Source organism: Sphingomonas faeni, from assembly GCF_023195535.1.
GTDB lineage: Bacteria > Pseudomonadota > Alphaproteobacteria > Sphingomonadales > Sphingomonadaceae > Sphingomonas > Sphingomonas faeni_B.
The window spans coordinates 1-115,343 of the sequence record NZ_JALPNF010000003.1 but is presented as its reverse complement, the minus strand read 5'-3'; the positions used below and the strand labels follow the sequence as shown (position 1 = coordinate 115,343).

The window sequence follows — 115,343 nt, the reverse complement described above, 5'->3', positions numbered from 1 at the left end:
CAGGAAGCCGTAGATGCCTGCGCCGACGCCGCCGATGACGACTTCGCCGAGCTGCATGTTGAGCAGCGGGATCATGCCGCCGAGCGCCGTGAAGCTGTCGTGCATCGCGTTGACTGCACCACACGATGCCGCCGTCGTGACGACCGAGAACAGGGCGGATGCGGCGATCCCGAAGCGGACCTCCTTGCCCTCCATGTTGCCGCCCGCGACGCCGATCTGGTGGAGGATCGGGTTGCCCGCGGCTTCTTGGGCATAGGTCACCGTGACGCCCGCGAGGAACAGCAGCACCATCGCCGAGAGGATCGCCCAACCCTGCCTGGTGTTGCCGACCGCCTTGCCGAACGTCCAGGTCAGGCCGAAACCGATGACGAAGATCGAGAGCATCTGGATCAGGTTGGTCAGCGCGGTCGGGTTCTCGAACGGATGCGCCGAGTTCGCGTTGAAGAAGCCGCCACCATTGGTGCCGAGCATCTTGATCGCCTCCTGGCTCGCCACCGGACCGAGCGCGAGCGTCTGCTTGAGCCCCTCCAGCGTGGTCACGTCGACGGTGGCGGCGAGCGTCTGCGGCACGCCGCTGGCAATCAGGAACAGCGCATAGACGATCGAGATCGGCAGCAGCAGGTACAATGTGACGCGCGTCGCATCCGCCCAGAAATTGCCGATCGTCGTGGCCGATCGCCGCGCAAAGCCGCGGAACAGCGCGAACGCCAGCGCGATGCCGGTCGCGGCCGACAGGAAGTTGTGGATCGTCAGGCCGAACATCTGGCTGAAGTTCGACATGGTGGATTCGCCACCATAGCTCTGCCAGTTGGTATTGGTCGTGAAGCTGATCGCGGTGTTGAACGCGAGGTGCGGCGCGAGGCCAGCGAGGCCTTGCGGGTTACCCGGCAGCACGCCCTGCAGGCGCAACACTGCGTAAGTCAGCGCCATCAACGTCGCGTTGAACAGGAGCATGTGCAGCGCATAGCGGCGCCAGCCCTGCTCGGCCTTCGGATCGATACCGGCGAGCTTGTAGAAGCCTGTTTCGACCGGGCCGAGGACGGCGTGGATCGGCGTGCGGCGGCCTTCGTACAGCGCGAACAGCCACAGGCCGACGGGTTTGGTCAGCGCCAGCAATATGCCGACGAAGCCGAGGATCAGGATCCATCCCTGGAATGTCATTGCGACGCGCTCCTAAAAGCGTTCGGGACGGATCAGCACCGCCACGAGGTAAAACAGCAGCCCGAGCGCGACGATCGCGGCGAGCCAGAGGTCGAGGGTCATGGCTGCGTCCTCACGCGTTGTCGCACAGGCGGACATAGGCGAGCGTCGCCGCCACCAGCCCGACCATGATCGCTATCCAGAGAAGGTCCTGCATCGGTCGTTCCTCGTCAGAAGGCGGCGGTAAGGGAGGCAACCACGGTGCCGTCGGCGATCGATCCGGTGCCGTCCTGCCCGCGGGAGAAGCTCGGCTGGAGATACGCTGCGCTACGACGCGTGATGTCGGTATCGACATAGCTGACGTTGAAGGTCAGGTTCTTGTACGTAGCGTCCGCGCCGAGCGACCAATCCCAGTACTCGCCGGTCGGCGTCACGCTGGTCGCGTTCGGGCCGAGGCCGTCATTGCCCCAGCTATGGCCGATATGCGCCTTGGCGGTGATCGGCGTGCCGGCGATCGCGAACGCGCCGTCGCCGGTGAGGTAGAGATTGTCGGTCTTGGCGCCGGGATTGGTATAGATGCCCGCGGCCGCATCGGCGCCGGTGCGATACCATTTGCCGAGCGCCTGCTGCTTCGGCGCATAAAAGGCGCTGGCGGTCAGCGTCGCCGGGCCGGTCGTGCCGCTGAGCTTCACATAGGGCTCGGCGTAATCCGTCTTCGAGGCGCCGCCCGGATACATATACCAGGTCAGCCCGACGTCGAGCGTCGCGTTGTCGGCGAGCTTGTGCTTGTAGCCGCCGATCAGGTCGAGCTCCATGTTCGAGCCGCCGAACGTGCCCCAGCCCGACAGGTTCGAGCCCCAGGCGCCGACATACACGCCGCTCTGGTGCGCGATCGTCAGCCCGCCCTGGATCGCGCCGTCCTTGTCCGACTGCGACACGCCGCGCAGGCGGTAGTCGGTGGCCAGCGTCACCGAACCGGAGATAGTGACGGGAGACGGCGGCGCGGTATCCTGCGCGAACGCGGGCGTGGCGAGACCGGTCAGGATACCGGCGGCGGCGGCGAAACGAAGAATGTGCATATGGTCCCCATGCGCGCGCCGCCGAAAGGATGGCGGTTCGCGAGGACTGGCAATTAGGCGCCGGCCGCGTAGCAATTCGAGATCGATTGCCGGGCGGCGCGTATGTTTTGCGTAGTATTGTCGGAATTATTAAGCGGCGCGGCTCTCTTTCGTCGCCGCGATCACAAACCCTCGCCGCCGACCCATTGCGCGTTGGACAGGCGGCGGGCGAGGTCCCAGCTCTGGACGCGGATATCGGGCACCGCGACCACTTCCCACAGCCCGCCGCGGGTCATCGGGCCGATGCAGTGGATGCGGTCGTCGGGCATGCCGTCCGCCCGGATCGCCCGCGACTGCGCATCGACGTCGACGCCGAGCCGCAGCGGATCGGGTCGGATCAGCCCGGCGGCGAGCAGATGCGTCACGAGCGGCTCCTCGGAGCGCAACAGATCGCCCTGCGGCCCGGTGCAGTTCACGATCCGCGCGGTGCGTGTAACGACGGTGGCGGTTTCGCCGCGTGGTCGCCAGGTCAGCTTTGCCTGCGGTCCGTCGGCCTCGGCGGAGACGATCTTGCCCGCTGCGAAGGTCAGTCGGCCGGTTGCGACAAGCGCCTCGACGCGGTCGGCGACGGCCGGTGCGAGGCGGTGGCGATGGACGTCCCAATAGGGACGCAGATGCCGCAGGAAACGGCCGCGCAGGTCTTGCGACGCTGCCGACCACAGCATCTGCGTGACCGGGCGAAGCTCGTCGACAGCGCACCGCCAGCCTTCGACCGCGGCCCTTGCGCGGACATGACGGACGAGGTCGGTCAGCCCGCCCTGCGGCTTGTCCGACACGCCGCGGTGCGCGGGGGCGCCGTCGACATGGCGGCGGGGCGACAATCCGCGGCGCGAAGTGGCGAGGATGTGGCCTGCGAATCCCTGCGCATCGAGCAACAGCGCCGCGTCGATCGCGGTCAGCCCGGTTCCGACCAGCACGACGGTATCGTCCGCGCCCAACCCCTCGGCGAGGTCGGCCGCCCACGGGTCCGCGCAATACACGCCCGCCGGTAAAGTATCCGGCTTCAAGCCCGGTGGCGTGTGCGGTGGCAGATTCCCCAGCGCGAGCACCGCGGTATCGGCGGCGATCTTTCGCCCGTCCGCCATCGTCAGCGTGACGCCGTCGCCGGTCACCGGCTCGATCGCGCAGACCTCGCCCTCGACATGCACCAGCCGTCCGTCCGATCCCGCGATCGCCGCATCGAGCAGTTCGCGCAGGTACGCGCCATAGGTTGTGCGCGGGACGAAGGTCTTGCGGTCGCCCTTGCCGTGCGCTTCGAGCCAGCGGACGAAATGATCGGGATCGTCGGGCAGCGCGCTCATGTTGCCCGCGCGGACGTTGAGCAGGTGGTCCGGATGCGCTGCACTATACGCGACGCCGCGCGCGAGCTGCCGGTCGCGGCGCTCGATCAGCGTCACCCGGGGCCCCTCGTGGCGCATCAAATTGACCGCGAACAGCGCGCCGGAAAAGCCGCCGCCGACCACGACGACATGATCCTCGGGTCCCGCGATCCGCGGCATCGTCGTACGCTCGTCCATCTGTTCGCTCACCCGTGCTGCCGCGGGAAGCCATGCCCGATCAGAGCCGGCTAGCCCAGCCCCTGCTCTAATCCTCCCCCGCCAGGGGGAGGTGGCTGGCCCTTGCCAGACGGAGGGGGAGGAAAGGAAAACAGCCGTTCCGTGTCCTCCCCCTCCGTCACCTTCGGCGACACCTCCCCCTTGCGGGGGAGGATCGATCAGGAGCTTACGGCCGGAACGCACCGATGCCGGCGATCGCCATCTTCGGCTGAGCGGTGGCGACCGTCGTGAAGCCGAGCATCAGGTACCGCGCCGATCGCGCCTTCGCGAAGGTAATGCGCTGCGTTGCCCGCGCATAGGCGATGTTGCCGAACTCGCCCTCGCCCGCTGGCGTCCAGGTCTTGCCGTCCTCGCTCGTCTCGACGCGGTAGCGGCCCGGCGGCCCGGCGTCGGGCAGCGCCTGACGGGTCGGCGTCAGGCTGAACCCGGCCACCTGATCCGCCTTGCCCATGTCGATCATCAGCATCACCACGCTCGTCGGCGTCGGCGCAGGCGTCGTCCAGACGGTCGCGAGATCGTCGTCGAGCACCGCCTCCGCACCGGGCAATCCGGGCTTGACCACGCCCGCCAGCGATGTCTCGCCCGCGAAATCCGGCTTGCCCGCCTTCATCGGCAGACTGTGCTGGATCGCGCCCGCGATCGTCCACCCGGTCTTCGAGATGATCTTGTTGCCCGTCGCCTGCGACGCCGCAACCGCGACCGGCGCGACGCTCAGGAACAGCGAAACCTCGGTGATCGCCGGGCACGCCGGTGCCTCAACGATCCGCAGCCGCACGCGCCGCGCCGTCACCGGCAGGGGCAGGCGGATGATCCGCTGCGCACCGATGCACTCGTGCACCGCAACCTCGCGCCACGCGCCCTTCGCGTCGGCCACATCGATCGCGAACTTCGTGACGCGCACGCCGAGCGCCAGCGCCTCGCGGATCCGGATCAGGTCGAAGCGGCGCCCCGGCGGCAGGTGGAGCACCAGCGACGGCGTCTTCATCGCATCCGGTGTGCTCCAATAGGTGTCGGGATTGCCGTCGAGCACGTTGGCCGGCGCGAACCGGGCGCCGCGCGACGGTCCGCTCGCGACCGCACCCTTCGCAAGATCGGTCTTGAAGCTCGCACGCAACGCATCGCCGAACGACTTCAGCGACGCGAGATCGGGCTCCGCGATCAGCCCGCGACGATCGGGCGGCAGGTTGAGCATCATGTTGGTGCCGCGCCCGACCGACTCGTCGTGGAACTGCATCAGCCGCTGCGGCGACTTCACCTGGAGGTCCTCGTCGGCATGATAGAACCAGCCCGGCCGGATCGACGTGTTCGTCTCGGCCGGCCACCAGAGCGGCGCACCGCGCACGCCCGAATTGCCCTCGCTCTGCACATACGGATGGTTCGGCATCGTCGGCCAGCACGGATCGCCCGCGCGCCCGTCCTCGTTCCCGACCCAGCGGATATCCGCGCCGAGCGGATCGAAGGTGCACGCCATCGGCTGCAATTTGTGGACCAGCGCGATGATCGACGGCCAGTTGTAATATTTCGGCGCATCGATCTTCCGCGCCTCTCGCGCGCCGCCATAATAGCCATCGCCGCCGTTCGCGCCGTCGAACCACACTTCGAACAGCTCGCCGTAATTGGTGCAGAGATCGGTCAGCTGCGCACGGAAATAGTCGATATACGCAGACGTGCCGTAATCGGCTCGGTTGCGGTCCCAGGGCGACAGATACAGCCCGTAGGCAATCCCGCCGCGGCGGCATGCGTCGCCCAGCTCGCGGACGATGTCGCCCTTGCCGCCCTTGTACGGGCTGTTGCGGATGCAATGCTCGGTAAGCCTGGTCGGCCACAGGCAGAAGCCGTCATGATGCTTGGCGGTCAGGACGAGGCCGGTCAGCCCCGCGCTTTTCGCCGCCGCGACGATCTGGTCCGGATCGAACGCGGTCGGATCGAACAGCTTGGGGTCCTCGTCGCCATACCCCCATTCCTTGTCGGTCCAGGTGTTCAACGTGAAGTGGACGAAGCCGTAGCGCTCGCGCTTGTGCCAGGCGAGTTGGCGGACGCTCGGCGTTGCGCCCCACGGAGCTGGTGCACCGACCGGGGCCGCGGCGTTCGCGCGACCGGCAGCAGCGGTAGCGAGCGTACCGGCGATCAACGCGCGGCGATTGAGATCCAAGGTCATCGCGAAACTCCGGTGGTTGCTGGCGGCCGATCGGCAGGCGCGCGGCCAAAATCACGGTTGGGTGTGTCGCCCATCTCGAACACGAGCCGACCGCCGCGCACGATATCGGCATGCGCAATCCAGCTTTTCGTCCAGGGCCGGCCGTTCCACGTGACCGACTGGACGTACGGCCGACCCGCCGCATTGCCGCGCGCCTCGACAACGAGAGTCCGGCCTGCGCCGACGCGCATCTCCGCCCGGTCGAACAGCGGCGAGCCCAGCACATAATTCGCGCTCACCGGATCGACCGGGTACAGCCCGAGTGCGCTCAGCACGAACCACGCGCTCATCTGCCCGCAATCGTCGTTGCCGATGATGCCGTCTGGATCGTCCTTATACATCTCGGTCAGCAACCGCCGGACCATGGCCTGCGTCTTCCACGCAGCACCACAATACGCGTACATATACGCGACGTGATGGCTCGGCTCGTTGCCATGCGCATATTGGCCGACCAGCCCGCTGATGTCGGGCGGCGCATCCTTCGGGAGGGTCGACGGCGCGTTGAACAGCCCGTCGAGCTTCGCCTCGAACTTCGCATCGCCGCCCATCGCCGCGATCAGGCCGTAGACGTCGTGCTGGTTGAGAAACGTCGCCTGCCAGCCGTTGCTCTCGGTATAATCGCGCCACTTCGACGCATGGCCCAGCGCGATCGGATCATAGGGCGTGGTCCATGTCCCGTTCTCGAGCTTCGGCCGCGCGAACCCGATCGACGCGTCGAACACGTTGCGCCAGTTCCCGCTCCGCTTGCGCAACTGCGCGGCATCGGCGGTCGCACCCGCAGCATCCGCCAGATGCGCCGAGGCGTAATCGTCATACGCATATTCGAGCGTGCGCGAGACCGACTCGAACACCGTGTCCGCGGGGATGTAGCCCATCGTGTCGTACGGCTTGATCCCGAGGCTGTTGTCCATCGTAGGCATCGCGAAATCGAACGACCGGCGCCGCACGTTCGGCCACGCCGCGGCATAGTTCGCGGGCACGCCCTTCGCGCGCGCCTCGGCCATCACCGACACCGAATGCCAGCCGATCATGCACCCCGTCTCGACCCCCTGCAACGGCCAGACCGGCGGGCCGTACGGGCTCTGCTGCGTCTGCCGGATCAGGTCGCCGACCAGCTCCGCGGTCCGCTCGCGCTCGATCAGCGTGAGCAACGGATGCAGAGCGCGATACGTGTCCCACATCGAGTAGGAGCTGTACGCACGATCCTTGCCGGTCACCGTGTGCACCTGCCAGTCGAGCCCGACATAGCGGCCGTCGACATCGGAAAACAGCGTCGGCGCGAGCTGTGCGTGATACAGCGCGCTCGCCATGATCGTGCGCTGCGCAGGCGTGCCCCCCTCGACACTGACCGCGGCAAGCGCGGGCGCCCAACGCTTGGTCGCATCGGCCCGATAGCGATCAAAATCCCAATGCCGCGCCTCGACCGCTAGGTTCTTGCGCGCGCCGGCGACGTCGACCGCGGAGATTCCGGTGCGGATCACGATCGGCGAGGCGCCGGCGTCGTCATAGTGCAGCACCGCCTTGACGCGCTTGCCCGCGACGCCCTTCGCGTCCGCCGCCTGTGGGGCGTCGCCATCGCCGTAGAACACGATCCGGTCGGGCTTGCGCGACAGCTGCATCGCGAAGTGGATCCGCCGCCCCTTCGCCCAGCGGAACACGCGGCGGCTGCCGGTCAGCATGCCCGCCTCGTCGACGTTCAGCGAGGCGTCGTCGATCAGCACGCCATGATCCCATTTGTCGAGGATCAGATGCGACAGATCGATCAGGATATGCCCCGCGCCCGCTGGAAACACATGCCGCTGGATACCGGTCCGCTCGGTTACGGTCAGCTCCGCCCGCACGCCCGATTCCAGCGTCACGCGGTAATATCCCGGCTCGGCATGCTCGGCCGAGAAGCGCTGGCGATACCCCGCATCGGGATTGGCGAGCGTACCGGGCGTCAACTGCACCGGCCCCCGCGTCGGCACCACCAGCACGTCGAGCATGTCGCCGATCCCGGTGCCCGACAGATGCGTATGGCTGAACCCCATGATCGACGTGTCGGTGCGGTGATAGCCCGAGCACGCATCCCAGCGCTCGACATCGGTATCGGGGCTGAGCTGCACCATCCCGAACGGCAAGGTCGCGCCCGGATAGGTGTGGCCATGACCGCCAGTCCCGACGAACAGATCGGGGGCAGTCTGCTGTCCACGCGGCGTGGCGGCGAAGGTCGCACGCGCGGTCAGCGCAAGCGCACCGCTCCCGGCGAGGAGCATACGGCGGGAAATGGTCATGCGCGGACTCCGAGCAGTGCGGGATTTTTGGCAGCGATGTCGACGATCAGTTCGCCGAACAGTCCGTTGGCCCAGGCGAACCACGACCGCGTGAATTTCGCGCCGTCGTCTTGGTTGAAGGATTCATGCATGAACCCAGTGCCGCCATGCGTCGCCTTCAGCGCTGCCAGCGACCGCGCGACGGTCGCGTCGTCGCCCATCTCGAGCGCGTTCAACGCATGCATCACGATCGACATCGGCCAGATCTCGCGCAAGCCAGTATGCGGACTCCCGATCCCCTCCGCCGCCTTGCCGGTGAAGAAATACGCGTTGTCCTTGCTCCACGCGCGCGCCGCGGTGCGCCGCCAGAGCGGATCGTCGGATTTCACCGCACCGAGATACGCAAGCCCCGACAGGCTCGGCACATTGGCGTCGTCCATGAAGATCGCGTTGCCATAGCCATCGACCTCATACGCCCAGACCGGCTGGCCGTCCGCGCCTTTAGTCAGCCCATGCAACCGCAGCGCCGCCTCGACCTCGTCGGCCAGCGCGGTCGCATCCGCCGCCAGCGCAGCATCCGGCCGGGCGCGCGTCGCGAGTTCCGCCAACTGGCGCAGCGCACGGACCGCGAAGATGTTCGACGGGATCAGGAACGGGAGCACGCACGCATCGTCCGAAGGCCGGAACCCGCAGTGGATCAGCCCGACGGCGCGCGACGGCGGACCATAACCGTCGAGCGGCATGCTCTCGCCGACGATCGGCGACGACCGGCGGAAGCGATACGGCCCCGGCCCGTCCTTGCGCTGCTGCTCGCGGAACGTCCGGATCGACGCGCGCGCGCCGTCCGCCCACAGCGCATCGAACGGTGCGACGTCGCCGGTCGCCTGCCAATAGGCATGCGCGATCCACATCGGGTAGCAGAGCGAATCTATCTCCCATTTCCGCTCGCCGACGCCGGGCTTCATCACCGTGTCGTCGGTCAGCGACCAGCTCAGATTGGTCTTCGCCGAGGGATCATGCATGAACGCGTTGGCATACGGATCGATCAGGATGCACCGCGCCTGCCGCGCGATCAGCCCGCGGAACAGCGTCCGCAACGCCGGATCGCGCTTCGCCAGCGGCAGATACGGATGGACCTGCGCCGAACTGTCGCGCAGCCACATGCAGTCGATATCGCCGGTGATCACGAACGCATCGGGCTTTCCGTCGACCGACCCCATGAACACCGTCGTATCGAGAGTGTTCGGATAGCAATTGCCGAACATCCACGCGAGTTCGGGATCGGCGATCTTCGCCGACACGCGCGCGATCTCCGCCTCGACCGCAGCGCTGGTGTAGCGCCGATCGGCAAGCTTCGGACGCTTGCTGACGAACGACGGCGTGGCCGCCCGCAGCGGTCCGGCAAGCCCGAGCGCCGCGGCGCCCGCGATGAGCATGCGACGATCAATCATTTCGGCAGATCCTTGCTTCCCGTCACGGTGAAGACGGTCTCGACACCCGGCCCGTCGCCTGGCTGGCCGCCACCGATATGCAGCCGGTATTCGCCCGGCACGACACTTCGATTGCCCGCCGCATCGACGCTGCTCATCCCGCGCGGATCGATCGTAAATGCCACGCGCGCCGTCTGCCCGGGCTTCACTGTCGCGCGCCTGAACCCGACCAGTTGGCGCTGCAGCACGGGATCGTTGAAGCGCGGCTTCACCGCCGGCTCGGGCGGCACGAGATACGCCTGCACCACTTCGTCGCCCGCGAGCTTGCCGGTATTGCGCACCGGCACCTCGACGGTGAAGCTCTCGCCAGCGGCTATCGTACTGCGCGCGAGTTTGGGCGCGGCATAAGCGAACTGCGTATAGCTCAGCCCGTGCCCGAAGCCCCACAGCGGCGTGCCGGTGAAATACCGATAGGTCCGCTCACGCATGTTGTAGTCGATGAATGCCGGCAGATCGCGCGTCTTCGCGTAGAACGTCACCGGCAGTCGCCCGCCCGGATTGCTCTTGCCAACCAGCGTATCGGCGATCGCCTGCCCGCCAGCCTGCCCCGGATACCAGCCGACCAGGATCGCGTCGGCATGCGCCTTCGCCCAGGTCATCGCGACCGCGCTGCCGGTCATCAGCACGACCACCAGCGGCTTGCCGGTCGCCTTCGCCGCTTCGAGCAGACGCACCTGCGCGGCGGGAAGCCCGATATCGGTCCGATCGCCGCCCGAGAAGCCCGCCACTTCGATCTGCAACGCCTCGCCCTCGACCGCGGGCGACAGCCCGACGAACGCGACGATAGCGTCGGCATCCTTCGCCGCCGCAACCGCCTCCGCGACCTGCGCCTCCGCAGGCGCAGTCCAGTTCAGCCGCAGCCCCTGGTCCTCACCGCTATGCGCAAGTTCGACGCGGATCGAATGCGGACCAGCGGCCAACGTCACCGCCGCCTCGACGTTCTTCCCGCTGCCATCGTCGTCGGCGACCAGCTTGTCGTCGATCCACAACCGCGAGGGATCATGCCCCTTGCAGTCGAAACAGCGCGGCACGTCGAGCCGGAACACATAGTCGCCCGCCGCGGGTGCGATGATCGTCCCGGTCCAGCGCACCGAGAACGCGGCCGGGTCGATCCCCGATGCAGGCGCGGTGCGATCCCAGTCGAAGTCGATCGTCCGGTCGGCCCGCACGACCGGCGTGCCCGCGAAATCGCTCCCCCGGAAATATTCGCCGCGCAGCGCCAGCGCAGTATCGGGCACCGGAACGGGCACGCCCTCGGCGATGCTCGCCCCTTGCGCGTACCGCACGCCCGCAAATGACGTCCGCAGCGCCGCCAACGGCGTGATCGGCGCCGCCGCGGTACCATGATAATTCGCCTCCAGCACATCGACGCTGTCGGCATTCGGCCCGATCACCGCGATCTTCGCCGAGGGTTTCAGCGGCAGCACGCCGTTGTTCTGGACCAGCACCATCGCTTTCCGCGCCGCCTCCAGCGCCAGCGCACGATGCGCAGGCGTGTCGAACTCGGTCGCCTTGATCATGTCCCACGGACTGGTCGTCCCGAACGCCCCGCCGAGCATCCGCCGCACCGCGAACGTCCGCGTCAGACTCGCGTCGATCGTCGCCTCGGGCACCAGCCCCCGCCGCACAGCATCGCCGAGGGCCGCGTAGGTCTTCCCACAGTTGAAATCCATGCCAGCGGAAATCGCCGCCGCCGACCCGCTCGCATTATCGGGCCGGTAATAATGGTAATTCGCGATGTTCCCGACCGCGTCGCAGTCGGACACGATCAGCCCCTTGAAGCCCCATTGGTTCCGCACCGTCTCGGTCAGCAACGGCTTCGACGCGCAAACCGGCACGCCATGAATCGCGTTATACGCGCACATCGTCGACAGCGCCTTGCCCTCGGTCAGCGCCATCCGGAACGCGGGCAGGAACGTCGCCTCGCGGTCATGCGGGCTGATATCGACGTCGAACCCGTCGCGCCCCGCCTCGGGCCCGCTATGCGCGGCGAGATGCTTCGGCGTCGCGATCACCTTGGGATGCGCAAGGTCCGGCCCCTGCAGCCCGCCAATGAACGCCACCCCCAGCCGCCCCGTCAGATACGGGTCCTCGCCATAGGTCTCCTGCCCACGACCCCAACGCGGATCGCGGAAAATGTTGATGTTGGGCGACCAGATCGTCAGCCCCTGATAGCGCGCGCGATCCCCCGCCGGCAGCGCGTTGGACTTCGCCCGCGCCTCGGTCGACACGACATCGCCGACACGCCTGAGCAGCGCCTCGTCCCACGTCGCGGCCAACCCGATCGCCTGCGGGAACACCGTTGCGACGCCGTTGCGCGCGAGCCCGTGCAGCCCCTCGTTCCAATAATCATACGCGGGCAGGTTCAGCCGCGGGATCGCCGGCGCGACGCTCTGCAACTGCGCCGCCTTCTCGTCGAGCGTCATGCTGCGCACCGCCGGATCGACCGTCTGCGCGAGCGCGGACGTGGCGAGCAGGGCGGCGAGCGGGGCAGCGAACAGCGCATTGCGGATCATGATGTAGCCTTGGTCGGGACGGTCGCGCCGAACAGGCTGCGGACCGAGAGGGCGTGTTGGAGCGTCGCGAGCGATGCATCGGAGCGGACGGAAATCGTCACGGTGTCGCCGGCGGCGAGGTCGAAGGCATTGTCGGACAGCGTCGCGTCGCACTCGCCGAAGTCGATCCAGACGCCCCGCGCGAGCGACCTGGCCGAGACGGTCAGCGCATAGCCGTCGGGGCTAGCGACGATGGTCGCCTTCAGCGCGGGATCGGCCAGCGCGACGTCTTTCGCCTTGGCGAAATAGACGAACTGCCGCGCGACGACCGTGCCATCCACGGTCACATCCGCCACCGCGAAGGTCCGCGACGGATCCGCCTTGCCGAGGAGGTCGGCATCGGCGAAATTGCCCAGCGGCATCGCCGCGAGCGGCGCCGCATCGACCGCCCCGCCGCGTTCCGACAGCAGCGTTCCGTCGCGGTCGATCACCCGCAGGCGCCAGCGCGCCGGGAACGCCTCGCGCTTGTCGGAGATCAGCGTGACGACGGTGTTGCCCTTGATATGCTGCGCGCCGATTGTGACCGGCGCATAGAAACGCCGGGCGCGGTAATGGCTCGCCTTCCAGCGATTGTGGAAGTCGATGCTGCCCCAGGCCTGCCCCGCCCAGATCGAGTTGACCAGTCCGGGCCAGCTGTCGTTGAGCGTCCAGTACAGCGTGCCCATGTTCTGCGGACGCGATGCGCGCTGGTGGATCACCGCCATCTCCAAGCCTTCCGCCTGGAGCAGTTGCGACAGATAGATGTACTCGACGAACGACTTGGGCTCGCCGTAATCGGCGCGGATATAGCCGAGGATGCGGCCGTTGCCCTTGCCGCTGTCATACGCGCTGCCGGCGATCTGGACCGGCATGTCCTCCGGGCGACGCGCTCCCAGCATCTCGCGCGTGGTGCGCAGGCCGGGCATCGATTGCAGCCCGAATTCGGACATGAAGCGGTTTTCGGTGGTCAGGTAATCCTCGAGCGGAGACCGCGCCCAGACATCCCAGTAATGCACGTCGCCATCGGTCTTCACTTCGGAAATGCCGTCGTAATCGGTGGTCGGCGAACCACCCCAATAAGGGGTGCTCGGCGACAGCGTGTTGACGACCGCACGCAGATCCTTGTCGAACAACCGGCGGAGATGCGCGCCGAACGCCTCCTGCCCGTCCGGCCCGAGCGCACGCGCGAAGGCCTTGCGGTCGCTCCAATTGTCCCACCCGGTCTGGACCTCGTTATTGCCGTTCCAGATCACCAGCGAGGGGTGATCGCGAAGCCGCCGGACCTGGTCGATCGCCTCCAGCCGTGTGCTCTCGCGCAGGGCGGCGTCGTTGGCGGGCAGCGCGTTGCCGAACATGAAATCCTGCCACAGCATCAGCCCCAGCCGGTCGGCCTTGGCGAACACCGCATCGTCGGGATAATAGCCCCCGCCCCAGATCCGCAGCATGTTCATGTTCGCCGCGACCGCCGCCTCCAGCACCGCATCGGTGCGCGCCGCGGGAACGCGCGACGCGATGCTGTCGGCGGGCTCGAGGTTCGCGCCCTTGGCGAAGATCGGCACGCCGTTGATCACGAACGCCATGCCGCGCCCCCAGCGATCGGGATCGCGGCGCAGTTCGACGGTACGCAGTCCGATATCGTGCGTCGCAGTGCCGAGCACGCGCCCCGCCTCGGTGACCGTCGCGGTGACCGCGTACAGATCGGGCTTGCCATACCCGACCGGCCACCAGCGCTTCGGGCGTTCGATCCGGACCGGCAGCACCACCGGATTCAGCCCCGCAAACAAAGTCACGCGCCGGTCGAGCCGTTGCGTCGTGCCGTCGGGGCCGGCGATATCCACGCGGACGTCGACGGTGCGCGGTGTCGCGGCGTCGATCTCCACCGCCGCATCGAGCACCGCGACGCTGTCGTCGAGATGCACCTGCGCGACATGGAAGTCGCTCAGGCGGAGACCGTCATACGCCTCGATCCGGACCGGCTTGCCGACGCCGATCGTGACGATCCGCGGCGCGAAGTCCCAACCATAATGATAGGCCGCCTTGCGCACGTAATTCGCGGTCTGGCGGCCCTTGGGCTCGTCGCCGAACGCCGTGTCATAGGCCCCCGGCAGCGGCACCTTCTCGGCCAGCGCGCGCGGCAGGAGCTTGCGGATCGGCGATTCGAAATCGATCTCGATGACGTTGCGACCAGGCTTTAGCAGCGCCTTGGCCGCGACCCGCCAGCTGCGGAACATGTTGTCGGCGCGGAGCACGGCCGTCCCGTTGACGCGGACGGTCGCGAACGTGTCGAGCCCGTCGAAGGAGAGATCGACATTCGCCCGCGCCAGCGTCGCCGGATCCAGCGTGAAGACGGTCCGATATTGCCAGTCGGACAGCCCGACCCATTGCGCGGCACGTTCACCCTCGCCGACCCACGGATCGGCGAGCAAATGCGCGGCAAGCAGGTCGGTCTGCACCGATCCCGGCACGCGTGCGGGCAACCAGCGCGTCGCCGCCTTGTGCGCGGCCGCGTTGGCATCGCCCGGTGCGAGGCGAACCTCCCATCCGGTATCCAGCACGCGCGTGATCGGCCCCGCCGCGGGCCGCGCCGCGGGTTCCGCGAGCGCCGGGGCCACCATCGCGAGGCCGATCACGACCAGCAGGATTCGACCGACGCGGATCACTTGGGAACGACTTGCCCGGCCAGTGTCCGGATCGTCAGCGCACGTTTCAGCGCCGCCGTCGACGTTTTGGACGCTACAGTCACCGTAACGGTCTCCCCCGGCAGCAGATCGAACGCATTGTCGGAGGGCGTCGCCTCGACCTTGCCGAAGTCGAGCCACACCGCGCGCGCCAGCTTGGTCGCGGTCAGTGTCAGGCGATCGCCTTCCCATGTCGCGGTCAGGCCCGGATCGGGCAGCGTCATTGTCTTGGGGGCCGCCGACAGCAGCGTGCGCGAGACGACGCGGCCACTTACCAGCAATTCCGCCACCGCGATCGTCCGCGCTGGATCGCCGCCCGCGAACAGCGTCGCATCGGGCAACGTCGCGACAGCCGTTGCGGACAATGGCGCGACCGTCGCCGGCGTCTCGCTCGTTGCAAGCACCTTCCCGTCGACGTCGAGCGTCCGCATCCGCCACACCGCCTCGGTCGGCGTCGTCGCGTCGGAGATCAGGCTGATTTTGGTCGACCCGTCCTTGCGCTCGGCGGCGATCGCCAGCGGCGCGTAGAAATGCCGCGCGCGGAATTGCAGCGCCTTCCAGCGACCGTAATAATCGATGCTGGCCCATGACGCGCCCGGCCAGACGTCGTTGATCTGCCAGAACAGCGATCCCATCGTCACCGGCCGGCAAGCGCGGTGATGCAGCGCAGCGAGTTCGATCCCCTCGGCCTGCATCACCTGGCTGAGATACACGAACTCGGCGAAGTCGCGCGGCTCGCGGTATTTCTCGCGGATGTAGAACAGCAGCCGGTCGTTGCCCTCGCCCTTGAGGAACTTCTGGTGCGCCTTCATCACCGGCGAGGTCGGCGAGAAATCGGCGTCGGTCGCAAACGTCCGGATCGTCTTCATCTCGGGCATCGACTGGAGGCCGTATTCGGACATGAACCGCGGGCAGCTGTCGAGATACGCCTCGACCGGTTTCTTGCCGCCCCAGACGTCCCAATAATGCCGGTCGCCATCGCCATCGATGTCGGGCTTGTCCTCGTAGTTGCTGCTCGGCGAGCCCGGCCAATAGACCGCGTCGGGATCGCGGCGCTCGGCGGCATCGCGCAGCACGCGGTCGAAGATCACCGCCATGCCGACGCCGATCCGCTCCTGCTCGTCCGCACCGACCGCCTTCTTGTACGCGATCCGGTCGGACCAGTTCGCCCAGCCGCTGAGCACTTCGTTGTTGCCCGCCCACAGCACGATCGAGGGATGCGCCTGGAGCCGGTCGACCTGTTCCTCCGCCTCGATCCGGACGGTCTCGCGGAAGTCGCGGTCGGGCGGTGTGACGGACCCACCGAACATGAAGTCCTGCCACACCATCAAGCCCATCTGGTCGGCGATGTCGTAGAACGCGTCGTCGAGATAATAGCCGCCGCCCCACACGCGGATCATGTTCATGTTCGCGTCGCGCGCGCCGGCCATGACGGTGCGGATCTGGCTCTCTGGCACGCGCGCGGGAAACATGTCGAACGGGATCAGGTTCGCGCCCTTGGCGAACACCGGGATGCCGTTGACGACGAACGCGAAGCCACGCCCCTGCGCGTCCTTCTCGCGGCGCAGTTCGACGGTGCGCAGGCCGGTGCGGCGCTGGACGGTGTCGATCGTCGCGGTACCGTCGGTCAGCGTGGCCTTGACGGTATAGAGCGGTTGCGCGCCATAGCCCGCCGGGAACCAGCGCTGAGGATTGGCTATGCTCACCGGCACCGCGACATGACTCGCGCCCGCCGCGACCGTGACGGTCCGTGCCGCCTGAGTCACCTGACCGTCGGGCCCGGTCACCGCGACCTGCACGGTGACGGGGCGCTCCTCGCCCGCGACCACGTCGAGTTCGGCCGACAGCCGCGCCTCGGTCTTCGTCAGCGCTTCCTGCGTCACGCGAAACGCCTCGATCCGCGCGTCGTCCCACGCCTCGATCCGCGCCGGACGCCAGATCCCCTGCGTGACGATCCGCGGGCCCCAGTCCCAGCCATATTGGTATTTCGGCTTGCGGATATAGGGCGAGGTCTGCTTGCCCATCGGCTCGTCGCCATAGATCGAATCATATTCGCCGGGCAGCGGATGCGCGGTCTTCAGCACCATCGGCTGCAACGTGCGGATCGGCGAGCGGAAGGTGATCAACAGGTCGTTCGCACCCGGCTTCAGCACCGCCTTGACCGGCACGCGCCAGCGCCGGTGCGCGTTGTCCGCGGCGAGCAACTTCGTCCCGTTCAGCCGCACCTCGGCAAACGTATCGAGTCCGTCGAACACGAGGTCGATATGATCGCGCGCGAGCTGCCCGGCGGTCATCCGCAAGGTCGTGCGATACTGCCAGTCGGTCAGCCCGACCCACTGTATCTTCGCCTCGTTCAGCCCCTTGTACGGATCGGGCACGATCTTCGCGGCCATCAGGTCGGTCTGCGCGCTGCCCGGCACGGTCGCGCGCAACCAGCGTGCCGCCTTGGGATGCGCCTTGGCCGCAGCCGTGTCGGCCGGATCGATCCGCATCGACCAGCCGCTGTCGAGCGCGACGCTGGTACGTGGTGCGGCCCAGACGGGGGTGGCGGCGCTCGCGAGCAGGAGAAGTACAGTCCAACGCATCAGTTCGTCTCCGTCAGCGGCATCGATTCCACCGCGTAGATCGGTGACTCGAGCGACTGGGTAAATTGCAGGCAAAGGTCGGCGTCACCCTTCCCCTCGGGAAGTTTGCCGCGGAACGTCATGCGGTTGGGGCTCGTCGCCGGGTCGGGCAGCGGGAAGGTCGCCGCGATCGTCCCCCTGCAGCCGCCCGCGCGCACGACGAGTTCGCCGTACATCGTCACCGCATAATGCGGCACCAGCTTGCTCGCATCGTGCGCCAGCCCGTAATGCCGGGCGAGCCGCGCGACATCGACGCTGAAGCCGCGCGCCATGTCGAGCGGCGCGGCCGGATACATCGTGCACGAATCGAAGATGTTGATGTTGTACACCGGTGCCAGCGCGGTCGCCTCCGCGGTCAGCGGTACGCGCAGGTTGAGCGATCCGCCCGGGCACGCGACCATCTCCGAATTCGACCGGCGCAACAGCGCGGCACGGCTCATCTCGAACAGCCGCGGCACCGCAGTCGGGCGCCCGTCGCTGGTGAACGCAGCCGCGCGAACGACCACGCCAGGCTTGAGCGACAGCGGCGACGCATAGGCCTTCGACCGCGCAGTCGGCGCCGTGCCGTCGAGCGTGTAGCGGATCGTGCCGTACCCCGCCTGCGTCGCCAGCGTGACCGGCACCTTGCGCGCCCGCAGCGCATCGCCGCGCGTGCCCTGCACCGCGAAGTCGACCGCGAACGCGCTGTCCGCCGCCGCGATTCCGGCCCGCGCATACCGCCCCATCTGAGGTTCCAGCCGCGCGACGAAGCCTGCATAGTCCTGTGTGGTTTTCGGCGACCATGTCCGCTCGGCCAGCGCCGACAATCGCGGGAACGTGGCGTGCTCCAATTGTTCGGGCGTCACGAAATACTCGCTGAACGCGTTGATCTGCGCGCCCAGCACATGCTGCGCCTTGTCGGACGCAAGGCCCTTCGGCTCGGGCTCGTATTTGTAGAGATCGGCGAGCGTGACGATCGCATCGCCGCCCGAGATCCGCCCCGCCGGCTCGTCGCTCCGGGTGCTCTGCAGGCTGTCGAGATACAGCGTCGGCGCGGGGCTGAGCACCACGTCATGGCCCTGATTGGCGGCCTCGACCGCGCCCTTCTCGCCACGCCACGACATCACCGACGCGGACGGCGGCAAACCGCCCTCCAGGATCTCGTCCCACCCGATCATGCGGCGGCCGTGCTTTGCCAGATACTCGCCGAGCTGGTCGATCATCCAGCTCTGCATCTGCATCTCGGTCTTCAGCCCGAGCGCCTTCATCTTGGCCTGCACCGCGGGCGACCGCTCCCATTGGTCCTTCACCGCCTCGTCGCCACCGAGATGGATGAACTGCGACGGAAACACGTCCATCAGCTCGTCGAGGACATGCTTGATGAAGGTCATGCTGCGGTCCTCCGGGCTGAACAGCCACGGGTTCACGCCCCAGTCGTGGCTGACCGCGGGACGATCGCCGAGCACGCCGACCTCCGCCGGATAGGACGCCACCGCCGCTTGCGCATGCCCCGGCAGGTCGATCTCCGGGACCACCGTGATCGCGCGATCCTTCGCATAGGCGACCAGCGCCTTCAGTTCGGTCTGCGTATAGAATCCACCGACCTTCGGCCCCGGCGCACCACCGCTCGACGGCGGCGTGCGCCAGGCGCCGATCCGCGTCAGATCGGGATAGCGCTTGATCTCCATCCGCCAGCCCTGATCGTCGGTCAGATGGAGATGGAGTACGTTCATCTTCTGCGCCGACAGCTGATCGACCATCGCGTACAACGTCGCCATCGGCACGAAATGCCGCGCCGGATCGATCATCAACCCGCGCCATTTGAAGCGCGGCGCGTCGCGGATCGTCATCGCCGCCAGCGTGACCGGCTTGCCGATCGCCGCATCGGGGCTGAGCAACTGCGCCAGCGTCATCGCGCCGTGGACGAGGCCCGCATCACCGCTCGCCGCGATCGTCACGCCGTTCGTGTCGACGGTCAGCACATAGGCTTCGTCACCCGCGACGCCTGCATCCCGCACGAACCGGATCGGCCCGGCGCCCGCGTCGCCCGCCAGCGTCAGGCCGCGTACGACCTTCACCTGCTGCACCAGCAACCGCGCCGCCGTCTTCGCCCCCGCATCGGTCGCGACGATCCCTGCCCCTCCGCCGATCGTCAGCGTCCCCGCCCGAGTCTCGATCGATGCCGGCATCGGAATCAGCTTCGGGCCCTCGGCCAGCGCCGCGGAGGACGTCATCAACAGCGCGAATGCGAGCGGGCGGAAACGGATCATGAAGGAGCCTTCGGCAATTGCGCAGGATCGGGCGGATAGGCGGCCGACCCCGCCTTGAACGGTTCATAGTCGCGGACGACGCCGCCGGCGCGCGCGCCCTCCGCGGTCAGGATATCGACCGTCACCGTGACGGGCGAAAGGCGACCCGCCCACGATGCGGAAACCTTCGCCGTGCCACCCGGCGCGATCACCGGCAGCGCCTCCTCGCCCTCGCCGAGCAGCACGCGATCGCCGCCCATCGCGCGCCAGTGCAGGCGCGCACTGATCAGCGGATAGGACGGCAACGCATCCTTCGCCGGCCCGGCGACGGTCGCGGTAAAGCCGGTCGGCATCTCCCCCGCCATCGTCAGGTCGACGGTCGCCGACACCGCGCGATTGGCGGCCTCCCACGCGAAATAGCTCGGGCGACGCTGGCGATCCGGATCGACCAGCCCGTGATCGACATAGCCGTCCGCAAGCCCCGCGAAGAGGTTCTTGTTCGACCGGTAATCCGAATAGCTCCAGAAGATCGCGGCACCGACCCACGGCCGGCTCGCGAACGCCGCGAGCTGATCCTTGAGGTTTTCGGTGCGCGCCACGTCGGCGCTCGCGCTGTCCTTCGAGAACGGTCCGGGCCAGCCGAATTCGGAGATCACCAGCATCCGGTCGGGATAGGCTTTGCCGAACGCGTCGAGCCACGGACCAACGCCCGACGCCGCGCCGCTCCAGGTGCCGAAATAGGCATTGGCCATCACGAAATCGGCCTCGACCAGTGCGGGCACGCGGACCGGCCGGATCGCGATCTCGGAATCCGCGAAGGTGACGAACCGGCCGGGATCGATCGCGTTGATATGCGCCTTCATCGCCTTCACGAACGCGAGCCCCTGCGGCGTCGCGGCCTCGCTCTCGTTCATCACGCTCCACGCGAGCACGCTCGGGTGATTGCCGCTCTCGGCGATCATCTCGGCCATCATCGCCTTGGCGCGGACCAGCAGCCGCGGATCGCCCAACTGCGCCGCGGTCATCTGCCAGATCGGGATCTCGGGGATCAGCAGCATGCCCGCGCGGTCCGCCGCGTCGAACACGCTCTGCGGCTGCGGGTAATGCACCGGCCGCGTCAGCGTCACGTGCAGCGCGGCGAGATCGCGCATGTCGTGCAGGATCGTCCCGCGCGTTTCCGCGGCACCCTCCCACGGCGAATCCTCATGCCGCGTCACGCCGGTAAGGCGCACCGCGACGTCGTTGACGTACAGCCGCCGGTCGCGCAGCGCGAGCGTGCGCAGGCCTATGGTATCCTCGCGCCGGTCGAGCACCACACCCTTCTCGTCGCGCAACTCGGCGACGATCCGATAGAGTTTCCCCGCCCCGATCTGCCACCGTTGCGGCTTGGCGATCGTCAGCGCAGCGTCTGGCATCGCCGCCGAAGACGCGGCCACCGTCACACCCGCGAAAGCGCGCGCAGCCAAGCGGCCGTCGGGATCTATCGCACTCGTCGTCAGCGAAAAATCATGGGGCTTGCTGTCGACATTCTCGATTCTGACGCCGCTCGTGACGATCGCGCTGTCGGCCTTCAGAACCTGCCGGATACGCTGGCGGCGGATCAGCCCGCCCTCGGCAATCCGCAGCGAAACGTCGCGCGTGATCCCGCCGCTATGCCACCAATCGTACCAGACGTTCCCCGAACCCTGGAGACGCATCGCATAACCCGGAATCGTCGCGAAGCCCGGCCGATCGTCGGCAGACACGACGATCCGGTTCGCTCCCGGCTTCAACACCTTCGAGACGTCGATATCGAACGCGGTATGCCCGCCCTCGTGGCTACCGACGAGCGTCCCGTTCACCCACACCCGCGCGGCGTAGAACACCGCGTCGAAATGCAGTTCGAGATGCTTGCAGACGATCGCCTCGGGCACCACGAGCGTCCGCGCATACCAACCGACGCCCTCGGCACCCGCACTGCGCAACAGCGGCCAGCTATGCGGAACAGCGACGCTTTCGGCTCCCGCCGGATCGGCTTTCAGCCACGCTGGATTCAACGACGCCGGGTCGGCCGGCGCATCCTTCGCCAACCAGAAACTCCACCCCGCATCGAGGCCGATCTGTTCCGCCGCGGCGGGCAGCGGCACCGATAGCGGCACCAGCATCAGGACGGCCGAGGCGAACCCGACACCGTAATGTCCGATCCGCCGCAACCCCGCCCTGATACATCCCGATATCATGCGTGCCGTCGTACTTCCGTCGAGGAGGGTGGCGCGCCGTTTTCGGCGCGCCCAGACGTCACATCCGGAACGATACCGATGCCGCAAAGGTGCGACCGTTCTTGTAGAACGCGGTCGGACGATCGCGCGTCGTATTATACTGGAGATAGGTCGCGTCGAGCAGGTTCTGCGCGTTGACCGACAGCGTGATCGCCGGCGTGATGTTGAACCCGGCCGAGAAATCGAGCTGGTTGTACGGTGCCACCATCTCGCGCGATCCCAGACGACCGATCGTCCGGAAATACGCGGTGCGGTAGTTGTAGCTCAGCCGCGCCTGGAACGGCCCACTCTCGAAATACGGGATGATGTTGACCGTGTGCTTCGACAGATACGGCAGGTTGAGCTCGGCGCCGGTCACGTCGATCGACGAAGTGCTGCTGTCCTGGTACGAATAGTTCGCCTGGAGACCGAAGCCGCCCCAGATCTCCGCCTGGCCCGAGACGAGCGCGCCGTTGACCTTCGCCTTGGCGCCGTTGATCGGCTGGCTGACGTTGTAGGTCGTGATCCGGTTCTGCAGCGCGTTGAAGTAATCGACGTTCTGGCGCGAGCTGATGATGTAGTTCTCGATATCGCGACGGAACAGCTCGACCGCGAGCAGCGTACCGGCGCGCGGATACCATTCCGCGGTCAGTTCGTAGTTGGTCGACTCATACGGCTTCAGGTTCGGGTTGCCGCCGCCGCCATCCAGCGTCGTGTCGTTGAGCGTCGTCGCCGCCGCCAGATCCTGATAGCGCGGCCGTGAGATCACGCGCGCCACGGCGCCGCGGATGATCACCTGCGGGTTGACCGAATAGGCGATGTTGAGGCTCGGCAGGAACTTCATATAGTCGGTCGAGGTCCGCGTCGGCACCGGCTGCGGGTTGACGACCCCGCTTGGCGTCGTCGCGAAGTTCGACACATCGCGGGTGTAGACCAGACGCCCACCGATGTTGCCGCGGAACCCGCCCTGGTCGAAATTCGCCTGTGCGTAGGAGGCGATGACCGTCTCCTTGACCTTGGTCGACGCGCCGACCTTGGTCACCAGCGGGCTGTTGATCGCACCGGCGAGGATGTCGATCACCGACTGCTCGGGCAGATTGAGATAGCTGGTGGCGTTGCCGAGGCCCCCGCTGCCATCGAACGTGCCGCTCGGCGTGAGCGATACGGGAACGCCGAGCTGCGCGATCGTCTGCGAGCTGGTCAGGTAGGTGTTGACGCCGCGTGCATCGATCTTGTTGACGTGATCGGTCACCCGGCTGCCGAGCAGGATCTCGGTGAACGGCCCGAACGAGACCGGGATCGTCGCGTCATAGCCGCCGAAGATGTCGCGGTCGGTCGTGACGCTGTAGTCGAGCCCACCGATCTGCGCAGCGTTCAGCTGCGTGCCGTTGATGACGACCGGGCGGCCCTCGATCTGCGCGGGGTTGTTGTTCGGGTTGGTGAAATAGTTCGCCGGATCGGTCTGGTCGCCGACGAAGTTCACCGTCGCGGTCGTGTCGGTGAAGGCATAGCTGTACGGCAGCTTGGTCTGGACGTTGAACAGATATTCCGGGTTACGCCCGCCGGTCGCCTTGCTCCAGCCACCCGCGAACGACACCTTGGCACCACCATCGCCCTCATAATCGGCGAAGAAGTTGAGGTTGTCGGTCTTCAGCTTGGTCTTGCGTACCAGCGTGTCGAGCTGTGCGGATTGGCTGTTCGCGGCACCGAACGATGCGCCGGTGACGACGCCATTGCTGATCGTCGCCGACTGCAACACGTCGCCGGTCCAGGCGCCGGGGATGGTGTACATCGACTGGCTGGAATTGTTGTAGTTGCCGTCGATGTGCAGGCCGTTGAGCGTGAACGTCAGATCGGACGACGGACGATACTGGACCGTTCCCGACACGCTCTTGCGCTCGCGCGTCTGCTGGAAATACGCATAGTTGATCCCGAACGGCGACGCCGCGTTGTAGAGATCGGCGATCGTGCCGCCGGTGATGGTCGCGCCCGGGCTCTTCAGGCTCAGCGTGCCGTCCTGCGCACGGTTGACGAACGGGCTGTTGCGCGTGCCGTCCGCATTCGCCGCGACGTTGTCATAGCCAAAGAACTCGACACCCGAGCGCGTCAGGCTCTGCTTGTCGTAAGTCGCGGCGACGAGGATGCCGAACGTCTCGTCCTTGTTCTTCCAGCTGTACAGACCCGAGCCGCGGACATTACCCTTGTCCGAACGGTCATTGTACGAATAGCCGCCCGAAGCGAAGATCGCGTTGGCCTTCAGGTCGAGCGGGCGACGCGTGCGGACGATGACCGTACCGCCCAGGCTGCCTTCCTCGATCCGCGGCTCGGGCGACTTGTAGACCTCGAGGCGGTCGACCAGCTCGGGCGCGAGCAGCGAATAGTTGAACGTGCGGCTCGACGGATCGTTGTCGTTGCCACCCCAATCCGCCGAGGCCAGCGCATGGCCATCCAGCAGCATGCGGTTCAGCGCAGGATCGGTACCGAGAATTGCGACCTTCTCGCCCTCGCCGAAGCGACGGTCGATGCTGACGCCGGGGATGTGCGACAATGATTCAGCGACGTTGCGATCGGGGAACTTGCCGATGTCCTCGGCGGAGATCACGTCGACGACCGCGTTGGCGTTACGCTTAACCGCAATCGCGCTCCGCAAACTCCCGCGGATACCGGTGACGACGATGTCCTGGTCGGCATCGACGGTGGCGGGTACACCATTCTGCGTATCCGAACCGGCAGGCGTTGTCGTTGGGGGCGTGGTCGTCGGGGGCGTGGTCGCGACCTGCGCCATCGCCGATGGGGCGAAGAGGGAACCTGCAAGACCGAACGTGATCGCGCTCGACGCCAACAAAACCTGCTTACGGAAAACCATCGTCAAAGCCCCTTCCCAATCGACGCCGCGGCGTCATCCCGACCCGGAAACTCCGCGTCACATCCACCCTTACCGCTGGTACTATTTTGGTCGCTATATGTGCGGTCTGGTACGGATATCGTATAACCAATTTGATTACGAAATCCATCGGTAATTACAGTTTGGTTACCATGCGGCGGAACTTTTGCGACGATCGGTTAAGTCGCTGTTTAATCGGGATTTATATGTGACGAACCCGTTCGGGGTGGATTGGCGGCCGTCCAGGATCGGTCATGGTCGCAATACCTTTTCTTGCTTTGTGATTGCCACTTTGTCGTTGAACACGCCGACTCGATCGGCCAGACGTAATAAAATTACGACCAATCGAAAGCCGGCGAATGACCCTCGAAATCTGCGTCGACGACATCACCGGCGTCGATTCGGCGGTTTCGGGGGGCGCCGACCGCCTCGAGCTCTGCGCGGCGCTGGCGCTCGGCGGATTAACCCCGACCCCCTCGCTGATTGTCGCAGCACGCGACCTGCCCATCCCTGTCCATATGCTCGTCCGCCCGCGTGAAGGGGGCTTCCGGTACAGCGCCCGCGAAGCCGCATTGATCGCCGCGGACATCGCCACGGCGGCTGACGCGGGGCTGGCGGGGGTCGTGATCGGCGCCAGCGCGGCGGATCATAGTCTCGACATCCCTCTTCTGGCGCACCTCGTCGACCATGCGCGAACCTACGGCGCGGCGCGCGGGTCACCGCTCTCGCTGACGCTGCACCGCGCGTTCGACCTCTGCCCGGACCTTCCCGCAGCACTCGAGACCGCGATCGCGCTCGGCTTCGATCGGATCCTGACCTCCGGCGGCGCGCCCAAGGCGGCCGACGGCGTGCGGATGCTGGAGGCGCTCCATCACGCCGCCGCCGGACGGATCGTCATTCTGCCCGGCAGCGGCATCGATGCGAGCAATGCGACCCGCTTCCTCGATGCCGGCCTGCGCGAGGTTCATGCGTCGTGCGGCGCCACGCTCTCGCCGACCGAAACGGATGACGATACCCGCGAACGCCAATTCGGGTTCACCGCGCCCCATCGAAGAGTCACCGATGCACACCGTGTCCGCGACCTGAAGATGGTACTCGATTCCTTCGATCCGTAACCCGCTTGAACAATACCAATATATAACGTATCCCATTCCCCTGCTGTCGGTTCGCGCTTTGCAATGCTCGTGCCAACACCATTGAAAGTCGCGTCCATGTCCTTTTCGACAAGCATTGGCAGGTTCCGGGATGGCAATCCCGCGCCGTTGTACGTCCAGCTTCAGCAGTTGATCCGCGATGCGATCAACCGCAACGTGCTGGCCAAGGACGACGCGCTCCCGGCCGAACGCGATCTTGCGATAGAATACGACGTGTCGCGCATCACCGTCCGCAAAGCGATCGGCGGGCTGGTCGAGGAAGGCCTGCTCACCCGCCGGCGCGGCGCAGGGACGTTCGTCGCAACCCGCGTCGAGAAGAGCTTCTCGAAGCTGTCGTCCTTCTCGGAGGACATGCAGTCGCGCGGTCGCACGCCGAGCAGCGCGTGGGTCAGCCGCACGATCGGCATGGTGACGCCCGAGGAATCGCTGTCGCTCGGGCTGTCGCCGGGCTCTGCGGTGTACCGGTTCCAGCGCATCCGCTACGCCGACGACACGCCGATGGCGCTCGAATATTCGACGATCGCCGGCTACTGCCTGCCGACGATCGATGCCGTCCAGGACTCGTTGTACGAGGCGCTCGAAGCGGCCGGCAACCGTCCGGTCCGCGCGCTGCAACGCCTGCGCGCAGTCCATTTCAGCCCGGAGCATGCCAAGATGCTCGGCGTCGATGCAGGCCATGCCGGCCTGTTCATCGAACGCCGCGGCTTCCTGCGCGATGGCCGGGCCGCCGAATTCACCCAATCCTATTACCGTGGCGACGCCTACGATCTCGTCGCCGAACTCAACGACATCTGACGCCGGCGCACGGGCGCCGGCCGGGGGGCATACCGTGACCGAGATTACTACTGCGTCGACGCCGACGCTGATGTTCAGCGAAGCCGCCGAAGCTGCCGATGCCGTCGCGCGGCTGCTCGCCGCCAACCGCGAGGCGCTGGCGGCACTCGGCGAGCGTCTCCGCGCCGCGCCGCCAGCCGTGGTCGTGACGTGTGCGCGCGGGTCGTCGGATCATGCAGCAACTTACGGCAAATACCTGATCGAGACTCTGCTCGGCGTGCCGGTCGCGTCGGCCGCGCCGTCGGTGTCGTCGGTCTATGCCGCACCGATGGCACCCGGCACCGCACTGGTGATCGCGGTATCCCAGAGCGGTCGGAGCCCCGATCTGCTCGCCACCGTGTCCGCCTATCAGACGGCCGGCGCGCATGTCGTCGCGTTCGTCAACGACGAGTCGTCGCCGCTCGCCGAGATGGCCGACACGATGATCGCGCTGAAGGCCGGGCCTGAGCGTTCGGTCGCGGCGACCAAATCCTATATCTGCGCGCTCGCGGCATTCGCAGCCCTGACCGCGGCGTGGTCGCGGAACGACGCGCTGACCAAGGCGATCGACACGCTGCCCGACATGCTGGCGCTCGCGTTCGGCGCGAACTGGACGTCGGTGGTCGATGCGCTGGCCGACGCCAACAACCTGTTCGTGATCGGTCGCGGTTATGGCTACGGCATCGCGCAGGAAGCGGCGTTGAAGCTCAAGGAAACCTGCGCGCTTCATGCCGAGGCGTTCAGCGCCGCCGAAGTCCGCCACGGGCCGATGGCGATCGTCAACGACGGCTTCCCGGTGATCGCGTTCGCTACCTCCGACGCCGCGGGCGATGGCGTGCGCGACGCCGCCGCCGAGTTTGCCGCACGTGGCGCCCGCGTCTGCCTCGCCGATGCGAAGGCGAACGGCGAAACCGCCCCCGCCGCCTACACCGCGCATCCGGCGATCGAGCCGATCCTCATGATCCAGAGCTTCTACCGCATGGCCAATGCCCTCTCGCTGCGTCGCGGGCTCAACCCCGACGCGCCGCTGCATCTCAGCAAGGTGACGAAGACGGTATGAGCGAGTCCCAGTTTCATGTCGTCAACGGCACCGTCGTCACGCACGACGGCCTGCTGAACGGTGCGACGATCCGCGTCGTCGGTGACCGGATCGCGTTGATCACCCCGCTCGAGCGGATCGCGTCCGAGGCGATCGACCTTGGCGGCGGCTGGCTCGTCCCCGGGTTCATCGACACGCAGGTCAACGGCGGCGGCGGCGTGCTGCTCAACGACCAGCCGACCGTCGAAGGCATCGCCGCGATCGGTGCCGCGCATGTGCCGTATGGCACGACCGCGTTCATGCCGACGCTGATCAGCGACACGCCCGAGGTGATCGCGGCGACGCTCGACGCGATGGACGCGGCGATCCTCGCCGGTGTTCCCGGTGTGGTCGGCGCGCATATCGAGGGCCCGTGGATCAACCCGTCGCGCAAAGGGATCCACGATTCGGCCAAGTTCCGGCTGCTCGACGATGCGATGATCGAGCTGCTGATTCGTCCGCGCAAGGGTCGCGTGATGGTGACGCTGGCACCCGAGCTGACCGATGCGGCGTCGATCGCGCGGCTGGTCGAGGGCGGCGTGATCGTCAGCGCGGGCCACACCGATGCGGACTATGAGACGATCATCGATGCGGTCGGCGCGGGCCTCAGCGGGATCACGCATCTGTTCAACGCGATGTCGCCGCTGCTCCACCGCGCGCCGGGCGTGGTCGGCGCCGCACTCGACGATCGCCATGTCTATTGCGGGCTGATCGCCGACGGTCTCCATGTCCACGACGCGGCGCTCCGCCTCGCGCTCAACGCACGGCCCAACGACCGGCTAATGCTGGTCAGTGACGCGATGCCGTCGGTCGGCGCGGTCGACAAGGATTTCCGCCTGCAAGGTCGACTGATCCATGTCGAGGACGGCAAGTGCTTCGGCGAGGACGGGACGCTCGCCGGCTCCGATCTCGACATGGCCGGCGCAGTCCGCAATTTCGTCGCGCGGACGCACGCCGATCTGCCGACCGCTGCGGCGATGGCGGCGACCAACCCCGCCGCCTTCCTCGGCCTCGGCCATGAGCGTGGTGCGCTCGCCCCCGGCTTGCGCGCCGACTGGGTCGCGCTCACCGCCGACCTGATGCCCGCGGGTACATGGATCGGCGGCCAACTGGTCGCAGGCAGGACGTAAAGCCATGAAGCCTATCATCCTGACGTCGCCCCTCCAGGGCTGGGCATCGCCTCTCGAGGCGGTCCCCGACCCGGTCTTCGCCGAACGGATGATGGGCGACGGGATCGCCGTCGACCCGACCGGCGACTGCCTGCACGCGCCGTGCGACGCGGTCGTGCTCAGCGTGCACGCCAGCGGCCACGCAATCACGCTGCGCACGCCCGAGGGTGCCGAGATCCTGATGCACATCGGGCTCGACACGGTGGCGCTCGGTGGGCGCGGGTTCACGCCGTGCGTCGTCGAAGGCGCAACCGTCCAGCGCGGCGATCCGCTGATCCGCTTCGATCTCGACCTGCTGGTCTGCGAGGCGCGGGCGGTGATCACGCCAGTGATCGTCACCAACCCCGAGCGCTTCACGATCGTCCGTCGTGAGACTGACCGACTGGTCGGCGTCGGCGAGGCGATGATGACGCTGGAGCCGCGCGATTCAGCCGATGTAGCCGTGGTCGAAGGCGACACCGTCCGCCGCACGATCGTCGTGCCTTTGGTCCACGGCATCCACGCCCGCCCCGCAGCCCGGATCGGCGAGACCGCGCGGAAGTTCGTGTCCGAGGTCAAGATCTCCAAGGACGAGCGCGACGGCAATGTCCGCAGTCCCGTCGCGCTGATGGCGCTGGGAGTAAAACTCGGTGACGAGATCACGCTTGCAGCCACTGGCCCAGATGCCGCCGACGCGCTCGCCGCGATCGGCGACCTTATCCTCGGCGGCATGGGCGAGAGGGCGCCCGCGCCCGCCACTTCGAAGTTCCCCCGCGAAGGCGGGGGCCCAGAAGCCACGAACGGTAGCGCCGCTGGGTCCTGGGCCCCCGCCTCCGCGGGGGAACAAGAAGCGCGCAAGCCGGCCACAACCCTCCCCGCCGATGGCCGCCTGCCCGGCGTCACCGCATCCCCCGGAATCGCAATCGGCCAGGCAGGGCTCTTCCGCCTCGCCGAGATCACCGTGACCCGCGAAGGGGCGGACGCGACCACCGAACGCGCCGCGCTCGATGCGGCGCTCGCCACCGTCACCACGCGCCTCGCCACCAAATCGGGGACCGCGACTGGCGCCGAACGCGCGATCCTCACGGCGCATACCGCGCTCCTCGATGACCCGACTCTGACCGCCGCTGCACACGCCGCGATCGCGCAAGGCGACAGCGCCGCCTACGCCTGGCGCACCGCGATCCGTGCGCAGGCCGACGCGCTCAAAGCGACCGGTGACGCGCGTCTGGCCGAGCGCGCCGACGACATGCTCGATCTCGAACGCCAGGTGCTGCGCGCCCTCGCCGGCGAAGACCTCGACGAGCGCCTCAGCTTCCCGCCCGGCACGATCCTGCTAGCAGACGACCTGCTACCCTCGCACCTGCTCGGCCTCGACACCGCGTCGATCGTCGGCTTCTGCGTCGAGCGCGGCGGCCCGACCTCGCACGTCGCGATCCTCGCCGCGACGATGGGGCTCCCAGCCCTCGTCGCAGCCGGCCCGGCGCTTGCCGAGATCACCGCGGGCACCCCGCTGATCCTCGACGCCGGCGCAGGCCTGCTCCACGTCGCCCCCGATGCCGAGACGCTGGCGACCGCCCAAACCGCGTTCGACGCCCAGACCGAACGCCGCCGCGCCGCGCTCGCCAACGCCGCGCGCGAATGCCGCACGCAGGACGGCGTTCGCATCGAAGCCTTTGCCAATCTCGGCTCGGCCGACGATGCCGACTCCGCGGTCCGCAACGGCGCCGAAGGCTGCGGCCTGCTTCGCACCGAATTCCTGTTCCTCGAACGCGACAGCGCCCCCAGCGTCGAGGAACAGACCGCCGATTACCAGCGCATCGCCGACACGCTCGACGGTCGCCCACTCATCGTCCGCCTGCTCGACATCGGCGGCGACAAGCCCGCCCCCTACCTACCGATCGCCGCGGAAGAGAACCCGGCGCTCGGCCTGCGCGGCATCCGCGTCGGCCTCGCCCATCCCGAGATGCTCGACGCCCAGTTGCGCGCGATCCTCGCGGTCCGCCCCGCCGGCCAGTGCCGCATCATGGTGCCGATGATCGCGAGCCTCGCCGAACTCCGCGCGGTCCGCAAAGCACTCGACGCCGCAGCCGCCGCGACCGGACACACCGAGCACGTCGCCCTCGGCATCATGATCGAGACACCCGCCGCCGCGATCACCGCCGACCTGCTTGCCAGCGAAGCCGACTTCCTCTCGATCGGCACTAACGACCTGACGCAGTACGCGCTCGCGATGGACCGCGGCAATCCGACGGTCGCCAGCGACCTCGACGGGCTCCACCCCGCCGTGCTGCGGCTGATCGCGCGGACCTGCGAAGGCGGCGCAGTCCACGGCAAATGGACCGGCGTGTGCGGTGGCCTCGCGTCCGATCCGCTCGCGGTACCGATCTTGATCGGCCTCGGCGTCACCGAACTCTCGTCCGCGCCCGCACTCGTCCCCGAGATCAAGGCGCTGGTCGCGACGCTCACGATCGACGCCTGCCGCGCCCATGCCGCGGCCGCCATGAACTGCATTTCAGCCGCGGACGTGCGAACGCTCGCCCGGAGTTTCCGCCCATGAAGTCCGTGCTCGAAGCCCTCCAGCCGCTCGGCCGCGCGCTCATGCTGCCGATCGCGGTGCTCCCCGTCGCCGGCCTGTTGCTGCGCCTGGGCCAGCCGGACCTGCTCGACATCGCGGTGCTCAGCGCCGCCGGCGACGCGATCTTCTCGCACCTCGGCCTGCTGTTCGCGATCGGCGTCGCGACCGGGTTCGCGCGCGACGGCAACGGCGCCGCCTGTCTCGCCGGCGTGGTCTGCTACCTCGTCACGACGCAGGGAGCGCAAGCGCTGATGACCGTCCCCGCCGACGCGTTGAAAGGCCTGACCGGCGACACGATCGCACTCGCCACCGCGGCGTGGAAGGCCAAAGCGATCGCGCGTTTGGACGTTCCGATCGGCATCCTCTCCGGCCTGATCGGCGGCAGTTTCTACAATCGCTTCTCCGCAATCGCGCTCCCTGAATATCTCGCCTTCTTCGGCGGGCGCCGGTTCGTACCGATCGTCAGCGGCGTCGCAGGGCTAGTGCTCGGCATCGTCGTCGGCCTTGGCTTCGGCGCGCTCAGCACCGGCATCGACGGCCTCAGCTACGGGATCAGCGGCGCGGGCGGGTTCGGCCTGTTCGCGTTCGGCCTGCTCAACCGCCTGCTGCTCGTCACCGGGCTGCACCATCTGCTCAACAACATCGTCTGGTTCGTCGCCGGCGATTACCAGGGCACCACGGGCGACCTGCGGCGCTTCTTCGCAGGCGATCCGACCGCGGGCGCGTTCATGGCCGGGTTCTTCCCGGTAATGATGTTCGGCCTGCCCGCCGCCTGCCTCGCAATGTACCACGCCGCACTACCCGAGCGCCGAAAAGCGGTCGGCGGCATGCTGCTCAGCCTCGCGCTAACCTCGGCACTGACCGGCGTGACCGAGCCGATCGAGTTCAGCTTCATGTTCCTCGCGCCGGTGCTCTACGCGATCCACGCGGTGCTGACCGGCGTGTCGATGGCGCTGATGGATGCGCTCGGCGTGAAATTGGGCTTCGGCTTCTCCGCCGGGCTGTTCGATTACGTGCTGAACTACGGCAAGGCGACCAAGCCGCTGCTGCTGATCCCGGTCGGCCTCGCCTATGCCGCGATCTACTACGTCCTGTTCCGCACCGTCATCAAGCGCCTCGACTTGCCCACCCCCGGCCGCGAGCGCGATGCGCCGGTAGCCGCCGCGGCGGTCGCCAAGAGCGAACGCGGCGCCGCCTTCGCCGAGGCCTTGGGTGGTGCGACGAACCTCACCAGCGTCGGCGCGTGCACGACCCGCCTGCGCCTGATCGTCGCGGACCAGGGTGCGGTCGATGAAGCCCGTCTCAAGGCCCTCGGCGCCCGTGGCCTGATCCGTCCATCGGCCAATGCACTCCAGATCGTTCTCGGCCCGATCGCCGATTCGGTCGCGGTCGAGATCCGCGATGCCATCGCAGCAGGTGGTACGGCACCAGCAGCGATCGCCCCCGCCGCCAAGCTCGCCGACATCCGCTTGACCCCGGAGACGCTCGCAGCGCTCGGCGGCGCGGACAATGTCGAGGCGGCGACGCAGCACGGCACGCGCCTGCGCATTCGCCTCAAGGACGCCGACCGCGCCTCGGCCCCGGCGCTCAAGGCCCTCGGCGTTCACGCGATCGCCCGCCCCGCTCCCGGGCTGCTGCATCTGCTGATGACCCCGCATGCGACGGTCGTTGCATGATACATCCGTAGCAAAGTCCTTCGATATCGAAGCACCGCTGCAAGATATGTGACACGTTGGGACACATACCGGGATATCGCTACAACAGCGCGCCGCGAAAACATCGGCGCCCGCCAATAGACCCTATACTGTCATCTTCGCTCCATATCGGATCGATCGCACTGCGACCGCAATCATCGCGTCGCAGCTCGATCGATCTTTAAAGGGGTTTAGATGCGCAAGACTTTATTCTGCGGCGCGGCACTCGCGACGCTGGTCCTGCCAGCGATGGCGCAGGCGCAGTCGACCGGCACGGTGGATGCGGAATCGGACATCGTCGTCAGCGGATCGCGGGCTAAGCCCGACGTCAACGGCATCCAGACGCCCGATACACCAAAGGCGAAGGCGGTCCTGACTCAGGAACTGATCGAGCGTCGCACGCCCGGCCAGACGATCCTCGACACGATCAACCTGGTGCCCGGCGTCAACTTCACCAACAGCGATCCCTATGGCGGCTCGGGCGGTCAGCTGCGGATCCGCGGGTTCGACGGCAACCGCATCTCGCTGACGTTCGACGGTATTCCGCTCAACGACTCAGGCAATTACGCGATCTATTCGAACCAGCAGCTCGATCCCGAGCTGATCGAGCAGGTCAACGTCAATTTCGGCGCGACCGACGTCGATTCACCGACCGCCAGCGCGTCGGGCGGCACGGTCAATTACCGGTCGGTGATGCCGAAGGACAGGCTGGGCGCGACCGTCGCCTATTCGCACGGCACCAACGACATGAACCGCGTCTTCGCCAAGATCGATACCGGCGTGTTAACCTCGTTCGGGACCAAGGCCTGGGTGTCCGCCAGCGAGCAACGCTACGACCAGTTCCGCGGCTCGGGCGAGATCAACCGGCAGCAATATAATGCCAAGCTGTACCAGCCGATCGGCAGCAAGGGCGACTTCATCGCGTTCGGCGCGAACTACAACCAGAACCGCAACAGCTCGTACAGCAACCCGACGCTGGCCAACATCCGCACCACGCTCGGCACGACGGTCGTGCCGACGACCGGGGTCAGCGCCGCGACGCCGTACACGCTCGACCTGAACAACGCGCATTACGACACGGTGTTCGACGACAAGACCAACGCGTATCTCTACGACGCCAGCTGTTCGCTGCCCTCGGCGAGCGGCGTCAACGGCACCAGCCAGAACGACCGGTCGTCGTGCGGGAATGCGGCGTCGACGGCGATCAACCCATCGAATACCGGCAATTTCCGGGTCAACTCGCGCTATACGCTGACCGACAAGCTCGTCTTCACGTTCGACGGTGCGTACAGCTTTACGCGCGCCAATGGCGGCGGGTCGGCGGTATTCGCCGAGAGCAATGCGAACGCGACCAATGCCGCGGGCACGGCGGCGGCGACCAGCGTCTACACCTATCAGCTTCAGCGATTGGGCGCAGGGACCGCGGCGGGCGTCGACATCAACGGCGATGGCGACACGCTCGACTATGTCCGTGCGTATTTCCCGTCGAACACCCGCACGCAGCGCTTCACCGCGATCGCCGGGCTGCGCTATGACATCGACGCCGACAACGCGGTCCGCTTCGCCTATACGTGGGACCGCGCCCGCCATCGCCAGACCGGCGAGGCCAGCCTGCTCGATGCAAACGGCAATCCGTACGATGTGTTCAGCGCGCTCGACGGCGAAGGCAGTTCGGCGATTCTCGATGCCGCCGGCAACGTCGTCAACAAGCGCAACCGCCTGTCCTACGCGATCCTCCACCAGGTTTCGGGCGAGTATCGCGGCTCGTATTTCGGTGATGCGCTGAAGCTGACGCTGGGCCTGCGCGCACCGTTCTTCCGCCGCAACCTCACCAATTATTGTTACACGATCCCCGGCAATTCGAGCGACGGCTATTGCACGTCGCAAACCGCCGAGCAGGTTGCCGCCAACGCGACCACGGCCACGTACGGCGCGCCCTACAAGAACCGCATCAAGTCGTACAACGCGGTGCTGCCGAACGTCGGCATGACCTATGCCTTCACCCCGAATGCGAGCATCTTCGCCAGCTACGCCAAGGGCTTCTCGGCACCGCGCACCGACAATCTGTACGCGTTCGACGACGTCAAGATCTCGCCCGTGGCCGAGGTGAAGCCCGAAAAGACCGACTCGTTCGATCTCGGGCTGCGCTATTCGTCGCGGCTGATCCAGGCGCAGCTGGCGGGCTGGTACATCCATTACGACAACCGCATCATCTCGACGCTGACCACGCTCGAGGGCGGTGGCACGCTGACCACCGATCGCAACGTCGGCACGGTCAAGAGCAAGGGCGTCGATGCGAGCCTCGGCATCACCCCGATCCGCAACATCTCGCTCTATGGGTTCGCCTCGTACATCGATGCGAAGCTACAGGACGATGCGGTCGACCCGACCACCGGCGCGATCACCGCGGCGACCGCGGGCAAGTTCGTCGTCGAGACGCCCAAATGGCAATATGGCGGGCGCGTCCAGGCATCGTTCGATCCGGTTTCGATCGGCGCACAGGTCAAGCATGTCGGCCAGCGTTACGTCACCGACGTCAACGACCTGATCGCGGCGGGCTATACCACGGTCGATCTCGACGCGCGGTTCGACCTGGCGTTTGCCGGGCTCGACAAGACGTTCTTCCAGCTGAACGTCTCGAACCTGTTCAACGAACGCTATTTCGGCAATCTGAGCACGGGCACCTCGTCGGCGAGCACCACGCGCTACACCTTCGGCGCGCCGCGCACCGTGATCGGTTCGGTCCACTTCGAGTTCTGACCCACACCGCCCCGTCGTCCTGCGGGGTGACTCCTGCTGAATGACGGGGCGACCTTCGCGTCGGGTCGCCGAAGGCGGCGCACGAAAAAGGGCGGGGTGGTGACCACCCCGCCCTTTTTCGTGTCCATCAGCGCTGCCCCCTCCCCTTGCGGGGGGAGAGGGACAGGGTCTCCTAGAACTTGACGTTCGTGCTGACGAAGAAGGCCCGGCCGTACGGGTCGTAGGTCGACGGATAGGTGTTCGCCTGCTCCTGGTTGTCGCCCAGGATCGGCGGCTTCTTGTTGAACATGTTGTTGACGCCGACCGACCAGGTGAAGCCCGGCTTGATGTCGAACGCCGCGGTCAGGTCGAAATAATGATACGCCTTGATCCGCTCGACGGCATAGATCGTGCCGCTGTCGTCGTCCTTCACCGGCGACAGATAGCGATAGAGCACCGACACGGTCACCGGACCGGTTGAATAGGTCGTCCGCCCCGACAGCCGCCACTTTGCATAGGGATTGCCGCAGGTCTGGCCGAACTTGCCCGCGCAGTTGATCGTCAGATCGGGAATGGCGGCGAGCGGGTTGTAGTTGAACGCGATCAACCGCGTCCCGCTGAGCCGGAAGTCGAGCTTGCTCGTATCCGCCCCGAACGCGCCGAAGCCGAGCGGCAGGCCGTAGCGCGCCTCGAAATCGACGCCGCGGGTGGTCACGCCGCCGGTATTGGCCAGCGTGTTGACCGCATCGGTGATCGCATAGCTGTTGGAATCGCGCGGCAGCGACGAGCAATAGCTGGCGTTGTACGGCGTATACCCGTTGTCCGCATCGCCGTAGCAGGCGCGGATCAGGTTTGTGGTGCCGACCGTCGAGATGTAGTTGGCGATCTTGATCTTGTAGTAATCCACCGTCAGCGAGAAGCGCGGCAGGAAGCGCGGCTGCAGCACGATGCCGCCCGTATAGGTGTCGGAGGTTTCCTCGCGCAGCGCGGGGTTGCCGCCGTTGACCGTCTGGATCTGCGTGCTGCCGCCGTCATAGGCGGTACCGATCAGCGAGGCCGGGACGCCCGTCGAAAGGCAGCTGGCGTTGAGGTTGGTGTTCGTCACCGCGACCGCGGTCGTGCACGGATCGGTTGCCGCCGGGAAATCCTGCGACGACCCGCTGTAAAGATCGGACACGGTCGGTGCCCGGACGGCGCGCGAATATTGGCCGCGCAGCGAGAGGTCGTCGATCAGCGACCACACTACGCCACCCGAATAGGTGTTCACCGACTTCGCCGCGGTCGAATAATAGGAATAGCGGTACGCGCCGTTCACCTCGAGCTTCTTGATCAGCGGGATGTTCGCCAGCAGCGGCACCGCGACTTCGGTATAGGCTTCCTTGACGTCATAGCCCCCGCTCAGGCCTTCGCCAGCGTTGAAGCCGACGACGTCACCCGACGACAGCGCGAAGTCGGGATTGTAGCTGCCGTGCTCACGGCGATATTCGGTGCCGAACACGATACCGACGGGGCCTGCGCCCAGATCGAACAGGTTGCGGTTAGAGATCGACGCGCTGGCGACCTGCTCGCTGATCGTGCTGGTGTTCTGCGCCGGGATGGTGATGAAATCGGCGGCGGCCGCACTGATGTTGCCCGTGCCGAAGATGTTGAGCGGTACGCACCCGTTGCTGGTATCCGAGCAGACCAGATTGCCGCTGGCATCATAGGTCGTGCGCAGCGCCTGCAGCACGCGGCTGCGCGAGACGTTGCCCGACTGGGTCTCGGTCGATTTGGTGCGCGAGTAGCTGTAATAGGCGTCGTAGTTCCAGCCGCCGCCGATATCGCCATTGGCGCCGAGCACCGCGCGATAGGCGGTGTTGTCAAGGTTCGACACACGCGAACCGACTTCGGTCAGGCGGCGGTAGATCGTCGAGGTGACATAGCCGTCGCCGTCGGTGTCGAGACCGCGAAGGAGCGACTGCGAGCCGGCCGACAGGAACGACGAATCCACGTCGAGCGCGACCGATCCGGTGAACGGCGTCGGCGCGAGCTGGTTCTTCACGCGGTTGTTGATGAACTGGCCCTCGGCATACACGTTCAGCGCAGGGCTGACCTCGTAATGCGTCTGCGCACTCATCAGGAACCGCTCCTGCGGGACCTGGAGATAGTTCGCGGGGGCATAGTTATACGCGTCGGTCGATGCGTTGTACGGCGTGTAGCTGCCGTCGGTCTCGAACTTGCGGTTGACGCCGCCAAGCGCGAAGCGCGTGCCTTCGATCGAGCCCGAGCCGCCCGCGATCAGGTTGCCGTCGCCATCGTCGACCAGCGCCTGCTTCGAATAGTCGCGCGCCGACTGGAGGATGCCGTTGCGCTTGGTGTAATCGAAATAGATCGTCGCGTTGCCGCGGCCATCTTCGAAATTGCCGCCGAGCAGCAGGTTGCCGTTTAAGGTGCCGCCGTCGCCCGCCTCGTTGATGCGGTAGTTCGCATTGGCCTGAACGCCGCTGAAGTCCTTCTTCATCACGAAGTTGACGACGCCCGAGATCGCATCCGACCCATAGACCGCCGAGCGGCCGCCGGTGACGATGTCGACCCGCTCGATCAGCGCCGCCGGGATGGTGTTCAGATCGACGACCTGGTTCGAATCATACGCGACGTACCGGCGATTGTTGACGAGCACGAGCGTACGCGTCGAACCGAGCCCGCGCAGATCCGCGGTCGCGACGCCGCCGCCTGGGTTGTTCGAGGCACCAGTCGTGCTGGGGATCAACTGCGGCAGGTCCTTGAGGACGCTCTCGACGTTGATCTGGCCCGACAGCGCGATCTCCTTGGCGCTGACGACCGAGATCGGCGAGGCCTGCCTGAGGCTTTCGCCACCAAGCCGCGAACCGGTCACGACGATCGTGTCGCCGTCCGCGGGTTCCGCCTGACCCGCGGAGGCAGGCGTGACGGCAGCGGGGGCAGGATCGGCGGGCAGAGGGTCTGCAGTCTGGGCCCAGGCCGGGCCGGCGATACCCAACAGGAGAGAGGACGCCAAAAGGCGTGCGCGGAAATCGAGACGCATGAATATACTCCCTGAACCGCGATCCTTGACCGCCGCGGCAGATGTTGTGGGGTACGGATAAGGTCCGCCACTCAGGTTTGCGATGCGATTTCCCGCGCGACAAGCGGTGTTCCAGTGTTCGCCGGATTAGGCCGCCGGGTGTCGTCTTGCGAACACGGTTCTATTCATGCCCTTTCATCAAACTGTCATACCGTTACAGTTGTTACAAGATTGTAACGGATGGCGGACCAGCCCACACTCTTCGCGACGACCAGACGCCGGGGCCGGACATCCGACAGGGGCTGCGCGGTCCAGCGCGCGCGTTTGGCGATCGCCTGGCCGGGCCGCGCGACGGCGTCGAACCGGACCGTCCGGCAGATCGAGGGATAGTCCGCCCCGCTCACTGGCCCCCCGCTCACTGGAACGTCGCCCCGCCGGCGATCGCCTTGGACGGGCTCAACCCCTGCTGTTCGAGGAACTGGTTGAGCCCCGCGACCAGATCCTGCGCGGCGCTGCTGGTGAGCGCGATCCGGCCGACGACGACACGGTCGATGCCCGGCGGCTGGCGGGTATGGTCGCAGCGCGCGCTCTCCAGCGTCAGCACGATCACGCCGCTCAAATTCGCCAGCCCGGCGAACCCGGTCGCGAAGATTTCGGGCGCGAAGGGATTGTCGACGATCGGCGGCGAGGCGGCGGGACGGATGGGGTCGGGTGCGGATACACCCTTGATGGCAACGCGCATGATCGGCCTTTCCTGAAGCAGGCGCGGCAGCGGCCTGCGGGGCAGTAGCTAGGCCGCGGGAATGTCCTGGAAATGTCCCCGCGGGCGATCCGTGACACGCCTGCGACATATGCGCGTTCCGGCGGGCCGGACGGGCGGCGGCCGCGGCGTGGCCGAGGCGATATGTTGCACGCCTGCGATCTGGCGAAACACGGGAACATCCCGGGGAAACATGCTCCCCATAGCGCCGCGGCTCACTCCCGGAGACGCAGGCATGATGTTCGATTTAGGCGCCGGTTCCCTGGCCTTGGCCATGGCTGGAACACTGGCGACGCCGGTCGCTGCCGCCCAGACCCCCGGACCGCCCCCCGGGCAGCCCCTCAGGTCTACCGCCCCGGCCCCCCTGCCCGTCGGCCGCACGATCAAGACGCTCCGGGTCGAGGGCGCGCAGCGGATCGAGGCGGAAACCGTCCTCAGCTACACCAAGCTGCGCGTCGGCAAGCCCTATACCACCGAGACGCTCGACCAGGCACTCAAGGATTTGCAGGCCAGCGACCTGTTCGCCGATTATTCGATCGCGGGTGTCGCGGACGGCAACATCGTGCTGCGCGTGCGCGAGAACCCGATCATCAACCGCATCCTGATCGAGGGCAACAAGGCGCTGAAGAGCGACAAGATCACGAAAGAGATCAAGCTCGCCCCGCGCCAGATCTTCACGCGCACCGCAGTCCGCCAGGATATCGCGCGGATCCTCGAACTCTACCGCCGCCAGGGCCGGTTCGCCGCGGTCATCGACCCGAAGATGGTGACGCTCGACCAGAACCGGGTCGATGTCGTGTTCGTCGTCAGCGAGGGTCCCAAGTCCAAGGTCCGCCAGATCAACATCCTCGGCAACACCGTGTTTTCGGAAAGCCAGATCCGCGCGCAGATGGCGACCAAGCAGGCGCGCCTGAGCCGCCTGTTGTCGTCGGCGACCAGCTACGACCAGGACCGCCTCAGCTACGACCAGCAGAAGCTACGGCAATTCTATCTGACGCAAGGCTATGCCGATTTCCGCGTGACCTCCGCCGTCGCCGAACTGACGCCCGACAAGAAGGACTTCATCATCACCTATGTGGTCGAGGAGGGGAAACGCTACAAATTCGGCGACGTCAGCGTCGACAGCCAGATCCGCGACTTCGACAGCAAGAAGCTGGCGGCCACGCTGCCGCTCAAGAAGGGTGACTGGTACAATGCCAAGCTCGTCGAGGATTCGGTCGACAATCTGAGCCAGACCGCGGGCCTGTTCGGCTATGCCTTTTCGGAAGTGAACCCGGAGTTCCAGAAGGACGCCGACACGCTGACGATGGGGATCAACTTCAACATCGCCGAAGCCAAGCGCACCTATGTCGAGCGCGTCGAGATCAACGGCAACACGCAGACCAAGGACAAGGTCGTCCGCCGCGAGATCCGCCTGGCGGAGGGCGACGCCTTCAACAGCTTCCAGGTCAAGCGGTCGGAGGACCGGATCAACTCGCTCGGCTATTTCCAGGACAAGATGACGATCAAGCAGCTGCCGGGCTCGGCGCCCGACCGCGTGATCCTGGAGACCAACCTGGAGGAGAAATCGAGCGGCGAGCTGCAGCTGTCGGCAGGCTATTCGAGCCTCGAAAGCTTCATCGCCTCGGCCAGCATCACGCAGCGCAATTTCCGCGGCATGGGCCAGGAACTGCGCGCGAACGCCAGCTTGTCGAGCTACTCGAAATCGGTCAGCCTGGGCTTTACCGAGCCGTATATGTTCGACACCAACGTGGCGCTCGGCGGCGACATCTTCCGCCGCGACTACAGCTCGTACAGCACCACCGGCGACAGCAACGACACCACCTACGAACAGGTCTCGACCGGCTTCCAGATCCGCGCGGCCGTTCCGCTCACCGAATATTGGTCGGCCACTGCGCGCTATGGGCTGTCCTACGACCAGGTCACGCTCGACGAGGACACCTATTACACCAACGGCATCTGCGATCCCGGGATCGCCGGCACGTATTTGTGCGACGCGGTCGGCAATCGCTGGACCTCGTCGATCGGCTATTCGCTGGTGTTCGACAACACCAACAGCCGCGTCCGCCCGACCAAGGGCAGCAAGTTCAGCGTCAGCCAGGACTTCGCCGGGCTCGGTGGCGACACCAAATACATCCGCAGCACCGCCAACTACACCAAGTACATGAACCTCGGGTCGAGCTTCATCCTGTCGGCGCATGCCGAGGGCGGGTATATCAAGGGACTGGGGCAGGACGTCCGGCTGACCGACCGCTTCTATCTCGGCGATCCGCAGATGCGCGGCTTCGACATCCGCGGCGTCGGCCCCCGCGTGACGCGCACCTATTACGATACGTCGACGGTGCCTGCGACGCTGTCGAGCACCAACAGCTCCAACACGCAGACCGCGCTCGGCGGCACCGCCTATTACCAGGCTCGCCTCGAGCTCGAACTGCCGCTCGGCGCCGGCGCGCGCGAGCTGGGGCTTCGTCCGTCGATCTATATGGACGTCGGCGCGGTGTTCGGCGGCAAAACGCCGACTCTCACCGACACCTGCGCGACCGCCAACGCGACGTCGGTCGCGTGCGTTGCCGGCACGCGCCAATATACCAACACGGCGGGCGACCTTCTGTATCTCGATACGGCCGGCGCCAGCACCACGACCAACACCGGCACGCCCTACACCTATTCGCTCGGCACCTATAAGGAGACCTATTCGGGCAACACCGCCAGCCCGCGCCTGTCGGTCGGCGTCGGCGTCAACTGGACCTCGCCGTTCGGCCCCTTGCGGATCGATCTGGCCAAGGCGCTCCTCAAGGCGCCCGGCGACGACAGCAAGCTGATCACCTTCAACGTCGGCGGGCAGTTCTAACGGGCATCGATCGTCCCCCGCCCCGGGGAAGATCGGGAGGTCGCCAGACGTGAGGTCGGCCTGCCGGAATCACGGCGCTTGCCGCGCTCTCCCGATCCCGCCAGAACGCGGGCAAACTCAAAGAGGATGCCGCCATGTCCGTGAAGATCATCGCCTTCGTCACCGTGAAGCCCGGCAGCGAGGATGCGTTCGTCGAGGCCGCCCGCATTTGCGTCGCCGCGTCGCGCGCCGAGCCGGGCGTGCTGCACTACGACCTGTGGCGCGAGGCGGATGGCGAACGCCGCTACGTCTTCAACGAACTCTACGCCGACGACACCGCGGTCCAGCACCACATGGCGTCCGATCATTTCAAGGCGTTCGGCCTCGCCGCGCGCGATCTTGCCGCCGCGCGCCCGGTGATCATCCAGACGCACGCCGTCGACGTCGCCGCCTGAGCGAGCGGACGATGCGCGTCGTGATGGCGGGGCTCGGCGACATCGCGCGCAAAGCCTATCTCCCGGTGTTGGCCGCGATGCCGGGGATCGAGCTCCACCTCGCCACGCGCAACCGCGATGTGCTCGCCGCACTCGGCGCGACCTACCGGATCGCGCATCTTCACGACAGCCTCGACGCGGCGCTGTCCGCGACGCGCTTCGATGCCGCGTTCGTCCATTCGGCGACGCCCGCGCACCCCGCGATGGTTGAGACGCTGCTTGCCCACGGTGCCGCGGTGCTGGTCGACAAGCCGCTCGCGGATACGTTCGACGCGGCCGCACGGCTGGTCGATCTCGCGCACCGCCAGGACCGCCTTCTCGCCATCGGGTTCAACCGCCGCTTCGCCCCTGATTATGCCGCGCTGCGCAGCGAACCCCGCGCGTTCATGCTGATGCAGAAGCACCGCCACGCGCAGCCCGACACGCCCCGCCGCACCGTGTTCGACGATTTCATCCACGTCGTCGACACGCTGCGGTTCCTCGCCCCCGGCCCGATCGAGCGGACGCAGATCGAGACGATCGTCCGCGACGGTTTACTGAGCGGCGTCACGCTGACGCTCGCCGGCGATGGCCATCACGCGATCGGCACGATGCAGCGCGAATCCGGGCTCGACGAGGAGCGGCTCGACATCATCGGTGGCGACCGCCGCCGCTCGGTCCTCAACCTGTCCGAGACCCGCGACCAGAACGGCACCGAGACGCATGCCCGTCGCGGCGACTGGACCCCGGTCACCCGCCAGCGCGGCTTCGACGCGATGTGCGCCGACTTCCTCGCCGGCGTCCGCGAAGCCCGTCCCACCCCCGCCGAAGACATCCTCGCCACCCACCGCCTCTGCGAAGACATCGTCCGCCATGCGGAAGCGGGCAAGCAATAGGGTCAGCCGGTCTTCCACGGGCTGTCCGGGTCGGGAAGGAAAGCAGACGTTAGAAATTACAGCTATATTTAGTCGACAATTGCTATGGATTTTGAGGTTACGATGACACCAAAGCGTGAAATCTCCTTTTTCAAGCAATCGAACTTTCGATTTAGCAGCGACCGCTTGCGATCGTCCTTAATATTAGGTTCGCGACCATAACCACCGATGCCGCCGATCCGTACTGGAAAATCTACTATGCAACGCCGGACCATACCCTGATTTAGCGATCTTCTTTCGCGCCACCAGCGATAGAACCGACGAAACGGTAAGAGATAGTGATCAGTTCGGCGGTCACTACGTTCTGCAACTCGCAAAAACAGCAGATTTGATATGCCGCAGGAACCTGCGACTGTTCGGAAAGCCGCTTCATCCATGCTCCGGCCGTCCGCGCAAGCGGATAAGGCCAAAGCACACCATAGGGAACGCAAGCGCATCAGGATCTACTGTGGCAGCTTGAGACGGTGTCCGCCAATGGCCGGGAGCAGACGGGAACGCCGACCATGCGATCCCCAAAACGCCATCGATTCATGTATAGGGATACCTCCACGTCATCCGAGGGCCCGCCGTTTTGCAGATCGTAACCCTGTGCCTGTTCCTGTTGCTCGCGGTCGTCATCAGCGGGATGGCGTCGCGGATGTTGCCCTCCGCACTGCCGCGGCCGCTCGTCCAGATCGCGCTCGGCGCCTTGATCGGGATGGTCGCGCATGTCCGCGTCGAGCTCGATCCCGAGCTGTTCTTCCTGCTGCTGGTGCCGCCCTTGCTGTTCCTGGACGGCTGGAGAATCCCCAAGGACGAGCTGTTTCGTGATCGCGGCGCGGTGCTCGGGCTGGCGCTCGGGCTCGTCTTCCTCACGGTTCTGGGCATGGGGCTGTTCATCCACTGGCTGATCCCGACAATGCCGCTCGGCGTCGCGTTCGCGCTGGCGGCGGTCGTGTCGCCGACCGATCCGATCGCGGTGTCGGCGGTCGCGCAAAAAGCACCGATCCCGAAGCGGATGATGCACATATTGGAGGGCGAAGCGCTGCTGAACGACGCCTCCGGGCTCGTCTGCGTGCGGTTCGCGATCGCTGCGGTGCTGACCGGTAGCTTTTCGCTCGGCGAGGCCACACTGACCTTCGCGTGGATGGCGCTTGCCGGTGTCGCGATCGGTGTCGGCGTGACTTGGGCGATCGTCGCGAGCAAGGCGGCGTTCGCGCGCCAGTTCGGCGACGAGACCGGGTCGAACATCCTGGTCAGCCTGCTGATCCCGTTCGCCGCCTACCTCGCCGCCGAGCACGTTCATGCCTCGGGCGTTCTGGCCGCCGCCGCCGCCGGGATCGCCATGACCTTTACCGGCGCAACGACCAGCGTCGCGGCGGGCACGCGGATTCGTCGGCGCGCGGTATGGGATATGCTGCAGTTCACGCTGAACGGCGTGATTTTCGTCCTGCTCGGTGAGCAATTACCGGAAGTGTTCGTCCGCGCGCGCGATACGGTGACCACCACCGGGCACGTCAGCCCGTGGTGGCTGGCGATCTATGTCTTTGCGGTGGTGCTCGGCCTGGCGGTATTGCGCTATGCGTGGGTGTGGGTGTCGATGCAGTTCACCGTGCTGCGTGCACGCCGCCGCAACGACGAAGCGGTCAGCCCGCCACGCCGAATCATTGCGGCAATGTCCGCGGCTGGTGCGCGCGGCGCGATCACGTTGGCGGGCGCGCTGACCCTGCCACTGACGTTGAACGACGGGACGCCATTCCCAGCGCGCGATTTGGTGATCTTCCTCGCGTCGGGCGTGATCCTGTCGTCGCTCGTGATCGCCGCGATCGCCCTGCCACTGTTGCTACGAGGCCTGAACCTGCCGCCCGACGAAGGCGTGGCGGCGGCACGTGACCGCGCTCGGCTGGTTTCAGCCAAGGCCGCGATCGCCGAACTCGACCGCGTCCAGCACCAGATGGCGGAGGGCCGTGACGATCCGGACCGGTTCACCGACATCGCCGCGCGGCTGATGGATCAATACCGGGAACGGATCGACAGCTTGGCGACGCTGCCGGAAGATCGCACCGGTCAGGCCGATGCACCGATCGAACGCGATATGCGCCTTGCCGCGGTTCGCGCAGAGCGCAACGCGATCTTCGATCTGGCGAGACGGCGGGAAATCGGCGTGACGCTGGCGGAGCAATTGGGCCGAGAGCTCGACCTGATCGATGCGCGGCTGTCGCGCCAGGGACTTGCATAGCGCCGACCGAGCGAGGATTTGCGCTCCGCCTGTCCGTGTGACTGAAACCGGCGGAGCGCAGAAGGTACGCGTTACTAGGCGACTCCTCTGCCGCCGCTATGCCGCCACTTGGTAAACTTTTGGTGAACGATGGCGCCCCACCCGTCCGTGCGACACTCTCGTATCCGGGTGGGGCGCCAAGGACGCAGCGCCATTCGGCGCGCATCGCTGACGATAAGCTAGCATCAGATCCTCGAAGCGGAAGCACGGTCCGTCACGCGTCAGGCTCGCTTGGTCCGATATGTGTCCAAATCATGTCCGTCGCGCACCGTGGTCGACCGCGGGAACCAGGCATCCCCGAAATCTTAGCCGTCCGCGGGTCGTGCCGGGGCAGCCAGAGCGGCGGTGGAGTCGGGCATTTTGAGCTTTCGAAGCCGGGCAATCATTGCGCGTGCTCCCGCTGGCGCGACCTGGACGAACAACGCGTAGAGTGCGTCGTCGTCCAGCGCCTCCAGCGACGTGCCGATCGACAACGCGATCGCCTGACGGCTCCGCGCTCCAGGTTGTGCTTCCAGCACGATCGTCCGCCACGCCATCCCGACCGGCGCCGGGCCGGTGACATCGGGAAACTCGCCCGGCACCATGTTGCGGATCCGCAATCGGCGGGACAGTTCTTTCGCGAACCATGCGGCATCGCCCGCCGTCGCGATCTCTACAGCCAAATTCCGTTCGTTCATGACCTGTCTGTTCCATCTGCCCGACGATCCCGGCCCGTGGTGATGCCGAACCGTCGGCTGTGCAAGTCGCCCGGCATAACCGCGCAAAGTGATGCGCCGATATCACAGGTTACGGCGCCGATCACCCCGTGCCATATTCGCTATTGATAATAGTTATCATGAACGGTAGCCGAGCCGGATTACGAAAGGGATCCCATGACACGACGTTTCGGCATAGCCGTCCTGCTGGCCTCGGCAACGACAGCAGCGCCCGGCCTGGCACAAACCGCGACAGACGCAGGGATGACGACCGCCGATACCGGAATCGTCGTCGTCACCGGGCAGCATGCACGCAGCCAGGCGTCGTCGGGCACCAAGACGGACACCCCGCTCGCCGAAACGCCGCAGTCGATCAGCGTCATCACCAGCGACGACATCGCCGGTCGCAGCCTGCAGAACCTCAACCAGGCACTGCGCTTCGTCGCCGGCGTTACCCCGGAGACGCGCGGGGCCAGCGCGGAAGTCTACGACCAGTTCAAGCTGCGCGGGTTCGACGCGCCGGTCTATCTCGACGGGCTGAAGCAGTTCGGCAGCCCATCCGGCTATGCGGTGCCGCAGGTCGACGTGTCGCGGCTCGACCGGATCGAGGTCATCAAGGGCCCCGCCTCCGTGCTCTACGGCCAGTCGAGCCCGGGCGGCCTTGTCGCCGAATCGAGCAAGCTGCCGCTCGATCAGCCGCTGTACGGCGCGATCAGCGGCACCTACGGCAATTACGATCTCTACCGCGTCGATGCCGATCTCGGCGGCCGTGCGGGCGAAGGCGTCTTGTGGCGGATCAACGGCAGCGCCAACGGTGCCGACACCCAGCAGAAGTTCGGCAAGCGCGCGCGCCAGACGGTCTCCGCCGCGGTAACCGCGGGCGCGGGCAGCACGACCAGCTTCACGCTGCTCGGCACCTATTCGCACGATCCGCACAACGGCACCTACGGCGTGTTTCCGGCCAGCGGCACGTTGCTGACGAACCCCAATGGCAAGCTCCCGACCAGCTTCGACGGCGGCGAGGAGGGCAACCGCTTCAGCCGCGAACAGGCCGCGCTCACGTACATCTTCCGCCATGATTTCGGCGGCGGCTGGGCGTTCCGCTCGTCGGGCCGGTACCAGTATGTGAAGGCGAACCTCGGCCTGATCTACACCGCCGGCGGCCTCGACGCGACCGATCCGACCCAGCAGACCTATCTCCGCGCATCCTACGCGACGCGCGAGCAGCTCAACAACTGGACGTTCGACAACCAGCTGACCGGCACCGTCCAGACCGGACCGATCAAGCACACGCTGCTGTTCGGCGTCGATCGCCAGGTCGCGCATTCGATCGAAGACTTCGCGTTCGGATCGGCCCCCTCACTGAACGGCTACGCGCCAGTCTACGGCACCGTGACGGTCCCGCGGACCCCCGCGGCAGTGCCCGATCCGTTTGCGGGTTACACCGCGATCCGCCAGCGCCAGCAAGGGCTGTATGCCCAGGACCAGATGGCGCTCGGTGATCTCCGTGTCGTCCTCAGCGGGCGCCAGGACTGGGCCCGGGCAGAGCAGATCGATCTCGGCGTCAAGCACGACGAGAAGTTCACCTACCGTGCCGCCGCGCTCTACACGCTGCCGTTCGGGCTGGCGCCGTATGTCAGCTATTCGACCTCGTTCGAACAGCAGGGCGGCACCGTGCTGCGTCCCGACGGGAGTTTCGGCATCGCCGATCCGTCACTCGGCAAGCAGCTCGAAGCCGGCGCCAAGTTCAGCGTTCCGGGCACGCCCATCCTGTTGTCGGGCGCCTGGTTCCGGATCGATCAGACCAACGTGCTGACCTCGACGCCGACCTTCTCGGTGTCGACGCAGACCGGCAAGGTCCGCTCGCAGGGTGTCGAGTTCGAGGGCACCGCGCCGCTGCCCTACGGCTTCAATGCCCGCGTCGCCTATAGCCGCCAGCGGGTCAAGGTCACGCAGGACGCGAACGATCCGTCGCGCATCGGGCGCGGGCTGGAAACCGTCGGACGCGGCGGGACGACGCTTGCGCTCGACTGGACCCCGCCCGAGGGTGCGCTCGCGGGGCTGACGATCGGCGGGGCGATGCGCCATGTCGACCAGGTCTATGCCGGCGTCACGCCGGGCGAAACCGAGGGCCGCAACAGCCCCTCCTACACCGTGTACGATGCGCTGGTGCGGTACGACCTGGAGAAGTTCGCGCCGTCGCTGCGCGGACTCAGCCTCGCGGTCAACGGCGCCAACATCTTCGACAAGAAGTATCTGACGTCGTGCTTCGCCAACTATAACTGGTGCTGGTACGGCAACCGCCGCACCGTCCAGGCGACGATCGGCTACCGCTTCTGACCCCACCCTTACGATCCTCCCCCGCCAGGGGGAGGTGGCTGGTGCTTGCCAGACGGAGGGGGAGGAAAGCGAAACCGATGTTCTGTATCCTCCCCCTCCGTCACCTACGGCGACACCTACCCCCTTGCGAGGGGAGGATCGTTCGGTTTCGACACTTTGAATCCCGCCCCCGACAACCAATTCCCCTCGGAGATTAACCGCCCCCTCTGGAAAACCGGTCACTGCGACGGCACTTGATGCACGTCATTCCGGATCGTCCCCGGGTTGACGCGGCCACCCCGACGCCGCCACCCTCGTACGCGTACACGTAAGGACCCCGGTTTCCCCATGCAGCTTGTCATCGTCGAATCGCCTGCCAAGGCCAAAACCATCGAGAAGTATCTGGGCAGCGATTACCGCGTCCTGGCCAGCTACGGCCATGTCCGCGACCTGCCGCCCAAGGACGGTTCGGTCGATCCCGACGATGCGTTCGCGATGACGTGGGAGAATTACGCGGACAAGTCGAAGCAGCTGAAGGCGATCACCGATCTCGCCAAGCTCGCCGACCGCCTGATCCTCGCGACCGATCCGGATCGCGAGGGCGAAGCGATCTCGTGGCACGTCCGCGAGGTGCTGCGCGCGCGGAAGGCACTGCCCAAGGAGGTCGAGCGAGTCACCTTCAACGCGATCACCAAGGCGACCGTCACCGAGGCGATGAAGAACCCGCGCGAGCTCGACGACGATCTGATCGATGCCTACCGCGCCCGCCGTGCGCTCGATTATCTGGTCGGCTTTACGCTCTCGCCGGTGCTGTGGCGCAAGCTGCCCGGTGCCAAGTCCGCCGGTCGCGTCCAGTCCGTCTCGCTCCGCCTGATCGTCCAGCGCGAGCGCGAGATCGACGTCTTCAAGCCGCAGGAATATTGGTCGGTGACGGCCGATATGGAGCATGACGGCACCGCGTTCACCGCGCGCCTCACGCAGTTCGAGGGCAACAAGCTCGACCGCCTCTCGATCGGTAACGAGGGCGATGCCCTGCGCGCCAAGCAGGCGGTGCTTGATGGCAATTTCTCGGTCCAGTCGGTCGAGACCAAGCCCGCCGGTCGCAACCCGCCGCCGCCCTTCACGACGTCGACCTTGCAGCAGGAGGCATCGCGGAAACTTGGTTTCTCCGCCGATCATACGATGCGGATCGCGCAGGGCCTCTACGAGGACGGCGCGATCACCTATATGCGTACCGACGGCGTGCAGATGGACAGCAGCGCGATCAGCGCCGCGCGCCTCGCCGTCGCGAACCGCTTCGACGCGAGCTATGTCCCCGACAAGCCACGCCAATACCAGTCGAAGGCGAAGAACGCGCAGGAAGCGCACGAAGCGATCCGCCCGACCGACTTCGGCAAGGACAAGGCCGGCGGCGGCGATCACGCGCGCCTCTACGACCTGATCTTCAAGCGCGCGCTGGCCAGCCAGATGGCGTCCGCCCGCATGGAGCGCACCACGGTTGAGATGGCCGACGGTACCGGCCGCAACATCCTGCGCGCCACCGGCCAGGTCGTGCTCTTCCCCGGCTACCTCGCGCTGTATGAGGAAGGGTCGGACGACTCGGCCGACGAGGATGCCCGTCGCCTGCCACGGATGCGCGAAGGCGATGCGCCCGCCAAGAAGAAGGTCGACGCCGAGCAGCATTTCACCCAGCCACCGCCGCGCTTCTCCGAAGCCTCGCTGGTCAAGCGCATGGAGGAGCTCGGCATCGGCCGCCCGTCCACCTATGCGTCGATCATCAAGACGCTGAAGGACCGCGCGTACGTCCGCATCGAGAAGAACCGCTTCTTCGCCGAGGAGAGCGGGCGTCTCGTGACGGCGTTCCTCGAGCGCTTCTTCGAGAAATATGTCGGCTACGACTACACCGCCGAACTCGAGGAGGAACTCGACGACGTCTCCGGCGGCCGTGCGCAGTGGCAGTCGGTGCTCGACGCGTTCTGGCGCGACTTCAAGCCGCGCACCAACGAGGTGATGGAGCAGCAGCCCTCCGCGATCACCGCCGAACTCGACACCTTCCTCGCGCCCTACCTGTTCCCGGCCAAGGCTGACGGCGGCGATCCGCGGCTCTGCCCGAATTGCGGCGAGGGCCAGCTCGCGCTGCGCGGCGGCAAGTTCGGCGCGTTCATCGCGTGCTCGAACTACCCCGAGTGCAAATACACGCGCCGCTTCGCGCAGCCCGGCGGCGACGCCGAGGCGGATGCGGGCCCGTCGACGCTCGGCGTCGATCCGGAGACGAACCTGCCGGTCGAGCGCAAGTCGGGACGGTTCGGCCCGTACATCCAGATCGGCGAAGGCGAGGCGCGGAAAATGGCGTCGATCCCGAAGGATATCGGCGAACTCGATCTCGAATGGGCGCTGAAACTGCTGTCGCTGCCGCGGACCATCGGCACGCATCCCGAAACCGGCGAGCCGATCACCGCGGCGATCGGCCGCTATGGTCCGTATCTCAAGCACGCGGGCAAATACGCGCGGCTTACCTCGACCGCCGACGTGTTCGAGACGGGGATGAACGCGGCCGTGGTGAAGCTCGCCGAAGCCGCCGCCGGTGGTGGTCGCCAGCAGCGCGGCGCACAGGCCCCGTTGAAGATACTCGGGAACCATCCTCGCACCGAGGCCGAGATCAAGCTGATGGAGGGGCGTTACGGTGCGTACGTCACCGACGGCACGACCAACGCGACGCTGCCCAAGTCGATCGAGAAGGACCAGCTGACGCTGGAGGAAGCCGCCTCGCTGATCGACGCGCGCGCTGCCGCGGCCCCGGCGACGAAGAAGAAGAAAGCGCCTGCCAAGAAACCGGCGGCAAAGAAGGCCTCAGCCAAGACAGCAGTAGCGAAGGACGCGGCAGAGGCCAAGGCTCCAGCGAAGAAGGCACCAGCCAAAAAGGCCCCCGCCAAGAAAGCCGCTCCAAAGAAGAAAGCGGAAGCCTGAACGCTCGATCCTCCCCCGCCAGGAGGAGGTGGCACCGAAGGTGACGGAGGGGGAGGACACGGAACAGAGGTCGTCGCTTACCGCCACCTCCGTCTGGCAAGTGCCAGCCACCTCCCCCTGGCGGGGGAGGATCGAGAAGCTAGCTTAAGCAGCCCGCCGTTGTGTCAGCTGCATCCAATCCCGCGCGGCGCGCTGCGCCACCGAGATTTCCCGCGCGGTCATGTCCTCGGCGATCTCCGCACGGCATTCCTGCGCCGCGATGTTCCCCGACACCGCCGCCAGGTTGAACCACTTATGCGCCTCGATCAGGTCGAGGACGACGCCCGACGTCCCCGTCGAATACACCATCCCCAGATCGTAACACGCCCGGCCATCGCCGCGCGCGGCATCCGCCAGACGGCGTTCGATCATGAAATTCGCGCTCTTGAGATTGCTACGCATGGTTTGCCCCCAATGTTCGTGGGGACAGATTGCGGCGATTCCCGCTACGAAATGGTTAATGGGTTAACGCTCGTTTTTTACAACTCTATCGCGATGTTGTCGATCAACCGCGTCGAGCCCATTCGCGCCGCCGCCAGCAATCGCCGCGGGCGATCCGCCGCCGGGTTCTCCGCCAGCGTCTCGGCATCGGCCAAAGCAACGTAGTCGATCGTGAACCCCGCCCCGACCAACGTCGTCCGCGCATCGTCCAGCACCGACTCGACGTCCTCCCCCCTCGCGATCGCCCGGGCGGCGACGCCCAGGGCGCGCGGTAAGGCGACTGCCTGCTTGCGCTGCTCATCGTCGAGATAGATGTTACGCGACGACATCGCCAAGCCATCGTCATCGCGCTGCGTCGGCACCCCGACGATATCGATCGCGAAATCGAGATCCGCTACGAACCGCCGGATCACCGCCAGTTGCTGATAATCCTTCTCGCCGAAATAGGCCGCGTCGGGCTCGACCTGGTTGAACAGCTTCGACACGACCGTCGCGACGCCATCGAAATGGCCGGGCCGTGAGGCGCCGTCGAAGCCGTCGCTGACGCCCGAGACATGCACCGTCGTCGCGAAACCATCGGGATACATCGTCTCGACCGTCGGCAGCCAGAGCAGGTCGCACCCGGCCTCGTTGAGCATCCGGATATCGGCCATCTCGCGCCGCGGATAGCGCGACAGATCCTCGTTCGGCCCGAACTGGGTCGGGTTGACGAAGATCGACGCGACCACCTTGGTCCCCGGCCGCTTCGCCGCCTCGATCAGCGCGACATGGCCGGCGTGGAGCGCGCCCATCGTCGGGACGAGCGCGACGCGCTGCCCCGCCGCACGAAAGGCGGCGACGCTTTCGCGCAACGCATTAAGGTCCCGGACGGTGTCCACGTGAAACTCCTACTCGATAAGTGCGGTCGCGGCTTCTATGAAGGGTGACAGTCTCGATCAATAAGGAAACGCGCGTTGGCCATGGGCCCGGATTCTCCCCAAGCTTCGCCGCATGTGATCGTGTTCGCCAACGAGAAGGGCGGTACGGGCAAGTCGACGACCGCGGTGCACGTCGCGATCGCGCTTGCCGCCAAGGGCGCGCGCGTCGCGTGTCTCGATCTGGATCACCGCCAGCGCACCGTCGGCCGCTATCTCGACAACCGCGCCGAGACGATGAAGCGCAACGGCTCGGTGCTGCCGATGCCGCGCCACGCCACGCTGTCGGAGCAAAGCGAGGACCAGTTCGAGGACCTCTGGCATTCGCTGTGCGAGGGCTCGGACTTCCTCGTCGTCGACACGCCGGGTCGCGACGATCCGTTCGCGCGCACTGCGGCGGCGCTGGCGAACACCTTGGTCACGCCGATGAACGACAGTTTCGTCGATTTCGACCTGATCGGCCAGGTCGATCCCGAGACCTACCAGGTGACGCGGCCGAGCTTCTATTCCGAACTGATCTGGGATGCGCGGAAACAGCGCGCGCGCGCCGACGGCACGACGATCGACTGGGTCGTGCTGCGCAACCGCCTCCAGCATATCGAGGCGCGCAACATGCGCCGCGTGTCGGATGCGCTCGCGCAACTGGCCAAGCGCGTCGGCTTCCGGATCATCCCAGGGCTCGGCGAGCGCGTGATCTACCGTGAGATGTTCCCCGCCGGCCTGACGATGATCGACTCGAAGGCGTTCGGCAGCATGGGCCTGGCGCATGTCGCCGCGCGCCAGGAACTGCGCGAGATGATGGCGGCGTTGCAGCTGCCCGAGGTGGTCGCCGAGCGCGCACCGGACGTCGCTGCGTGAAGTGGATCGTCGCCGCGCTGTTTATCTGGGCGGCCTGGCATTACCTGCGGCCCAAGCCGAAGCAGCGCGTCGTAACCGATGAAGCAGAGGCTAGGTCGATCCTTGGCATAGACCGCAGCGCGGACGCAGACGCGATCCGCAGCGCACACCGCCGCCTGATCGCCTCGGTTCACCCCGACCGCGGCGGCTCTACCGACCTGACCCGCCGCGTAAACGCCGCGCGCGACCTCCTGCTGAAGCGGACCCGGTAACCCCCCGTCATGCCGGGCTTGTTCCGGCATCCACCGTTCCGCACTCTTGATAGTTATGAGAGCGCGGCACCGTGGCCCCCGGAACAAGTCCGGGGTGACGGTGGTAGGGCGCTATTCCCGCACCACTACGACTAGCGAGAGGCCCATGACCCACCAGTTCGACCCGACCTCGCTCCGCGAATACGACATCCGCGGGATCGTCGGCAAAGCGCTCGGCCCCGCCGACGCGGTCGCGATCGGTCGCGGATTCGCCACCCGCATCCGCGCGGCTGGCGGCCACCGCGTGGTCGTCGGCTACGATGGCCGCAACTCTTCCCCCGAGCTCGAAGCCGCGCTCGTGTCGGGCCTCACCGCAGGCGGCGTCGACGTCGTCCGGATCGGCCTCAGCACCTCGCCGATGCTCTATTACGCCGAGGCCACGCTAGAAGTGGATGGCGGCATCCAGGTAACCGGCAGCCACAATCCCCCCGAGTATAACGGCTTCAAGATGGTGCACGCGCATGCGCCATTTTTCGGCGACGACATCCAGGAGCTCGCCGCGCTCGCCGCCTCGGGCGCCTGGAGCGAAGGCGCGGGCGAGGTCACGACCGCCGATGTGCTCGACACTTATGTCGATCGGCTGATGGCGGGTTATGCGGGCGGCGCGTACCGGATCGGCTGGGACACGGGGAACGCCGCCGCCGGCCCGGTGATCGAGAAGCTCGTGCAACTGCTGCCGGGTGAGCATCATGTGATCTTCGCCGATGTCGACGGCAATTTTCCCAACCATCATCCCGATCCTACCGAAGAGGCGAACCTCGCCGCTCTGAAACGCTTGGTCGCGGAGAAAAACCTCGATTTCGGACTGGCCTTCGATGGCGATGGCGACCGGATCGGGGCGATCGACGGCTCGGGCCGGGTGATCTTGGGGGATCAGATTCTCTCCATATTGGTCGAACCTGCGCTGCGCGAGCACCCCGGCGCGCCGATCGTCGCCGACGTGAAGTCGTCACAGGCCCTGTTCGACCGAATCACGGAATTGGGCGGCGAGCCGGTGATGGCGCCGACCGGTCACAGCCTGATGAAGCAGGCGATGACCAGCACCGGCGCGCCGCTAGGCGGCGAACTGAGCGGGCATCTGTTCTTCGCAGGCGAATATTTCGGGTTCGACGACGCGCAATACGCGGCGGTGCGACTGATCCGCGCGGTGCATCTGTCGGGGCGCTCGTTGACGGAATTGCGGGACGCGATGCCGGCGCTGGTAGCGACACCGGATCTGCGGTTTCCGGTCGAGGATGCGCGGAAGTTCGCGGTAGTGGACGAGGTGATCGCGCGGCTGAAGTCGGACGGTGCGGAGATGGACCTTACCGATGGGGCGAGGGTGACGACCGCTGCCGGGTGGTGGCTCCTCCGCGCGTCGAACACGCAGGCGATGCTGACGGTGCGCGCCGAGGCGAAGAGCGAAGCGGCGCTCGATGCGTTGCTTGCCGAGGTAGACGCGCAACTCGCGGTGAGCCGTGTCGTGAGATCGGCACGGTAACACAACCACCACCCCGGCGGAGGCCGGGGCCCAGTTGGAAAGGTGTAAATAACGAAGTGCCGCGCTTCGTTAACTACGTCCCCCAAATGGGCCCGGCCTCCGCCGGGGTGGGGCGGGCTGAGCGGTGGTCGCAAAATCGAACACCCAGCGTGCGCCGAACGGCGAGCAGCGGCACCCATACCTAGCTGTTCCCCCGCGAAGGCGGGGGTCCAGGAATCACGAATGCCGGCGCCTGGAGCCCTGGACTCCCGCCTTCGCGGGAGAACGGAAGGGCGATTGACACGCCATCACCCTCGCCTACCGTCCTAACCACCACCCCAAGGAGTCCCCCGTGGAGCGCCCAGTCGACGAATTCCGCTCCAGCACGCGCCGCTGGCTGCTCGGCAGTTTCGCCGGTTGGGGCACGATGCTAACCTGTCTTGCCGGCGTCGGTTTCGTCATCATCGGCGTACGCTGGCTCAAGAATCGCAGCACCTCCTACGAGATCACCGATCAGCGTCTGATCATCAAGCGCGGCATCCTGTTCAAGACGATCGACGAGATCGAGCTCTACCGGATCAAGGACGTCCGGCTCGGCTATTCGCTGCTCAACCAGATAACCGACATCGGCACGATCATCCTCACGTCCAGCGACCGCACGACGGCGGGCGGCGAGTTCACCCTGCGCGATATCCCGATGGCGCGCGATCGTCGCGAAGGCCTGCGCAAGCTGGTCGACCGCGCGCGCCAGCGCCGCGGCGTTCGCGAACTCGACGTGGAGGACGCATACGCGCTGGATTAAGCGCGCTTTTGTCCCCACATGGCGGGCATGGCGCCCCCCTATCCCAAGCCCAAACCACAACCGCAGATGATCCGGGTCGTCGATCTGGAAACCACCGGTTCGGCCCCGCCCGCGCACGGCGTCTGCGAGATCGGCTGGCAGGACGTCGCGCTCGGCGAAGATGGCCGCTGGGAGATCTACGGCGAAGGCGGCAGCCTGCTCGTCAATCCCGGCCGGCTGATCCCGCCGATCACCCAGGCGATCCACCACATTCTCGACGAGCATGTCGCCGACGCGCCGTATTGGCACGACTGCGCGCGTCAGGTGCTCGACCCGTGGCCGCGCCGCTTGGCACTTGCTGCACATCGCGCGGATTTCGAGCAGAAATTCTGCACGCCTGCGCTCACCCGCGACGCCGAGTGGATCTGCACCTGGAAATGCGCGCTGCGGCTCTGGCCCGACAGCCCGAGCTTCTCGAACCAGGTGTTGCGCTATTGGCGCAAGCCCCACGGCATGGAGCACGAGCGCGGCCTGCCGGCGCACCGCGCATTTCCCGATGCGTACGTCACCGCGTTCCACCTGCGCGACATGCTTAACGAGGCGAGCTTCGCGCAACTGCTCGAATGGTCGCGCGATCCCGGCCTCATCCCGCGCGTCCGTTACGGCCCCGATCGCGGCAAGGAATGGTCCGAGCTCGATCACGAGACGCTGATGGCGTTCATGACCGACCGCGATCCCGACATCCGCTTCACCGCCAACCACGAGATGGACCGGCGCAGTGGCGGCGGTCGCGTCGGCAAGGCCAGCGCGCAGGATTTGCTGCTGTAGCAACCGGTTCAATCCTCCCCCGCCAGGGGGAGGTGGCGCCGAAGGCGTCGGAGGGGGAGGTAAGGGAAACCGCTGTTCCCTATCCTCCCCCTCCGTCTGGCAAGAGCCAGCCACCTCCCCCTGGCGGGGGAGGATCAGGTAACCCCCGATTGCTCTGCGGCAATCCAGTATCGCTGGTGTAACGATCGGCACTCCCTTACAGCGCGAGTCCATGGTCCGCGTACGCTTGAATTTGCCCTCGTCCGAAGGTCGGGTCGCGCGGTGGCTGGTCGCCTTCATGACGCTCGGCTTCGTCGCGCTGGCGGCTGCAGCGATTGCGATCGGCTGGATCACCGTCCGCAACCGCACCTACACCGCCGAGATCCTCCACACCCAGGATGTCCGCCAGGCGGTCGCCACGCTGCATATCCAGATGGAGCAGTCGGAGACGGCGCGGCGCGGCTATATCCTGACCGGGATGCCGCTGTTTTCCGACGCTTACGCCCGGAGCGCGGGCAATCTCGCACCGTCGATCGCCACGCTTCGCCGTCTCACCGCCGACAATCCGAACCAGATCGCACGGCTCGACCTGATCGAGCCGCGCTTCATCCGGTTGCGCGCGCTCAGGGCGCAGTCGATGGCGCTGGTTGCAGGCGGCCGGATCGCCGAGGCCCAGCGCCGGTTCGCGGTCGATGCCAGCGTGCCGCTGATGCGCGGCATCCGCTACCGGCTGCAGGCGATGGCCGCCGACGAGGTCCGCCTGCTCGCGATCCGCAGCGGGCGTCAGCAACAGACCAGCGCGCTGTTCCTCTCGGTCGCAGGGCTCGCCGCGATCCTGCTGCTGGTCGTCGCGATCCTCGCGATCCTGGTGATCCGCCGCTACACCGCCGATCTCGCCACCTCGCGCGACAGCCTGCGCGATCTCAACGAGACGCTCGAGGAGCAGGTCACCGAGCGCACCGCCGATCTCAGCCGCGCGAACGAGGAAATCCAGCGCTTCGCCTATATCGTCAGCCATGACCTGCGCTCGCCGCTGGTCAACGTGATGGGCTTCACCGCCGAACTCTCCACTGCCGCCGGGCCGCTCGCCGAGCTGGTCGACCGTGCCGAGGCCGAGGCGCCGCACATCCTCACCGAGGACGCCCGGCTGGCGGCGCGCGAGGACCTGCCCGAGGCGATCGGTTTCATCCGCACCTCGACGCAGAAGATGGACCGGCTGATCAACGCCATCCTCAAGCTGTCGCGCGAAGGCCGCCGGACGATCGCGCCCGAGCCTGTCGACCCTGCGCAACTGGTCGACACGATCATCGGGTCGATCCAGCACGTGATCGACGATCGCGGCGCGGTCGTGCGGGTCGAGCGACCGATCCCGGCGGTCGTCACCGATCGCCTCGCGCTCGAACAGATCCTGTCGAACCTGATCGAGAACGCGACCAAATATCTGAAACCCGGCCGTCCCGGCGAGATTGTCGTGACCGGGCACAAGGAGCGCAACCGCGTGATCCTGTCGGTGATCGACAATGGCCGCGGCATCGATCCGCGCGATCACCAGCGCGTGTTCGACCTGTTCCGCCGCTCGGGCGCGCAGGACCAGCCCGGCGAAGGCATCGGACTCGCGCATGTCCGCGCACTCGCCTATCGTCTCGGCGGGACGATCGACGTGCAGTCGACGCTCGGCGACGGCGCCACCTTCCGCCTCAATCTTCCCACCGAATTGTCGATTCAGGATATCAAGGCATGAACCAGCACCAGACCGTCGGGATCGTCATGATCGAGGACGACGAGGGCCATGCCCGGCTGATCGAGAAGAACATCCGTCGCGCCGGTATCCTCAACGATATCAAGCACTTTACCGACGGCACCACCGCGCTGGATTTCCTGTTCAACGCGGTCGACGGCCCGGCGAAGAGCGGCCCGGCGATGATCCTGCTCGATCTCAACCTGCCCGACATGAGCGGGACGGACATCCTGGCGCGCATCAAGGCGGAGGGCAGCCCGCTCAAGCGCACGCCGGTCGTCGTACTGACCACCACCGACGACAAGGTCGAGATCGAGCGCTGCTACGATCTCGGCTGCAACGTCTACATCACCAAGCCGGTGAACTATGAGAGCTTCGCGCAGGCGATCCGCCAGCTCGGGCTGTTCCTGTCGGTGATCCAGGTTCCCGAAGCAGAGTGAGCGGGCCAAGCGTCCTCTACATCGACGACGACGCCGGTATCCGGCGGCTGGCGGCGCGTGCGCTCGAACGCCGCGGCTACCGCATGACCGTCGCCGAGACCGGTGCGGAGGGCGTGGTCAAGGCCGCGGCCGAGCGCTTCGACCTGATCGCGGTCGATCACTACATGCCCGGCATGGACGGCCTCGAGACGCTCGAAGCACTCCGCCGCCTGCCCGATCATCCGCCGATCGTCTACGTCACCGGCTCCGAGGAAGGGCGCATCGCCGTCGCCGCGCTGAAGGCCGGCGCCGCCGATTATGTCGTGAAGACGGTCGGCGAGGATTTCTTCGACCTGCTCGCCGCCTCGTTCGAACAGGTCCGCGCCCGATCGGTGCTGGAACAGCAAAAGGCGTCCGCCGAGGCAGACCTGCGCGCCAGCAACGCCCGGCTCGAGGCGTTGCTCGGCGAGGTGAACCACCGCGTTGCCAACTCGCTGCAACTCGTCTCGGCGATGGTCCGCCTCCAGGCGACCGCGCTCACCGATCCGTCCGCCCGCGAGGCGCTGGAGGATACGCAGCGCCGCATCCAGGCGATCGCGCAGGTCCACCGCCGACTCTACACCAGCAACGACGTCGAGAACGTCGACATGCAGGAATATCTCGGCGCGCTGGTCGACGAACTCGCCGAAACCTGGTCGACCGACGCCCTCCCGCGCGCGCTCAGCCTCGCCGCAGAGCCGATTCGCCTGCCGACCGACCGCGCGGTGTCGCTCGGCGTGATCGTCACCGAACTCGTCACCAACGCGTGCAAATACGCTTATCCCAGCGGCGGTGGCGAAGTCCGGGTCGCGCTGCGCCGGGTCGACGACGACATCTTCCTGCTGGCGGTCGAGGATGACGGTTGCGGCATTCCCGAAGATGCCGTCCCACGCGGCACCGGTCTCGGCACCAAGCTGATCAAGGCGATGGCGCAAAGCCTCCAGACGATCGTCGAATACGACCCGTCCCACACCGGCGTCCGCGCCACATTGCGCGCGGCGGTGCGCTAACGGGTTGAAGCTCATTCGATGATCCTCCCCCGCCTGGGGGAGGTGGCTGGCCCTTGCCAGTCGAAGGGGGAGGTAAGCGACAACCCCTGCTCCGTGTCCTCCCCATCCGTCACCTTCGACGACACCTCCCCCTGGCGGGGGGGGGGAGATTTCGGGGCCGGTCGGTCCTTCCGCCGGTACGCCCCACCCATCGTCCGTTCGTGCTTAGTAGCGACCGAGTAGCTTCGCAGAAGCGTATCGAGGGCGCGTATCGAAGCACACAACCTGTCCTTCGATACGCAGCTTCGACAGGCTCAGCCGCTACTCAGGACGAACCGAATTGGAACTCCTCGGCTCCGTTCAGTTCGCCAGCTCGGACAGCGGCGCGAACCGTGCCACCTGACGCCCCACCAACCGCAGCTGCTCGAGCACCGCAGGGTCGTTCGCGCCGCCCTCATCGTCGAACTTCGTCACCTGCGTGTTGATCGCGGCCGCGAACGGCGTCGGCCAGCCGCGCAGCGCGTGGACGATCGACCGCAACGCCGCGATCGTGCTGCCGGTCGCCTGCCAGCCATAGGCGGTGGCGATCAGCCCGACCGGCATGTCCGCCAGATACGGCCGCTCGTCGCGCGCGGTTTCCTCCAGCAGATCGAGCGCGTTCTTCACCACGCCCGAGATGCTGCCATGATAGCCCGGGCTGGCGATGATCACCGCCGATGCCCCGCGCACAGCCTCGACGAACGCGCGTTCGTCCGCGGTCCGCGTCGTCGCCTTCGGATCGTACAGCGGCAGCCGCGCCATGTTGGCGCCGCCGAACATCTGCGTGCGATAGCCCTGTTTCTCGACCGCATCGAGCGCGATCCGCAGCGCACGCTCGGTCGACGAGACGCCGCCGATCGTGCCGCCAATGCCAACAACCAGGGGAAGAGTATCGGGAGCAGCCACGGTTTCATCCTGTTGGAACGTCATCGACACGCTCTTCTCCGTTTCGTCGCGCGAAGACAACAGCGCTTCGGTCGGTTCTCGCTCCACGACCACCACGGACGCTGTCGCTAAGCCCCGGTACACGTTAAGCATGTGCATACGCCGGACACAGGCTTGCCCGAGCTGTCATATAACGATAATACACCTGATGTCCGCCGCTTGGCCGACCCGCTGGAACGACCGATGCGCCCCGATCCCTTCGATACTTCCCGTTCCGGCTCAAGCGGCGATCGCGAGCCCTATGCCTATGAGCGCGAGCGGCTGATCACCGAACGCGAACGCCTCCGCCAGAAATACGATCGCGAGCGCGATGGCGGAGAGCCCGAGCCATACGACGACCGCGACGCGCAGGCGCCCTACGCGACGCCCCGCGCACCGCGACGCAAGCGCCCGATCGGTCGCTGGATTCTGCGCGGCTTCGGCATCGGCATCGTTCTGCTGGTGATCGCGATCATCTGGCTGGCGATCACCGCGCCGTTGTCGAAATCGCTGCAGCCGCCGACCCCACCCTCGATCACGCTGACCGCGGACGACGGCACGCCGATCGCGCGACGCGGCGCGATCATCGGCAAGCCGGTCGACGTGGCCACGCTGCCGCCGCACGTCACGCAAGCGTTTCTCGCGATCGAGGACCGGCGCTTCTATTCGCACTGGGGCGTCGATCCGCGCGGCATCGCCCGTGCGGCCTGGGCGAACATGGGCTCGGGCGGCGTCCGCCAGGGCGGCTCGACGATCACGCAACAGCTCGCGAAGAACGCGTTCCTCGATTCGGACCGCACCGCGACGCGAAAGATCCGCGAGGCTATGATCGCGTTCTGGCTGGAGGCCTGGCTGTCGAAGGACGAGATCCTCTCGCGCTACCTCTCGAATGTCTATTTCGGCGACAACACCTATGGGATCAGCGCGGCGGCCAAGCATTATTTCGGCCGCACCCCCGACAAGCTGAACGTCGGGCAGGCCGCGATGCTCGCCGGCCTGGTCAAGGCGCCGTCGCGGCTCGCCCCCACCTCCAACCTCGAAGGCGCACGCAAGCGCGAGGCCGTGGTGGTCGGCGCGATGGTCGACGCCGGCTTCCTCACTAAGGCCGAGGGCGACGCGGTCCAGCCGCAGCGCGTGCTCGCAAGCCGGCCGGGGCAACTCCCCAACGGGACCTATTTCGCCGACTGGATCCTGCCAGAGGCGCGCGACCAGGCGGGCGAGATCAAGACCGAAACGACCGTCCAGACGACGCTCGATCCCCGGCTGCAACGCGCCGCGGAGCGTACCGTCGCGCGCGCGGGCCTGCGTCAGGCGCAGGTCGCGCTGGTGGCGATGCGGCCCGACGGCCGTGTCGTCGCGATGGTCGGCGGCAAGAATTACCGCAAGAGCCCGTTCAACCGCGCGACCCAGGCGCGCCGCCAGCCCGGCTCGACCTTCAAGCTGTTCGTGTACCTCGCCGCGATGCGCCAGGGGATGACCCCCGATTCGACCATCGAGGACAGCCCGGTGACGATCGGCGACTGGTCGCCCAAGAACAGCGACGGTCGCTATCAAGGGACGATCACGCTGCGCCAGGCGTTCGCGCGCTCGTCCAACGTTGCCGCCGCGCGCCTCACGCAACAGGTAGGCGTGAAGGCGGTGATCAAGGCGGCACGCGATCTCGGCATCTCGACCCCGATCCCGAACGAGGCGACGATCGGGCTCGGCACGTCGACAGTGTCGCTACTGGAGCTGACCGCCGCCTACGCCGCGATCGCGCGCGAGCAATATCCGGTGCAGCCGCGCGGCCTCGCAGACGTGCGCGAGAAGGGCTGGTACCAGTCGTTGACCGGCGGCGCGACCGAGATGCCGAGCAAGATCCACGACGAAATGCTCGACCTGCTCGCCGCCTCGATCCGCAACGGCACCGGGCGGCAGGCGAACCTGACCGTCGACGCGTTCGGCAAGACCGGCACGACCTCCGACAACAAGGACGCGCTGTTCGTCGGTTTCGCGCGCGACCTGGTGGTCGGCGTGTGGGTCGGCAACGACGACAATTCCTCCAATCCCGGCCTGTCGGGCGGCGGCATCCCGGCACGGATCTGGCGCGACTTCATGCAGTCCGCGCTGGGGATCGCGCCGGTTGCCGCGCCGCCACCGCCGGTCGAGGAGGTCGATCCCGATGCGTTGCCGTCAGGGGATGAGGACAATGCGGTGCTGCCGCTCGGTGGCGAGATCGAGGGGCTCGGCTTCAACCTGAAGATGGGCGAGGACGGGACGATCTCGGTCGGCCCCTCCCGCCGCGACCGGGAGGAGGCTCCGCCACCACGCGACGATCGCCGGCCGCCGGAGGAAGAACCGGGGCCCTACGAGGGACAATAGCTCACGCACTCCGTCATCCTGACGAAAGTCAGGACCCAGAGCCCGAAACGGCAACATCCGTGGCTCTGGGTCCTGGGTCGAGCCCAGGATGACGAAGTAGAAAGCTCCGAGCTAACGCCCCCGTTGACGCCACCACCGCATCGCAGCATGTCTTCCCCATGCGCTTTTTCTCCGACAACGCCGCCACGATCCACCCCCACGTCATGGCCGCGATCGCCGCCGCCGACACGCTCGACACCGCCTATGCCGGCGACGCGTGGAGCCAGCAGCTCGACGGCCGCCTCTCCGACCTGTTCGAAACAGAGGTCGCGGTCCTCTGGGTCCCCACCGGCACCGCCGCCAACTGCCTAGCGCTCGCAGCGCTCTGCCCGCCCTATGGCGGCATCGTCTGCCACCGCGACGCGCACATCCAGAACGACGAGGGCGGCGCCCCCGAATTCTACACCCACGGCGCCAAGCTGTTCCTCGCCGACGGCGACGGCGCCAAGCTGACCCCCGACACGATCCGCACCGTCATCGACGCGATCCCCGACGACGTCCACCGCGTCCAGCCGCACGCGATCTCGATCACCAACGCCACCGAATATGGCCGCGTGTACCAGCCGCACGAAGTCGCGGAGATCGGCGCGCTGGCCAAGGAGCGCGGGCTCGGCTTCCACATGGACGGCGCGCGGTTCGCCAACGCGATGGCGCGGCTCGGATGCTCGCCCGCCGACATGACGTGGCGCGCCGGCGTCGACGCGCTCAGCTTCGGCTTCGTCAAGAACGGCGCGATGAGCGCGGAGGCGCTGGTCTTCTTCAAGCCCGACCTCGCCGCCGTCACGCAATACCGCCGCAAGCGCGCCGGCCTGTTGTTGTCGAAGGGGCGCTACCTCGCCGCACAAATCCTGGCGATGCTCGACGACGACCTCTGGCTCGCCAACGCCAAGGCCGCGAACGACGCCGCGGCGAAACTCGCCGCCGCGGCCGACAATCGCCTCGTCCACCCGGTCGAGGCGAACGAAGTGTTTCTCCGCGCCACGCCGGAAGAAGCCGCAGCGCTGCGGGCGAGGGGCTTCGACTTCTACGACTGGGCCGCAGACGAAATCCGGCTCGTCACCGCCTGGGACAGCCCGGCGGACGCGGTCGCCCTGCTCGCCGACGCGATCCGGGAGTTATGACCCCCGGCCCAACCGACCCGCCACAGTCTACGCGGGCCGCAGTGTTGATCCCGTTCGGCATCGTCACGCTGATCTGGGGTTCGACCTGGCTCGTCATCCGCGACCAGATCGCGGTGGTCCCACCGAGTTGGTCGATCAGCTATCGCTTTCTCGTCGCCGGCATCGCGATGGCGATCTACGCCACCATCAAGCGCGAGAGCTTCAAGTTCGACGCCCGCGGCTACGCGTTCGCGGCCGTCATCGGTATCGCGCTGTTCACGTTCAACTTCAACTTCGTCTACCGCGCCGAGCATTACGTCACCTCCGGGCTCGTCGCGGTGGTGTTCGCCCTCCTGCTCGTCCCTAACGCGATCTTCGGCCGCATCTTCCTCAAGCAACGCCTCGGGCGCCAACTCATGGTCGGGTGCGCGGTCGCGATGGCGGGCGTCGCGTTGCTGTTCGTCAACGAAGCGCGCGTCGATCCGCACGGGCCGCGCTCGGCGACGATCGGCATCGTGCTGACCTTGTGCGGGGTGATGGCGGCATCGGTCGCCAACGTCATTCAAGGCAGCGCGTTCGCCAAGCGCTATCCGATGGCGCCGACGCTGGCGATCGCGATGCTGATCGGTGCTAGCCTCGATGCAGCCTTCGCCTGGATCACCACCGGGCCGCCGGTGTTCGAGCCGCGCTTCGGCTATGTCGCGGGCATCCTCTATCTCGGCGTGTTCGCGTCCGCGCTCGCCTTCCCGCTGTATTTCAACGTCATCCGTGCGATCGGTCCGGCCAAGGCGGCCTATTCGGGCGTGATCGTGCCGGTGATCGCGATGCTGCTATCGACGATCTTCGAGCGCTATCACTGGTCGACCCTGGCGGTCGCCGGCGCGATATTGTCCGGGATCGGCCTCGTCATCGCACTCAGCGCCCGCAGGCCGGCACGGTAGTCGGGCCAGGCGGGCGTCCAGCCCAGCACCCGCTTCGCCTTGTCGTTCGCGACCCGCCGGTTCTCGTTATAAAACCCGCGCCCCATCGCCGAGAGCTCCTCGAGCGTCACGAACGGCGGCGCGGGCATCCCGAGCAGCATTGCCGCGAACACCACGACGTCGTTCTGCGACGCGGGCACATCGTCCGCGATGTTGTACGCCCCCGCCGGCGCATCGAACCCGGCGATCACGCCCGAGACGATGTCATCGACATGCGCGCGGCTGAACACCTGCCCGGGTTGCTCGATCCGATGAGCCTTGCCCTGCCGCACCCGGTCGAGCGGCGAACGACCGGGGCCATAGATCCCCGGCAACCGGAACGTCCGCGCGCCAATGGCCAGCCAGTCCGCATCGGCCGCCGCCCGCGCGCTACGACGCCCGCCACCGATCGGCGACGTCTCGTCGACCCACGCCCCCTGCGCATCGCCGTACACGCCGGTCGACGACAGGTATCCGAGCCACGCCCGCGTCCGCAGCAGCAGCGACCCGTAGCGCCCGAGCACCGGGTCCGCATCATGCTCGGGCGGCACCGACGACAGGATATGCGTCGCCGCCGCGATCTCCGCCGTCACCGCGTCCACATCGTCGAACCGGAGCGTACCATTGCGCCCATCGCGCGTCGTACCAACGACATGCCAGCCGTCCGCTGCCAGCCGCTCCGCGATCCGCGACGCCGTGTACCCCAGACCGAAGATCAGCAGCCGGCTCATACGATCAGTTCCCCGTCCCGGTGGGCGCCATCGGGCCCTTGTAGAGCGTCCCGAAATAATCGCCCGCATTCCACACCGGCCGCTGCGCGCCATCGGCGATCTCGCGCGCGATTCGGTAGTTCGCATCGACGAACCGCACGCCCTGATCCCACAGGATCGGCTGCATCAAATCGTCCGACGGCTTGTGATAATTGTTCGCCATGAAATACGCGACCGCGGCCTTGCCCGGCCCCTTCTGACCCGGCCACAGGAACACCGAAGGGATACCCTTCTGGACGAAGCGGAAGTGATCCGAGCGGACGAAGATCCCCTCTTCCGGCATCGGGTCGGGCGACAGGCCGACGCCGATCGCTGCCACCGCCTTCTGCACGATCGGGCCGATGGTGGAGCGCTCGGCGCCGAACACCACCATGTCCTCGAACTTGTAGGTCAGGATCGGCATGTCGAGGTTCACGTCCGCGACGATCGAGGTCAGCGGCACGGTCGGGTGGTTGGTGAAATAATCGCTGCCGACCAGCCCCTTCTCCTCGCCGGTGACGGCCAGGAACATAATCGCCCGCTTGGGCGCCTGCCCGCTGGCCGTGAAGCGCTTGGCCTCCTCGATCAGGCTGGCGATGCCGATCGCATTGTCGAGCGCGCCGTTGTTCAAGGCGTCGCCCTTCACAGGCTTGGTGATGCCGATGTGGTCGAGATGCGCCGACAGCACGACGACCTCCTTGCCGACCACCGGATCGCTGCCCGGGATCACGCCGACGACGTTGCTGCTCGCGGCGGGTACGAAACTCGTCTTGGTCGCGACCGTCAGCGAGCCGACCAGCGGCATCGACTTGAACTTCGCATTGTCGCTGTCCGCCTGCTTGACGATCCGGCTCCACGGCGTCTTCGCACCGGCAAACAGCTTGGCCGCACCGACCATGCTGACCGTGCCGAGCGACGGCGCGCGCGCGGCGTCGACCTTGCCCGTGCCGTCCGGGTTCGCCCAAGTCATCCGCGGCGTAGCGTAGGAGTCCGCCATTTTGGCGAACGTCCGCACCTTGGCCGAGCGCGGGCTCTCCAGCGTGATCACGCCGACCGCGCCCTTCGCCTGTGCGGTCGCCGCCTTGGTACCGCCCGACCCGAAGAACGCACGCTCCTCACCGCCGAACCGCGCCGGCGAGCCGCCGAAATACGCGACGATCTTGCCGCGCACGTCGACGCCCTTGTAGTCGTCCTGACCGTATTGCGGCGCGTCGATCCCGTACCCGACGAAGACCACCGGCGCCGAAACGCTCGTCTCCGCCTTCGCGCCGTTCGCGGCGGGCACGTAATCCTCACCGAACACGAGCGGCTGCGCGGCCCCGCGACCGGTCCAGACGAAATTGCCCTTGCTTGCCGCCTTGTACGACACCAGCGGCACCGCCTGGAGATACCCCCCCGCATCGCCGCCCGGACGCAGCCCCGCGGCATAGAATTGCGCGGCGACATATTGCGCGGCGATGTCGAACTCGGGGCTGCCAGCCTCGCGCCCCTTCATCGCATCCGATGCAAGAAACATCACATGTGCCTTCATTGCCGCCTGATCCGCCGGCAGCGGGGCCGCAAGCTTTGCGTTCAGTTCGGCAGTATTCGGCGCGGTCACCGGGGCCGTCTGCGGCGCAGTCTGTGCAAGGGCAGAAGTAGAAAGCGCGAGCAACGCGAGCGCGCCGAGAGGACGATACATCCGGAAATCCTTGCAAAGGGAACGTGTTGCCTCGGCGTAGCATGCACCGACACCCGCGCAAGCTTTGGCTGGCGATAGGCGGGCGCGGCCCTATATTCGCCAGCATATGCTCGATATCCAAAACAGTCTCGCCCACCCGCTCGTCATTCGCCGCGAGGATTACACCCCGCCCGAATGGCTGGTCCCCGAGACGAAGCTGGATTTCGACCTCGATCCGTCCACCACGCGGGTTACCGCGACCTTGTCGGTCACGCGCAACGGCGATCACGACGCACCGCTGCGGCTCGACGGCGCAGGGCAAAAGCCACTGTCGGTCACGGTCGACGGCGTCGCGATCAACGACTGGCGGATCGACGGCGAGCAACTCGTTATCCCGCTTACGGGCGCCGCGCATGTCGTCGAGACACAGGTCGAGATCGCCCCCGATCGCAACACGCAGTTGATGGGGCTCTACGCATCGGGTGGCAATCTCTGCACCCAGTGCGAGGCGGAGGGCTTCCGCCGCATCACCTATTTCCCCGACCGCCCCGATGTGCTCAGCGTCTATTCGGTGCGCATGACCGCGGACAGGAAGCACTTCCCCGTGCTGCTCGCAAACGGCGATCCGGTCGCGCAGAGGGACCTCGAAGACGGCCGCCATTGGGCGACTTGGCACGACCCATTTCCGAAGCCATCCTACCTCTTCGCGCTGGTCGCCGGCGATCTAGCCGTAAACCGCAGCAGCTTCACGACGATGTCGGGGCGCGAGGTGTCGCTCGGCATCTGGGTCCGCGAGGCCGACCTGCCCAAGACCGACCACGCGTTGAAGGCGCTCGAACTCGCGATGGCGTGGGACGAGACGACCTATGGCCGCGAATACGACCTCGACGTGTTCAACATCGTCGCGGTCGACGATTTCAACTTCGGCGCGATGGAGAACAAGGGCCTCAATATATTCAATTCGCGCTACATCCTGGCCGACCCGGATACCGCGACCGATTACGATTACGACGCGATCGCCGCGGTCGTCGCGCACGAGTATTTCCACAATTGGTCGGGCAACCGCATCACCTGCCGCGACTGGTTCCAGCTGTCGTTGAAGGAAGGCTTTACCGTCTATCGCGACCAGGGCTTCTCCGCCGACCAGGGTTCGCGCGCGGTCAGGCGGATCGAGGACGTCCGCGGCCTGCGCGCGTCGCAGTTCCCCGAGGATTCCGGCCCGCTCGCGCATCCGGTACGCCCGGAATCCTACCAGGAAATCTCCAACTTCTACACCGCGACGATCTACAACAAGGGCGCCGAACTGATCCGGATGATGGCCGCGATCCTCGGCCCGCAGGGCTTCCGCGCCGGCACCGACCTGTATTTCGACCGCTACGACGGGACGGCCGCGACCTGCGAGGATTTCGTCACCTCGATGGAGGAAGGCGGCAAGGTCGACCTCACCCAGTTCCGCCTCTGGTATTCGCAGGCAGGCACGCCGCGCGTATCCGCCAGCCTCTCGCAGGACGGCGACCGCGCGACGCTCCGTCTCGCCCAGCAGGTTCCCGCGACGCCGGGCCAGCCGGTGAAGTCGCCGATGGTCCTGCCGTTGCGGATCAAGCTGTTCGGCGCGGAGTCCGGCGCGGCGTTGACTGACGAACGCCTCGTCCTGTTCGACGACACGCTCGACACGATCACGTTCGAAGGCCTCGCCGAGCGCGCGGTGCTGTCGATCAACCGCGGCTTCTCCGCCCCCGTGGTGGTCGAGACCGACCGCACCGCCGCCGATCTCGCTTTCCTCAGCGCGCACGACGACGATCCGTTCGCGCGCTACGAGGCGATGCAGCAATTGATGCTCGATACGCTGGTCGCCTCGGTGGAAGGCCGCACGGATCACGAAGGCGTGATCGCCGCGGTGGCGAACACGCTCGCCGACGCCGCGCTCGATCTGGCGTTCGTCGCGGAGGCGGTGTTGCTGCCGTCGGAGAGCTTTATCGGCGACCAGATGGCCGTCGTCGACCCCGAGGCGATCTTCCGCGCGCGGGAGACGCTCCGCCACGCCCTCGGCACGCGGCTCGAAGCACAATGGCGGCAGGCGTACGCACGTGGTGAAGGACAGCCCTATGCCTACACGCCCGAGGGCAAGGGCCTCCGTCGCCTGCGGACGGTAGCACTCGGCTATATAGCAGCGAGCGGCGCAGCGGATGCGGCTGACCTGGCGTTTGCGCAGTTCGATTCGGCAGACAACATGACCGACCGGATGGGCGCGCTGACGACGCTCGTCAGCAGCACATCCGACATCCGCACCACCGCGCTCGACATCTTCTACAGCCAATATTGCGACAATCCGCTGGTGCTCGACAAATGGTTCCAGGCGCAGGCACAGTCGTCGCGTGACGATACCGGCGCGGTCGTCGCCGCGCTGGCCGGGCATGCCGACTTCACCCTGACTAACCCCAACCGCGCGCGCTCGCTGATCGGCGCGTTCGGGGCGAACCAGCGTGCGTTCAACACCGCAGACGGGGGCGGCTATCGGTTCCTGGCCGACCAGCTGATCGCGCTCGACCGCCTCAACCCACAAACCGCCGCGAAACTCCTGCCGCCGCTCGGCCGCTGGCGCCGGTTCGATGCAGCGCGGGCGGCGCTGATGCGCGGGGAACTGGAGCGGATCGTGCGGACGCCGGGGCTGTCGAAGGACCTGTTCGAACAGGCGTCGAAGAGTTTGGAGGGCTGAACTGAGTCTAATCCTCCCCTGCCAGGGGGAGGTGTCTGGCCCTTGCCAGACGGAGGGGGAGGAGAGGGAAAACCTCTGTTCCGTGTCCTCCCCCTCCGTCGCCTTCGGCGCCACCTCCCCCTGACGGGGGAGGATCATGGATCGCTTCGCCCCTACCGGCGGCTCGCGAAGAACTCCCGCAGCATCATCGCCGCCTCGGTCTCCGCAATCCCCGCATAAACCTCAGGCCGATGATGGCAGGTCGCCTGACCAAAAAAACGCGGTCCATGCTCGACCGCGCCGCCCTTTGCATCCGCGGCCCCATAATAGAGCCGCGCAATCCGGGCATGCGCGATGGCTCCGGCGCACATCGCACATGGCTCAAGTGTCACCCAAAGATCGCACCCCTCAAGCCGATCGCTCCCCAACACCGAAGCGGCTGCGCGAATCGCCTGGATTTCGGCATGCGCAGTGGGGTCGCACAACGCCCGAGGCGCATTGGCCGCCGTCGCGATAATGACGCCGTCCTTCACGACAACGGCGCCAACCGGGACTTCCCCGGCCAGCGCCGCATCGCGGGCCGCGTCGAGCGCGCGGCGCATAGGTTCGGGGACGGGGAACATGGCCTCAGGCCCTGCCCCGCCGCCCGCGTGCCGTAAAGCTCAGTTCGGTGCCTGGCTGTTGGCGGGCTTCTCGACGTTGATCGTCGGCACCGCCACCGTCTTGTTCTCGGTGCCGAGCGTGACCTTGGCGACGTCCGCCTGGAACTTCGGCGCCTGGACGACGCCCTGGCGGGTCTGGTCGATGTTGATGATCCCGAAATACATCAGGCCGACCACCACGAGAATCACGATAGCCACCAGTGACAAGAGCGTACGCATAGGACATCCCCTTTTTGAACGGCTCGCAGCGAACAGTTCGATAGCGTAACAACGTCCTCGAATGCCGCGGGTTGCACAACCGTATTACGCACAATCGGTTGACGAAAGCCGGCGTGCCAGCTATCCGCGCGCCTTTCCGGGGTTCCTCCCGACACTTGAATAGGTAATCACATGTCGCGCATCTGCGAACTGACCGGCAAGGGCCGGATGGTCGGGAACAACGTCTCCCACGCCAACAACAAGACCAAGCGCACGTTCCTGCCGAACCTGCAAAACGTCACGCTGCTTTCCGATTCGCTCGAGAAGGGCGTCAAGCTGCGCGTATCGACGCATGGCCTGCGCACCGTCGAGCACAACGGTGGCCTCGACAACTGGCTGGTGAAGGTCTCGGACGACAAGCTGTCGCTCCGCGTTCGTCGCCTGAAGCGCGAAGTCGTCAAGAAGATCGCAGCTTCGGCCGTCGCCGCCTAACAGCGACGTCGTACTGCGATCACCGCGGCCCGCCCTGCACTTCGCAGAGCGGGCCGTCGGCGTTTGTGGGTGATGGGTCTGCATGGCCGTACTTCCACAGACGGCGACCAGGTCCCTGGTCCACGTTGCCCGTCATCCCAGCGAAAGCTGGGATCAGGGGTAAAGGCACGACGGGCGAGTGGCTACAAACCCGCCCCGCCGCTACCGCTCCAACCGCAACTTCAGCAACAGCGTCCGCTGAAGAACCATCTGGTTGTCGTCGGACACGATCCACACGATCGTCGCGCCGTTCTCGACCGTCGTGTCGATCCCCTCGAAATTATCGTGGATCAGCGGCGCGTCGATGGTGGCGATCAATTCGCCGCGTGCGATTCGCCCCGCCACCACATCGCGCGCCGCCACCCGAGATATCCGCGCCGAGAAGATAAACGGCAGGCGAAACCCGCGATCGAGTACCAGCAGGTCGCCATTCGGCAACGCGGTGATGTCCGAAGGATCATACCGACCATACGGTTCGTAGGCGAAACGCGACGGCGGCGCGGCCCCGGTCGGATCGCCCGTGAAGATCAACGCCTGCCGCGTCCGCAGTCGCGCCTTCTCCGACCCGCTCCAGTCCGATCGACGCACATGCGCCTCCTCGCTGATCACGACGAATCGGCCATCCGGCAGCCGCGCCATCGATTCCGATCCCCCGTTCGCCGGCCATTTGCGCATCGCGTCCGGCGCCACCCGCGCCTCGTACCGCGCGAACCCCGGTGCATAACGCCAGATCGTGTTGCCATCTTCGAACCCGACCCAGATCCTGCCCGTCGCCGGATCGATCGCCATCGATTCACTGTCGCGGTCGCGCTTCTCCCAGCCGATGCCGGGCCCGGCGGGCAGGTTGGTGAAGGCGATGCGGTGCGGGCGCCAGTCCAGCCCCATGTCGAACTGCACGACATTGCCGCCGTCGCTGAGCAGCGTGAAGCGATTCCCGGTGATCGCGGCGGCGACGTCTAGCGACGAGAACCCGCCGAACGCCCGGTCTCGGCTGGCGAGCGCCACGCCGCCGAGATAGGTCAGCCCCCCGACTCGCACGTGCCGCGGATTAGTCCGATCGAGCATCACGCGAGTCGCGGTCAACTGCGCGCGATCGCCGAGCAGGTCGAGCCGCGCTTCGCCCGACCAGGTCGGCACGATTGCACAGACGCTCACGGCGACGAACAGGACAGTGATCAAGCGCCGCATCGCGTCCTCATAGGGCGTCCGGCGATCCGCGGAAGCATGAACCGCGGATAACGGAGGCATTCAGGCTCGGCTCAATGCGAATCACCCATAAGCGTTTCATCGAGGATGGAAGCACGGCAGACGCCGCCGCCGAAATCCCCAACGGGAGACGCACGATGTTCAAGACTTTTACCCTCGCCGCCAGTGCCCTCGCATTGGGTGCGACCGCCCTCGTTCCCGCCGCCGCCGATGCGCAGCGTTATGGCTCGCGCTACGAGCGTGGCTACGATGGCTATCAGGGCGGCTATCGCGACGGTGGCTACGATCGTGGCTATCGCCAGTATCGCGGCAACGATCGCCGCTACAACGCCCGCAATCGTCGCGGTTGCGACAACAGCGGTGGCACGATCGTCGGCGCACTCGCCGGCGGCCTGCTCGGCCACACGATCGCAGGTCGCGGTGACCGGACGCTCGGCGCAGTGCTAGGCGCCGCGGGCGGTGGTCTCGCCGGCAACGCAATCGATAAGTCGGATAACCCGCGGTACTGCCGGCGCTAAGCCCGGCAACGGGTCGGTGCTCGCCGCAAAGCGGCCGAGCACCCGCCGGCACGGACGGTGGGCAGGCAGCGCCTGACCCGACCGACGACGGCTTCGCCGACGTCGCGCCCCGCTTAGGCCACCACACCAGTTCCCCAGTTCCCTCGCGTAGCGTATCGAGGGCGAGGGCCGGCTTCCCGTTCGGAAGCCGGCCCTTTGTTCGTCCGCAGTCGAGCGATACCGGCGCTAATGGTGCAGGCTCGACGCCCCACATTCCGTCATCCTGACGAAAGTCAGGATGACGGGCGGGCGTGGATCACGCGATCCGCTCAGGCACCTCCGCCGCGTCCTCGGCAATCGCCGCAGCCGGCGCGACCGCCTCCCAAGGGAACACGAACCAGTCCTTGGTCACCGCCCGATCGATAACCCGCGCGCTATATTCGATCCGCTCCGCCGAACTGACGTTGTCGATCAACATCGCAAACCGCACCGCGCCCTCGACCGCCCCCGCCGCAGCCAGCGCTCCCCGCAAATGCGTGATCGTCCGCCCAGAATCATTGATATCGTCGAGAAACAGCAGCCGCTCGCCATTGCGCGTGCGCGCGGCCAGCTTCACCAGCGGCTCGTCGGCAAAGTCCTTCACCTGGCTGGAATAATCGACCGACAGCGTCGGCAAACCGATCGCATGGCTGAGGAACACTGCGGGCACGAGACCGCCACGACCAATCCCGATGATGTAATCGGGTTTCCACTCGGTATCCTCGACCAGCTTGGCGGCGAGGATGTGGATCGCGGCGACGAACTCGTGCTGCGGGATAGGGGTGAAAATCGGCATTCTTGGACGCTACCGACTTGCCGTTGCGAGAGCTAGCCGTTCTCCTGCGAAAGCAGCAGCCCAGGGTTAGAGGTGCAGCGATCCTAACCCTGAACTCCCGCGTTCGCGGGAGACACAACTCAGATCGTCTCCAGCGCCTGCTCGAAATCGGCGATCAGATCGTCCGGATCCTCCACCCCGATCGAAATCCGGACGAGGTTGTCCGTAATCCCCAGCGCCTGCTTCCGCGCGTCGGGCACCGACAGATGCGTCATCCCCGCCGGATGGCTCGCCAGCGTCTCGGTACCGCCGAGCGACACCGCGAGCTTGGCGATCTTCAAGGCGTCGAGGAACGCGAAACTCTCGCGCTCGCCGCCCTTGAGGTACAGCGAGAAGGTCGAGCCACCACCGGTGCAATGCCGGCGATAGATGTCCGCCTGCCGCTCCATGCCGGGCTCGTCCTCTAGGAAGCCGAGATACGCGACCCGCTCGACCTTCGGATGATGCCGCAGGAAGCCGCAGACCTTCGCGGCATTCTCGCCCGCCCGGCTCATACGCAGCTCTAGCGTTTCGAGCGACCGCAACAGCATCCACGCGGTATTCGGATCGGTGATCGTCCCGATCGTGTTCCGCATCGTCCGGATCGTGTTGATATGTTCCTTCGTGCCGAGCACGCCGCCGGCGACGAGATCGGAATGCCCGCCGACATATTTCGTCAGCGAATACACGACGATATCCGCGCCATGCTTAAGCGGCTGGAACCACAGCGGCCCGAGGAACGTGTTGTCGATTGCGATCGGGGGTTTCTCACCCTTGAAGATCGCGTCACGGCTGGCGGCGACCGCCTCGACGTCGACCAGCGCATTCGTGGGGTTCGCAGGGCTTTCGAGGTAGATCAGCGCGACGTTGCCGGTCGCCGCCTCGGTCATCACCGCGTCGATCTCCTCGCGCGTCGCGCCAGCCGGGAAGTCGAGCCACTTCACGCCGAACTTACCGAGCACGCGGCCAATCAGCGTCTCGGTCGCGGCATAAAGCGGCCCCGAATGGACGATCGTGTCGCCCGGCTTGACCATCGCGAGGAACAGCGTCGCGATCGCCGACATGCCCGACGAGAAGGCGAGCGCGTCCTCCGCCTCTTCCCAGACGCCGAGGCGATCCTCGAGGATCTCCTGGTTCGGCCCGTTGAAGCGCGAATAGACGAGGCCCTCCGCACCGCCCGGACGCTTGCCGGTGACGCCTTCGAAGTGACGCTTGCCCGCCGCTGCGTTGGGGAAGACGAAGGTCGAGGTGAGGAAGATCGGCGGCTTCAGCGAACCTTCCGACAGAGCGGGGTCGTAACCGTGGCCCATCATCAGCGTCGACGGCTTCAGCTTGCGCCCGCCGATCTTCTCGACCTCGGGCTTCGGCGCGACGCGTGCCGCTACGCCGGTCAGGTCGGCTTCGGTTTCGGCGGGGATGGCACCGGCGTTATTCGGGGTATCGGACATCATATGCTCCTGCGTGGCCCGTCTGGCGCGGGCCGATGTGCCGAGCCTAAACGAGCCGTGCGGGATTTGGGACCCGTTACAGGCCAATGACGCTGATCTGACGACCGTAGGAGGGCTCGTCGCGATGGGTCGCACGCCGATAGCTGAAGAACCGGTCCTCGTCGGTATAGGTGTCCAACCCGAGCGCTTCGATCCGCCCGATCCCCGCCACCGCAAGCCGGCTGACGACATAGGCCTCCAAGTCGAACTGGTAATGATCCGCACGGCCATCCGCAAAGAAGCGCTCATTCGCCGGATCCGCCTCGCAGAATCGACGGATGAAGCCGTCGTCGACCTCGTAGCTGGCGCGCGCGATGCACGGCCCGACTGCGGCGACGATCCGGTCGCGCTGCGCACCGATCGCCTCCATCGCGAGGATCGTTTCATCGGTGACGCCGCCAAGCGCGCCCTTCCAGCCGGCATGCGCCGCCGCGACGACGCCGGCCTCGCGGTCGGCGAACAGCACCGGCGCGCAATCCGCGGTGAGGATGCCGAGCGCGAGACCGGGACGGTTGGTCACCAGCGCATCGGCATGCGGTCGGATCGCAGCGTCGAACGGCTCGATCACGGTCACCGCGTCGGCAGAGTGGACTTGATAGAGCCCAACGAGTTTCGCCCCCGGCAGGACCGCTTCGGTCGCACGGCGGCGGTTCTCGGCAATGTGGGCGGTATTGTCGTCGGAGCCGATACCGACGTTGAGGCTCGCGTAGGCGCCGATCGAGACACCCCCGCGACGGCCGAGAAACCCGTGGGGAATGTCGCCGAGCGACTTCGCGCGAATGACGTCGAGAGTCATATCCACCACCCCACCCATGCAGCCACCCCGGCGAAGGCCGGGGCCCAATTGGGGGACCTCGCTGACAAAGGACTGCGCATCGTTACCACGACCTCTCCAATTGGGCCCCGGCCTGCGCCGGGGTAGCGGCTACTAGAACCGTCGATCACAAGACGAGCCGCATGATCCGATCATCGTCAGGCTGCTCCCCAACCATGAACACATACCGCCCGATCTCGACAAAGCCGTACCGCTGGTAGAACCGGTGCGCCCGATGGTTATCCACATACACACTGAGGATCATTTCCGTCCGCCCCCCAGCCCGCGCGACATCGATCGCCCAGTCCATCAACGCCGGGCCAACACCCGCACCATGCTGGTCCCCACTGACGTAAAGCTGGTGAAGTTCGATCGCGGTCGCAGGCCATTCGCCGGGAAACACGACCGGTCCGATCTTGGCGAACCCGACGATCTCGCCCGCCTCGTCCACCGCCACGCGCACCGTGTAGGCGGGGTCGGACAGCTGCGCCGGCAACCCCTTCTGCCCGAACGTCTGGTCGAGAAACGCGGCAAGGTCTTCGGGCCGGTACAGCGTGCCGAAGGTGTCGGTGAACGACCGCTTCGCCATCGCGCCGAGTTCTGCGCCGTCGGCTGGCAAGGCATCGCGATAGGTAATCATGCAAACGCCGCCGGGGTTGGCCAATCTGGCGCGGTAATCGCTAGCGCTTTGAAGAGAATACCCATGTCGTCCATCAACCTCCTCCGATCGGCAGCCAGTGCTTCCACCCGCGCGGGCGATGCGTTGGCGAGCGCCGACGTCCGCGAATCGATGCCTAATGCACCGAGCAAATCGCGCTGCGTCACCGGCCCCCACGCGACCGCGCCCTCGGCCTGTGCCGCGGCGGCGAGCGTGGTGAAGTCGACATGCGCGGTCAGGTCGTGCTCGCCGGGCGCCTCGAACGGGTTGGCGAACGCATGCCCGCGCACCGCCTGCAACGTGTCGCCGAGCGCCGGCCCCTCATAGCCATAGTCGACCGCGATCAGCGCGCCGCCCTGCGCCGCGATCCGTTTGGCAAGGCCGCGGACGATCGTGACGGCCGCAGGCGAGGTTTCCAGGACCGAGCCGGCGGGTGCCTCGCGAAACGGTTCGGGAATCACCGCATCGGGCAGCGGCTTGCCGGCGATCGGTAGGAACAGCAGGTCCTGCGCAGCGACGAGGCGTTCATGCCACTGCTCGCGCTTGACGAGCTGGCGAATCGGCAGCGCATCGAAGAACTCGTTGGCGACGACGATCAGCGGCCGATCGGTCGGCAGCGTGTCGATCGCGTCGTGCCAGATGGCGGCGGGCACGCGCTCGGCCTGAGCCGCGCGCAGCGCTGGGCTGGTTTCGACGAAATGTACGGGGGGCGTAAGCCCGGCTTTCGCCATCGCCCGCGCAGCATCGGCAGCCAGCGTCCCGCGACCTGGACCGAGTTCGACCCAAGCCACATCCGGCCGCCCCACCCGGTCCCACAGATCGGCGCACCAAAGGCCGACAAGCTCACCGAACATCTGGCTGATCTCGGGCGCAGTGATGAAGTCACCCCCCACCCCCATCGGATCACGGGTCGCATAGTAGTGTGCGTTAGCGGCCGCCATGTACTGCGCGACGGGGATGGGACCTGCGAGCGCGATCGCTCGGGCGAGGCGTTCCGGGAGGGCGGTATCAGTCAAGGGAGTGTCGGGCATGTCGACCATCGTAAAATCTCTACCACCCCGGCGGAGGCCGGGGCCCAATGGGGAAGGTCGATGTAACAGCGCGCAACGCATGTCACCATGGACGTTCCACTTGGGCCCCGGCCTCCGCCGGGGTGGTGCTTCTATTAGAGGCGAGCCGCGTCAGGCGACGCTCTGCGTCCCCGCGATCGACTCGACCCGCACCCGCCGCTTGGCCGACGTCGCGACCAGATACGCGCCGCCGAGAATCATCGGCACGCACAGCCACTGCCCCATGTGCAACCCAGTCGACTCGGCAAAGGCGCGCAACTGCGAATCGGGTTCGCGGAAGAACTCCGCCGTGAACCGGGCGAGGCCGTATCCCAGCACGAACAGTCCCACGAGCTTGCCCGGATCGTAGCGCGCCTTGGTCTTCCAGAACGCGAACCAGAGCAGCGCGAACAGGAGGATGCCCTCCAGCCCCGCCTCGTACAGCTGGCTCGGATGCCGCGCCGGCTCGACCATCCCGAACGGCACGGTGCGCTCGAAGATGATCCCCCATGCGACATCGGTCGGCTTGCCCCAGAGCTCGCCATTCACGAAGTTCGCGAGCCGCCCGAAGAACAGCCCGAAGGGAACGCAGCACGCGATATAATCGTGGACGCGCAACCAGTTGAGCTGATGCTTCCGCGCAAACAGGATCAGCCCGATCGACGTGCCGATCACCCCGCCGTGGAACGACATGCCGCCGTCCCAGAGCCGGAAGATGCGCAAGGGATGCAGGAACATCTCGGGCGCGTAGAAGATCACATAGCCGAGCCGCCCGCCGAGGATGATGCCCAGCGTCGCGTAGAACACCAGGTCGTCGGCATGCCGCCGCGCCATCGGTGCGCCGGGCTGCGCGAGGAGCTTCAGCAAATACCACCAGCCGAGCAGGATTCCGCCGATATAGGCAAGGCTGTACCAGCGCAGCGTGAAGAAGCCGATCGAGAAGACGTCGGGGTGGAGCCCCAGATCCTCGAAACGGATGTGACTGCCGACGGCAGGCGCTACGCCCGCAGCGGCGGTGATGGTCGACAGGATCAAAGGCTTTTCCCCACGCGTTCGCCCCTGCATAAAGGCCGATAACGATAAGACCAAGTAGGAGAGCGATATGCGGACCGAGCTGGACCTGGCTATGGATTCGACGATGGCCGCGCTGACCGCGCCGGACGGCATACTGGCGCTCGGTTCGGTCGAGCGGTTCGGGGTAAAACTGCCGACGATCGCCGCCGCGCCGCCCGCGCTCAGCTATTATTTCGCACACTATGCCAACGAGCACCGCGACGCCGTCTTCCTGGTATCCGGCGCCGAGCGGCTGACGTTTGGCGAAGTCTACGCTGCCGCCGAGCGCACCGCGCGCGCCATCGTCGGCGGGTACGGCATCGCCAAGGGCGACCGGGTCGGCATTGCGATGCGCAATTCGCCGTCGTGGATCGTGCTCTACATGGGCATCGTCATGGCTGGCGGCGTCGCGACGTTGCTCAACGGCTGGTGGCAGGCGGAAGAGCTGGAGACGGCGATCGGCGAGGTCGATTGCGCCCTCGTGTTCGCCGATCCGCCGCGCGTGAAACGGCTCAAGCAGATCGCGGGCCTGCGCGCACCGGTAGTCGAGATCGACGATTCGCGACCGCTTGCCGAAGCGCTCGGAGCCGTGTTCGCAAAGGACGACCACACCGCCGACCTGCCGCTGCTCGGGCCCGAGGATCATGCGACGATCCTGTTCACGAGCGGTTCGACCGGCCAATCGAAGGGCGCGCTGTCCGAGCACCGCGCGATCGTGCAGGGCATCTTCAACTATCTCGGCCAGGCGATGATGATGGTCGGCATCGCCACCGCGCAAGGCAATCCGCCGGTCGGCCAGCCGGTCACGCTGCTGACGATCCCGCTGTTCCACATTACCGGCGAAGTCCCCGTGTTTCTCCAGAGCTTCGCAATGGGCCGCAAACTCGTGCTGATGCCGAAATGGGATGCGGGCGAGGCGATGCGGCTGATCGAGGCCGAGGGTGTCACGTATTTCGTCGGCGTGCCCTTGATGAGCTTCGAGATCCTCAATCACCCCGATCGTGCCAATTACGACCTGTCGACCGTCACCGATTTCGCCGCGGGTGGCGCCCCGCGCCCGGTCGATCACGTCCGCCGCATCGACGAGGAGATGGCCGGTCCGGCTGGCAAGGGGGGCGCACCGCTGATCGGCTACGGCCTGACCGAAACCAACGCCGTCGGCACCGGCAACTGGCGCAGCAACTACCTCGCCAAGCCTAATTCCGCCGGCCGCCCTGGCGCGCCTTTGGTCGACCTCGCGATTCTCGACGACGCCGGCCACCCGGTCGACCAGGGCCAGCGCGGCGAGGTCTGCATCCGCTCGGTCTGCAACTTCAAGGAATATTGGAACCGCCCCGACGCGACCGCTGCGGCGTTCACGTCGGACGGCTATTTCCGGACCGGCGACATCGGCTATCTCGACGAGGACGGCTATCTGTTCATCGTCGACCGCAAGAAGGACATCATCATCCGCGGCGGCGAGAACATCTCGTGTCAGGAAGTCGAGGCGGCGCTGTACGAGCATCCGGCGGTGGCGGAGGCTGCCGTGTTCGGCCTGGCGGACGAGCGCTTTGGCGAAGTCCCCGGTGCGGTGGTCGTGCCACAGGACGGCGAAACGCTGACGTCGGACGACCTGAGCGCGTTCCTCCACCAGCACATCGCCGCGTTCAAGATACCGCAGCGGATCTGGATTTCGGAACAGCCGTTGCCGAGACTGGGGACGGAGAAGATCGACAAGGTCTCGCTCAAGGCAACGTACCGAGCGATGGCCTGAATTTGTGGGATAAGCGGTCTCCCATTTCTGTCATCCTGACGAAAGTCAGGACCCAGGATAACGGGGAGGCACAGCTGCTTGGCTCTGGGTCCTGACTTTCGTCAGGATGACGAGGGAAGATAGACGTGTCTCCGCGCCACCTTCTCCCCGTGGGGGAGAAGGATTAGAGCCACCTCATGATTAGCAGGCGTGAGATTTTAGTCGGCGGCGGCGCGGGGATCGGGCTCGTCGTAGCCTGGGGCCTATGGCCGCGCACCTACGCCCCCAATCTCGTCGCCAACCCCGGCGAAACCCCGTTCGGCGCGTGGCTCAAGATCGGCACCGACGGCCATGTCACCGTCTCCGTCCCGCAGGTCGAACACGGCCAGGGCGTCTACACGACCCTCCCCCAGATCGTCGCGGACGAGCTCGGCGCGGACTGGCGCACCATCGGGGTGGAACCGGCACCGCTCAATCCGCTCTACGCCAACCCGATCGGCACGCACGACCTGTTCGAAGGCCTGTTCGACCGCCTCCCGAATGGCACCCCGCAGCCACCAATGCTAACCGGCGGATCCAGTTCGATCCGGATGTTCGAGCAAGCCTGCCGCGAGGCCGGCGCAGGCGCCCGCGCCCTGCTCTGCATGGCGGCGGCGAAACGCTGGGACGCCGATTGGACCCAGGTCAACGCCGATGCCGGCTTTTGCACATATCAAGCCAAGCGCATTCGCTTCGCCGAACTCGCCGAGGAGGCCGCGAAGTTCACGCTCCCCGACCCCCTCCCGCTCGGCATCCAGGGTGCCGGCAAGCTGGTTGGCAAGTCGGTCCCCCGTCTCGACACACCCTCGAAGGTCGACGGTTCGGCCAACTTCGCCGGGGACGTACGCTTTGCCGACATGGTCCACGCCGCGATCCGCCAGGGTCCGGTCGGCGGTCGCCTGACCAGAGTCGACCGCGCCGCTGCCGATCGCATCCGAGGGGTGCTCTCGGTCGTCGAGAACCCGCGCTGGGTGGCCGCAGTCGCGACGACAGGGTGGGCCGCAAAAAAGGCTCTCGACGCGCTCGCGCCACGGTTCGAGAACGACGCCCCGCTCCCGGACACAGAGTCGATCGACGCAGCCCTGGACGCCGCGCTCGCACGCCCCGGCATGCGGATGGCGGAGACCGGAGACGTCGCCGCGACGTTCCAGGGCGCCAAGCTCGTCACCGCAACCTACCGCGCCGGTATCGGCCTGCACGCAGCGATCGAGACCCGCAGCGCGACCGCCTCCTTCTCGAACGGCCGCCTCGAACTCTGGCTAGCGACTCAAGCCCCCGGTCTTGCACGATCGGCAGCAGCGCGCGCAGCGAACCTCAGCGAGGAGGCGGTCGTCGTCCACCCGATGCTGATCGGCGGATCGTTCGGCGCAGCACTCGAACACGACGTCGCCGAGCAAGCCGCCGTCCTCGCGGTCAAGCTCCGCCGCCCGGTCAGCCTCGTCTGGTCGCGCGGCGAGGACTCGCTCCACGACCACTACCGCGCACCCGCAGTCGCGAAGATGGCCGCACGCCTCGCCCCCAACGGCGCGATCATGGGCTGGAGCGCGAGCATCGCCACCCCCGCCACCGGCGCCGAAATGGCACGCCGCATGATGCCGGGGCTCGCCACCGAAGCCGCACTGATCGGCACCAAGGGCGACCGCTACGCCGTGGCCGGCGCAACGCCCGCCTACCGCATCCCCGCCTTTGCGATCGACCACCACCCTGCCGAGATCGGCATCCCGACCGGCCACCTCCGCGGCGGCGCACACGGCTACACCGCGTTCTTCACCGAATGCTTCCTCGACGAACTCGCGCGCGGGGCCCAATCCGAACCGATGTCGTTCCGCATCGCCATGCTGGGCGGCGAACCACGACTTGCCCGCTGCCTGTCGACCGCAGCGGCGCTCGGCGGCTGGAACGGCGGTGTCGCCGGCAGCGGCCAGGGCCTCGCAGCCCACGCGTTCCGGGGCAGCTACATCGCGGTGATGGCAGAAGCACACATGGGCGCGGACCGGCGCCCCGTGGTCGACCGACTCGTCGCGGCGGTCGACTGCGGCGCGCATATCAATCCCGACATCATTCGCCAGCAGATCGAGGGCGGACTGATCTTCGGCATGGCCTCGGCACTCGGCGCCTCCACCGGCTTCTCCCGCGGCCTTGCCGACGCACGCGGGTTCGACACGATCGCCCTGCCCCGCCTCGCCGACACGCCCGACATCACCGTCGAGGTCATCCGCAGCGATGAGGCGTCCGGCGGCGTGAGCGAACTCGGCGTCCCTGCGGTCGCGCCGGCAATCGCCAACGCGCTCTATGCGTCAACGGGCTTCCGCATCCGCAATTTGCCTTTAAGACCAGCGCCATGACCCTGCCTCCCGATCACCCCCCGATTCCCAAGCCCCGCATCGGCGTGTTGCTGATGAACCTCGGCACGCCCGATGGCCCCGATGCGAAATCGGTGAAGCGCTATCTCGGCGAGTTCCTGTCCGATTCGCGTGTCGTCGAGATCCCGCAGATCGCCTGGCAGCCAATCCTGCGCGGCATCATTCTCAACACGCGCCCGAAGAAGTCCGCGCATGCTTATTCGCAGGTCTGGCGCGAGGACGGTTCGCCGCTCGCCGCGATCACCCGGTTGCAGGCGGCCGCGTTGAAGGATTCGTTCGGGGCGGAAGTGCTGGTCGACTGGGCCATGCGCTACGGCAATCCGTCGATCGCGGACCGTCTCACCGCGATGAAAGCGGCGGGCTGCGAACGCATCCTGCTCGCGCCGCTCTACCCGCAATATTGCGCAGCAACGACCGCGACGGCGAACGACAAGGCGTTCAAGCATCTCGCCGGACTGCGCTGGCAGCCTGCGATCCGCACGTTGCCGCCTTACTATGACGACACGCTCTATATCGACGCGCTGAAGGACTCGCTCGAAGAGGGGCTTTCGGCGCTCGATTTCACCCCCGACGCGATCGTGGCCAGCTTCCACGGGATGCCGAAGCGGACGTTGCAGCAGGGCGATCCGTATCATTGCCACTGCCAGAAGACCGCTCGGTTGCTCGGTGAGCGGATGGGCCGCGAGCTGACGATCGCGTTCCAGTCGCGGTTCGGGCCGCAGAAATGGCTGGGGCCGGCGACCGACGAGACGCTCGTCGAATTGGCGAAGGCCGGCAAGACCAAGATCGCGATCTTTGCGCCGGGCTTCTCCGCCGATTGTCTCGAGACGCTCGAGGAACTGTCGATCCGCGGTCGCGAGAGCTTCGAGGAAGCGGGCGGCACGCATTTCGCGTATCTGCCGTGCCTCAACGACAGCCCGGTCGGCGTGGAAATGCTGCGCAGCATTTTGGCACGCGAGCTTGAAGGATGGATACGCCCAAGTTAACCTTCCGCAAAATCTACGAGGAGAGAGACTGATGGCACGCGTCGCAATTGTAACCGGTGGTACGCGCGGAATCGGCGAAGCGATCAGCCTCGCATTGCAGGACATGGGCCTGACCGTAGCGGCAACCTATGCCGGCAACGACGAGCGCGCGCGCGAGTTTACCGAGCGCACCGGCATCAGAGCGTATAAATGGGACGTCGCCGATTACGATGCGTGCCAGGCCGGCTGCGCGCAGGTCGCCGCCGATCTGGGCGACGTCGATATCGTCGTGAACAACGCCGGCATCACCCGTGACGGCACCATCCTGAAGATGACGTACCAAGATTGGAAAGAGGTGATGGACACCAATCTTGGCGGTTGTTTCAACATGGCCAAGGCCGTCTTCCCCGGTATGCGCACGCGCAAATGGGGGCGGATCGTCAACATCGGCTCGATCAACGGGCAGGCCGGGCAATATGGCCAGGTGAACTATGCTGCGGCCAAGTCGGGCATCCACGGCTTCACCAAGGCGCTGGCGCAAGAAGGCGCGCGCGCGGGCGTGACGGTCAACGCGATCGCGCCGGGGTATATCGATACGGATATGGTGGCCGCGGTGCCGGCCGACGTGCTGGAGAAGATCGTCGCGAAGATCCCGGTCGGGCGGCTGGGTCAGGCTACCGAGATCGCCCGCGGTGTGGCGTTCCTTTGCTCGGAAGAGGGCGGGTTCGTTACCGGGTCTACACTGAGCATCAATGGCGGGCAGCACATGTACTAACGGGCGCAGGCGCGGCAACGTCCGCGCCGTTGACCGCGAGCAAAGCGAGGCGGGCAGCGCCCAGCACGGCCGGCGGGTCGGCCAGGCCGAACCAGTCCGACGGCCGCTTTGCCGGCGGCGCTGAGTAGAGGTCTACCGGATTATCAAGGTCGGTCTTGCTTGATCCTGGGCCCCCGCGTTCGCGGGGGAACTGCCTAGCAACGATGCTACGCGCGTATCAGGACGCCTTTCCAATTGGGCCCCGGCCTCCGCCGGGGTGGTGGAAAGGTCCAGCCTCACCCGTCGCTGGCGCGCTCGATATCCGCGCCAACCGCCGACAGCTTCTCCTCCAACCGTTCATACCCGCGGTCGAGATGATACACCCGGCCCACCGACGTCTCGCCATCCGCCGCAAGCCCCGCCAGGATCAAGCTCATCGACGCGCGCAGGTCGGTCGCCATCACCGGCGCCCCGACCAGCTTGTCGACGCCGCGCACCACCGCGGTCCGCCCACGTACCTGGATATCCGCCCCCATCCGCGCCAGTTCCGGCACGTGCATGTAGCGGTTCTCGAAGATCGTTTCGGTGAGGACGCTGGCGCCGTCGGCCATGCAAAGCATTGCCATAAATTGGGCCTGCATGTCGGTCGCGAATCCGGGGTAGGGCGCGGTCGAGAGGGTCAGGGGTTTCAGCTTGCCGTCAGAGGCGATGCGGACGCCGCCCTTGGTGGGCGTCACCGAAACGCCGGCCTCGACCAGCGCATCGATCGTCGCGCCCATGTCCGGGATTGCCACGCCGACCAACTCCAGGTCGCCACCCGTAATCGCCGCGGCGCACGCGTAACTGCCCGCCTCGATCCGGTCGGGCATCACCGCATAGGTCGCGCCGTGCAGCCGGTCGCGGCCCTCGATCGTCAGCGTCTCGGTGCCGATCCCGTCGATCGACGCACCCATCGCGACCAAGCAGTTGCACAGGTCGACGATCTCGGGCTCGCGCGCGGCGTTCTCGATCACCGACGTACCCTTGGCGAGCACCGCGGCCATCACGACGTTCTCGGTCGCGCCGACCGACACGATCGGGAAGCGGAAACGCCCACCCGGCAGGCGTCCACCCGGCGCGATCGCCTTTACATAGCCCGCCGCCATCTCGAGCTCGGCACCGATCGCCTCGAGCGCGCGCAGATGCAGATCGATCGGCCGGTTGCCGATCGCGCACCCCCCCGGCAGCGACACCGTCGCCTCGCCGCCACGCCCGAGCAGCGGCCCGAGCACCAGGATCGACGCGCGCATCTTCCGCACGATGTCGTACGGCGCCTCGGTCGAGGTCAGATTGCCCGCGCGGATCGTCATCACCCGGCCGAAATCCTCCGGCCGCGTCCCCTGGATCGCGGTCGACGCACCGAGCTGGTTGAGCAGATGGCCGAAGCCGTCGACATCCGCCAGCCGCGGGAGGTTGCGCAGCGTCAGCGGTTCTTCGGTCAGCAACGCGCACGGCATCAGCGTGAGCGCGGCGTTCTTCGCACCGGAAATGGGCAGGCGCCCGGACAGGCGATTGCCGCCACGAATGAGAATACGGTCCATCCCGGGTGTCTATCGCGGCTGGCGGTCCGCGCAAGGGGCCCGCACACCGCGACATGCCGGGAGGCGACGAGAGGAGCCAAAGTCCGGGTCGCGCTAATGCCCGCGCTTGATCGACTTTAATGCGCGGGAATCATAGCTTTGCTCTGTGTCTCCACCAACATGGGGGACCATTTCAGAGTGCCGGACAGCTGCTTCGCCGACCGCGTCGGCGATCTCATCGACCTGTCGATGAACGAAAGGGCTGCGCTAGCGCGGTTTGAGGAGCGCCCGCGCGAACTGCGTCGTGGTGCGATCCTGCTGCGGGAGAACGATCCGCAGTCCGAACTCTTCATCCTCCAGCGTGGCATGGCAATGAGCTATGTGCTGCTCGACGACGGCAGCCGCCAGATCCTCCGCTTCCTCTATGCCGGCGACATGCTCGCGGTGTCCGCGCTCGTCTATCGGGACTCGCCCGAGACGGTGGTCGCGCTGACCGATTGCACGGTGTGCCCGTTCGATCGCGCGGCGATGACGGCACTGGTCACCGATCATCCGCGGCTGTCGGCGATCATCATGGTGATGAACCAGATGGAGAAGGTGGCGCTGACCGACCGCCTCGCCGCGCTCGGCCGCACCTCGGCGAAGGCGCGGATCGCAGCGCTGCTGATCGAGATGCGCAACCGGATGCGGCTGCGCGACCAGGCGCTCGGCAACAGCTTCACGCTCGGGCTGACCCAGGAGGAGATCGGCGACGCCACCGGGCTCACCGCGGTGCACGTCAACCGGATGCTGCGGCAATTGGAAGAGGACGGCCTGATCCGGCGCGAGGCGGGCCGGGTGACTCTGCTCAACGAGGTGCAATTGGCGCAGGCGGCGAATTACATCGACCGGTTCGACGGCCTCGACCTGCGCTGGTTGCCACCCGCCCGGTAGACTCTCGATCCTCCCCCGGCAGGGGGAGGTGGCTGGCACTTGCCAGACGGAAGGGGAGGACACGAAGCGGAGGTCATCGCTAACCTCCCCCTCAGTCACCTTCGGTGCCACCTCCCCCTAGCGGGGGAGGATCAGGGGTATCAGCGCCTCACGCCTTCTCGAGCGTGCATTGCAGCGGATGCTGGTTCTGGCGGGCGAAATCCATGACCTGGGACACCTTGGTCTCGGCCACCTCGTAGCTGAACGTCCCGCAGACCCCGACGCCCTTCTGGTGGACATGCAGCATCACGCGCGTCGCGGCCTCCATGTCCATGCGGAAGAAGCGCTGGAGACACAACACGACGAACTCCATCGGCGTGTAGTCGTCGTTGAGCATCAGCACGCGGTACGGCGTCGGCTGTTTGGTCTTTGCGCGCGTTTTGGTCGCGATGCCGGCACCGGTGCCGTCATTGCCATCCTCGCCACCATCGTCGCGGCGCTCGGCCATCATTACGGCCAGCTTCATTTCTGGGGTCAACACCATGCTGCCAAAATATGGCATGCCGGGGGGCAAGGGCAAGGGGGCGCCCGCACACCCCACGCGAAATCCGCGCGAAATCCGCAAACGAAAAAGGGGCGACCGTCGCATGACGGCCGCCCCCTTCTCGTCGCACCGCCCGAAGGCGTGGCGCTATCGACTTACGCCGAGATCTTCATCTTGTCGGTCGCGACCGCGACGCGGTTCGAGATCGGTTGCGCGAACTCGCCGAACATCTTGAGCATCCGCTCGGTCGAGCGCGAGCCTTCGGCGATCATCGTGTCGAACGCGGTGCGCGCATAATCGCCCTGGAGCTTCATGAACTCGGTCGGCGACTTGGCGGCGGCGAGCGTCTTGGCGGCTTCGGTCGCGCTCTCGAACGAGGTCTTGGCGTACTCGGCCGCTTCTTGGCCAAGCGCCTCGACGTTCTTCGCGGCGATCTTCGACGATTCGACCAGCGCCTCGATGTTGCCCTTGCCGAATGCGACGAAATCTTCCGCCATCTTCGCCGACTTCTCCATCGCGCCCTTGGCCTGCTCGGTATACTCGGCGGTGTTGGCGCCCGTGAACCCGTTGCTGAACAGGGCCTTGGTCTTCTCGGTGATGCTCTGGATCGTGTCCATCGTGGCGTCCTTTGTTTCGCTGGCAGGGATCCCCGTTGGCGCGGTGGCCGGAATCGGGGCGGGAATGTCCGGGTGCGGCGATACAAAAGCAGCCGCGAGAGGTTGAGGTGCCGACGTCTTGGCGATCGGCTCGGGTGCCGGTTTCGCCGGCTTGGCGACAGTCCGGGCGGAGGCTTTGGCGGTCGCGGCCTTGACGGCAGCCACCGGTTTCGCGGCGGCGGCAAGCTTCGAACCGGCCTTGGCCGTCCGTTTCACGATATCCACCATCCACGCACCTCTCTTCGGAGTTATGTCGCGGTCTTTGTACACGATTCGTGGCGCCGCACAATTAAATTGTGCAGCGCACCATGACGTTAACGGAAAGTAGCGCTATCGGGTTTTTACATACTCGCCGGGGGCATCGCCGAGCGGCGCAAGGGCTCCTTTGCCGGGATGCCTAACCCCCTTGGCAGCAACGGTTTTCGGGTCGATCGCGCGGACCCATTCGACCCAGTCGGGCCACCAGCTTCCCTTGGTCTCGGTCGCCCCAGCAACGAAGTCGTCGAGCGTGGTATGCGCCGAGGGATTGGTCCAAAACTGATACTTGCCCGCAGCCGGGGGATTCACGACTCCGGCGATGTGCCCCGATCCCGCCAGCACGAACTTCAACGGACCGGCGAATAGCTGAGTCAGCTTCCATACGCTCTCCGCCGGCGCGATATGATCCTCTCGCCCGGCCTGGACATAGCTCGGCGTTTTGACCTTGGTGAGATCGAGCGGCGTGCCGTCGACGCTGATAGCGCCCGGCTTTACCAGCAGATTGTCGCGGTACAGGTCGGTCAGATAGCTTAAGTGCCATTTCGCCGGCAAGTTGGTCGTATCGCCGTTCCAGTGGAGCAGGTCGAACGGCACGTAATCCTGCCCCAGCAGGTAGTTCTGCGTGACGTAGTTCCAGATCAGGTCGCGCCCGCGCAGCAGGTTGAACGTGGTCGCCATATAGCGCCCGTCGAGGAACCCCTCTGGCGACAGCGACGCGACCATCTTAAGCTGCTCGTCGTCGATGAAATGCTGCAACTCGCCCGCCTGTGCGAAATCGACCTGGGCTGTGAAGAACGTCGCGCTCGCCACCTTTTCCGCCTGCCCGTGTGCGGTCAGCAGCGCGAGTGTCGCGGCGAGCGTGGTGCCCGCCACGCAATAGCCGATCGTATGGACCGCCGGCACGTCGAGCACGTCGCGGACCGTGTCGATCGCCTCGACCTGCGCGCCGACATAATCGTCCCAGACGACATCCTTCATGCTCGCGTCGGCCGATTTCCACGACACCATGAACACCGTGATGCCCTGCTCGACCGCCCAGCGGATGAAGCTCTTCTCCGGCGTCAGATCGAGAATGTAGAACCGGTTGATCCACGGCGGGAAAATCACCAGCGGCGTCGCCAGCACGGTCTCGGTGGTCGGGCTGTACTGGATCAGTTCGTAGAGCGGCGTGCGCTTGATCACCTTGCCCGGCGTCATCGCCAGGTTGCGGCCGAGTTCGAACGCGCCGTCGGGGGTATGCGTCACCTGCCCGCGGGCAAGATCCGCCATCATGTTCTGCAGACCTTTCAGCAGATTCTCGCCGCGCGTCTCGATCGTCTTCTCGATCACCTGCGGGTTGGTCAGCGCGAAATTGGTCGGGCTCATCGCGTCGACGAACCCCTTGGTCGCGAACCGCAACTGCTCCTTCTGCTTCGGGTCGAGGCCATCGACCGCCTCGACGCCGCGGAGCATATGATCACCGATCAACTGATAGCTCTGCCGGATCAGGTCGAACACGGGTTCGCGCCACTGCGGCGCCTTGAAGCGCTTGTCGGTGACGGGGGCGGGCTTGGGCGCCTTGGCCGGATCGAGAAAGCGCTGCCACAATGTCAGGCTCTCGGTCCAGAAATCGCGCGCGCGTTCCAGCGTGGCGGGGTCGGTGAAGCCGGGAATGACCGGAATCGTCTCGGCCGGCGGCTGCATCGCGGCGAGCCCCTGCTCCATCATCATCTGCTGCGCACGGCCCATCACCCAGGTCCAATGCTGGAGATCGGGCAAGTTCGGGGTAGGAGGAGTTTCGGCCATGACGTCCTCTGCTTTTTCCGGAGCTTAACGCAGGTGTGCCGTCAGCGGAAGCCGACTGTCACCCGCCCCTGCCGTCACTCGCCTCTACCGTCACGCGCAACAAAGCCCGCCACCCGAGTAAAGTCCGTCGCCCGCAACAAAACCCGTCACCCCAGCGAAAGCTGGGGTATCCCGGTTCGGGCCATACCCTTCAACAACAGGGAGACCCCAGCTTTCGCTGGGCTGACGGGTTTGGGAAATGGAATCACGACTAAATCGGAGGTGACGAACGCGGTGGTACGGAGTGGGTGACGCCTCCCTTCACCTGCGGTACAGCACCCGCTCCTCCAGCTTGAGGCTGATCATGTCCGAAGACTTCTACCGCATCAAACGCTTGCCACCTTACGTCATCGCCGAAGTGAACGCGATGCGGGCGGCGGCGCGCGCGGGCGGGGAGGACATCATCGATCTCGGCATGGGCAATCCCGACCTGCCGCCGCCCGAGCACGTCATCGAGAAGCTCGTCGAAGTCGCGCGTAAACCCAGCGCGCACGGCTATTCGCAGTCGAAGGGCATCCCAGGCCTGCGCAAGGCTCAGGCGAACTATTACGGTCGCCGGTTCGGCGTCGACGTCGATCCCGAGACCGAAGTCGTCGTCACGATGGGCTCGAAGGAGGGCCTCGCGAGTCTCGCCACCGCGATCACCGCGCCCGGCGACGTCGTGCTCGCGCCCAACCCGTCCTATCCGATCCACACTTTCGGTTTCATCATCGCCGGCGCGACGATCCGCGCGGTGCCGACCACGCCCGACGAGGCGTATTTCGAGAGCCTCGAGCGCGCGATGGCGTTCACAGTCCCCGCACCATCGGTGCTGGTGATGGGCTATCCGTCGAACCCGACTGCCGAGGTCGTCGACCTCGCCTTCTACGAGCGCGTCGTCGCGTTCGCCAAGAAGCACAAGCTCTGGGTGATCTCCGATCTCGCCTATTCGGAGCTGTATTTCGACGGCAAGCCGACCCCCTCGATCCTCCAGGTCCCGGGCGCGAAGGACGTTGCGATCGAGTTCACCTCGCTCAGCAAGACCTATTCGATGGCCGGCTGGCGGATGGGCTTTGGGGTTGGCAACAAGACGCTGATCGCGGCGATGACGCGGGTAAAGTCGTACCTCGATTACGGCGCGTTCACGCCGATCCAGGCCGCCGCCTGCGCCGCGCTCAACGGCCCGCAGGACATCGTCGAGCGTAATCGCCAGCTCTATCACAAGCGCCGCGACGTGCTGGTCGAGAGCTTCGGCCGCGCCGGCTGGGACATACCGAGCCCCCGTGCGAGCATGTTCGCCTGGGCCCCGCTGCCACCCGCGCTCGCGCATTTAGGTAGCCTTGAGTTCACCAAACAATTGCTGACTCACGCACACGTCGCCGTGGCCCCAGGCGTGGGCTACGGCGAAAACGGCGAGGGCTATGTGAGGATCGCGATGGTCGAGAACGAACAACGGCTCCGCCAGGCGGCGCGCAACGTGAAGAAATATCTCCAGTCGATGGGCGTCAACACGCCCGCGCGTGGCGCCGGCTGACCTTCGCCAGCGTGGATATCAATCCGTTATATTCGGTGGCCGGCGTGCTCGTCGGCCTCATCGTCGGGCTGACGGGTGTCGGTGGCGGGTCGCTGATGACGCCGCTGCTGGTGCTTGTCTTCGGCTTCCACCCCGCCACCGCGGTCGGCACCGACCTGCTCTACGCCTCGGCGACCAAGACGGTCGGCACGACGGTGCATGGCTGGCGCGGCACGGTGGACTGGCAGGTCGTGCGCCGGCTCGCGACCGGCAGCGTCCCTGCGGCGATCGCGACGCTGCTGGTGCTCAACCATCTCGGCGAGAAATCGTCCGATACGGGCCATGCGATCACCGTGGTGCTCGGCGTGACGCTGATCCTGTCGGCGGTCGCGACCTTCTTTCGCGGCAAGATCGTCGCGTGGCTGACCCCTCGCGTGGGCACCGTCGGCGGCGAGCGTCAGGCGATGCTGACTATCCTGCTCGGCGCGGTCCTCGGCGTGCTGGTGTCGCTGACCTCGGTCGGCGCGGGCGCGCTGGGCATGACCGCGCTGCTGATCCTGTACCCGACGCTGCCGATCAACCGGCTGGTCGGCTCCGACATCGCGCACGCGGTGCCGCTGACGTTGCTCGGCGGGATCGGCCACTGGATCCTCGGCTCGGTCGACGTCGACCTGCTAGTGTCGCTGCTGATCGGCTCGATCCCCGGCATCATCGTCGGCAGCCTGATCGCCACGCGCGTCTCGGACCGGGTGCTGGTCCCGGTGCTGGCGACCGTGCTGGCGCTGGTCGGCGTGAAGCTGATCTTCTGATGCGGCCCGGCTTCGCCTTCTCGACCAGGTTCCGCGTGCGCTATGCCGAGATCGACGGCCAGCGCATCGTCTTCAACTCGCGCTATCTCGAATATGCCGACGTCGCGGTCACCGAGTTCTGGGAATGGACCGGGATCGCGGAGGCGCTGCCGGATGTCTGGCCGACCACCGAGTTCAACGTGCGGCGGACGGAGATCGATTACCTCAAGCCGTTCCGCCTCGGCGATACGGTGGAAGCGTTCGTGCGGATCGAGAAGCTTGGTACGACGAGCCTGACCAAACGCTTCGAACTCGCGCATGCGGAGACCGGGGATCTGCATACGGTGATCACCATGGTCAGCGTGCATGTCGATCTGGAAACAGGCCGCGCGGTGGCGCTTCCGGACGCGATCCGTGAGGTGTTGGAAGCATTGCCGTTGTCATGCTGACACCACCTCCGTCATCCTGACGAAAGTCAGGACCCAGGGTAACCGACGCCAGCCTTAATGGCTCTGGGTCCTGACTTTCGTCAGGATGACGGAATGAGGCTTTACTCCGCCGCCTCGGCCGCCGCCTCAGCTTCCACGCCCGCAATCTCCCCAGGCAGCGCCCAGATCAAATCCCCCTTCGCCAGCACGCGCCCGTCATGCGCCCGCACCGAGACCGGCTGCAACGGCCGCCGATCGCGCGCGTCGACCAGGATCGGGAACGCCGGCACGCACGTCTCCCACCGCTCGCCCCATTGCCGGAGCGCGATCATCGTCGGCAGCAGCGCGAAACCCTTGTCGGTCAGGCCGTAGGCGATCTTGCGCCGGTCCTCCGGAATAGGCTGCCGCTCCAGGATCCCATGCTCGACCAGCCGCGCCAGCCGGTTCGCCAGGATATTGCGCGCGATCCCCAGCTCCGACTGGAACTCCTCGAAATGATGCAGGCCGTTGAACGCGGCGCGCAAGATCAGGAACGACCAGCGCTCGCCCATCGCCTCCAGCGCGGCGGGCAGGCTGCATTCCAGCAATGGTTCGCGCAATTTGCCCATCACGTCATCCTCGTCCGTGGGCGAACGTACCGCATAAGCCGCCGAAGCGAAACGCCCCGGTTATCCTGCGTTATACGCCCCTGGATACGCGACTGGCCCAACGAATTGCCGACGCCCCCCCAGAGGCCCCCACTGGATCGCCCACTAGATCACAGTGATGTGACGCTTTTTGTTGCCAAAAGTCCCCGCCCGGCCCCATCTATGGCGGGTGTTGCGCCAATATGAACTGGTCGATCGCGTCCTCGACTACGATCCCGACGCCGACGAGGCGCTGCTGAACCGCGCCTACGTCTTCTCGATGCAGGCGCACGGGTCGCAGAAGCGTGCGAGCGGCGATCCGTATTTCAGCCACCCGATCGAGGTGGCCGGCATCCTCACCGACCTGCACCTCGATGCGGAAACGATCGCGACCGCGATCCTGCACGACACCATCGAGGACACGGTCGCCACGCCCGAGGAGATCGAGCGGCTGTTCGGTGCTTCGGTCGCGCGGCTGGTGGACGGCGTCACGAAGCTCAGCAAGATCGAGGCGCAGACCGAGAACGAGCGCGCCGCGGAGAATCTGCGAAAATTCCTGCTGGCGATGTCCGACGACATCCGGGTGCTCCTGGTCAAGCTTGCCGACCGCCTGCACAACATGCGGACGCTGCACCACATCGCCAAGCCGGAGAAGCGCCGTCGCATCGCCAAGGAGACGATGGACATCTACGCGCCGCTCGCCGAGCGGATCGGCATGTACGAGTTCATGCGCGAGATGCAGTCGCTCGCGTTCGAACAGCTCGAGCCCGAGGCGTCCGAATCGATCAACCGCCGCCTCGAACAGCTGAAAAAGGGCGACGGCGACCGCATCGCCAAGATCGCCTCCGGCCTGAAGCTGGTGCTCTCCCGCGCCGGGGTCGAGGCGGAGATCTCAGGGCGCGAAAAACACCCCTATTCGATCTTTCGGAAAATGTCCGAACGCCACATCAGCTTCGAACAGCTCTCCGACGTCATGGCGTTCCGCGCGATCGTGCCCACGGAGGAGGATTGCTACCGGGTGCTCGGGATCATCCACCAGCGCTGGCCGATGGTGCCGGGCCGGTTCAAGGATTACATCTCGACGCCCAAGCGCAACGGCTACCGGTCGCTCCACACCTCGGTGATCCACGCCGACAGCGCGCGGATCGAGATCCAGATCCGCACCGCCGACATGCATGCGCAGGCCGAGTTCGGGCTCGCCGCGCACTGGGCGTACAAGCAGCAGATCAACGGCAGCGACCGGCAGGTGAGCTGGATTCGCGACCTCGTCGAAATCCTCGATACCGCCGAGAGCCCGGAAGAGTTGCTCGAACACACGCGGATGGCGATGTACACCGATCGCATCTTCGCGTTCACGCCGAAGGGTGAGCTGATCCAGCTACCCAAGGGCGCGACCTCGATCGACTTCGCGTACGCGGTGCACACCGATCTCGGCGATCAGGCAGTCGGCGCGAAGGTCAACGGCCGGGTGGTGCCGCTGTCGACGGTGATCGAGAACGGTGATCAAGTGCAGATCCTGCGCTCGAAGGGCCAGTCGCCGCAACCGCAATGGCTGAACGTCGCGACGACGGGCAAGGCGCTCGCCGCGATCCGCCGCCATCTGCGTCAGAAGGAGCGCGTCGAACAGACCGCGCTCGGCCAGACTCTGTACGAGGATATCGTCACACGCCTGCCCGCGCAGATCGGCACCGATGCGCTGAGCCATGCGCTGAAGCGGCTGAAGCTGCCCGACGAATCGTCGCTGATGGTCGCGATCGCGCGGCGGACACTGTCCGATGCGGCGGTGATGGAGGCGTTGATGCCGGGCTCGGCCGGTGCGGACGTGACGCATGCGCTGGCGCCGCAATCGAGCGCGATCTCGATCAAGGGGCTGACTCCCGGTGTCGCCTACGACCTCGCCACGTGCTGCCACCCGGTACCGGGCGACCGGATCGTCGGATTGCGCCGGCCGGACGCAGGCATCGAAGTCCATGCGATCGACTGCAAGGTTCTTGCCGAACTTGCCGAGCGCTCGGAGAACGAGACCGACTGGGTGGATGTCGCGTGGGGCGACGAGACCGAAGGGGCCGTCGCGCGGATATCGGTGATGGTGAAGAACGAGCCGGGCTCGCTCGGCATCGTCTCGACGATCATCGGCGGGCACAAGGCCAACATCATCAACCTGCGGCTCGATACGCGCGACAAGAGCTTCCATACCAACGAGATCGATGTCGAGGTGCACGACGTGCAGCAGCTGATGCGGCTGATGGCCGGCTTGCGCGCGGCGGATGCGGTGCACACCGTGGAGCGGGTGTAGAAACATCCGACGATGACGGCGGGCGCGACGGACGCTAGACGGGGGCGATGAACCGTCCGTCTCTTTCGATTGTCGTCCCCTGCTATAACGAGGCGGCGTGCCTCGACATCCTGCACGCGCGCATTTCCGGCGCGGCGAAGGTCGCGGTCGGCGACGATTACGAGATCGTGCTGATCAACGACGGCTCGCGGGACGACAGCTGGGGCGTGATGCAGCGTCTTGCCGCCGCCGACCCACGGCTGGTGGCGATCAACCTCTCGCGCAACCACGGCCACCAGTTGGCGCTGACCGCGGGGCTCGATCTGTGCGCGGGTGAGCAGATCCTGATCATCGACGCAGATCTCCAGGATCCCCCGGAACTCCTTTCCGACATGCGCGCGGCGATGGCGGCAAGTCAGGCAGACGTGGTGTATGCGGTGCGCCGCCAGCGCGCGGGCGAAACGGTGTTCAAGAAGGCGACCGCCGCCGCGTTCTACCGGATGCTGACGCGGATGACCGACACGCCGATCCCGCTCGACACCGGTGACTTCCGGTTAATGAGCCGGCGGGCGCTCGACGCGTTCCTGTCGCTCCCGGAACAGGCCCGCTTCATCCGCGGCATGGTCGCCTGGATCGGCTTCCGCCAGGTGCCGTTCCCCTACGACCGCGCCGAGCGGTTGGCGGGCGAAACGAACTACCCGCTGGCGAAGATGATCCGGCTGGCGTTCGACGCCGTCACCGGCTTCTCGACCGCACCGCTGCGCTTCGCCAGCCATGCGGGGCTCGCGCTGACCGGCGTGTCGCTGCTGCTGTTCGTGTATATCGCGATCGGCTGGCTTTCGGGCAGCGCGGTGCAGGGCTGGACCTCGACGATGCTCGTCACGGTATTCCTGGGCGCGGTGCAGATGTTCGTGCTGGGGATGATCGGCGAGTATCTCGGGCGGCTGTACGTCGAGTCGAAACGGCGGCCATTGTATATCGTCGCGGACGTGGCGGGCCCGATCCAGGGGAAGGCGACACTCGGATTCCGTGCGGAGCCGGTGGAAGTGGTGCGACTGCCTGACGGCTCCCTCCCGGGTCGTCTCGACTGACGAACACGGCCTATCCCGATCCTCGCACCACCCCGGCGGAAGCCGGGGCCCAATTGGAGAGGTCGCAGTAACGAAGTGCTGTGCTCAGTTGGCCACGTCCCCCAATTGGGCCCCGGCCTTCGCCGGGGTGGTGCTTCCTCGAAAATTCAGGAATCCAAGAGGCGTATCCCCCGCCCCCTCGTACTGAATTCCCCGCCGATCCTCCCCCGCCAGGGGGAGGTGGCGCGAAGCGACGGAGGGGGAGGACACGGAGCACGGGTCGGCGCCTGCCGCCCCCTCCGTCTGGCAAATTGCCAGCCACCTCCCCCTGGCGGGGGAGGATCAGCCTTACCGCGGCACCGCCAGAGTCACGATCGAAACACCAGGCGTCATCGGCATGCGCCCCACCAGATGCCGCTCCAGACGAAAAATCTTCTCGAACAGCGCATTGACCAGCTTCGGTGGGGGTGAATCGTCGCTGTCGTCGCGGCCCGTCATCCGTCCCGCGATCCGCGCCGCCGCTGCCAATGGGAACAGCAGCGAATTGAAATAGCCGAGCTTTTCCGGTTTCAGGCCAGCGGTCTCGATCGCCGTCTTGAGCGTCGCCTTCGAGTAGCGGCGGTGGTGATGGTTCACGACGTCATGCGCGCTCCACAGCCACGCATGCGCCGGCACAGCGATCAGGATCTTGCCCCCGGGTGCGAGGCAATCCGCCATCGCCTTGAGCGCGGCGACGTCGTCCTCGATATGCTCGACCACATCGAGCACCGCGATCAGGTCGTAATGCTTCCGCGGCACGCCCGGCAGTTCGGGCAAGGGCGCGGCGCCGACCGGCTTGCCGAGCCGTTCGCTGGCGATCTCGCGTGCAGCCGGGTCGATCTCGATCGCATCGATCTCGCCGAATTCCGCCAGCATCGGCAGGTTATGCCCGGTGCCGCAGCCGATCTCGAGGATCTTCGCATCCTTCGGCAATGCGCCGTAGCGGGTCAGGTAATCCGCGAGAATGTCGCGGCGCGCGCGGTACCACCAGTGCGTGGAATCATGGGCGGCCATCCGGTCGTAGACGATGCGGTCCATTAAGTGTCGGCCATTTCAGTTGAAAACCCAAAGACGGTTGAGCACGAAGCTCAGGATAGCGGCAAGAAGAACGGCGGGAATCAGTGGGATCCACGGGTGCAGATGAAGCAGCGCGGTGCCGATCCAGGTGATGACCGCGTTGAGACTCAGCCCCGCGGCCTGGACGATCACGAACTTGAAATGCCGCCCTGCCCCCGGTTCCTTGGCGTGCCCCTTAAAGCTCCAGCGGCTGTGCAGGAAGAAGCCTACCACCACCGCGACGGCAAACGCGAACGGCACCGCGGCCACCGCTTGGCGTGGCGGGAAGACGTACGCGGTCAGCGGCAGGTAGACGAGCGAGTACACGACGCTGGAAATCCCGCCGGCGATGCCGAAGCGCACGAGCTGGCCGAGCACCCCGCTCGACCGCATCTGCTCCATTTGTCGCCAAATCGCCTGCATGCCCGCCTTGTTCTTTACCCTCCGGCGATCGCGCCGGTGCCTTGTTCTTTACGGGCACCGCGATAGAGCGACGCTTGAGATACGCCCGCGCATCTAGAGTGCGTGCGGGCTGGAGGAAAGCGTTTTGGATCAGGCACCACTTCAGCGGCGGACGCTGCTGGACGAACTCGATCGGCATTGGATCGCGCTGACGCTGCTCGCCTGGGTGGCGGTGGCGGCGTGGTCGATGTTCGATCGCTGGGGGCAGATCCGCTGGTTGTCGCTTGGCGATACCGACGACAACATGCGGCTGATGCAGGTCCGCGCGCTGCTCGACGGCCAGGGCTGGTATGATCTGCGCAACTATCGGCTGAACCCGCCGGTCGGATTCGATATCCATTGGAGCCGGATCGTCGACCTGCCGATCGCGGGGCTGATCCTGTTCTTCCGCCTCTTCACCACCAACAGCTGGGCCGAGCGGCTGGCGTGCGGGATCGCGCCATTGCTCCCGTTGTCGATTGCGATGCTCGGCATCGGCGCGACCGTGCGGCGGCTGATCAGCCCTTACGCGTGGCCGCTTGCCGTGGTGATCATGGTCGGCGCGACCGGCACGATGCTGATGTTCATGCCCGAGCGGATCGATCACCACGGCTGGCAGCTCGCCATGCTGAGCCTGACGGTCGCCGGGTTGTGCGATACGAACGGGCGTCGCGGTGGCGCGATGGTCGGGCTTGCGAGCGCGGTGTCGCTGTCGATCGGGCTCGAGCTGCTGCCGTACGCGGCGATGGCGGGGGCGATCATCGCGTTGCGCTGGGTGTGGGACCGGTCTGAGGCCGAGCGGCTGTCGATTTATGCGCTGACGTTGGGCGGAGGCAGCACACTCGGGTTCGCGCTGTTCGCGTCGAACGCCAACCAGGGGATGCGGTGCGATGCGCTGACGCCGGTGTGGTTGAGCGTGATGATCGCGGCGGGGATGTTGCTGTTTCTGCTCGCGCGGTTCGGGCCGGCTTCGCGGGGTGTGCGGCTGGCGCTGGCGGTTGTTGCGGGTGCGGCGATCGTTGCGGGCTTTGCGCTGGTGTTCCCGCAGTGCCTGGGGCGGCCCGAGGGGATCTCGCCCGAGCTGCAGCGCAACTGGCTGGACAATGTCCGCGAGGCCAAGCCGATCTACAAGCATAGTTTCCGCGTCGGGTTCGCGCTGGCGACGTTGCCGATCATCGGGCTGATCGGGGCGATCCTTGCGGCTTGGCGTGCGCGTCGCGACGACCGGGCCGTCGGCTGGGCGGCGGTCGCGCTGTTCACCGCGTTCGCGTGTGCGATGCTGTTGTGGCAGGTCCGCGCGGGGCCGGCGGCGCAGTTGCTGGCGATTCCGGGGGCGACGGCGCTGGGGTGGCTGATCCTGCCGCGGTTGCTCGGGAATCGATCGGTGGCGGTCCGGGTGATCGGCACGGTCGGTGCTTTCCTGATCGTCTCGGGGCTGTTTGCCGGGATGGTGATCAAATACCTGCCGATCGACCGGCCGAAGCCGTATGAGAAGCGCGTCAATTCGGCGACCGGCAACTGCCTGCGGACGACCGTGCTGCTCGCGCTGAACAAGTATCCGGCGCAGACCGTGTTCACCTTCGTCGACATGGGACCGCGGCTGATCACGATCACGCATCACGACGCGATCGCGGGGCCGTATCACCGCAACGGCGATGCTATCCTAGATGTGCAGCACGCGTTCGGGGGGACGCCGGACCAGGCACACGCGATCATCAAGCGGCACGGCGCGACGATGCTGCTGCTGTGCCCGAACGCGGCGGAATCGACGAACTACAAGGCGCGCAGCCCGAAGGGGTTCTATGCGCAGATGGCGAAGAACGAGGTGCCGGGGTGGCTGACGCCTCTGCCGCTGCCGGCGAAGTCGCCGCTGCGGTTGTTCAAGGTGGACTGACCTTAGCCCGTCATCCTGACGAAAGTCAGGATCCAGAGCCATTGGCGATACCGCTCTTGGCTCTGGATCCTGGGTCGAGCCCAGGATGACGGATCAGCGCAGCACCACCGACAGGCCGTCGAGTACGAACTGCACGGCCAGCGCCGCCAGCAGTACGCCTAGCAACCGCGTGATCACCGCCTCGATCTTTGCGCCGAGGATCCGCATGATCGGGCCGGCAGCAAGCAGCGCGACCAAGGTCAGCAGCAGGATCGTCACCATCGCGCCGAGCACGACCAGCGAGCGCTCGATGCCGCTGTTGCGGCTCATCAACAGCATCACCGACGCGATCGAGCCGGGCCCTGCGATCATTGGCATCGCCATCGGGAAGATCGAGACGTCCTCGACCTCGGGATCGTTCGCGACCTTGGCGGCGCGGTCCTCGCGGCGCTCGGTACGCTTTTCGAACACCATTTCGAGCGCGATCAGGAACAGCATGATGCCGCCCGCGATCCGGAAGCTGGCAAGGCTGATGCCGAGGCCCTTGAGCAACGCCTCGCCGAACAGCGCGAAGACGAACAGGATCAGCGCGGATACGCCGACTGCGCGGATCGCCATCGCACGCTTCTGTTCGGCGGAGGCACTCGCCGACAGTCCGGCATAGATCGGCGCGCAGCCGGGCGGATCGATGACCACGAAAAAGGTGATCAGCGACGAGATATAGAGTTCGATCATAGCGCGGCCTCGTCGATCATGACGCCTTCGCGGCGGCCGGCAGACACCAGCGTGTTCCGCAACAGGCACGCGATCGTCATCGGCCCGACGCCGCCCGGCACCGGCGTGATCGCGCCCGCGACCTCGACCGCGCTGGCGAAATCGACGTCGCCGACGAGGCCGGCGTCGGTGCGGTTGATGCCGACGTCGATGACGGTCGCACCGGGCTTGAGCCAGTCGCCCTCGATCATCTCCGGGATGCCGACCGCAGCGACGACGATGTCGGCGCGGCGGATGTGCGCCGGCACGTCCTGCGTGCGGCTATGCACGACGGTGACGGTGCAGCTCTCGCGGAGCAGCAGTTGCGCCATCGGCTTGCCGACGATGTTAGAGCGACCGACGACGACCGCCTCCAACCCGCTCAAGCTCGGCAGCACGCTCTTCAACAGCATGACGCAGCCGAGCGGCGTGCAGGGGACGAAGCCGGGCAGACCGGTCGCGAGGCGGCCGGCGTTGATCGGGTGGAAGCCGTCGACGTCCTTGTCGGGGTCGATCGCGGCGATCACCGCCTGCTCGTCGATATGCTTGGGCAAGGGCAATTGGACGAGGATGCCGTCGATCGTCGGGTCGGCGTTGAGCGTCGCGACCAGGGCGAGCAGGTCTTCGGCGGGGACGTCGGCGGGGAGGCGGTGCTCGATGCTCTCCATCCCGGCCTCGCGCGTCGCCTTGCCCTTCGAGCGGACATAGACGTTCGAGGCGGGGTCCTCGCCGACCAGCACTACGGCGAGGCCAGGCGCGCGGCCCGCCTGCGCCCTGAAGGCGGTGACGCCGTCTGCGATACGGGCCCGGAGGCCGGCGGCGAAGGCCTTGCCGTCGATGATGGTCGCGCTCATGCCCGCGGCCCATAGAGCGCGGACGCGATTTCCGCCAGCGTAGCGACGTGGCCGGCGATGTGCAGGCGCTTCAGGCGGGCGGTCTCGCCGGCGATGATCGTTACGGCACGTTTGGGGACGCCGAAGGTCTTGGCGACGAGTGCGACCAGCCCCGCGTTCGCGGCACCATCGACCGGAGCGGCTGCCAGTCGGGCCGCGAAATGCTCGGGCGTTCCGGCGGCGAGTGCGTCGCGACCGCCGCGCGGTGTTACCCGGACGGCGATCGCCAAGCCGTCATCGACCGCGCGCCAGGCTGACGGCCCGATCAATAGGCCGCGACGAGGTAGTTCTGCGCGATGTTCGGGATGACGATATTGGTCAGGATGTAGAGGATCAGCAGCACGACCAGCGGCGACAGATCGAGCGCGCCGAAATCGGGGAGGATGCGGCGGATCGGGCGATACAGCGGCTCCGTGATCTTCTGCAGCGCGTTCCAGACCGTGCGGACGAAATCGCTGTGCGTGTTGATGACGTTGAACGCGATCAGCCACGACAGAATCGCCTGGATGACGATGACCCACCAGACGAGGTTGAGCAGCAACTGGACGATCTGAAGAAGGGCGATCAAGGCAAGGGTCTCCGCTGGTGTGTTGCTGATATAAGGGGGCGGGGGGAGAACGAGAAGCCCTGCTTAGACGATAGTCCCCCTAGCCCCACCCCGTCACCCCAGCGAAAGCTGGGGTATCCCGGTTGGCGGGTGCGCGGGTCGAACCGGGAGATCCCAGCTTTCGCTGGGATGACGGGTGTGGGATGCGTGAAGAACGAGAAGCCCTGTGATGTCGGTCGTTTTCGCCGCCGCGCGCGCGCGTCTGACCGACTATCGTCACCCCACCTATCGTCACCCCAGCGGAAGCTAGGGTATCCCCGTTGGCAGGCGGGCGGCTAGAACCGGGAGATCCCAGCTTTCGCTGGGATGACGGCGTGGCGGTAGTGAGGGTGATACCCGTCGCGCGTTACCGCGGGCGCCCGTTGGCGCTCACCAAGGTCCCCGCGCCCTGCTTGGTGAAGATCTCCAGCAGCATCGCGTGGGGTACGCGGCCGTCGATGATGACCGCGGCATCGACGCCCGATTCGACCGCCGCGACGCATGTGTCGAGCTTGGGGATCATGCCGCCGGTCACCGTGCCGTCGGCGCGCAGTTCGGCGATCCGCGCAGGGTCGAGATCGGTGAGCAGTTCGCCCTGCTTGTCGAGCACGCCGACGATGTCGGTCAAAAGGAAGAACCGCGCGGCGCCCATCGCGGCGGCGATCGCGCCCGCCATCGTGTCGGCATTGATGTTATAGGTGTGCCCGTCGGCGCCGATGCCGATCGGGGCGATCACCGGGATGATATCGGCCTTGATCAACGTGTCGAGGATCGTCCGGTCGACCGCGATCGGCTCGCCGACGAAGCCGAGATCGACGTGGCGCTCGATCCCCTGGAGCTTGTCGGGCTCGCGGCCGTGGCCGACTTTCTGCGCGAGCACGAGGCCTGCGTCCTTGCCCGAGATACCGACCGCGCGGCCGCCGGCCTGGCCGATCCAGCCGACGATCTCCTTGTTGATCGAGCCCGCGAGGACCATCTCTGCGATCTGCGCGGTTTCCGCATCGGTGACGCGCAGGCCGTCGACGAAGCGCGATTCGACGCCGAGCCGCTTCAACATCGCGCCGATCTGCGGGCCGCCGCCGTGTACCACCACCGGGTTGATGCCGACCGCCTTCAGCAGCACCATGTCCTCGGCGAAATCGCGCTGGAGCTCGGGGTCGCCCATCGCGTGGCCGCCGTATTTCACGACGAACGTCTTGCCGGCATAGCGCTGCAGATACGGCAGCGCCTCGGTGAGCGTTTCCGCCTTGGCGAGCAGGGCGGGATCGGGCGTGTGATCGGTCATGGCGACCCCTTAGACAGTCAAGGGAGGTAGCGAAAGCATCACCGCGTATCACCAATTCCGTCATCCTGACGAAAGTCAGGACCCAGGATCACGAACGGGGTCCCTTGCGGTTCTGGGTCCTGACTTTCGTCAGGATGACGGAGAAAGTGTTATGCCCGGTCCAGCCGCCGCCCCAATCGCACGAAGAAGGTGATCAGGAACGGCACCAGCACGATCGACAGTACGACCTTGGTCAGCATCTGCCCTTCCATCAACGCGAGGATCGGCCGTTCGCCGAGGAACGAGATGGTGATGAACAAAATCGTGTCGATGATCTGCGAGATGATGCTCGCGATCATGCCGCGGAGCCAGACGAGCTTGCCCTCGCCGCTGCCGACCTGTCCCGACAGCTTCGAGAAGATCAGCACGTTGAGCGTCTGCGAGATGCCGTAGGAGATCAGCCCGGCGATCATCATCCGCGAGCTTTGCCCGACCACGATCGGGAATGCGTCGACCGCGGGCGGGTACATCCCCGGATCGTGCGGCAGTGCCAGCACGAGATGGATCAGCGCCGCTGACACCAGCAGCGGGATGAACCCTAGGCGCACCAGGAACGTCGCGGTCTTCTGGCCGTGCAGCTCGGAAATCGCGCTGCTCAGCACCACCAGCAACAGGAAGCCGAAGATCCCCGCCTCGACCGCGAGCGGGCCGAGCGCGACCTGCTTCACCCCCAACACGCCGGCGATGCACACCATGCCGCCGTACAGGACCGAGAAAACGAAGAGCGAACGCGGGAACGCGGGAAGTGGTTTGTCCATCGCGCGGGACGCTAGCGAAAACCGCCACGCCGTCAAATGACTAGACCTCAAATGACTGGCGAGTGCGGCGCTCGCGTGTCATGTCGGTCGCTTGCGCGGCCGGGGGGCCACGCGTGTCAGTCAAAAATGCAGGGCGTCCATGGAAAGACTAGTCATCGGCCTTGCAGGCATCGCCGTCATTCTGGGCATCGCCGTGCTGCTGTCGAGCGACCGCCGCGCGATCCGCCTGCGCATCGTCGGCGCGGCGTTCGCGTTGCAGGCCGGGATCGCGGTGCTCGTGCTGTATTCGAGCTTCGGCAAGGTGGTGCTCGGCGAGATGTCGGGCGGGGTCGCCAACCTGCTGGGTTATTCGCAGAAGGGCACCGAATTCCTGTTCGGCAAGATGGCGACGCCCGAGATCGGCGGACAGAGCTTCGCGATCGCCGCGCTGCCGGTGATCATTTTCTTCGCCAGCCTAGTCTCGATCCTCTATTATCTCGGCATCATGCAGCTGGTGGTGCGCTGGGTCGGCGGCGGGATCGAGAAGGTCATCGGCGTCTCGAAGGTCGAATCGCTGTGCGCGGCGGCGAACATCTTCGTCGGCCAGAGCGAATCGCCGCTCGTCATCCGCCCGTATCTGGCGGGACTGACCCCGGCGCAGCTGTTCACGGTAATGACCAGCGGCATGGCTGGCGTCGCGGGGACGATCCTCGCGGCGTACGCGTCGATGGGGATCCGGATCGATTATCTGCTGGCGGCGAGCTTCATGGCCGCGCCGGGCGGGATCCTGATGGCGAAGATCATCATGCCCGACCGCGTCATGCCGCCCGAGGGCGAACTCGCGCTCGGCGATTTGCCGGGTGAATCGTCCGCCGGTGAGCCGATGCCGCAGGCGACGCATGACGAGGAAAAGCCCGCCAACCTGATCATGGCCGCAGCCCAGGGCGCGCAGACAGGCGTGCGGCTGGCGGTTGCGGTCGGGGCGATGGTACTGGCGTTCGTCGCGCTGGTGGCGCTGGCGAACGGCCTGCTGGGCGGGCTCGGCAACATGATCGGGCTCCCGGGGCTGAGCTTCCAGGGGCTGCTCGGCTACGTCTTCGCGCCGATCATGTTCCTGCTGAACGTGCCGTGGAGCGAGGCGGGGATCGCCGGCGGGCTGTTCGGGCAGAAGATCGTGCTGAACGAATTCGTCGCGTATATCTCGCTCGGGACGCAGCAGGGGCTGAGCCCGCGGACGATCGCGGTGATCACCTTCTCGCTGTGCGGCTTTGCGAACTTCTCGTCGATCGCGATCCAGATGGCGGTGACCGGGAGCCTTGCGCCGAACCAGCGGCCGATGATCGCCAAGCTCGGCCTGCGCGCGCTGGCGGCAGGGAGTCTCGCGAACCTCATGTCGGCGGCCCTTGCAGGTCTGCTAATCGGCTGAGTCCCCCTTTCCGTCATCCTGACGAAAGTCAGGACCCAGAGCCACGAAGGGCAGCGCTTGTTACCCTGGGTCCTGACTTTCGTCAGGATGACGGGGGAGGGTGAGACGACGGAACCGAGACGACGGCGCCCCGCAAACGCAATCGGGCCCGTCACCTCTCGGCAACGGGCCCGACGACACTACCGCGTGGGGGATCGAGGCAGGTATTTCGTAATGGTGCCGATTACGGCAGCATCACCGTGTCGATGACGTGAATCACGCCGTTCGACTGCATGACGTTGGCGATCGTGACACGGCCCTTGTGGCCCTTGCCGTCCATGATGCCCCAGCCGCTGCCGGACTTCATGAACATCAGCGGCTCGCCCTGCACGGTCGTGTAGGTCGCGGTGCCGCCGTTCGCCTTCGCCTTGGCGGCGATGTCGGCGGCGGTGATCGTGCCGGGGACGACGTGATAGGTCAGCACGGCGGACAGCTGCGTCTTGTTCTCGGGCTTGAGCAGCGTGTCGACGGTGCCGGCGGGCAGCTTCTTGAACGCGGCGTTGGTCGGCGCGAACACCGTGAACGGACCCGGGCCCGACAGCGTCTCGACCAGGCCGGCAGCCTTCACCGCGGCAACCAGCGTCGTGTGATCCTTCGAATTGACCGCGTTCTCGACGATCGTCTTGGTCGGATACATCGCGGCGCCGCCGACCATGGGATTGGTCTGCGCGGCGACGATCGCGCTGCCGCTGACGGCGATGGCGGCGGCGACGATCGCGGTACGAAAAATTGGATTCACGGCATGCTCTCCTTCACGGCGCCGGTCGGCCGACGCTTCTGCGGAAAGATACGGCCGGATCGGAGGAATGATGCAGCCGCGTTTCAGATCGTTGCGACAAGCCTGCCCCAAGCCGCGATCTCTTCGTCGTGCCGGGTCGTGACGACCAGGTCGCTTGCCGTCGCTGTCGCGAGATCGACATCGATCGAGCCGGTCCATTCGAACGTCGCATTACCCGATAGCGTGACCATCGCGGCTGCGCTCGCCTCGGCGCGAACGAGGCCGCCCTTGTTGAAGACCGTGGTCGGCGTGTCGTAGGCGATCCGCCGGGTAAGGCACGCGGCATAGGTCGACGCCGCCATCGCGCTGCCGCAACTGTCGGTCAGACCGACGCCACGCTCGAAGGTGCGGACGAACAGGTCGGCGCCACGCACCTCGACGAAGCTGACGTTGGCGCGGTTCGGGAGCCAGTTGGGAGCGGCCTCGCATGCTTCACCGACGCGGACGAGTTCGGCTTCGTCGATCGCATCCACGAACGTCACGAGATGGGGGTTCGGCATGGCGACGGCGGTGAAGGCGCGGGCGGTCGGCAAGCGGGGGATCGGCATGTCGACGATGCGATTCGCGTCGGCCTCCATCGGCCACGCAGTGACGTCTAGCGACGCCGGCCCTGCGATCTCGCGCACCGTGAACACCCCCGGCGCGACGTCGGCATCGTGTACGACGACCGCATCGCTGGTCTTGAGTAGCGCCGTAGCGGTCTGTGTGCCGGTTGCCGCGAACCCGGCGCGCGCTACGCATCGCAGGCCGTTGAGGCACGTCTCGGACTCGCTGCCGTCGGAGTTGAACATTCGCATACCGAAGGCGTGGCTCTCGTCGCCGGCGGTGAGCAGCAACAGACCGTCGCCGCCAACCGGCCCGTCGCGATCCGCGAGCGCGCGCGAGACGGCCGCCCAGGCTGCGTCGTCGAGCGTGGACGCACGCGCGTCGATCAAGGGGAAGTCGTTGCCGGAGCCGTGGCATTTGATGAGGTCGAAGCGCATGCCCGCCACTTAGTGCTGCGGGGCGGGCAAAGCGAGTGCGGACCGGAAAGAGGCGGACCGGATCGTCGACCTTCAATCCTCCCCCGCCAGGGGGAGGTGGCTGGCCCTTGCCAGACGGAGGGGGAGGAAAGAGTAACCGCTGTTTCGTGTCCTCCCCCTCCGTCGCCTCCGGCGCCACCTCCCCCTGGCGGGGGAGGATCGTGAGGTTAAGCGACCGGTTGCAGCGCTGCGCTACCCAATCCCGTAATGCGCAGCCAGGCGATCGAGCGCCAGCGTCAGGACCAGCCGCCCCGCGCGCGCCGGCCAATGCAGCGCCTTCTCCGCGGCGGGCAGCCCCTCCCCCGCGCAGACCACGCGCCACAGGATATCCGCGAGCCCCGGCCCCGCCGCGGCGATCGCGGTGTCGAACCGGCGCTTCGCCGCGATCTGCGCGGATGTCGGATCGAGCCCGTCATGCCCGCCTCCATCGACCCGCTCTGCCCAGCGCATTGTCACGCTCGGCGCGATCGAGGCGCGTTCGTAATCGGCGCGCAACTGCTCCCCCGCCGCGAACTGCCGCGCGTCGACCAGCCCGCGCGACCGCAACCACCCGAGCGGCGACTCGGCCAGATTGACCGTTACCGCCCGCCCACTCCGTGCCCCCGCCAGCTGGGGAACGCCCTCCGAGTCGATCGATCGCTCCACCAGTTCGCGCATCTGCCGTCTCCCGTTGTTGCTCCAAGTCAGTCACGCCGGTTGCCATATCGACACGGTTGTAGGACAGAGGAATAACCCATCTGGTTTGGAGCTTTTCGATGATCACGGCCATTCGCGAAGTTCGCCGCGCCAAGGGCCTGACGCTGGAGGATGTCGCGCGGCGCTGTGTTCCGCCGACCACCGCACAGACGATCGGCCGGCTGGAGACGGGCACGCGCACCGTGTCGGTCGGGTGGCTGAACCGGATCGCCGCGGCGCTGGGCGTCGAGGCGGGGGATCTGGTGACGCTGCCCGACCGCGCCGACCTGCCCGTTACCGCGATCCTCGATGGCCGCGGCGTCCACGCGCCGCGCCGAACGACGACCGTTCCTCCACCGCAGGTCGCGCCGGGCCAGATCGCGGTGACCGTGGCGGGGGGGATCGGCGACTACCGCGCGGGCGACGTGATCTGGTGCGCGATGCTGGCGCCGGAAAACTTCGCGACTGCGCTCAACCGCGACGTGCTCGTCCCGCAACCGGCTGGGCGGTTCGCGTTCGGGCGACTGATCAGATACGAAGGCCAGATGACGCTATTGCCGCTGGGCACGGGCACACAGCCCCAAACGATCGAAAACCCCGCCTGGATGGCCGTCGCCACACGGCTCGTCCGCGACCTCTAGCGATCTGTTATGGGGGGACCGGCGATGACCTTACCACACTTGGACCTTGGAACAGGCCGCACCGCCTTTGATGCGCCCCCTCCGATCCCCCTCGCTGCATTTCGTGTCACCAGCTTGCCCGGTACTCGCATCATCGGCTGGCAAGGATCGAGGACCGCAGTTCAACCCTCGCGAACATGTGGACCTGACCTGCGGCCCTTGCTCATCAAATAGCACCTTAAGGGGAATCGTACAAAAGCAGAGACTTGAAGCGTGGTTAACCAGCTTTTCAGCCTTTGCGGCCATCAATTGATCGATGAGTTTGCATGCCCACACCGCGTTTCAGCCCGACCGGCTTCCCCTTGATGAGCGCGTCGCCGTGCGACGCCCGATCCACCTTCCTGTATTCCTAATCGCCCCTGGAGGTGAGCCGATCTCTGCGACCATGGTCGATGTCTCGACGCATGGCTTCCGAGTCCGGTCTGGATATCCACCGACGCTCGGTCGGTTTCTTGCGGTCGACGTCCCGGCGTTCGCTAGATACTCGGGATGGGTCGCTTGGGCGCAGATGGCGGAATTTGGTTTTGATGTGGCCAACCCGCTCCCAGAGACCGTCGTGAACCATATTCTGCATCTGGCGGATGTGGATTGAGTTACGCTCCAAACTCGGTCCCTTCCTCGCCAGAATAGGTGGAGGGGACCAAATCATATCTTTGACCGTTCGTGCGCCGAGGAACATTTCTATGGCCGACACACCGATCTCGATGCGAGCGTCTCTCTACTATATCCAAGGGGAGGACGTTGCTCGCGCGGGAGGCAATCTCGCTGATTGTCGGTATTATGCCGGATCGATAGCATACGCCGAGTGGATGGCAGGATTCAGCGAAGCTGCCGGGGAGCAGCTCGTTCTGACGTCGGAAATGGAAACGGACGAAATTTAACCCCGTAATTCCGGACGTTCCTCATCACGATATCAGGTGCGAGGTCGCTGAGCTTGCACCTTAAAGTCAGTCTTGCCCAGCGTTTTACGGGCGTTGGACATGCGTTCTACGTCGGCCGCATTGGCGCGATCGATCGCCGCCCATTCCTCCTTTGAGTGGCATGTTTTTCTGGCGAACAAGGAGCCAGTTGCTTTCACTCCAGCAAATGGGCCCGGTCAGGCAGCGTGGGAAACCCGCCGCGCAGAGCATACAATCTATGCGCCTATTGGTCTTCGATTTATCCTAGCTTGGGCAGTCGATGCCGACGATCGAGGTGGTCAATTCGCCCATTGCGGTTCACGATGCTCGCAGACTGGTAGGAAAACGACAACAAATGGCGGCATTTAGCACAACCGATCTTATCCTATCCGCGGCGCTACTGATCATTGTTCTCAGGGCCGCGGTATGGCTTATCGCAAGCGGTCGGAAGCACGACGCCCAACGCCGCGTTCGGGCCGAACGCTGGCATAATGATTATTTTCGCGGGGGTGGGCTGGTACGGGCCCTTCTGGCAAGATGGTCCGCACAGCCGAGGCTTACCGACCGATCGAACGGATCATCAGAATAGATCCCTCGGGCATGCTGGCAATGGAGGTGACGAGATCACTTCTATGCCCGGATGGGCGAAGCTGATAAATCTTTGGCACCCGAACGCCACAACACGAGCCTGCCTCACCTCTCTAGACTCCATCGTGCACGTTAGATGGTCAGGAAAAGTGCTGGGACTGGCGACCATCGCGGCGCCGCCTCCGTCTTGGTAAGCGACGCCGCGATTCCAGAGGTCACGCCTTGACCAGTTCCAGCCGTATGTTTGCCGCTGCACCGGCGGGCTTGTCGACAAAGATTTCCGTCACGGTCGCCGGATCGGTCGGCCAGGTGAACGCCACGGAACCACCAGGCGCCAGCTTGGCGGTAGCCCCATACCGTTTAAAACTCTTGCTGTTCACCGCGAGCATGGCCGTTATGTCGCCCGCGCCAATAGCGCGCACCAGATATCGCACGCCGGGTTCTGGATTAAGGTTCCAGTTCTGCCGCTTGTACCCGAACCGGTCGGCCTCGTCATGTACGTTCAACAACTGGCGGACCGTTCGCGGCTCAGCGGTTGCCTCAGCCTGGAATAGATCGGTAGCCGCATCATACTTACCAAACGACCTCGAACCGCTGTAACCCTGCCAAGGCCCACGCATCGACAATAGATTCATCGATCGAAACGGTGTGGGCACGTAAGGCTTACCATCACGATCAAGAAAGCCGTTGTGCTCTATTACTTGTCGCAATGCAGCCTTAATAGCCTGCATGTCTGGGCTGAAATTACCCGAGTACTTTCCGTTGACATAGCTTTTGTTCCAGCCGCTGTCGATCTCCGCATAAAAGTTCAGCGAGCCGACGGTCGCGTCGACAATATATCCACCGTATTTTTTAAGGGTTCGTGCAATCGCCCTCGACTCCGGCAAACCGAGCTTGTCAACGTCGAACGTAGCGGGCAACATCAACAGTCTACCCATCGCAAACCGCTGCCCTGGTATACCCTTGTAGGTGGTCGCCCCGGTATAATCCTGTAGAGTTGCTGGCCAGACCGGTCCCGACATGAACGCGTTTTTGTCCATGCCGATTGCGAGGGCATGCGGCACAATATCGAGCCCAAGCTCGGACGCGAGAAGCAGACCGCCCGCCGTCGAGCAGCCGGCAGCGCGGACATTGTCTGGATTTGCAACCGTGCCCCAGCCACTCCCCTGGGCTGACGTACGCGCATACTTCCCGGCGCGCCATGTGCCCGCCGTCCGGCGGAGTTGGTAAAAGCTATGTAGCGTACCGTCGATCGGGTCTAGGATTTCACAATGGCCATCCTGACCGGTGGCCGGCATGGTCGCGGCGGGAAATCTAGGAATAGTCACAGAGCCGGCTTGAAGCTGGTTGGCTATATCGTCCGCGATGACGGTCATCGGGCTATCGTTTGCTACCGCCCGAAAAATCTTGGACGAGTATGCACTTTCCTCGATCCAAGGAATCTGCCGCGCGGCAGGCATTTTATTACTTCCGAGCTTGGGCTTTATCGGCGTCGAGTTCCAAGGCGATTGCGCAGAGAACAAGCTTGGTGCTGAATTCGCAGGTCGAGACGCAGGTGTCGCCACTGCTTTAGCCGCTGCTGCTGCTGGGCTCGCAACCGGCGTAGCGCCCGGTCCCGTCACGACCGTTACGCGATCCGTGGCAGTCGCCGTGCCCCCTCCGGCACCGCTGTTACCGCTGGCGTAGGCATAGGCCGCCGCTCCAAAAACCGGCACGCTTGAGAGCAAGGCGAGGAGTCGCCTGCGATCCAAATCAGGTCCGTTTGTTGCTGACGCCAAGTCACCAGAATTATCGTCGTGATCAACCGCGATCATGAAACACCCCTTATCTCACCGACCGACCGGTATTCCCGTGGCGAAATTATCGGCCCACGAGGAGAAAATAGGGGTCGGCGGATTAACTTTTGGTGAAGCTGGATAAAGTGACAGCCGAGATAACGTATCGTTGACGCACGTCCGAGATGTGAGGCGCGTGCCACATGGATCGCCCAGCGCGGCCGATACTAGACCGTCGCGCGGTCAGATGAGCCTCCGTGAGTGGCGCCGCGATACCCATGAGAACTTTTTACACGGGGGGGGGGGCACGTCTCGTTGCGGGACGACCATGAAAATTGGAAATAATCCCAGTTGCCAAGGCTCTAATGTTCGGTGTTCACGTTGCGCGCTTGGGGAAGGCCAATTCTCGCGAGCCGGGGCGGGAATTAAGGCAAACCATGACCAAAAATATGTCGGTTTATCTGAGCTTGTTGCGCTTTGCAGCTGCGATTGCGGTAGTTTTGGGGCATGCGCGCGCCTTTGTCGTTCCAAACCTACAAAACTTTCTGACGATCCACGGCGGCGAGGCAGTCGCAGTATTCTTTGTTCTTTCCGGCTTTGTAATACGATTTGTGACCGCCGAGCGCGGTGAAAAAGATTGTGACGTGACCCCCGCCTTTCATCCAGCTGCGACCAGAGACCGACCGTTGTTGTCGCGCAGGAGCGCGGGTGAAGCAACGGTCAGGTTTAAACCCGACCGTTGCTTTTCGAGTTCTGCGGCGAAGGC

At 66.1% G+C, this 115,343-nt stretch carries 92 protein-coding genes (1 of these 92 running past the window's edge); 44 read left to right on the top strand and 48 right to left on the bottom strand.

What is annotated here, in order from left to right:
• The 13 genes from kdpA to SPHN_RS07710 form a co-directional block, all read right to left on the bottom strand.
• A protein-coding gene (gene kdpA, locus SPHN_RS07770) for a potassium-transporting ATPase subunit KdpA (protein WP_248522577.1) crosses the window boundary here: on the bottom strand, nt 1-1,161 show its 5' portion. It extends 543 nt beyond the left edge of the window; the window shows 1,161 of its 1,704 coding nt (coding positions 1-1,161); it begins with the start codon at nt 1,159-1,161; its stop codon lies off the left edge, out of view.
• Between the two features lie 12 nt (nt 1,162-1,173).
• Nucleotides 1,174-1,263, bottom strand: coding sequence for a K(+)-transporting ATPase subunit F (gene kdpF / locus SPHN_RS07765; RefSeq protein WP_055875324.1), 90 nt, complete (start codon nt 1,261-1,263; stop codon nt 1,174-1,176).
• A gap of 107 nt (nt 1,264-1,370) precedes the next feature.
• Complete coding sequence (locus SPHN_RS07760; protein ID WP_248522576.1) at nt 1,371-2,219, bottom strand: TorF family putative porin; 849 nt, start codon at nt 2,217-2,219, stop codon at nt 1,371-1,373.
• A 161-nt stretch (nt 2,220-2,380) separates the two neighbouring features.
• Complete coding sequence (locus SPHN_RS07755) at nt 2,381-3,775, bottom strand: FAD/NAD(P)-binding protein (RefSeq protein ID WP_248522575.1); 1,395 nt, start codon at nt 3,773-3,775, stop codon at nt 2,381-2,383.
• A gap of 205 nt (nt 3,776-3,980) precedes the next feature.
• Nucleotides 3,981-5,972, bottom strand: coding sequence for an alpha-L-fucosidase (locus SPHN_RS07750; protein ID WP_248522574.1), 1,992 nt, complete (start codon nt 5,970-5,972; stop codon nt 3,981-3,983).
• Nucleotides 5,969-8,284 carry a GH92 family glycosyl hydrolase gene (locus SPHN_RS07745; protein WP_248522573.1) on the bottom strand — a complete coding sequence of 772 codons (2,316 nt, stop codon included), beginning with the start codon at nt 8,282-8,284 and terminating at the stop codon, nt 5,969-5,971. The genes SPHN_RS07750 and SPHN_RS07745 overlap by 4 nt, the downstream gene beginning before the upstream one ends.
• A complete protein-coding gene (locus tag SPHN_RS07740) occupies nt 8,281-9,714 on the bottom strand; it encodes a glycoside hydrolase family 125 protein (protein ID WP_248522572.1) in 1,434 nt (477 codons plus the stop codon). The genes SPHN_RS07745 and SPHN_RS07740 overlap by 4 nt, the downstream gene beginning before the upstream one ends.
• Nucleotides 9,711-12,269 (bottom strand): glycoside hydrolase family 3 protein, encoded by a 2,559-nt coding sequence (locus SPHN_RS07735; protein WP_248522571.1) that lies wholly within the window; start codon nt 12,267-12,269, stop codon nt 9,711-9,713. Before SPHN_RS07735 ends, SPHN_RS07740 begins: the two co-directional genes overlap by 4 nt.
• Nucleotides 12,266-14,947 (bottom strand): beta-mannosidase, encoded by a 2,682-nt coding sequence (locus SPHN_RS07730; protein WP_248522570.1) that lies wholly within the window; start codon nt 14,945-14,947, stop codon nt 12,266-12,268. Before SPHN_RS07730 ends, SPHN_RS07735 begins: the two co-directional genes overlap by 4 nt.
• A complete protein-coding gene (locus SPHN_RS07725; protein ID WP_248522569.1) occupies nt 14,944-17,550 on the bottom strand; it encodes a beta-mannosidase in 2,607 nt (868 codons plus the stop codon). Before SPHN_RS07725 ends, SPHN_RS07730 begins: the two co-directional genes overlap by 4 nt.
• Nucleotides 17,550-19,838: a beta-N-acetylhexosaminidase gene (locus SPHN_RS07720; protein ID WP_248522568.1), complete on the bottom strand. Its 2,289-nt coding sequence runs from the start codon at nt 19,836-19,838 to the stop codon at nt 17,550-17,552. The genes SPHN_RS07725 and SPHN_RS07720 overlap by 1 nt, the downstream gene beginning before the upstream one ends.
• On the bottom strand, nt 19,835-22,036 hold the full coding sequence (locus SPHN_RS07715; RefSeq protein WP_248522567.1) for a glycoside hydrolase family 2 protein: 2,202 nt from the start codon (nt 22,034-22,036) through the stop codon (nt 19,835-19,837). Before SPHN_RS07715 ends, SPHN_RS07720 begins: the two co-directional genes overlap by 4 nt.
• Before the next feature lie 58 nt (nt 22,037-22,094).
• Nucleotides 22,095-24,920, bottom strand: a complete 2,826-nt coding sequence (locus SPHN_RS07710) for a TonB-dependent receptor (RefSeq protein WP_248522565.1) — start codon at nt 24,918-24,920, stop codon at nt 22,095-22,097.
• Nucleotides 24,921-25,297: 377 nt separating this feature from the next.
• On the opposite strand from SPHN_RS07710, the gene SPHN_RS07705 reads away from it, so the two are divergent.
• From SPHN_RS07705 to SPHN_RS07675, 7 genes are all read left to right on the top strand, one after another.
• Nucleotides 25,298-26,053, top strand: coding sequence for a copper homeostasis protein CutC (locus SPHN_RS07705; protein WP_248522563.1), 756 nt, complete (start codon nt 25,298-25,300; stop codon nt 26,051-26,053).
• Nucleotides 26,054-26,149: 96 nt separating this feature from the next.
• A complete protein-coding gene (locus SPHN_RS07700; protein ID WP_128455172.1) occupies nt 26,150-26,887 on the top strand; it encodes a GntR family transcriptional regulator in 738 nt (245 codons plus the stop codon).
• A 70-nt stretch (nt 26,888-26,957) separates the two neighbouring features.
• Nucleotides 26,958-27,965, top strand: a complete 1,008-nt coding sequence (locus SPHN_RS07695; RefSeq protein WP_248522969.1) for an SIS domain-containing protein — start codon at nt 26,958-26,960, stop codon at nt 27,963-27,965.
• Nucleotides 27,962-29,113: an N-acetylglucosamine-6-phosphate deacetylase gene (gene nagA / locus SPHN_RS07690; protein WP_248522555.1), complete on the top strand. Its 1,152-nt coding sequence runs from the start codon at nt 27,962-27,964 to the stop codon at nt 29,111-29,113. Before SPHN_RS07695 ends, nagA begins: the two co-directional genes overlap by 4 nt.
• Before the next feature lie 4 nt (nt 29,114-29,117).
• Nucleotides 29,118-31,691, top strand: coding sequence for a phosphoenolpyruvate--protein phosphotransferase (gene ptsP, locus SPHN_RS07685; protein WP_248522554.1), 2,574 nt, complete (start codon nt 29,118-29,120; stop codon nt 31,689-31,691).
• A complete protein-coding gene (gene nagE, locus SPHN_RS07680; protein ID WP_248522551.1) occupies nt 31,688-33,385 on the top strand; it encodes an N-acetylglucosamine-specific PTS transporter subunit IIBC in 1,698 nt (565 codons plus the stop codon). Before ptsP ends, nagE begins: the two co-directional genes overlap by 4 nt.
• Nucleotides 33,386-33,598: 213 nt before the next feature.
• The gene (locus SPHN_RS07675; RefSeq protein WP_248522549.1) at nt 33,599-36,163 is read left to right on the top strand and encodes a TonB-dependent receptor; all 2,565 of its coding nucleotides are present in this window, start codon (nt 33,599-33,601) and stop codon (nt 36,161-36,163) included.
• A 172-nt stretch (nt 36,164-36,335) separates the two neighbouring features.
• On the opposite strand, the gene SPHN_RS07670 is transcribed toward SPHN_RS07675, so the two are convergent.
• Together SPHN_RS07670 and SPHN_RS07665 are read right to left on the bottom strand one after the other, a co-directional pair.
• Nucleotides 36,336-39,185 carry a TonB-dependent receptor domain-containing protein gene (locus SPHN_RS07670; RefSeq protein WP_248522548.1) on the bottom strand — a complete coding sequence of 950 codons (2,850 nt, stop codon included), beginning with the start codon at nt 39,183-39,185 and terminating at the stop codon, nt 36,336-36,338.
• 394 nt (nt 39,186-39,579) lie between these two features.
• Nucleotides 39,580-39,906 (bottom strand): hypothetical protein, encoded by a 327-nt coding sequence (locus SPHN_RS07665; RefSeq protein ID WP_056416154.1) that lies wholly within the window; start codon nt 39,904-39,906, stop codon nt 39,580-39,582.
• A gap of 253 nt (nt 39,907-40,159) precedes the next feature.
• On the opposite strand from SPHN_RS07665, the gene bamA reads away from it, so the two are divergent.
• From bamA to SPHN_RS07650, 3 genes are all read left to right on the top strand, one after another.
• A complete protein-coding gene (gene bamA, locus SPHN_RS07660) occupies nt 40,160-42,775 on the top strand; it encodes an outer membrane protein assembly factor BamA (RefSeq protein WP_432715066.1) in 2,616 nt (871 codons plus the stop codon).
• 134 nt (nt 42,776-42,909) lie between these two features.
• A complete protein-coding gene (locus tag SPHN_RS07655; RefSeq protein ID WP_248522544.1) occupies nt 42,910-43,209 on the top strand; it encodes a putative quinol monooxygenase in 300 nt (99 codons plus the stop codon).
• A gap of 11 nt (nt 43,210-43,220) precedes the next feature.
• The gene (locus tag SPHN_RS07650; RefSeq protein WP_248522542.1) at nt 43,221-44,123 is read left to right on the top strand and encodes a Gfo/Idh/MocA family protein; all 903 of its coding nucleotides are present in this window, start codon (nt 43,221-43,223) and stop codon (nt 44,121-44,123) included.
• Nucleotides 44,124-44,385: 262 nt separating this feature from the next.
• Here SPHN_RS07650 and SPHN_RS07645 read toward each other — a convergent pair whose 3' ends face one another.
• Nucleotides 44,386-44,535, bottom strand: coding sequence for a hypothetical protein (locus tag SPHN_RS07645; protein WP_248522541.1), 150 nt, complete (start codon nt 44,533-44,535; stop codon nt 44,386-44,388).
• 198 nt (nt 44,536-44,733) lie between these two features.
• Between SPHN_RS07645 and SPHN_RS07640 the strand changes: the two genes are divergently transcribed.
• On the top strand, nt 44,734-46,380 hold the full coding sequence (locus SPHN_RS07640) for a Na+/H+ antiporter (protein ID WP_248522539.1): 1,647 nt from the start codon (nt 44,734-44,736) through the stop codon (nt 46,378-46,380).
• A gap of 344 nt (nt 46,381-46,724) precedes the next feature.
• Here the strand turns inward: SPHN_RS07640 and SPHN_RS07635 are convergent, their stop codons facing one another.
• Nucleotides 46,725-47,096 (bottom strand): hypothetical protein, encoded by a 372-nt coding sequence (locus tag SPHN_RS07635; protein WP_248522537.1) that lies wholly within the window; start codon nt 47,094-47,096, stop codon nt 46,725-46,727.
• A gap of 195 nt (nt 47,097-47,291) precedes the next feature.
• Between SPHN_RS07635 and SPHN_RS07630 the strand changes: the two genes are divergently transcribed.
• Together SPHN_RS07630 and topA are read left to right on the top strand one after the other, a co-directional pair.
• Nucleotides 47,292-49,454, top strand: coding sequence for a TonB-dependent siderophore receptor (locus SPHN_RS07630; protein WP_248522535.1), 2,163 nt, complete (start codon nt 47,292-47,294; stop codon nt 49,452-49,454).
• Between the two features lie 327 nt (nt 49,455-49,781).
• Complete coding sequence (gene topA / locus SPHN_RS07625) at nt 49,782-52,400, top strand: type I DNA topoisomerase (protein WP_248522533.1); 2,619 nt, start codon at nt 49,782-49,784, stop codon at nt 52,398-52,400.
• 144 nt (nt 52,401-52,544) lie between these two features.
• Here the strand turns inward: topA and SPHN_RS07620 are convergent, their stop codons facing one another.
• Together SPHN_RS07620 and panC are read right to left on the bottom strand one after the other, a co-directional pair.
• On the bottom strand, nt 52,545-52,841 hold the full coding sequence (locus SPHN_RS07620) for a hypothetical protein (RefSeq protein ID WP_248522531.1): 297 nt from the start codon (nt 52,839-52,841) through the stop codon (nt 52,545-52,547).
• Between the two features lie 77 nt (nt 52,842-52,918).
• The gene (gene panC, locus SPHN_RS07615) at nt 52,919-53,758 is read right to left on the bottom strand and encodes a pantoate--beta-alanine ligase (protein WP_248522529.1); all 840 of its coding nucleotides are present in this window, start codon (nt 53,756-53,758) and stop codon (nt 52,919-52,921) included.
• An 81-nt stretch (nt 53,759-53,839) separates the two neighbouring features.
• Between panC and SPHN_RS07610 the strand changes: the two genes are divergently transcribed.
• The 8 genes from SPHN_RS07610 (at nt 53,840) to SPHN_RS07575 (ending at nt 61,195) form a co-directional block, all read left to right on the top strand.
• Nucleotides 53,840-54,652 (top strand): division plane positioning ATPase MipZ, encoded by an 813-nt coding sequence (locus tag SPHN_RS07610; protein WP_248522968.1) that lies wholly within the window; start codon nt 53,840-53,842, stop codon nt 54,650-54,652.
• Nucleotides 54,649-54,903 (top strand): DnaJ domain-containing protein, encoded by a 255-nt coding sequence (locus SPHN_RS07605; RefSeq protein WP_248522527.1) that lies wholly within the window; start codon nt 54,649-54,651, stop codon nt 54,901-54,903. The genes SPHN_RS07610 and SPHN_RS07605 overlap by 4 nt, the downstream gene beginning before the upstream one ends.
• Nucleotides 54,904-55,048: 145 nt before the next feature.
• Complete coding sequence (pgmG, locus tag SPHN_RS07600; protein WP_248522525.1) at nt 55,049-56,422, top strand: phosphoglucomutase/phosphomannomutase PgmG; 1,374 nt, start codon at nt 55,049-55,051, stop codon at nt 56,420-56,422.
• Between the two features lie 331 nt (nt 56,423-56,753).
• The gene (locus tag SPHN_RS07595) at nt 56,754-57,203 is read left to right on the top strand and encodes a PH domain-containing protein (protein WP_248522523.1); all 450 of its coding nucleotides are present in this window, start codon (nt 56,754-56,756) and stop codon (nt 57,201-57,203) included.
• 27 nt (nt 57,204-57,230) lie between these two features.
• Nucleotides 57,231-58,010, top strand: coding sequence for an exonuclease domain-containing protein (locus SPHN_RS07590; protein ID WP_248522521.1), 780 nt, complete (start codon nt 57,231-57,233; stop codon nt 58,008-58,010).
• Nucleotides 58,011-58,221: 211 nt separating this feature from the next.
• Nucleotides 58,222-59,730, top strand: a complete 1,509-nt coding sequence (locus SPHN_RS07585; RefSeq protein WP_248522519.1) for a sensor histidine kinase — start codon at nt 58,222-58,224, stop codon at nt 59,728-59,730.
• Nucleotides 59,727-60,167, top strand: coding sequence for a response regulator (locus SPHN_RS07580; RefSeq protein ID WP_248522517.1), 441 nt, complete (start codon nt 59,727-59,729; stop codon nt 60,165-60,167). The genes SPHN_RS07585 and SPHN_RS07580 overlap by 4 nt, the downstream gene beginning before the upstream one ends.
• Entirely contained in the window at nt 60,164-61,195 is a 1,032-nt protein-coding gene (locus SPHN_RS07575) for a sensor histidine kinase (RefSeq protein ID WP_248522515.1), read from the top strand. The genes SPHN_RS07580 and SPHN_RS07575 overlap by 4 nt, the downstream gene beginning before the upstream one ends.
• A 339-nt stretch (nt 61,196-61,534) precedes the next feature.
• Here the strand turns inward: SPHN_RS07575 and SPHN_RS07570 are convergent, their stop codons facing one another.
• Complete coding sequence (locus tag SPHN_RS07570; RefSeq protein WP_353460738.1) at nt 61,535-62,143, bottom strand: NADPH-dependent FMN reductase; 609 nt, start codon at nt 62,141-62,143, stop codon at nt 61,535-61,537.
• 198 nt (nt 62,144-62,341) lie between these two features.
• Here SPHN_RS07570 and SPHN_RS07565 point away from each other — a divergent pair, with 198 nt between their 5' ends.
• The 3 genes from SPHN_RS07565 to SPHN_RS07555 all read left to right on the top strand — a co-directional run bounded on the left by SPHN_RS07565 (nt 62,342) and on the right by SPHN_RS07555 (nt 66,578).
• On the top strand, nt 62,342-64,498 hold the full coding sequence (locus SPHN_RS07565) for a transglycosylase domain-containing protein (protein WP_248522511.1): 2,157 nt from the start codon (nt 62,342-62,344) through the stop codon (nt 64,496-64,498).
• A 158-nt stretch (nt 64,499-64,656) separates the two neighbouring features.
• A complete protein-coding gene (locus SPHN_RS07560) occupies nt 64,657-65,658 on the top strand; it encodes a threonine aldolase family protein (protein WP_248522509.1) in 1,002 nt (333 codons plus the stop codon).
• Nucleotides 65,655-66,578, top strand: a complete 924-nt coding sequence (locus SPHN_RS07555) for a DMT family transporter (protein ID WP_248522508.1) — start codon at nt 65,655-65,657, stop codon at nt 66,576-66,578. Before SPHN_RS07560 ends, SPHN_RS07555 begins: the two co-directional genes overlap by 4 nt.
• Here SPHN_RS07555 and SPHN_RS07550 read toward each other — a convergent pair.
• Both SPHN_RS07550 and SPHN_RS07545 read right to left on the bottom strand, forming a co-directional pair.
• Nucleotides 66,491-67,327, bottom strand: coding sequence for an NAD(P)-dependent oxidoreductase (locus SPHN_RS07550; protein ID WP_248522506.1), 837 nt, complete (start codon nt 67,325-67,327; stop codon nt 66,491-66,493). The genes SPHN_RS07555 and SPHN_RS07550 overlap by 88 nt on opposite strands.
• 4 nt (nt 67,328-67,331) lie before the next feature.
• Nucleotides 67,332-69,026, bottom strand: coding sequence for a M28 family metallopeptidase (locus tag SPHN_RS07545; protein ID WP_248522504.1), 1,695 nt, complete (start codon nt 69,024-69,026; stop codon nt 67,332-67,334).
• Between the two features lie 106 nt (nt 69,027-69,132).
• On the opposite strand from SPHN_RS07545, the gene pepN reads away from it, so the two are divergent.
• Entirely contained in the window at nt 69,133-71,721 is a 2,589-nt protein-coding gene (gene pepN, locus SPHN_RS07540; protein WP_248522502.1) for an aminopeptidase N, read from the top strand.
• Nucleotides 71,722-71,873: 152 nt separating this feature from the next.
• On the opposite strand, the gene SPHN_RS07535 is transcribed toward pepN, so the two are convergent.
• The gene (locus tag SPHN_RS07535; RefSeq protein WP_248522500.1) at nt 71,874-72,302 is read right to left on the bottom strand and encodes a nucleoside deaminase; all 429 of its coding nucleotides are present in this window, start codon (nt 72,300-72,302) and stop codon (nt 71,874-71,876) included.
• Nucleotides 72,303-72,362: 60 nt separating this feature from the next.
• Nucleotides 72,363-72,581 (bottom strand): hypothetical protein, encoded by a 219-nt coding sequence (locus tag SPHN_RS07530; RefSeq protein WP_248522498.1) that lies wholly within the window; start codon nt 72,579-72,581, stop codon nt 72,363-72,365.
• Between the two features lie 171 nt (nt 72,582-72,752).
• Between SPHN_RS07530 and rpmB the strand changes: the two genes are divergently transcribed.
• Entirely contained in the window at nt 72,753-73,052 is a 300-nt protein-coding gene (gene rpmB / locus SPHN_RS07525) for a 50S ribosomal protein L28 (RefSeq protein WP_056053386.1), read from the top strand.
• Between the two features lie 201 nt (nt 73,053-73,253).
• On the opposite strand, the gene SPHN_RS07520 is transcribed toward rpmB, so the two are convergent.
• Nucleotides 73,254-74,279 (bottom strand): esterase-like activity of phytase family protein, encoded by a 1,026-nt coding sequence (locus SPHN_RS07520; protein WP_248522496.1) that lies wholly within the window; start codon nt 74,277-74,279, stop codon nt 73,254-73,256.
• Nucleotides 74,280-74,434: 155 nt separating this feature from the next.
• On the opposite strand from SPHN_RS07520, the gene SPHN_RS07515 reads away from it, so the two are divergent.
• Nucleotides 74,435-74,815, top strand: coding sequence for a glycine zipper 2TM domain-containing protein (locus tag SPHN_RS07515; RefSeq protein WP_248522494.1), 381 nt, complete (start codon nt 74,435-74,437; stop codon nt 74,813-74,815).
• A gap of 295 nt (nt 74,816-75,110) precedes the next feature.
• Here SPHN_RS07515 and SPHN_RS07510 read toward each other — a convergent pair whose 3' ends face one another.
• The 6 genes from SPHN_RS07510 to lgt form a co-directional block, all read right to left on the bottom strand.
• On the bottom strand, nt 75,111-75,629 hold the full coding sequence (locus tag SPHN_RS07510; RefSeq protein WP_248522492.1) for a phosphoribosyltransferase: 519 nt from the start codon (nt 75,627-75,629) through the stop codon (nt 75,111-75,113).
• 119 nt (nt 75,630-75,748) lie between these two features.
• Complete coding sequence (locus SPHN_RS07505; protein ID WP_248522490.1) at nt 75,749-77,095, bottom strand: cystathionine gamma-synthase family protein; 1,347 nt, start codon at nt 77,093-77,095, stop codon at nt 75,749-75,751.
• Nucleotides 77,096-77,171: 76 nt separating this feature from the next.
• Nucleotides 77,172-77,930, bottom strand: a complete 759-nt coding sequence (gene pgeF / locus SPHN_RS07500) for a peptidoglycan editing factor PgeF (protein WP_248522967.1) — start codon at nt 77,928-77,930, stop codon at nt 77,172-77,174.
• A 145-nt stretch (nt 77,931-78,075) separates the two neighbouring features.
• A complete protein-coding gene (locus SPHN_RS07495) occupies nt 78,076-78,588 on the bottom strand; it encodes a GNAT family N-acetyltransferase (protein WP_248522488.1) in 513 nt (170 codons plus the stop codon).
• Nucleotides 78,585-79,646 carry a class I SAM-dependent methyltransferase gene (locus tag SPHN_RS07490; protein ID WP_248522486.1) on the bottom strand — a complete coding sequence of 354 codons (1,062 nt, stop codon included), beginning with the start codon at nt 79,644-79,646 and terminating at the stop codon, nt 78,585-78,587. Before SPHN_RS07490 ends, SPHN_RS07495 begins: the two co-directional genes overlap by 4 nt.
• Before the next feature lie 141 nt (nt 79,647-79,787).
• Nucleotides 79,788-80,720 (bottom strand): prolipoprotein diacylglyceryl transferase, encoded by a 933-nt coding sequence (gene lgt, locus SPHN_RS07485; RefSeq protein WP_432715065.1) that lies wholly within the window; start codon nt 80,718-80,720, stop codon nt 79,788-79,790.
• A gap of 37 nt (nt 80,721-80,757) precedes the next feature.
• Here lgt and SPHN_RS07480 point away from each other — a divergent pair, with 37 nt between their 5' ends.
• The 4 genes from SPHN_RS07480 to phbB all read left to right on the top strand — a co-directional run bounded on the left by SPHN_RS07480 (nt 80,758) and on the right by phbB (nt 86,582).
• Nucleotides 80,758-82,461: a class I adenylate-forming enzyme family protein gene (locus SPHN_RS07480; RefSeq protein WP_248522482.1), complete on the top strand. Its 1,704-nt coding sequence runs from the start codon at nt 80,758-80,760 to the stop codon at nt 82,459-82,461.
• 176 nt (nt 82,462-82,637) lie between these two features.
• Nucleotides 82,638-84,824 (top strand): xanthine dehydrogenase family protein molybdopterin-binding subunit, encoded by a 2,187-nt coding sequence (locus SPHN_RS07475; protein WP_248522480.1) that lies wholly within the window; start codon nt 82,638-82,640, stop codon nt 84,822-84,824.
• Nucleotides 84,821-85,828, top strand: coding sequence for a ferrochelatase (gene hemH / locus SPHN_RS07470; protein ID WP_248522479.1), 1,008 nt, complete (start codon nt 84,821-84,823; stop codon nt 85,826-85,828). Before SPHN_RS07475 ends, hemH begins: the two co-directional genes overlap by 4 nt.
• 31 nt (nt 85,829-85,859) lie before the next feature.
• Nucleotides 85,860-86,582: an acetoacetyl-CoA reductase gene (gene phbB, locus SPHN_RS07465; RefSeq protein ID WP_248522477.1), complete on the top strand. Its 723-nt coding sequence runs from the start codon at nt 85,860-85,862 to the stop codon at nt 86,580-86,582.
• Nucleotides 86,583-86,857: 275 nt separating this feature from the next.
• Here the strand turns inward: phbB and murA are convergent, their stop codons facing one another.
• Nucleotides 86,858-88,141: a UDP-N-acetylglucosamine 1-carboxyvinyltransferase gene (gene murA / locus SPHN_RS07460; RefSeq protein WP_248522475.1), complete on the bottom strand. Its 1,284-nt coding sequence runs from the start codon at nt 88,139-88,141 to the stop codon at nt 86,858-86,860.
• 228 nt (nt 88,142-88,369) lie between these two features.
• On the opposite strand from murA, the gene SPHN_RS07455 reads away from it, so the two are divergent.
• Entirely contained in the window at nt 88,370-89,053 is a 684-nt protein-coding gene (locus SPHN_RS07455) for a Crp/Fnr family transcriptional regulator (RefSeq protein ID WP_235982972.1), read from the top strand.
• Nucleotides 89,054-89,201: 148 nt separating this feature from the next.
• Here SPHN_RS07455 and clpS read toward each other — a convergent pair whose 3' ends face one another.
• The 3 genes from clpS to SPHN_RS07440 all read right to left on the bottom strand — a co-directional run bounded on the left by clpS (nt 89,202) and on the right by SPHN_RS07440 (nt 92,275).
• On the bottom strand, nt 89,202-89,540 hold the full coding sequence (clpS, locus tag SPHN_RS07450) for an ATP-dependent Clp protease adapter ClpS (RefSeq protein WP_131587736.1): 339 nt from the start codon (nt 89,538-89,540) through the stop codon (nt 89,202-89,204).
• Nucleotides 89,541-89,731: 191 nt separating this feature from the next.
• The gene (locus SPHN_RS18415; protein ID WP_282580494.1) at nt 89,732-90,460 is read right to left on the bottom strand and encodes a phasin family protein; all 729 of its coding nucleotides are present in this window, start codon (nt 90,458-90,460) and stop codon (nt 89,732-89,734) included.
• Between the two features lie 102 nt (nt 90,461-90,562).
• Nucleotides 90,563-92,275 carry a PHA/PHB synthase family protein gene (locus SPHN_RS07440; protein WP_248522473.1) on the bottom strand — a complete coding sequence of 571 codons (1,713 nt, stop codon included), beginning with the start codon at nt 92,273-92,275 and terminating at the stop codon, nt 90,563-90,565.
• A 343-nt stretch (nt 92,276-92,618) separates the two neighbouring features.
• On the opposite strand from SPHN_RS07440, the gene SPHN_RS07435 reads away from it, so the two are divergent.
• From SPHN_RS07435 to SPHN_RS07425, 3 genes are read left to right on the top strand one after another with little or no spacing between them, the layout of a single operon-like run.
• The gene (locus tag SPHN_RS07435; protein ID WP_093398371.1) at nt 92,619-93,827 is read left to right on the top strand and encodes an LL-diaminopimelate aminotransferase; all 1,209 of its coding nucleotides are present in this window, start codon (nt 92,619-92,621) and stop codon (nt 93,825-93,827) included.
• 11 nt (nt 93,828-93,838) lie between these two features.
• Nucleotides 93,839-94,615, top strand: coding sequence for a sulfite exporter TauE/SafE family protein (locus SPHN_RS07430; RefSeq protein ID WP_248522471.1), 777 nt, complete (start codon nt 93,839-93,841; stop codon nt 94,613-94,615).
• Nucleotides 94,615-95,043, top strand: a complete 429-nt coding sequence (locus tag SPHN_RS07425) for an acyl-CoA thioesterase (protein WP_248522469.1) — start codon at nt 94,615-94,617, stop codon at nt 95,041-95,043. The genes SPHN_RS07430 and SPHN_RS07425 overlap by 1 nt, the downstream gene beginning before the upstream one ends.
• A 101-nt stretch (nt 95,044-95,144) precedes the next feature.
• On the opposite strand, the gene SPHN_RS07420 is transcribed toward SPHN_RS07425, so the two are convergent.
• Nucleotides 95,145-95,630 carry a winged helix-turn-helix transcriptional regulator gene (locus SPHN_RS07420; RefSeq protein WP_248522467.1) on the bottom strand — a complete coding sequence of 162 codons (486 nt, stop codon included), beginning with the start codon at nt 95,628-95,630 and terminating at the stop codon, nt 95,145-95,147.
• 208 nt (nt 95,631-95,838) lie between these two features.
• On the opposite strand from SPHN_RS07420, the gene SPHN_RS07415 reads away from it, so the two are divergent.
• Genes SPHN_RS07415 through SPHN_RS18580 form a run of 3 tightly spaced genes read left to right on the top strand, consistent with a single transcriptional unit; the run spans nt 95,839 to nt 99,201 of the window.
• Nucleotides 95,839-97,944 (top strand): RelA/SpoT family protein, encoded by a 2,106-nt coding sequence (locus SPHN_RS07415; protein ID WP_248522465.1) that lies wholly within the window; start codon nt 95,839-95,841, stop codon nt 97,942-97,944.
• Between the two features lie 47 nt (nt 97,945-97,991).
• On the top strand, nt 97,992-99,014 hold the full coding sequence (locus SPHN_RS07410; protein ID WP_248522463.1) for a glycosyltransferase family 2 protein: 1,023 nt from the start codon (nt 97,992-97,994) through the stop codon (nt 99,012-99,014).
• Complete coding sequence (locus SPHN_RS18580) at nt 98,899-99,201, top strand: hypothetical protein (RefSeq protein WP_432715071.1); 303 nt, start codon at nt 98,899-98,901, stop codon at nt 99,199-99,201. The genes SPHN_RS07410 and SPHN_RS18580 overlap by 116 nt, the downstream gene beginning before the upstream one ends.
• Before the next feature lie 140 nt (nt 99,202-99,341).
• Here SPHN_RS18580 and SPHN_RS07405 read toward each other — a convergent pair whose 3' ends face one another.
• On the bottom strand, nt 99,342-100,070 hold the full coding sequence (locus SPHN_RS07405) for a class I SAM-dependent methyltransferase (RefSeq protein ID WP_248522461.1): 729 nt from the start codon (nt 100,068-100,070) through the stop codon (nt 99,342-99,344).
• Nucleotides 100,071-100,085: 15 nt separating this feature from the next.
• Nucleotides 100,086-100,490 (bottom strand): GtrA family protein, encoded by a 405-nt coding sequence (locus SPHN_RS07400; RefSeq protein ID WP_248522459.1) that lies wholly within the window; start codon nt 100,488-100,490, stop codon nt 100,086-100,088.
• A 145-nt stretch (nt 100,491-100,635) separates the two neighbouring features.
• On the opposite strand from SPHN_RS07400, the gene SPHN_RS07395 reads away from it, so the two are divergent.
• The gene (locus SPHN_RS07395) at nt 100,636-102,423 is read left to right on the top strand and encodes an AcrB/AcrD/AcrF family protein (protein WP_248522457.1); all 1,788 of its coding nucleotides are present in this window, start codon (nt 100,636-100,638) and stop codon (nt 102,421-102,423) included.
• Between the two features lie 93 nt (nt 102,424-102,516).
• Here SPHN_RS07395 and SPHN_RS07390 read toward each other — a convergent pair whose 3' ends face one another.
• The 6 genes from SPHN_RS07390 to SPHN_RS07365 form a co-directional block, all read right to left on the bottom strand.
• Nucleotides 102,517-103,137 (bottom strand): MarC family protein, encoded by a 621-nt coding sequence (locus SPHN_RS07390; RefSeq protein ID WP_248522456.1) that lies wholly within the window; start codon nt 103,135-103,137, stop codon nt 102,517-102,519.
• A complete protein-coding gene (gene folD, locus SPHN_RS07385; protein ID WP_248522454.1) occupies nt 103,134-104,009 on the bottom strand; it encodes a bifunctional methylenetetrahydrofolate dehydrogenase/methenyltetrahydrofolate cyclohydrolase FolD in 876 nt (291 codons plus the stop codon). The genes SPHN_RS07390 and folD overlap by 4 nt, the downstream gene beginning before the upstream one ends.
• On the bottom strand, nt 104,006-104,278 hold the full coding sequence (locus tag SPHN_RS07380) for a DUF167 domain-containing protein (RefSeq protein ID WP_248522452.1): 273 nt from the start codon (nt 104,276-104,278) through the stop codon (nt 104,006-104,008). The genes folD and SPHN_RS07380 overlap by 4 nt, the downstream gene beginning before the upstream one ends.
• A 35-nt stretch (nt 104,279-104,313) precedes the next feature.
• Nucleotides 104,314-104,616 carry a YggT family protein gene (locus tag SPHN_RS07375; protein WP_093398362.1) on the bottom strand — a complete coding sequence of 101 codons (303 nt, stop codon included), beginning with the start codon at nt 104,614-104,616 and terminating at the stop codon, nt 104,314-104,316.
• Nucleotides 104,617-105,001: 385 nt separating this feature from the next.
• Nucleotides 105,002-105,919, bottom strand: a complete 918-nt coding sequence (gene argB, locus SPHN_RS07370) for an acetylglutamate kinase (RefSeq protein WP_248522450.1) — start codon at nt 105,917-105,919, stop codon at nt 105,002-105,004.
• A gap of 149 nt (nt 105,920-106,068) precedes the next feature.
• Nucleotides 106,069-106,716: a queuosine precursor transporter gene (locus SPHN_RS07365; protein ID WP_248522448.1), complete on the bottom strand. Its 648-nt coding sequence runs from the start codon at nt 106,714-106,716 to the stop codon at nt 106,069-106,071.
• Nucleotides 106,717-106,855: 139 nt separating this feature from the next.
• Here SPHN_RS07365 and SPHN_RS07360 point away from each other — a divergent pair, with 139 nt between their 5' ends.
• Nucleotides 106,856-108,121 carry a NupC/NupG family nucleoside CNT transporter gene (locus SPHN_RS07360; RefSeq protein WP_248522446.1) on the top strand — a complete coding sequence of 422 codons (1,266 nt, stop codon included), beginning with the start codon at nt 106,856-106,858 and terminating at the stop codon, nt 108,119-108,121.
• A gap of 223 nt (nt 108,122-108,344) precedes the next feature.
• On the opposite strand, the gene SPHN_RS07355 is transcribed toward SPHN_RS07360, so the two are convergent.
• From SPHN_RS07355 to SPHN_RS07345, 3 genes are all read right to left on the bottom strand, one after another.
• Nucleotides 108,345-108,899, bottom strand: a complete 555-nt coding sequence (locus tag SPHN_RS07355; protein WP_248522445.1) for a fasciclin domain-containing protein — start codon at nt 108,897-108,899, stop codon at nt 108,345-108,347.
• 83 nt (nt 108,900-108,982) lie between these two features.
• On the bottom strand, nt 108,983-109,921 hold the full coding sequence (dapF, locus tag SPHN_RS07350; protein WP_248522443.1) for a diaminopimelate epimerase: 939 nt from the start codon (nt 109,919-109,921) through the stop codon (nt 108,983-108,985).
• A gap of 231 nt (nt 109,922-110,152) precedes the next feature.
• The gene (locus tag SPHN_RS07345; protein WP_248522441.1) at nt 110,153-110,617 is read right to left on the bottom strand and encodes a DUF6456 domain-containing protein; all 465 of its coding nucleotides are present in this window, start codon (nt 110,615-110,617) and stop codon (nt 110,153-110,155) included.
• 98 nt (nt 110,618-110,715) lie between these two features.
• On the opposite strand from SPHN_RS07345, the gene SPHN_RS07340 reads away from it, so the two are divergent.
• The 3 genes from SPHN_RS07340 to SPHN_RS07335 all read left to right on the top strand — a co-directional run bounded on the left by SPHN_RS07340 (nt 110,716) and on the right by SPHN_RS07335 (nt 112,196).
• Nucleotides 110,716-111,276, top strand: coding sequence for a helix-turn-helix domain-containing protein (locus tag SPHN_RS07340; RefSeq protein WP_248522439.1), 561 nt, complete (start codon nt 110,716-110,718; stop codon nt 111,274-111,276).
• Between the two features lie 295 nt (nt 111,277-111,571).
• Nucleotides 111,572-111,907 (top strand): PilZ domain-containing protein, encoded by a 336-nt coding sequence (locus tag SPHN_RS18575; protein ID WP_353460750.1) that lies wholly within the window; start codon nt 111,572-111,574, stop codon nt 111,905-111,907.
• Nucleotides 111,908-111,998: 91 nt separating this feature from the next.
• On the top strand, nt 111,999-112,196 hold the full coding sequence (locus tag SPHN_RS07335; protein WP_248522437.1) for a hypothetical protein: 198 nt from the start codon (nt 111,999-112,001) through the stop codon (nt 112,194-112,196).
• An 821-nt stretch (nt 112,197-113,017) separates the two neighbouring features.
• On the opposite strand, the gene SPHN_RS07330 is transcribed toward SPHN_RS07335, so the two are convergent.
• Nucleotides 113,018-114,616: a hypothetical protein gene (locus tag SPHN_RS07330; protein WP_248522435.1), complete on the bottom strand. Its 1,599-nt coding sequence runs from the start codon at nt 114,614-114,616 to the stop codon at nt 113,018-113,020.
• Nucleotides 114,617-115,014: 398 nt separating this feature from the next.
• On the opposite strand from SPHN_RS07330, the gene SPHN_RS07325 reads away from it, so the two are divergent.
• Nucleotides 115,015-115,343: acyltransferase family protein (locus SPHN_RS07325; protein WP_432715064.1), on the top strand; the 329-nt coding region annotated here is incomplete at its 3' end.

Coding starts and splice junctions, on each gene's coding strand:
- argB (WP_248522450.1), bottom strand. CDS start 105,919: ATGACCGATCACACGCCCGATCCCGCCCTGCTCGCCAAGGCGGAAACG.
- SPHN_RS07710 (WP_248522565.1), bottom strand. CDS start 24,920: ATGGTTTTCCGTAAGCAGGTTTTGTTGGCGTCGAGCGCGATCACGTTC.
- SPHN_RS07520 (WP_248522496.1), bottom strand. CDS start 74,279: ATGCGGCGCTTGATCACTGTCCTGTTCGTCGCCGTGAGCGTCTGTGCA.
- SPHN_RS07570 (WP_353460738.1), bottom strand. CDS start 62,143: ATGACGTTCCAACAGGATGAAACCGTGGCTGCTCCCGATACTCTTCCC.
- SPHN_RS07400 (WP_248522459.1), bottom strand. CDS start 100,490: ATGGAGCAGATGCGGTCGAGCGGGGTGCTCGGCCAGCTCGTGCGCTTC.
- kdpF (WP_055875324.1), bottom strand. CDS start 1,263: ATGACCCTCGACCTCTGGCTCGCCGCGATCGTCGCGCTCGGGCTGCTG.
- SPHN_RS07360 (WP_248522446.1), top strand. CDS start 106,856: ATGGAAAGACTAGTCATCGGCCTTGCAGGCATCGCCGTCATTCTGGGC.
- SPHN_RS07750 (WP_248522574.1), bottom strand. CDS start 5,972: ATGACCTTGGATCTCAATCGCCGCGCGTTGATCGCCGGTACGCTCGCT.
- pgeF (WP_248522967.1), bottom strand. CDS start 77,930: ATGACTCTCGACGTCATTCGCGCGAAGTCGCTCGGCGACATTCCCCAC.
- clpS (WP_131587736.1), bottom strand. CDS start 89,540: ATGGCCGAGCGCCGCGACGATGGTGGCGAGGATGGCAATGACGGCACC.
- SPHN_RS18415 (WP_282580494.1), bottom strand. CDS start 90,460: ATGGTGGATATCGTGAAACGGACGGCCAAGGCCGGTTCGAAGCTTGCC.
- murA (WP_248522475.1), bottom strand. CDS start 88,141: ATGGACCGTATTCTCATTCGTGGCGGCAATCGCCTGTCCGGGCGCCTG.
- SPHN_RS07630 (WP_248522535.1), top strand. CDS start 47,292: ATGACACGACGTTTCGGCATAGCCGTCCTGCTGGCCTCGGCAACGACA.
- SPHN_RS07490 (WP_248522486.1), bottom strand. CDS start 79,646: ATGGTCGACATGCCCGACACTCCCTTGACTGATACCGCCCTCCCGGAA.
- pepN (WP_248522502.1), top strand. CDS start 69,133: ATGCTCGATATCCAAAACAGTCTCGCCCACCCGCTCGTCATTCGCCGC.
- SPHN_RS07515 (WP_248522494.1), top strand. CDS start 74,435: ATGTTCAAGACTTTTACCCTCGCCGCCAGTGCCCTCGCATTGGGTGCG.
- SPHN_RS07665 (WP_056416154.1), bottom strand. CDS start 39,906: ATGCGCGTTGCCATCAAGGGTGTATCCGCACCCGACCCCATCCGTCCC.
- SPHN_RS07550 (WP_248522506.1), bottom strand. CDS start 67,327: ATGAGCCGGCTGCTGATCTTCGGTCTGGGGTACACGGCGTCGCGGATC.
- folD (WP_248522454.1), bottom strand. CDS start 104,009: ATGAGCGCGACCATCATCGACGGCAAGGCCTTCGCCGCCGGCCTCCGG.
- SPHN_RS07530 (WP_248522498.1), bottom strand. CDS start 72,581: ATGCGTACGCTCTTGTCACTGGTGGCTATCGTGATTCTCGTGGTGGTC.
- phbB (WP_248522477.1), top strand. CDS start 85,860: ATGGCACGCGTCGCAATTGTAACCGGTGGTACGCGCGGAATCGGCGAA.
- nagA (WP_248522555.1), top strand. CDS start 27,962: ATGAGCGAGTCCCAGTTTCATGTCGTCAACGGCACCGTCGTCACGCAC.
- SPHN_RS07620 (WP_248522531.1), bottom strand. CDS start 52,841: ATGCGTAGCAATCTCAAGAGCGCGAATTTCATGATCGAACGCCGTCTG.
- SPHN_RS07650 (WP_248522542.1), top strand. CDS start 43,221: ATGCGCGTCGTGATGGCGGGGCTCGGCGACATCGCGCGCAAAGCCTAT.
- SPHN_RS07425 (WP_248522469.1), top strand. CDS start 94,615: ATGCGGCCCGGCTTCGCCTTCTCGACCAGGTTCCGCGTGCGCTATGCC.
- SPHN_RS07435 (WP_093398371.1), top strand. CDS start 92,619: ATGTCCGAAGACTTCTACCGCATCAAACGCTTGCCACCTTACGTCATC.
- SPHN_RS07390 (WP_248522456.1), bottom strand. CDS start 103,137: ATGATCGAACTCTATATCTCGTCGCTGATCACCTTTTTCGTGGTCATC.
- SPHN_RS07330 (WP_248522435.1), bottom strand. CDS start 114,616: ATGATCGCGGTTGATCACGACGATAATTCTGGTGACTTGGCGTCAGCA.
- SPHN_RS07340 (WP_248522439.1), top strand. CDS start 110,716: ATGATCACGGCCATTCGCGAAGTTCGCCGCGCCAAGGGCCTGACGCTG.
- lgt (WP_432715065.1), bottom strand. CDS start 80,720: ATGCAGGGGCGAACGCGTGGGGAAAAGCCTTTGATCCTGTCGACCATC.
- SPHN_RS07565 (WP_248522511.1), top strand. CDS start 62,342: ATGCGCCCCGATCCCTTCGATACTTCCCGTTCCGGCTCAAGCGGCGAT.
- SPHN_RS07675 (WP_248522549.1), top strand. CDS start 33,599: ATGCGCAAGACTTTATTCTGCGGCGCGGCACTCGCGACGCTGGTCCTG.
- pgmG (WP_248522525.1), top strand. CDS start 55,049: ATGACCCACCAGTTCGACCCGACCTCGCTCCGCGAATACGACATCCGC.
- SPHN_RS07700 (WP_128455172.1), top strand. CDS start 26,150: ATGTCCTTTTCGACAAGCATTGGCAGGTTCCGGGATGGCAATCCCGCG.
- SPHN_RS07695 (WP_248522969.1), top strand. CDS start 26,958: ATGTTCAGCGAAGCCGCCGAAGCTGCCGATGCCGTCGCGCGGCTGCTC.
- SPHN_RS07420 (WP_248522467.1), bottom strand. CDS start 95,630: ATGGGCAAATTGCGCGAACCATTGCTGGAATGCAGCCTGCCCGCCGCG.
- hemH (WP_248522479.1), top strand. CDS start 84,821: ATGACCCTGCCTCCCGATCACCCCCCGATTCCCAAGCCCCGCATCGGC.
- nagE (WP_248522551.1), top strand. CDS start 31,688: ATGAAGTCCGTGCTCGAAGCCCTCCAGCCGCTCGGCCGCGCGCTCATG.
- SPHN_RS07560 (WP_248522509.1), top strand. CDS start 64,657: ATGCGCTTTTTCTCCGACAACGCCGCCACGATCCACCCCCACGTCATG.
- SPHN_RS07670 (WP_248522548.1), bottom strand. CDS start 39,185: ATGCGTCTCGATTTCCGCGCACGCCTTTTGGCGTCCTCTCTCCTGTTG.
- SPHN_RS07610 (WP_248522968.1), top strand. CDS start 53,840: ATGGGCCCGGATTCTCCCCAAGCTTCGCCGCATGTGATCGTGTTCGCC.
- SPHN_RS07715 (WP_248522567.1), bottom strand. CDS start 22,036: ATGATATCGGGATGTATCAGGGCGGGGTTGCGGCGGATCGGACATTAC.
- SPHN_RS07480 (WP_248522482.1), top strand. CDS start 80,758: ATGCGGACCGAGCTGGACCTGGCTATGGATTCGACGATGGCCGCGCTG.
- SPHN_RS07720 (WP_248522568.1), bottom strand. CDS start 19,838: ATGATCCGTTTCCGCCCGCTCGCATTCGCGCTGTTGATGACGTCCTCC.
- SPHN_RS07365 (WP_248522448.1), bottom strand. CDS start 106,716: ATGGACAAACCACTTCCCGCGTTCCCGCGTTCGCTCTTCGTTTTCTCG.
- topA (WP_248522533.1), top strand. CDS start 49,782: ATGCAGCTTGTCATCGTCGAATCGCCTGCCAAGGCCAAAACCATCGAG.
- ptsP (WP_248522554.1), top strand. CDS start 29,118: ATGAAGCCTATCATCCTGACGTCGCCCCTCCAGGGCTGGGCATCGCCT.
- SPHN_RS07345 (WP_248522441.1), bottom strand. CDS start 110,617: ATGCGCGAACTGGTGGAGCGATCGATCGACTCGGAGGGCGTTCCCCAG.
- SPHN_RS07755 (WP_248522575.1), bottom strand. CDS start 3,775: ATGGACGAGCGTACGACGATGCCGCGGATCGCGGGACCCGAGGATCAT.
- SPHN_RS07495 (WP_248522488.1), bottom strand. CDS start 78,588: ATGATTACCTATCGCGATGCCTTGCCAGCCGACGGCGCAGAACTCGGC.
- SPHN_RS07440 (WP_248522473.1), bottom strand. CDS start 92,275: ATGGCCGAAACTCCTCCTACCCCGAACTTGCCCGATCTCCAGCATTGG.
- SPHN_RS07740 (WP_248522572.1), bottom strand. CDS start 9,714: ATGATTGATCGTCGCATGCTCATCGCGGGCGCCGCGGCGCTCGGGCTT.
- SPHN_RS07475 (WP_248522480.1), top strand. CDS start 82,638: ATGATTAGCAGGCGTGAGATTTTAGTCGGCGGCGGCGCGGGGATCGGG.
- SPHN_RS07590 (WP_248522521.1), top strand. CDS start 57,231: ATGGCGCCCCCCTATCCCAAGCCCAAACCACAACCGCAGATGATCCGG.
- SPHN_RS07410 (WP_248522463.1), top strand. CDS start 97,992: ATGAACCGTCCGTCTCTTTCGATTGTCGTCCCCTGCTATAACGAGGCG.
- SPHN_RS07635 (WP_248522537.1), bottom strand. CDS start 47,096: ATGAACGAACGGAATTTGGCTGTAGAGATCGCGACGGCGGGCGATGCC.
- SPHN_RS07335 (WP_248522437.1), top strand. CDS start 111,999: ATGGCCGACACACCGATCTCGATGCGAGCGTCTCTCTACTATATCCAA.
- SPHN_RS07510 (WP_248522492.1), bottom strand. CDS start 75,629: ATGCCGATTTTCACCCCTATCCCGCAGCACGAGTTCGTCGCCGCGATC.
- SPHN_RS07705 (WP_248522563.1), top strand. CDS start 25,298: ATGACCCTCGAAATCTGCGTCGACGACATCACCGGCGTCGATTCGGCG.
- dapF (WP_248522443.1), bottom strand. CDS start 109,921: ATGCGCTTCGACCTCATCAAATGCCACGGCTCCGGCAACGACTTCCCC.
- SPHN_RS07505 (WP_248522490.1), bottom strand. CDS start 77,095: ATGTCCGATACCCCGAATAACGCCGGTGCCATCCCCGCCGAAACCGAA.
- SPHN_RS07405 (WP_248522461.1), bottom strand. CDS start 100,070: ATGGACCGCATCGTCTACGACCGGATGGCCGCCCATGATTCCACGCAC.
- SPHN_RS07745 (WP_248522573.1), bottom strand. CDS start 8,284: ATGACCATTTCCCGCCGTATGCTCCTCGCCGGGAGCGGTGCGCTTGCG.
- SPHN_RS07455 (WP_235982972.1), top strand. CDS start 88,370: ATGAACGAAAGGGCTGCGCTAGCGCGGTTTGAGGAGCGCCCGCGCGAA.
- rpmB (WP_056053386.1), top strand. CDS start 72,753: ATGTCGCGCATCTGCGAACTGACCGGCAAGGGCCGGATGGTCGGGAAC.
- SPHN_RS07545 (WP_248522504.1), bottom strand. CDS start 69,026: ATGTATCGTCCTCTCGGCGCGCTCGCGTTGCTCGCGCTTTCTACTTCT.
- SPHN_RS07735 (WP_248522571.1), bottom strand. CDS start 12,269: ATGATCCGCAATGCGCTGTTCGCTGCCCCGCTCGCCGCCCTGCTCGCC.
- SPHN_RS07535 (WP_248522500.1), bottom strand. CDS start 72,302: ATGCGCCGCGCGCTCGACGCGGCCCGCGATGCGGCGCTGGCCGGGGAA.
- SPHN_RS07645 (WP_248522541.1), bottom strand. CDS start 44,535: ATGAAGCGGCTTTCCGAACAGTCGCAGGTTCCTGCGGCATATCAAATC.
- SPHN_RS07725 (WP_248522569.1), bottom strand. CDS start 17,550: ATGCGTTGGACTGTACTTCTCCTGCTCGCGAGCGCCGCCACCCCCGTC.
- SPHN_RS07585 (WP_248522519.1), top strand. CDS start 58,222: ATGGTCCGCGTACGCTTGAATTTGCCCTCGTCCGAAGGTCGGGTCGCG.
- bamA (WP_432715066.1), top strand. CDS start 40,160: ATGATGTTCGATTTAGGCGCCGGTTCCCTGGCCTTGGCCATGGCTGGA.
- SPHN_RS18575 (WP_353460750.1), top strand. CDS start 111,572: ATGAGTTTGCATGCCCACACCGCGTTTCAGCCCGACCGGCTTCCCCTT.
- SPHN_RS07555 (WP_248522508.1), top strand. CDS start 65,655: ATGACCCCCGGCCCAACCGACCCGCCACAGTCTACGCGGGCCGCAGTG.
- SPHN_RS07580 (WP_248522517.1), top strand. CDS start 59,727: ATGAACCAGCACCAGACCGTCGGGATCGTCATGATCGAGGACGACGAG.
- SPHN_RS07655 (WP_248522544.1), top strand. CDS start 42,910: ATGTCCGTGAAGATCATCGCCTTCGTCACCGTGAAGCCCGGCAGCGAG.
- SPHN_RS07760 (WP_248522576.1), bottom strand. CDS start 2,219: ATGCACATTCTTCGTTTCGCCGCCGCCGCCGGTATCCTGACCGGTCTC.